This window comes from Natronosporangium hydrolyticum (genome assembly GCF_016925615.1).
In the GTDB taxonomy this organism is placed as follows: domain Bacteria; phylum Actinomycetota; class Actinomycetes; order Mycobacteriales; family Micromonosporaceae; genus Natronosporangium; species Natronosporangium hydrolyticum.
In genome coordinates this window covers 3,107,327-3,222,130 of sequence record NZ_CP070499.1, presented here as the reverse complement: position 1 = coordinate 3,222,130, position 114,804 = coordinate 3,107,327, and the positions used below count along the sequence as shown (strand labels likewise).

Here is a 114,804-nt window from a genome sequence, read left to right as displayed (position 1 = left end):
TTACGGCATCGCCTGCCTACCCGAGGGGCGACGCCGGCAGGAACTGCAGGATCGGTTCGAGGGCGAGTTCGTGCCGCTGTTCCACGGGCGGACCCTGGCCTTCGACGAGCCGGCCAGCACCGCCTACGGCACCTTGCGGGCTCAGGCCCGCGCCCAAGGCCTGGCAGTCGGTGACTTCGACGCGCTGATCGCCAGTATCGCCCGAGTCACGGGATTCGCAGTCGCCACCCGGGACACCGCACCGTTCGAAGCCACCGGAGTCGCCGTAGTCAACCCGTTCGACGAGTCGCAGTGACCGCAGCCCTGCTACCGCGGGCCGCTGGCCGCTGGCACGAAGTTTCGCTTTGGGTGATGATGCTCTGAAACGCGTCAGCTGCGGTAAGCTGTGCGCCGCTGTCTGCTCGACGGCCGCACGGGCTTACGCTAGGCGTCCATCATCTGTCGCCGAGTAACCCCCGTAAGGAGCCTTGTGAGCGCCCTCGGTAGTTTCATCTGGTCGATCGCTGACCAGCTGCGGGGCCCCTACCGCCCCAACCAGTACGGCAACGTGATCCTCCCGCTCACAATCTTGCGACGCCTCGACTGCATCCTTGAGCCCGACCGGGAGACGGTGCGGGCGCTGGCGGTGAAGTACGACAACCCCAACCGGCTCAAGATCGAAGTGAAGAAGGCGACCGGCCGGCCGTTTTATAACACCTCGAACTACTCCTTCGGCAATCTGCTGGCCGACGCCGACGGGCTGGCGGACAACCTGGCCGACTACATCGACCGGTTCTCACCCGATGTCGACGTGTTCCAGTATTTCGACTTCAAGAAGGAGATCCTCGCGCTGCAGAAGGCGGAGCTGCTGCGCGAGGTGGTCACCTCCTTTAAGGCCATCGACCTGCACCCGGACACCGTCTCCAACGCCGACATGGGCGACGCGTTCGAGTACATCATCCGCAAGTTCAACGAGGCCGCGAACGAGACCTCCGGTGACCACTACACCCCGCGGGACGCGATCCGGCTGCTGGTGGACCTGCTCTTCGCCGACAGAGGCGCCGAGCTGGACGAGGGCGGCATCGTCCGGACGCTCTACGACCCCACCGCGGGCACCGGCGGCATGCTCGCCCTGGCCGAGGATTACCTGCTGGCATACAACCCCGGCGCGAAGCTGACCTTGTACGGGCAGGAGTACAACCCGCAGTCGTACGCGATCTGCAAGTCCGACCTGCTGGCCAGGGACCACGACACCAGCAACATCGCCTTCGGCAACACCCTCACCGACGATGCGTTCAAGGGCCGCCAGTTCGACTTCTGCATGTCCAATCCGCCGTACGGTGTCGACTGGAAGCAGTACGCCAAGACGGTGACGAAGGAGCGCGACGAGGCGGGCCCGTACGGCCGGTTCGCCCCCGGCCTGCCGTCGACCTCGGACGGGCAGATGCTCTTCCTGCTCCACCTGGCCCACAAGCTGCGGGCGCCGGAGGACGGCGGCGGCCGGGCCGGGATCGTGATGAACGGCTCGCCGCTGTTCAACGGCGCCGCCGAGTCCGGCCCCTCCAACATCCGCCGGTGGCTGCTGGAACACGACCTGGTCGACGCGATCGTCGCGCTGCCGACCAACATGTTCTTCAACACCGGGATCGCCACCTACATCTGGGTCCTCGACAACTCCAAGCGTCCAGAGCGTAAGGGTCTGGTCCAGCTGATCGACGGCACGTCGTTCTGGACCAAGATGCGCAAGAACCTCGGCTCCAAGGGCCGCGAGATCAGCGACGCCGACCGCACCAAGGTCGTCAAGCTATACGCCGACTTCACCGACGCCGACCCGGACTTCTCGAAGGTGCTGCGAACCGACCTATGCCGAGCCTGGAACTATGCCGACCCGCGCCCGCGGGTGGGGCGGCGATCTTTGCGGGGGTGGGCTGCGCGCGGTGGCGACCTCTCGGGCGCTCGGCATAGTCACACGACCGGTCGCCTGCACCGGCCGTAACCGCTCGTCCTAGGCGCCCATCGCCCCGAGCACAGCGCGGTGAGCGGCTAGTCCGGGTGCTTGGCGCAGAACTCGTTGCCTTCGGGATCGGCCAGAACCCGCCATCCGTCATGCTCGGAGATCACCGTGGCGCCCAGCCGGAGGAGTTCGTCCAGGTGATCCTGGTCTCGGAGCCGGACATCGACGTGCATGCGGTTCTTCACGGTCTTGGGTTCGGGAACCTCTTGGAGGAAGAAGACCAGCGAACCGTCCGGGGAGTCGATGGCCACCGTCGGATCGGTTTCTGGTGTCAGGCATAGGGAGGCGAGCCGGGCGACCTCGGCCTGGTCGTAGGGCCGGATCCGCCAACCAAGCGCGACCTGCCAGAACCGCGCCAGCTTCGAGGCATGACGGCAATCCAGCACGATCTCCATGAGGTGGCTCATCCGGCGAAGGTTACCGATGCTGCTCGGGCACCGCCACCAGGTTGACGCTTTGGTGGTCGGAGCAGGGTGCTCCGGGATGGAGGCAACGCCATGTCGGGAACGACCAGACGCAAGCCGGGCTGGATGGGCCCGTATATCGAGAGCCTGCGGGCCTGGTTGCTGGAGCGCGGTTACGCACCGGGCAGCATCAAGCATGTCCTTACATTGGCCGGGCAGCTGGGACGCTGGATGCAGAGTTCGGACGTCAAGTTCTCCCAGCTTGACTCGGTGGCGGTGGAGTCGTTCCTGGACGCGCTGCGGGCGCGGGGCGTGCGGCGGGTTCCGGGTCCGCGTGGCCTTCGACCGCTTCTAGACTATTTGGACAGTGAGGGAGCGTTGGCGTTTAAGCCGGTTCCGGACTCGCCGGTGGAGCAGCTGGTGGCCGAGTACCGGACCTGGCTAGTGATCGATCGGGGGTTGGCGGCGCCGACCGTGCTGCGGTACGAGAACCTGGCGCGCCGGTTCCTCGGTCAGCAGCGGTCCGCAGACGGCGGCCAGGTCGCGGTGAACCTTACCGCGGCGGATGTGGTCGGGTTCCTGCTACGGGAGAGCGAGCGGGTCAGCGTGGGCGCGGTCAAGGGCCGGGTGGCGGAGCTACGGTCGCTGCTGCGGTTCCTGCACTTGAAGGGGCTAACCCCGACCGCGCTGGCCAGCGCGGTACCGCCGGCGGCCGGCTGGCACGACACCGGTATCCCGGTCGGGCTTGCCTCCGCAGACGTGCAGCGGCTGCTGGACGGCTGCGACCGGGCCAGCCCGACCGGCGTGCGCAACTTCGCGATCCTCCTGCTGGTGGCCCGGCTGGGCCTGCGGTCGATCGAGGTCGCCCGGCTAGAGCTGGGTGACTTCGACTGGCGGGCCGGCGAGATTGCCGTGGCGGGCAAGGCGCGGCGCCGTGACCGGCTGCCGCTGCCGCACGATGTCGGCCAGGCGCTGACCGCCTACCTACGCGAGGTGCGCCCGGTGACCTCGATCCGCCAGGTGTTTCTGATGCTCAAGGCCCCGATCCGGCCGATCCGGGCGGACCTCGTCGGCGACGTTACCCGCCGGGCCTGCCGCCGGGCGGGGTTGCCGGAGGTGGGGCCGCACCGGCTGCGGCACGCGCTGGCCACCGAGATGCTGCGTCGCGGCGCCAAGCTGGTCGAGATCAGCCAGGTACTGCGTCACCGGGACCTGGCCACCACCGCGGTCTACGCCAAGGTCGACCTGGACGCGCTTCGGCGCATCGCCCAACCATGGCCGGGAGCCCGGCGATGAGCGCGCTGACCCACGCGGCCGAGGATTACCTGCGGCTGCGTCGCTCGCTAGGCCACGAGCTCGCAGAGCACCACCGGCTGCTACCTAGGTTCGTCGCCTACCTGGAGGCGATCGGCACGGAAACGGTCACCATCGACGCGGCGCTGGCGTGGGCGCAGCAGCCGGACGCCGACCCGGCGAACAGCGTGTGGCCTCGGCGGATGACCATCGCCCGCGGGTTCGCCCGCCACATGGCCAGCATCGACCCGGCCACCGAGATCCCACCACTCGGGCTGATCCCGAGCCGGCAACGGTGGCGTCTGCCATACATCTACACCTCAGCCGACATCGAGGCGCTGATGGCCGCGGCCCGGGCAATCCGGCGGCGACTGCCGGCGGCAACCCACGAAACGCTGGTCGGGCTGCTGGCCGCCACCGGGATGCGGGTTGGGGAGGCGATCCGGCTCGACCGGGCCGACATCGACTTAGCCGGTGCGGTGCTGACGATCCGCGAGTCCAAGTTCGGCAAGTCGCGCTACGTGCCGATCTCGCCCTCCACGGTGGAAGCGTTGGACCGGTATACGCACGAGCGGGATCGGATCTGCCTCAACCCGGCGACGATGAGCTTCCTGGTCGGTATCCGCGGCAACCGGGTCATCTACCCGGTGGTGCAGCAGGTGTTCCGCAGGCTCTGCGAGGCCGCCGGGATCGGGGCCGACGCCTCGACCCGTCCTCGCATCCACGGCCTTCGCCATACGTTCGCGGTGCGCACCCTGCAGGGCTGGTACCAGGCCGGGCTCGACGTGGAGGCCCAGCTGCCGATGCTGTCGACCTACCTCGGGCACCGCGACCCGCGCTCGACCTACTGGTACCTGTCGGCCGCGCCGGAGCTGTTGGCGCTGGCCGCCGGCAGGCTGGAGCTGTCCCGAGGGGTGATCGCGCGGTGAGCCTTATCGCCCCCACCCTGCAAAGCTTCTTCACCGACCGGCTGGCCAACCAGCGCCACGCCAGCCCACGCACCATCGCCTCCTACCGGGACTCGCTGCGGATGCTCGTCGTGTTCGTGCAGGAACGCGTCGGCAAACCAGCCTCTGCGCTGGACTGGCAAGACCTGCCCGCCGAGACGATCAGCACGTTCCTGGACCACCTCGAGAGGGAGCGTGGCAATAGCGCCAGGACCCGCAACCTGCGCCTGACCGCGATCCGGTCCCTGTTCGCCTACGCCGCGCTGCGCCACCCCGAGCACGCCGCGCTGATCCAGCAAGTGCTGGCCATCCCCGCCAAACGCTACGACAAACAGATCGTCTCGTTCCTGACCACCGAACAGACCGACGCGCTGATCGCCGCCCCCGACCTGGCCCGGTGGGAAGGCCGCCGCGATCGGGCGCTGCTGCTGCTCGCGGTCCAGACCGGGCTGCGGGTCTCCGAACTCACCGGCCTCAACTGCGGCGATCTCACCCTCGGAACCGGCGCCTGCGTCCGCTGCCAAGGCAAGGGCCGTAAACACCGGGCCGTTCCCCTGATCGGGGCGACCGAAGCGGTCCTGAAGGTCTGGCTGAGCGAGCGCGCCGGAGCCCGCGACGAGCCACTGTTTCCCACCCGCACCGGGCGCCGGCTCAGCGCCGATGCCGTGCAGCGGCTGGTCCGCAAACACGCCACCGCAGCCGCGCAGCACTGCCCGTCCATCCACCCAGACAAGCTCCACCCGCACGTCCTTCGTCACAGCTGCGCCATGGCGCTGCTGCAAGCAGGTGTCGACACCGCGGTGATCGCGTTGTGGCTCGGGCACGCCGACATCCGTTCCACCAACGTCTATCTCCACGCCGACATGACCATCAAGCAACGAGCACTCGAACTCACCACACCGAACTCCGCTCCGCCGGGTCGCTACCGGCCCGCCGACCCGCTGCTGGCGTTCCTGGAAGGCCTGTGACTATGCCGAGCGCCCGAGAGGTCGCCACCGCGCGCAGCCCACCCCCGCAAAGATCGCCGCCCCACCCGCGGGCGCGGGTCGGCATAGTTCCAGGCTCGGCATAGGTCGACCTATGCCGCGCGCGGCATAGCTCGACGAGTTTGGCTACTGGACCATCACCGTCGAGCGGCCACTGCTGGACGAGGACGGTAAGCCAGTCGTCGACCGCAAGGGCAAGCCCAAGCCGGACACGAAGAGGCGCGACAACGAGAACGTCCCCTTCACCTACGGCGGCTCCACCGCCGGCGCCGCCGGCAAGGCCGAGGTCATCCAGGCGTACTTCGACGCCGAGGTGAAGCCGCACGTCCCCGACGCCTGGATCGACTGGACCAAGGTCAAGATCGGCTACGAGATCCCCTTCACCCGGCACTTCTACAAGTACGTCCCACCCCGCCCCCTCGCCGAGATCGACGCCGACCTGGAAAAGCAGGTCGCCAAGATCCTCGACCTGTTGCGGGAGGTAGAGCAGTGAAGTCAGACCGTTGGCAGAGCCTCCCCCTCAAACGGGTCGTCGAATCCGTTCAGAGCGGGACCAGCATCAACGGCACGCCCTGGCCTGCCGACGGCAATCAGCCCGGAGTACTCAAGACGAGCTCCGTATATGGCGGGGTCTTCGACCCCACGGAGAACAAGGAGGTCGACAGCTACGATTTGGACCGCGTCTCGTGCCCGGTGCTCGCAGGCTCGCTGATCGTGAGCAGAATGAATACGAAGCAGCATTTGGGCGTCGCTGCAGCGATCCGCCAAGATTTCCCAAACCTGTATCTTCCCGATCGGCTTTGGGCTGTGACCTTTTGCGGCGCCGAGCCGCGGTTCATCGATTGGTGGACGAAGACCCCCGCATACCGGTCCCAGGTCGAAGCGGTAAGTGTCGGCACCAGTTCGTCGATGCAGAACATCAGTCAGGGCGACTTCCTGGAACTCCGTATCGAGCTCCCGGATTTCGAAACCCAGCACGCCATCGCCGACTACCTCGACCGTGAGACCGCCCGCATCGACACGCTTATCGAGGAGCAGCAGCACCTGATCGAGATGCTCCGCGAAAGACGGAGCGCCGTTATCTCATCTGCCTTGGCGCCGAACGACTCATGGGTTCGTCGTCGAATAAAGCACATCGGTGAGACCAGTTTGGGGAAGATGCTCGACGCGGGCCGTGCGGTCCGCGACGGAGACCAGCCGCGGCCGTACGTCCGGGCAGCAGATGTTCGTGCGGATGGCTCGGTGAACCTTGCGGACCTTAACGAGATGCCGTTCTCCGGGGTAGAGATGGAGGCTTTCGACCTCCGTGCGGGCGATGTTCTGCTAATCGAGGGCGGCGCCACAGTCGGGCGTCCAGGGTTCATGTTCGAGTCGGCACCGGGAATCGCTTTCCAGAAGACTGTCAACCGCCTACGGGTCGGGTCACAGGCGGATGCACGCTTCGTGTACTGGTCGATGCTCTGCCTCTACGAGTCCTCCTACTACGCCAATCATTATGGGTCGGTCTCATTCGTTCACCTCACCGGCGAGAAATTGCGGAAAATCGAACTTCGTCTCCCGCCGCTCGACAAACAAAGGGCTATTGCGGTCTACCTGGACGTGGAGACCGCGAAGATCGACACGCTGATCGCTGAGACGGAGCGGTTCATCGAGCTGGCTCGGGAGCGGCGGGCGGCGTTGATTACGGCGGCGGTGACGGGGCAGATCGACGTGCGAGAGCTGGTCTGATGGCCGATCACCACGAGGTCGTCTTCGAGTCCGAGATCTGCGCGCACCTGGCGGCTCACGGATGGCTCTACTCCGCCGATGACACCGGCTACGACCGGGAGCGGGCGCTGTTTCCTGCGGACCTGTTCGCCTGGTTGGAGGAGACCCAGCAGCCGGCGTACGCGAAGGCGTTACGGGCGGCCGGGTCGCAGGCGAAGTTCCTCGACGTGTTGACCACCGCGCTGGATAAGCCGTTGGAGCACGGCGGTGGGATGTTGAACATCCTGCGTACTGGGGTGCAGTATATCGGCGGTGGCCGGTTGAAGATGGCGCAGTTCCGCCCGGAGACCAGCCTGAACGCGACCACCAGCGAGCAGTATGCGGCGATGCGGGTGCGGGTGATGCGGCAGGTGCACTTCTCCACCGCCGACCAGCGCAGCCTCGACCTGGTCTTCTTCATCAACGGGCTGCCGGTGGCCACCGTGGAGCTGAAGACCGACTTCACCCAGTCGCTGGATGAGGCGATCAACCAGTACAAGGGCCGGAACCCGCTGACCAACGGGCGGCCGGAGCCGCTGTTGTCGTTCGGGCATCGGGCGCTGGTGCATTTTGCGGTCGCCAACGACCGGGCCGCGATGACCACCAAGTTGGAGGGCGACAAGACCCAGTTCCGGCCGTTCGACATGGGTCACGACAGCGGCGCGGGGAACCCGCCGGGGGAGGGCGGGCGGTCGGCGACCGCGTACCTGTGGGAGCGGGTCTGGGAGAAGGACGCCTGGCTCACCATCATCGGCCGGCTGATGATCGTGGAGACCAAGGAAGAGTGGGACGTCGCGACCGGGACCTCGGTGCGGCGTACCAGCATGCTCTTCCCACGGTTCCACCAGTGGGAGGCCGTGACGAAGATCGTGGCCGCGGTACGCGAGGAGGGGGTGGGGCATCGTTACCTGATCGAGCATTCGGCCGGGTCGGGCAAGACGAACACCATCGCCTGGACCGCCCACCGGCTGGCGCGGCTGCACGTCGACGACGAGAAGGTCTTCGACTCGGTGCTCGTGGTCGTGGACCGGAACGTGCTCGACGGGCAACTCCAGGAGGCGATCCGGCAGATCGACGGGTCGGGCAAGATCGTGGCCACGATCAGCCCGGAGGATGTCCGTAAGGCAGGGGCGAAGTCGAAATCCGGGCTGCTGGCGACCGCGTTGCAGAACGGAGAGCTGATCATCGCGGTGACGGTGCAGACCTTCCCGTTCGCGCTCAACGAGATCCGGGCCAACAAGGGCCTGAAAGGGAAGCGGTTCGCGGTGATCGCCGACGAGGCGCACTCGTCGCAGTCCGGGCAGGTCTCCGCCAAACTGAAGGCGGTGCTGACCGCCGACGAGATCAAGGAGATCGAAGAGGGCGCGGAGGTCGATGTCGAGGCGATCCTCGCCTCGGAGATGACCGAGCGGGCCGAATCGGAAAACATCTCCTACTTCGCGTTCACGGCGACACCGAAAAACAAGACCCTGGAGCTGTTCGGCCGCAAGGGTCCGGACGGGAAGCCGGTCGAGTTCCACCTCTACTCGATGCGGCAGGCGATCGAAGAGGGCTACATCCTCGACGTGCTCCGGGGCTACCAGACCTACGACACCGCGCTGAAGATCGCCGGGGAGGCCGAGAGCGGCGACGGCAGCAAAGTGGTCGAGGAGGCCGTGGCGCGGAAAGGGCTGATGCGGTGGGTAAAGCTGCACCCGACCAACATCAGCCAGAAGGTGCAGATCATCGTCGAGCATTTTCACGCCAACGTCGCCCACCTGCTGGAAGGCAAGGCGAAGGCGATGGTGGTGACCGACTCGCGCAAGGCCGCGGTGAAGTACAAGAAGGCGATCGACGCCTTCATCGCCAAGCGGGCCGCCGAGGACGCCTCGTACAACTATCGCACCCTGGTCGCCTTCTCCGGCTCGGTCACCATGGCCGAGGACGAGGAATGGGTTTCGGACTGGGGGCCGCAGCCGAGCAAGGACGACGAGTTCACCGAGGCCAACCTCAACCCCGGCGCCGGCACGGACCTGGCCGCCGCCTTCAAAGCCGGGACATACAAGGTCATGCTGGTGGCCAACAAGTTCCAGACCGGCTTCGACCAGCCGCTGCTCTCGGCGATGTACGTCGACAAGAAGCTGTCCGGGGTCACCGCCGTGCAGACGCTCTCCCGGCTCAACCGCACCCACCGCACCGCGGGCGGAGAGCAGAAACGCAAAACGTTCGTCATCGACTTCGTCAACAAGCCCGAGGACATCCGGGCTGCGTTCGAGCCGTACTTCACCAACGCCACCATGGAGACCGAGACCGACCCGTACATTGTGGTCCATCTGGCCAACAAGCTCGCCCAGGCCGGGATCTACACCGCGGAGCAGGTACGCGAGGTCGCCGAACTGTGGGTCACCAGAAAGGGCAACAACGCGCTCTCGGCTGCGATCAGCCCGGCCAAGAACGACTTCGCCCGCCGCTACGCGGCCGCGATCGACGCCGACGACAAGGTCACCCTCAACACCCTCGACCTTTTCCGCAAAGATGTCTCGACCTATGTGCGGCTCTACGACTTCATGAGCCAGATCGTCGACTACGGCGACCCGTACCTGGAGATGCTTTCGATCTTCCTGCGGCTGCTGGAGAAGGTCATCGCAGACTCCTCCTGGGCCGCCGAGGTCGACCTCTCCGACGTGGTCCTGGTCGGGGTCAAGCACACCAAGTCGACCGCGGTCGACATCGCGCTGGCCGGCGACGGCGAACTCAAGGGCATCAGCGCCGCGGGCACCGGCACCCGAAAGGATCCCAAGTACGTCGCCCTACAGGTCGTCATCGACAAGATGAACGACCTCTTCGGCGCCGAATCGTTCGCCGAGTCGCAGATCCGAGAGTTCGTGCAAGGGCTGGTGCAGCGGCTGCTCACCAACCCGAACCTGGTCAACCAGACCAAGGTCAACTCGAAGAAGCAGTTTATGGAATCGCAGGACTTCCAGTCGGCGGTCACCGAGGCGGTCGTCGACAACCAGGAAGCCCACAACACCATGGCCGACTACTTCTTCAGTGACGGCCCCGCCATCAACGGCGTCATCGTCGCGCTCGCGGACGCCTTCTACGAGGCGGCGGTCGACCAGCGCCAACCGTAGCGTGGATCGACCACAACGAAGACCCTGCCCAGGCCGCCCAGCGTGAGGTGCTGGAGGAGACCGGCCTGCGGACACAGGTGATCTGCGACTCGCTGTTCACTCACCCGGCGGTGACCACGCACGCCCCGCCGTACACGATCATCGAGATGGACGTGACTGACAGCAAGGTTGGCCCGCATCGTCACATCGACCTGGTCTACGTGCTGCGGGCGGTCTCCGGCGACCTCGCCGCCCAGCTCGACGAGGTCGGTGCCGTCCGCTGGGTACCGCTTGCCGACGTTGCTGCCCTCAACACCCCGACGGAGCTACCCGCTCTGATCGAGGATGCCGCCCGATGGGCCAAGGTGCGCTGGCCGGCAGATGCCGCCACTGGTCAACCTTGATGAGTGGGAGCGACCCGGTTCGACGGACAGGGGGCAACATCAGCCCCGGTCGGGGTAGCTGCCAGGCGCCCGGTAGCAGATCCGCTCACACAGGTTGGAAAAGGTTCCATAGTTAATTCTGATCGAGCCTAACCACCCACGAGGCCGACACGGTGCCCGCTCCCGCCTCACTTTCAGGGGTCTGCAGATTCTCGTTGCCCTGGGTGATCCAGGCAGCAACGAGGGTACGAGGGGGCGGCTGCAGGCCAGGGAGAGGCTCCCGATAGGACAGCAGTCGACAAGATTCGATACCCCGCACAGGAGCCTTCCGTCATGCTGCCTTACCCGTCAACGGTCGTGTTGTCGACCCGCCGGCCTCGGCGCGGTGGTCATGCGCGCATCCGAGGCTGCAAACACCGCCACCGCCTTCGCCGCGATCGGGCTGCTCGTCGCGTTCTTCAGCTGCCCCTAACACCACCCGACAAACAGGACCGATCAACCGAAGCACTCCACGGACGAAAATGGTCGACCACGAGGGCCGGCTGCAGGATGGCCTACCTCGAGGTCACGCTCAGCCCGCGTGCGAGCGTGTCGACGCGTCGCAGGGAGTCCGGGAGCCGGTACGGGCCAGCCATGCCGTCGACGATGGCCGCGGCATCGGCAGCGGCGATCCCGACCGCGGTGACGAACAGCGGGCGGGTGGTCTGACCGCGTCGTACGGCGACCGCGTGGGTGGCCCCGCGGTATGCGGTCTTGGCTACCCCGATGATCGGTACCCCAGACTGGGCGTGGAGCCGCGCCCCCAGCCCTGGACGACCCTGTGGGTCGAGGTCGACGTAGCCGTCGATGACCAACAGGTCCAGCGGCACGGTGGTGGCCAGGACCGCCATGACTGCGGGTAGCTCGCGCAGATAGAACCGGCCCGGTTGATAGTCGGCGACCTCCGGCAGCTGTGTGGTGTGCTCGCTGATGATGCGGCGGAACCGAAGGTCGCCGGCGACGACGAGGGCGGCCCGAGCGCCACCTTCGGTTGGATAGTGGACATCCACGGCACCACACCGCTGGTCGTCGTCCGCCCTCATCCCACCAGTGTGACTCCGCCGTCCCCGAAGCCTCGGACCCAGGGGTCAGATTACGTCCGACATCCCCCGGTGAGGTCGATTGTTGCGGTAGGACTGTTGCCCGTCACCGTACGGCTGGCAGACCGTACGGGATGGTGAGCGGCGCTGCGGTAGCCGATACCGCAGCGCCGCGCGAGGGGTGTCGGTGGCTCACCCGATGCCCAACTCCAGGGCCCGCTCGTAGCCGTGGGTGACGGACTTCTCCGCCAGCTCTGGGTCCGAGGCCATCGCCATGATCAGCACTTCGCCTATCGCGACCATGTGCAGGGTGGTCGACGTCGCCACGTCCTGCGCCTCGAAACTCATCGTCTGGGTGAGTGCGGCCGTCTCGGCCCCTTCCATTGGTCGCACGTCGACCGGGGTGTTGGCGATGGTGCCTTCCCCGAGGCTGGAGAGGTGCACCTGGCCAGCCTGGCACTCCAGGGCGTGGGCGACGATCTCCCGAACCGGCGCGCCGCCGCGTACTTCGGCCGCCCAGGCGACGAAGATCCCCTCGCCGGCTGAGTAGGTCGGGTCGGCCTGGGTCCAGCCGTTGACTGCGGCCGTATCATCGCCCAGCACCGGGTTGAGGTAGTCGACGCAGGAGTCGGGCATCACCCGCATGTCCGGGGGCAACGCGAGCATCCCCTCGGCGGTGGCATCCTCGAAGGTCACTTCGATCACCTCGCCCGCCGGATGCCCCTCCGCCGGCAGCAGCAGCGCGTGCAGGTCGTGTGGGTCGACCCGATCGCTGCCGCTGGCGACTCCGGCGCCGCCCGCGAGATACCCGATGCCGACCGTGGCGACCACAGTAGCCGCGACGGTGACCACTCCGGTGAGCCTGCCTGTCCTGATTCGCATGTGGCTTCTCCCATCTGTGCGCGCAGCGCCGACCGGGCAGGCCAGATGCCCACCGTGCGCCCATCCCCGGCGTCGGCTCGTCATTGACAGAAATCACTCTGTCTCATGTCAATCTATCCGGACCATAGGGGGGTCGTCGGTATCTGTCAAGGAGTCGTCACCGACCGCGATCATGTCGCCCGCGATGTCGGACCAGGTTGGTCCGATCGGCGGCCAGCCGCTCCTGATCAACGGCGCCCCGCAGAACCGGCCCGCCGACGAGGGCCCCGACGACCGCGACGCGCGCACCGCCGCCGGCGATGTTTGCTTGGGACGGTTACGAGCAGACCTACACCCGCTCGGGCTGAACGGTGCAGCGGCGGGAGACCGGACCTGTGTTTCAAGGGCTACATGCTCACTGTTGTGGCCCACAACAGTGAGCATGTAGCCACCCGTACGAAGGTCCCCTTCCGGTACGGCGCGTCGTGTCCCCCGAGCGAGCTACCCGCAGGTGTCCACCGTGCGGTGACGATTCCGGGCCGCCGAATCCATAGCGTTCGGGGCAGCCGCGGCACCCCGATCCGCGGGATTTCACCAAGGAGTCGTCATGCGATTGTTGAAGCAGCTCGGCGCCGTCGCGGTGGTCGCCTTCGCGGGCAGCCTGGCGGTGCAAGCGGTGGCGCCGAACGCCGTACTCACCCTGGTCCTCGGCCTCGCCACGGCGGTGCTCGCCCTGCTCGTCTACGCCGGGATGGTCCGGTGGACCGAGCGGCGCCGGCCAACCGAGGTGGCGTTGCGGCCGGCCGCCGGGGCCACCTTCCGGGGGCTGCTGATCGGTGTCGGGATGTTCGCGGCGGTCATCGCCACCATCGCCTATCTCGGCGGCTACCGGGTCGAGGGCTGGGGGTCGGCCACGGGCGTGCTGGCGATCTTCGGTTTCATGGCTGCCGCCGCGGTCACTGAGGAGGTGATCTTCCGCGGCATCTTGTTCCGGATCGTCGAGGAGTGGATCGGCACCTGGAACTCGCTGGTGCTGACCGGTCTGATCTTCGGCCTGGTGCATCTGCCGAACTCGAACGCCAACCTCTGGGGAGCGCTGGCCATCGCGATCCAGGCCGGCGCGATGCTCGCCGCCGCCTACGCCGCGACTCGCAGCCTGTGGCTGGTGATCGGCCTGCACTTCGGCTGGAACTTCGCCGCGGCCGGGATCTTCGGCGTCACGGTCTCCGGACAGGAAGGGGCGGAAGGGCTGCTTAGGAGCGTGACCTCGGGCCCGATGCTGCTCAGCGGCGGCGAGTTCGGGCCCGAGGCGAGCCTCTACGCGGTGCTGGCCGGTGCGCTGCTGACGGTCGTCTTCATGTGGCTGGCCCACCGGCGCGGCAATCTGGTACCCCGCCGCCGGCGCGGCAACCCGACCGGCTCGGCTGAAGCGGCCAGCGAGGCGCCCGCGACCGGCTCGGACGCTAGGCTCGCTCGGTGATCGACCTCCGCCGGATCCAGGGCCGGTGGCGACGGTACGACACCGTCGTCCGGGATCTCCCGCTCGCGCTGGTGATCGTCGCCGCGTCGCTGGTGCCCGCCCTCCACGGCTACGGCACGCAGCTCGGCGAGCTGCCGACCCGACCTTTCGACGCGGTGGCGGTGGCGCTGGTCGCCCTGCAGGGGCTGCCGCTCGCCCTGCGCCGCCGGTGGCCGCTCGCCTGCCTCGGCCTGGTCTCGATCGGTTTCGTCGCCGACCAGCTGCTGGCGTACCACACCGTCGCCGGCGTCGCGCTGGGCATTGCGCTGCTGAGCGCCGGGGCCCACCTGGAACGCCAGCGGCGCACGATCCTGCTGCTGGCCACCGCGGCGTACCTGGCCCTCGCCCTGACCCTCCACTGGCTCGGGTCGCCGGAGGGGGTGATCGGGTTCGGCACCTTCTACATCGTACTGGGGATCTGCTGGGGGGCCGGGGCGTGGCTGCGGCTCTCCCGGGCCGCCGAGGCGGAACGTCGCCGGCACGTGGCCGAGGCCAGCCGGGTCGCCGAACGCACCCGGATCGCCCGGGAGCTGCACGACATCGTCACCCACCACGTGACCGCGATGGTCGTGCAGGCCGAGTCGGCCCGCTACCTGACCGCCGCACCCGACCGGCTCGACCAGACGCTGACCGCCGTCAGCGACACCGGCCGGCGGGCCATCGCCGACCTGCGGCACCTGCTCGACCTGCTCAACCCGGATCATGACACCGAGACCGGAACCCCTACCACCGGCGATCTGAAGTCGCTTGTGGAGCAGGTCCGGCGCGCCGGTCAGCCGGTGGAGCTTGTCCGGGAGGGTGAGCCGGCGGCCGTGGGCGGAAGCGCTGAGGAGGTGGCCTACCGGGTGGTGCAGGAGGCCCTCACCAACGCCGTCAAGTACGCCCACGGTAGCCGTACCCTGGTCCAGGTGCGATACCGCGAACAAGAGACCACAGTGGAGATCACCACCGACGGCCCGGCCGTGCCGTCGGTCGGATCCGGCGGCAGCGGGCGGGGCCTGCGCGGGCTGCGCGACCGGGTCGAGCTGCTCGGCGGCGAGTTCAGCGCGGACCGGCACCCGGACGGCGGTTTCTCCGTGCGGGCCCGCATCCCCGCTGCGGCGAGCAGCCGCTCGGCCGCCGCCGCGCGGAGCGCCGGGTGACCGCGCCGCTGCGGGTCCTGGTCTGCGACGACCAGGCGCTGATCCGCACCGGGTTCGCCACGATCATCGACGCGCAGCCCGACCTCGAGGTGGTGGGGGAGTGCGGCGACGGTCAGGCCGCCGTCGACCTCGCCGGCCGGCTGCGTCCGGACGTGGTGGTGATGGACGTGCGGATGCCGGTCCTCGACGGGATCGAGGCGACCCGCCGGCTGGCCGGGGCCGGCGTGGCGCAGCCGGTCCGGGTGCTCGTGGTGACGACCTTCAACCTCGACGAGTACGTATACGAGGCGCTGCGCGCGGGAGCCAGCGGCTTCCTGCTCAAGGATGCCCCGCCGGCGCAGCTGCTGCACGGCATCCGCACCGTCGCCACCGGCGCGGCGCTGCTAGCTCCCGAGGTGACCCGTCAGCTGGTCGGCCGCTACGCAGCCCGGATCCGACCCGCCGACGATCCGGCCGAGGACGTCCCGCTGACCCCGCGCGAGCTGGAGGTGCTGCGGCTCATCGCCGACGGCCGGTCCAACAGCGAGATCGCGGCGACGCTGGTGATCAGCCAGGAGACCGTCAAGACGTACGTCTCGCGGATCCTGACCAAGCTCGACCTGCGCGACCGGGTCCAGGCGGTGGTCTACGCCTACCGCCGGGGCCTGGCCAGCTGACCATCCACAAACTCGGCGTGCTCAGGTGGGCAGGTCGACGGCGGCGGTGCCGGTACCGGTACGGGTGTCGGTCACCTCGGAGGGAGAACTAGGGGAACGGGGGCCGGCGCGGTCGAGGCCGTCGAGGACGATGCCGAGCTGTCGTTCGAACCGCGCGTCGCCCTGGTCGCGCAGGTGCCCGGCGGCCTTGACCAGTTCCGCGCCCTCGCCCAGCCAAGCGTCGCGCTCGGCGAGCGAGTACCGGCCTGGCGACGACTGGGTCCGCTCCTGCTCCTCGATGACGATACCGACCACGAACGCGGTGATCAGGTCGAGTACGTCGTCGGCTTCGGCGAGGGTGAAACCGGCGGCGGTCAGGCGGGCGAGCCAGGACTCTTTCGCCCTCACGATTTCGGGGTCGGAGACCCGCCTGCCGCTGAAGATGCGTGCCCCCTCCCGGTGGCGCAGGTACTCCGCGCGCAGCACTCGGGCGTAGGCGGCCACGTCGTCCCGCCAGCTTTCGCTGGGCGGGATCGCGGAGACCGCGTCGGTGACGCGGCGCATGACGACGGTGCTCATCTCGTCGAGGAGTTCCTGCTTGTTGCGGAGGTGCCAGTACAGCGCCGAGGCCCTCACGCCGAGCCGGGAGGCGAGCGCACGGACGGTGAGGGCGTCCATGCCCTCGTCGTTGAGCAGTTCGAGTGCCGCCGCCACGATGCGCTCCCGCGTGATGCCCTTCACAGTTGCCACTTTAACGAAGTTCAGTCAGACTGAGTTCGTTGAACTTAGTTCAGGAGCAAGGGGCCTGGTGACCATAGCGGAGGATCCGGCGATCCGCCGTACCGTCGCCAACACGCGGTGTTGGATGGGCTGATGACGATAATCGACCGCCTGGCCGGAGCCTCCCGGATCGGGCTGGGGTTGGCGGCCGTCGGCCGTCCGGGCTATATCAACCTCGGGCGGGCCGCGGACCTGCCCGCCGAACGGACCGTCGAAGCACTGCGCGCCCGCGCCTGGCAACTACTCGACCAGGCATACGCCGCGGGCATCAGGTATTTCGACGTCGCCCGCTCGTACGGCCGGGCCGAGGAGTTCCTGGCGCACTGGTTGCTGGCAAGGCCGGAGATCGACGACGTCGTCGTCGGGAGCAAGTGGGGCTACACCTACACGGCCGGCTGGCGGGTCGAGGCCGAGGTGCACGAGGTCAAGGATCACAGTGTCGCCAGCTTCGACCGGCAGTACGGCGAGACCCGCGCGCTGTTAGGCGACCGGCTGGATCTCTACCAGGTCCATTCGGTCACCCCGGACAGCCCCGCCCTGCGCGACGGGGATCTGCACCGCCGGCTCGCCGGGCTCGCCGAGCAGGGTGTCCTGGTTGGGCTCTCCACCAGCGGGCCATCGCAGGCCGAGGTGATCCGGAGCGCGCTGTCGGTAGAGGTCGGTGGCCGGCCGGTGTTCCGTAGTGTGCAGGCCACCTGGAATCTTCTGGAGCCAAGCGCCGGCCCGGCGCTCGCCGACGCGCACGCCGCGGGGTGTTTCGTCATCGTGAAGGAAGCGCTCGCGAACGGCCGGCTCGCCGTATGGGAGGGCGTGGGCGACGCGGTGGCGCTCGCGGCTGCGTTGCAGCGACCCTGGGCGAGCATTGTGCTCTCCGGAGCCGTAACCGGCGACCAATTGAACTCGAATCTGCGGGCGGAGAAGCTGACCGTCGACGCTGCGCGGTGGGCGGGCCTAGCTATGCCGGCCGCTTGGTATTGGCAGGAACGATCGCAGCTGCCTTGGATGTGATGGCGCGGGCTTCGGCCGTTTAAAGCTCCTTTACGGTCAGCAGGTTGTCGCCGTGGACGGGGTCCGGCTCCACCCGGCCCGTTTCCCGGAACCCGAGCTTCGCCAGGACCCGTCGCGACGCGGCGTTCCAGTCCCGAACCCCTGCCCATAGTCGCGGATAGCCTGCATCGCTCGCCCAACTGACCACGGCCCGGGCCGCCTCAGTTGCGTAACCCAAGCCGTGAACCGCCCGCAGCAACTCGTAGGCCAGCTCGGGCTCGTCGGGCGGCCCGTTCCCCTGAAAGACCAGCCCGCAGTATCCGATGACGTCGGCGGTGTCCTTCCGCTCCACCGCCAATGGCCATGGCCTCGCCTCCGCACGCTCCGTGCGGATCTGCGCTGCGATGTCCTCCACCGTCGGTCGGCCATCGGGAGTTATCTGCCGATGCGGCGGGACCCGTGGATCTCGCTCAGTCCACAACTGGCGGTAGACGGCGGCCTCGTCTGCCCTACGCGGCCGAAGAATGAGTCGATCAGTTGCTAACCTGTTCACAGCGGCCGGCGGTGGTTACCGAGGCGGCGGAAGGCTGCCTTCCACCTCCGGTACACCTGCTCCCACGGGTAGGGGCAGACCCGGCTGCCGAGGGCCTCGAAGTGGGGGACGGCACGTGGGTCGCCGCCCGTGACGAGCGCAAACGCGAAGACGGAGTGAGCGCTGACCCAACCGTGCCAGGGCCGATGTTCGGGGTGCAGCACGGTATGGGCCGCCGCAGCCGCAATCTCGTCACGAACCTCACGTTGCCCGATGTATTCTTCAGCCGCGAGGGCGCCCTCAGCCATCATGATGTCGAGAGCGTGCTCAACGTGGGCGTTGGCCACGACGGCGCCCGCCAACGACCCTGGCGGGGCGCATTTGAGACAGTCGCGCGCAAAGGCGTGCAGCTCGTCGACCGACCCGCCCCATTTCGGGCACAGGTTCTGGAGCAGCTGCCGCTGCGCGGTATACGGAGCGTCGCAATGCTCTGCCGCCTGTTCATAACGGTGTCGACCCTCGTCCAGCCCGAGCTCCAGGCCGCGTGCCAAGATGACTCGCTCGGTCCACGCCGCCGCGTTGGTGGGGTCCATTGCGGTGGCCTCAGCGAGCAGGCGCTCGGCGCGCTCAAGGTAGCCGAAAAAGAACTGCCACTGCGAGGGGTCCACATCCTTGGCAAACGTGCGACCACGAGCTTCCCAGGCCATCACGATGAACCGCGCGCCCAACAAGGTCCGCGCGAGCGACGAGTTGCGCTCCGAGTTCACCACCTGCTCCAGGAATCGCTCGGAACCGGGCGTCTCAGCCACCACCCGCACCGCCACCGACTGGTCAGATCGGACGGGCAGCTGCTCGAAGTGCGCTGCTACCTGGCTCCAGGCGTTCGATTTCGCCGACCTTCGCAGCCCGGCGAGGTCGGGGTAGTGCCCGATAAGGTCTGTCTGAAGAGGGCTGACGCCGAAGAGTCGCATGATCACGGCCGTGATAATACGGTTCGAAGCTGCTGCCGGCGGTCCCCTCCCGGTCCTGATCTGAAGGATGCCCGCCTTCGGCGAGCCTGATCCGCCACGCGGGCGGGGGTACCGAGACCTCGCACGACCTCCAGCTGAACCGTGCTGGGCGGCGTGGGCAGCAGCGACCTTCGCTCGAGAGGTGTACCTCGGCTTGGATGCTGACTAGGATCGGTGTGACGGACTCCGCCTCGGCGGGGTGTGCGACCCGCGACCGCGGCGAGGACGACCGCGACCATCCCGCTGAAAGGGGACTATTTCCGATGCAGGTGCTCTTTCTGGGTGGTCCCTGGCATGGCGAGCGGCATGAGGTTGCCCCCAGCCGCCGCTCCCGCGGCATAGAAACGCTCCCGACGCAGTACAGCGTCCCCGCCCCGCCCGCCGACCGGGTCACCTATACCCGACGGTTCGCTAACGGGGGCGGTGAGCGTCGGGCGGTGTATGTGGCGGCGGACTACCATGGGCCGGCCCGCGCCTGAGGCCGCGATCCACCCGATTCGTCGATGTTCCGGGGGCGCGATAATGGCAGCGTCAGATTCCCAACCGAGGAGATAGCTGCCCGTGACCAGTGCTGTCACCCTGATCCGTTCCCGCTCGCTCTCCGATGTTGCTGAGTACGCCTATGCGGCGACCGCCCCGGCGGACGCGCGGCTGATCTTCCTGGCTGGCGCGTGTCCGCTCAACGCTGACGGGACCACCGCGGCGGTCGGCGACTATGCCGGCCAGGCCGCGAAGGCGGTGGAGAATCTCCGCACCGCGCTCGCCGATGCCGGCGCCACCATCGATGACGTGATCAGCACCCGGGTGCTGGTGGCCAGCACCTCCCAGGCGGACCTGGTGACCGCCTGGGAGGTGGTGCGGGACGCGTTCGGTGAGCACGACGTGCCGAGCACGCTGCTCGGCGTCACCGTGCTCGGGTACGACGACCAGTTGGTGGAGATCGAGGCGGTCGCCGCCGTCCGGGACTGATCGGCGGCGTTCCTGCGTGCCCCGGCTCGGGCTCAGGGGAGGGTGAGCACGAGCTTGCCGCGGACGTGGCCCTCCTCTTGCAGCCGGTGGGCCTCGGCGGCTTCGGCCAGCGGCAGTTCCCGGGTCACCGTCACCCGCAGTCGGCCCGCCGCGGCCAGCTCACCGAGCAGCGTGAGCTGGTCGCCGTCCGGTCGGACGAAGACGTAGCGTCCGCCCTGCTCCAGCACTGACGGGTCGACGACCGAGACGTGCCGGCTGGGGTGGCGTACCAGCGTGGGCGACTGCGCCAGGGCGGGGCCGCCGACGAAGTCGAGCGCCGCGTCGACCCGGCCGTCGCCGCCGACCCGGTCCGCGACCCGCTGCGGCAGATCGTCGCCGTACTCGATCGGTTCGCAGCCGAGGCTCTGTAGAAAGTCGTGGTTGGTCGCGGAGGCGGTGCCGAGCACCCGGGCGGCGCCGCGGGCGCGGGCCAGTTGTACCGCCAGGTGGCCGACGCCGCCGGCGGCGGCATGGACCAGCACCACGTCACCTGGGCCGACGTCGACCGCGGCGAGGGCCTGCCAGGCGGTCAACCCGGCCAGCGGCAGGCCGCCGGCCTCGGCGAAGCTCAGCGCCGCCGGCTTCGGGGCGACCACAGTCTCGGCGACGGTGACCAACTCCGCGTACGTGCCGTGTTGCACCGTGTCTTTTCGGGCGTAGGCCATCACCTCGTCGCCGACCGTGAAGTTGGTGACCGCCGGGCCAATCGCTTCGACCACGCCCGCGACGTCCCAACCCGGGATCAGCGGCGTGTGGTGCGGGAATGCCCCCTGCAGGTAGCCAGCTCTGATCTTGTGGTCTACCGGGTTGACGCCGGCAGCGCGTGCCTGGATGCGCACCATATCCGGCCCGACCGGGGGATCCGGTAGCTCCTGGAGCTGCAGCACGTCCCTATTGCCATATTCGTCCAGCGCGATAGCTCTCATCACCCCAGCATCCCCCGCCGCACCGGCGCTCACCACGAGGCTCGCGGTGAGGCAAGATTGCCCGTGTGCAGATGTCCTTCTCGGTACGGCGGACCGCCTGGGTCGTCGGGTACCTGCTGTTCATTCTGGCGCCTATCTTCGTGATGCTGACCGGTACCGCCGAGCCGGCTCGGGATTTCTGGACCGAGTTGTCAGTTGCTTTCGGCTACGCCGGCTTGTCGATGATGGGGCTCCAGTTCGGGGTGACTTCGCGGTTTCGGTGGGTGACCGAGCCGTGGGGTGAGGACGTCATCTACCACTTCCACCGGCAGATCTCATTGATCGCCGTGACCCTGGTGCTGCTGCATCCGGCGATCCTGTTTGTCACCCGTCCGGACCTGCTCAGCCTGCTGAATGTCGTCGACGCGCCGTGGCGGGCACGGTTCGCCCTATTGTCGGTGCTGGCGCTGCTGGTGCTCGTGGTGACGGCGCTCTGGCGGGTGAGACTGCGACTCTCGTACGAGGTGTGGCACCGGTTGCACATCGCGCTGGCGGTCACCGCGGTCTCGGCCGGCGTCCTGCACATGATCGGCTGGGGTTTCTACCTGACCGACGCGTGGAGTCGAGCGTTGTGGATCGGGCTGATCGCGCTCTGGGTGGCGGTGCTGCTCTATGTTCGGATCGTCAAGCCGCTCTTCCTCATCCGCCGGCCCTATCAGGTGAGCGAGGTGCGCCCCGAGCGGGGAGAGACCACCACCTTGGTGCTGGATCCGGTCGGTCACGACGGTTTCCGGTTTCAACCCGGCCAGTTCGGGTGGATCACGGTGTGGCGTAGTCCATTCACGATCAGTGCCCAACCGTTCTCGTTCTCCTCCAGCGCCGAGGCGACGGGGGGCCGGGTCGAGATGTCGATCCGCAACCTCGGCGACTTCACGAGCAGCGTACCCGGGATTCCGGTCGGCAAGCGGGTCTACCTCGACGGCCCGTACGGTGCGTTCACGATGGGCAACCCGGCGGACATGCATGTGCTGGTCGCCGGCGGCATCGGGATCACCCCGATGATGAGCATGCTGCGGACCCTGGCCGACCGTGGTGACCGGCGACCGGTGATGCTGCTCTACGGGGCGAAGGATTGGCAGTCGATCACCTTCCGGGAGGAGCTCGAGGAGCTCACCGGCCGGTTGGACCTCACCACTGTCTATGTGCTCGAGGACCCGCCGGCCAACTGGCAGGGCGAGCGGGGCTTCATCAACGCGGAGATCTTCCAGCGGCATCTGACCCCGCCGTACGCCGAGCATGAGTATTTTATCTGTGGCCCGGAGCCGATGATGGACGCCGTCGAGTCGGCACTTGCCGAGCTGAAAGTGCCGAAGTCGAAGTACCACTCCGAGCGGTACAGCTTCCTGTAGGAGGTCTCGATGCGTCATGCGCTCGCCAACCGGCTCGCGGTCGCCACCGGCTTCATCGTCGTGCTGGTGTCGGTGCTGCTGGCGCTGTACCGGGTGACGGTCTAGCCGGCGACGCCGCCGGCCAGACCGTCAGCGGAGCGAGGTTCAGATCCGCCGCATGGTGGAGGCGTATCCGCCGCCGCCGGGGTACGTCCACTCGCCGACCAATGTGGTGTCCGCGGCGTCGAAACTGCCCCGGAAGTACGCCGGACTTCCTTTGGCGCCGGCCCAGATCGTCAGCGTGTCCCCAGCGAGTTCGTAGATGTAGTCGAAGGTGTTGCCGGCAGCGTCGTAGAACCGGGACACCACCTCGGCGCTGGGCGGTTCGCCGAATGGCCGCAGGTTCCCGATGACCTCCAGGCCGGCGACCGGCTGGCCGAGCTGAGTCAAATTTACGTGCTGCAGCAGGAAGAATCCGCCGGGCAGCCACTCGTACCGGACCGTGCCCTCGGCGCCGCCGGTGACCTGCCAGGTCCCCACCAGTCGGGCCAGATCCTGCAGCTGCGGGCTGGGGTCGATGGTGTCGTTCATGTCTCCTCCTTCGTCGGGAACGGCTTCGACCGCTACCTCGGAGCCGGGGCCCGGCCTTTGACGCCGGTCGGTTGTGACCCAGGACACACGTTCAGGGCGTCAAAGGACCGCCCTCCGCACCGAGGTACCGGCAGACATCCGAATGAGGAGGAAGCCATGACCACCATCACCGTCCCCACCACCGACGTCGCGGCGCCGCCGGTCTCGGCGAGCACCAGGCGACTGCTGCTCGCCGGTGCCTGGGCCGGACCGTTCTTCTTCGCCTCCGCCGGGATCCAGATGGCCACCCGCGAGGGCTTCGACATCACCCGGCACCCGATCAGCCAGCTCGCCACCGGAGGTCCCGGATGGGTGCAGATCGCCACCTTCATTGTGGCGGGCATGGGGATCCTGGCGCTGGCCGCGGGCGTCGCCCGCACCCTCACGACCGGCACCGGACGGCGGGCACTGCCGATTCTGCTCACCATCTTCGGGCTGGGGCTGATCGCCTCCGGCGCGTTTCCGATGGACCCCGAGCACGGCTTCCCGGTCGGTACGCCCGACGGTCCAGTGGCCCAGATGTCCTGGCACAGCATGGTCCACTCGGCGGCGGCCGTCGTCGCCTTCACCGCCGCGGCCATCGCCGCGATCGTCCTGGCGGTCCGGCATCTGCGACGTAGGTCGTTGCTGCCAGCCATCTTCAATGCCGTGGTGGCGCTGGTGCTGTTGCTGCCCACCGCGCCCGCCCACATGAGCATCCAGATTGCCCTCACTGGCGTGGTGGCCTTTGGTTGGGCGAGCGCGCTCGCGGTGTCCTTGCGTCGAGCCGCCTGAACCGCCCGTATTCTCAGCGTCGTAATCTTACCCAGGGGGATTGGTCATGAAGTATCTGTTGCTCAGCTACACCCCGGCGGCGGCGTGGGACGCCGCGGGCGCCGACACCCCGTCCGACGAGGCGCTCGCCGCCTTCGCGGCGTACCAGGAGTTCGCCCAGGAGTTGATCCGTAGCGGCGAGTTGGTCACCACCGAAGGGCTGGGGCACCCGGCGGTCAGCGCCACTGTCCGGAAGGGCCCAACAGGGGTGGTGGCCACCGACGGGCCGTTCGCTGAACTCAAGGAGGTCCTCGCCAGCTTCGCGGTGATCGACGTCGCGAGCCATGAACGGGCCGTGGAGATCGTCACCCGACTGGTCGATCTGATGGGCGAGCCGGTGGAGATTCGGCCGATCATGGGCGAGGAGTTCGCCGCGTGACCCCGCACGTCGAGCACCTGCTGCGCGTGGAGGCACCGCAGGTGCTCGGCGCGCTGGTTCGCCGGTTTGGCCACTTCGACCTCGCCGAGGACGCGGTCCAGGAGGCGTTGCTGGTCGCGGCCCGGACCTGGCCCGACGAGGGCGTTCCCGAGCAGCCACGGAGCTGGCTGATCCGGGTCGGCTACCGGAAGATGGTCGATCTGCTCCGCGCCGACCAGGCCCGGCGTCGGCGGGAGCAGGAGGCCGGAGCGGTCGAGCTGGGCCTGGGGGAAGCTGATCGGCAGCCGCCACCGCCGCCGGAGACCGACGACAGCCTGACCCTGCTACTGCTCTGCTGCCACCCCGCGCTGAGCAGCACGTCGCAGGTAGCGCTTACGCTGCGCGCGGTGGGTGGGCTGACCACCGGCGAGATCGCGCACGCGTTCGGCGTCACCGAGAGCACCATGGGCGCCCGGATCAGCCGGGCCAAACAACAACTCGCCCAGGCGGGCGCGCGGTTCATCCCACCCACCGATGTCGACCGGGACGACCGGCTGGCCGCGGTGCGGCAGGTCCTCTATCTCATCTTCAACGAGGGCTACACGGCCACCGCAGGGGAGGAACTCACCAGGGTCGACCTGGTCCAGGAAGCGATCCGGCTCACCCGGATGCTCCGCGCCCAACTGCCGGAGGATGCCGAGTCGGCCGGCCTGCTCGCGCTGATGCTGCTCACCGACGCCAGACAGGCGGCGCGTACCGGTGATGACGGGTTGGTGCCGTTGGTGGAGCAGGACCGCACCCGGTGGAACCCCGAGCTGATCAAGGAGGGGACCGCGCTGATCGACGCGGTATGGGCCCGCCGTGAGGTGGGGCCCTACCAACTGCAGGCGGCGATCGCCGCGGTGCACGCCGCGGCCGCCTCCCCGGAACAGACCGACTGGCCCCAGATCGCGGCGCTGTACCTCTGGCTGGAGCGGCTCACCCCCACCGCGCCGGTACGGCTGAGTCGGGTGGTGGCGGTGGCCCAGGCGTACGGCCCGGATCGCGGCCTGGCGTTGCTGGACGCCGTCAACCGGCGGCACGGGTTGGACTCGGAACCGTTGACGCGGCATCGGGAGCGGGCGGTGCGCGCCCACCTCGCCGAGCTGACCGGCGACCTGGCGACCGCCGCGAGGCTCTACCGGGAAGCGGCGGCGTTGACCGACAACCAGGTAGAGCGTCGATATCTGCTCGATCGGGCGGACCGGGGCGGGCGTCACTGTTGACATCAGCCCGGTGCGCGCGGGCAACACCCTCGGGCACCGGGCCGATGTAAGCGGCGTCCCGGTACGGGAACCCCGCCCGGACCGGCAGCCCACGCTCCTGCAGCCGATGGGCGACCCGGCGCCCGGTCTTGCCGGTACTTCCCACTACCAATGTTGTCTCAGTGTTCATGGGTGCCAGTCAAGCCCGGCACTGTGAGCGGCTGAATGGCTGAGAAGCGCTACCCCATACGAGAGCGTCTACACTCGGGGCATGGACGCGCTGGCCGGACTGCTCGACGCGCCCCGCGCACGGGGCGCGTTCCTGCTTCGGGCGGTCATGGACCCGCCGTGGTCGGTGCGGGTGCAGGACCGTGCCCCGCTGTCGCTGGTGGCGATGGTGAACGGCGGCGCGTGGGTGATGCCGGAGCACGGCGACCCGAGCCGGGCCAGGAAGTAGTGCTAGACCGGCTGCTCGACCTGCTGCTGATCGCGGTGGTGCGGGCCTGGTTCGCGCAGCCAGAGGCGGACGCCCCGGGGTGGTACCGGGCAGCCCACACCGATCCGGTGGTCGGCCGGGCACTGCGGCTCATGCACCGCAACCCCAGCCACCCGTGGACGGTGTCCCGGCTGGCGCTCGCGGCGGACCTCCTGCGGGAGCGGGATGCCACCGTGGATGCGGTAGCTCGGCAGGTCGGGTACGGCACCGGGTTCGCGCTCAGCACCGCGTTCAAGCGGGTCCGTGGCCTGCGCCCGCAGGAACACCGGGCCGGCCCAGCACCCGTGACTGACCTGACCACCACGACCCGTCCGTCGCGATGACCGACTCATTGCCGCGGGCGGTCGCCGTCACCGTGGCTGTCCCGCTGTTCCTCGGCCGGGAGGCGGAACTCCGCCACCTCGAAGACTTGATCCGGCGAGCCGCCGCGGGCGCGGGTGGTGCGGTGGTCCTGCGCGGAGAGGCGGGTATCGGCAAGTCCACACTGCTCGACCAGGTCCGGGTCGCTGCCATCGACGCCCGGGTGCTGGCCGTTGCCGGGTCGGAGTTCGAGACCGGTCTCCCGTACGCCGGGCTACACCAGCTGTGCCGCTCCCTCCTGGACAGTCCCGAAGGCCACCCGCAACGGGCGCCGCTGCAGGTGGCCTTCGGGCTGACCGAGGGGACCCCGGACGTGCTCCAGATCGGGCTGGCTACCGGCGAGCTGCTCGCCGCCGCCGCCCAGGAACGTCCGCTGGTGTGTCTAGTCGACGACGCCCACTGGCTCGACCCAGCCTCGATGGCGGTGCTGACCTTCGCCGCCCGCCGGCTGGGGGCCGCACCGATCACCATGATTTTCACGGTCCGGGAGCCGGCGGTGGCGAGCGGTCTCGACGACCTCCCGGCGCTACCGCTAGGGGGCCTTTCCGAGCGCGACGCCCGAGCGCTGTTGGCGTCGACCCCGGGTAGGCGGTTCGATGCGCGGGTCCTGAGCCGGGTCCTCGCTGAGGCGAGGGGCAATCCCCTGGCATTGCGGGAGTTACCGAAGGCCGGCGGGTTTGCGCCGGCGGAGGCCGGCTCGGTGCCGCGCCGGATCGAGCGCAGCTTTCACGCCCGGCTGGCCGCCCTGTCGCCCGGGGCGGCGCAGCTGCTCACCGTGGCCAGCGCCGACCCCACCGGGGACCCGGATCTGTTGTGGCCCGCCGCCCGGTTGCTACCGGAGATCGACGTGCCCCGGGACAGCATCGAGGCGGTCGAGTCCGGGCTGGTCGAGTTCACCACCCGGGTCCGGTTTAGCCATCCCATCGCCAGGTCGGTCGTCTACCACGCGGCGACCGCGCGGTCACGCTACGCCGCCCACCGGGCGCTGGCAGAGGTGACCGACCTGAGGCGGGAGCCGGACCGGTGGGCGTGGCACCGCGCCCACGCCGGGGCCGATCCGGACGAGAACGTGGCGGCGGACCTTGAAGCTGCCGCCTCCCGGGCCGGCGCCCGGGGCGGGTTGGCAGCTGCTGCGGCGTTTCTCCGGCGGGCGGCCGAGCGGTCGGTGGACGCTGGTGAGCGGGTCCGGCGTACCTTCGCCGCAGTGCAGGCCATGATCGACGCCGGCCAGTCGGAGCCGGCCGCCACCCTGCTCGCCACGGTCGACGTCGACGGGCTCGACGAGACCGCCCGGGCCCACGCGGATCTGCTGCGGGGACGGGCCGCGTTCCTCCAGCACATCGACGACAGCGGTCCGGAGCACATGCTGCGGGCCGCCCGCCGGCTCGCACCGTTCGACCCGGAGAAGTCCCGGCGGGCGTACCTTGATGCGCTGGAGATGGCCCTGGCGGTCGGCCGGGCGGCCGGGGTGATGGATATGGTCCTCGCCGAGGCCAGGGCGATCCTGCCGGCGCCGCCCGCCCCGGATCTGCTGTCGGCGCTCGCCCTGATCGGCACCGGGGAGCACCGGGAGGCGGCCCCGGTCCTGCGGTCGGTGCTGGCCGGCGCCGAGGGGGAGTGGCGGCGACGACCGGCGTTGGCGTCGATGCTCGCGGGCGAGTTGTGGGACCCGGAAGCCCTCGACAAAATCGTCACCCGGTTGCTCGCCGACGGCAGGGAGTCCGGTGCGCTGCCGGAGCTGCGGCTGGGGTTGGCCCTGACCGCGGTGGCGGCGACGCTCATGGGCGACTTCGCACGGGCGGCGGCGGCGATCGAAGAGGAGGCGGTGATCGCCGACGCGCTGGGCTTACCGCCGAAGGGCTACCCGTCGCTGCACCTGACGGCCTTGCGAGGCCGCCGGGCGGAGGCGCTTGCGGAGTTCGACGCGGCCAGGGGCGCCGCGACCGCCAGCGGATCCGGCCAGCTGGTGGCGAACATCGACTGGGCGCGGTCGATTCTGGACAACGGCTCGGCCGACTATCCGGCCGCGTTGGCCGCGGCGAGCCGGGCCGTCGCGGCGGGCGACCTCTACCTGGCCGGGGTCAGCCTGCCGGAGCTGGTGGAGGCGGCGGTCCGGACCGGCGACCGCGCGGCGGCGGAGTCGGCGCTGGCGGCGTTGACCAAGCGCGCGACCGCCGCCGGTACGGACTGTGGGCTGGGGGTGGCGGCGTACAGCAGAGCGTTGCTGTCTGGTGTGGAGGATGATTACCGGGAGGCGCTGGTGCGCCTCGACCGGACCCGGGCGGCGCCGTACCAGGCCCGGGCGCGCCTGCTGTACGGGGAGTGGCTGCGCCGGGCGGGTCGGCGGCGGGACGCCAGCGAACAACTGCGCACCGCCCATGAGCTGTTCGCCACCATTGGGATGACGGCGTTCGCCCGGCGGGCCGCCGACGAGTTGCGCGCCGCCGGCGCCCGGATCCGGGGTCGGGGCGAGCCCGGACCCGGCGCGTTGACGGCGCAGGAGCAGCAGGTCGCCGCCCTGGTGGCCACCGGCGCGACAAACAAGGAGATCGCCGCCCGGCTCTACCTGAGTCCGCGCACGATCGACGCCCACCTGCGCGGCATCTTCCGCAAACTAGGGGTCAGCTCCCGCCGGCAGCTCCGGGATCTGCCTGACCCCGGCGCCGGTCCGGGTCGGTGAGAGGTGGGTCCCGCCGATCGGGCGGCGGGACTGAACCACTGGATTAGGCGATTTTCGCCGAGGCGGCAAGGTCGCCGTCGGGGCACTGTGCCCGTATGACGACATTGACCCGCCGCCGGTGGTGGTGGCTGCTCTGGTGCCTGGTAGCCGTATCGGCCCTCGGGATCGCCCTCTACTCTGTGGAGCCATACCTGGTCGGTGACCTGGAACGCAACCGGATCCCGCTCAACCCCGAGGTCGCCGCACACTACCTTTCCATCGCCGCGCACGCGATTCCCAGCTCACTGGCGTTGCTCATCGGGCCCTTCCAGTTCGTCACCCGGATCCGGGTCCGCTACCCGAAACTGCACCGCAACCTCGGTCGGGTCTACCTGGGATCGGTTGTCCTGGGATCGATCACGGCCCTGTTCGCCGCCACCTTCTCAGTCAGTGGATTCTCGGTCCAGGTCGCCTTCTACATCATGACCGCCGCCTGGCTCTACACGCTCGTCCAGGCCTACCGGACCATCCGCCAAGGGCAGGTCCAGCTGCACCGGATCTGGATGATCCGCAACTATGCCCTTACCTTCGCCGCGGTGAGCCTGCGGATCTATTTGATCATCGGATTGATGTTGCAGGAGAGCTTTCTCCCCGGCCTGACCTTCGACGACGTCTACCACGCCGCGGCATGGGCCGCGCTCCTGGTAAACGTGATGGTGGCGGAGTACTTCATCATCCACCGGACACTGAAGCCACTGGCTCGCCGGCAGCAGGTCATCCGACCGCCCGACGGGCGGGTCCCGGCCAGCGCCGGGTCCAGCTAGCCATGACGGGCGGCGGATCCACCAGGTCCGGCCGGATGTGCCTATAGTCGGGCCATGCCGAAGATCGCCACCGCGGACCGGGTCGACCGCGAGCAGCTGCTGGAATTCATCCGCCCTCGCCACCATCACACCCTCTTGACCGTCCGGCGCGACGGCCGCCCGCAGGTCTCGCCGGTCGCCGGTGGGGTCGACGGTCGGGGGCGGATCGTCATCTCGACCTACCCCGACCGGGCCAAGGCGGTGAATCTCCGGCGGAATCCGGCCGCCACCGTGCTGGTCCACTCTGACGACTGGGACGGCCCGTATGTGCAGGTCGACGGGGACGCCGAGGTGCTGGACATGCCGGCGGGCGAAGCCGAGGAAGGGCTGGTCGAGTACTTCCGGTGCATCGCCGGCGAGCACCCCGACTGGGCGGAGTACCGGGAGGCGATGCGGCGGCAGGGTAAGTCGCTGATCCGGCTCACGATCACCTCGTGGGGGCCGATCGCGACCGGTGGTTTCCCGGCAGGCCGGGCGCCGCGCGACTGACCCGTAGCTGGCGCCGGGGTGGTTGTCCGATTCTGGCGCCCTCGTCGCAGCTGCCCCTTTACAGTGAGAAAGTGAGTGAATCTCGGTTCCGGGGTAGCGCGGGTTCGGTGGTCGGCCGCCAGATCGTTGCGGTCGTCGCGGCACTCGCGGTCGCGCTGTCGTTGCCGGCGGCGCCGGCGATGGCGGGCACCGGCGGACCGTTTACCCCGGAGACCCAGCATCGACTCGCGTGGCTGGCCTTCGATTCGGGAGTCTTCGCGGTCGACGTCGGCGCTCGTACCGTCCGATATCGTGCCTGTGATGGCGACACCGGCCGGGTGCTCGACCCGGAGATGACCCTTACCCAGGGGGTGGCGGCCGGGGAGGTCACGGTCGACGGCACCAGTTACCGCTACGAGATCCCGCTCCGGGGCCGGACCCGGGGCTCGGTCACGGTGGCGGGGCCGCACCAGCCGGTGGCCCACCTGATCGGGGAGGTGGTGACCGATCCGCAGCCGGCCACCGATCCGGCACGGGGAGCGCAGTTGCTCCGGTTGACGGAGCAGCTGCGTGAGGTCGTCGAGGCCGCGCCGGTCGTGGCCGGGGTGGCGGTGCGGGACCTCTCCGGACGGTACGGCGACCAGCAGATCGCCGTCGATGGGGATTTCCGCCCCAAGGCGGCGAGCGTGATCAAGCTGTGGATCCTCACCGAGTTACTGCGGCGGGTCGACTGCGGCGAAGCAGCGTTGACCGAGGGCGTGCTGGTGGCGCCCGAGGACGTGGTCGGTGGCTCGGGCGAGCTGCAGAATGAACACTTTCCACAGGTGGTGTCGCTGTATCGACTCGCCCAATACATGATCAAGTACAGTGACAACACGGCCGCCAACGTCCTGATCGACTACCTGGGCGGGTTCGGGCCGGTCAACGCGTTGATCGACTCGATGAACCAGCAAGCGACGATCCTGGCCCGCAAATTCCTCGACACCGAGGCAGCCGCCCGCGGCGAGGAGAACTTCCTCAGCGCCGACGATGTGATGTCGCTGCTGCGCGCAGTCTGGGAGGGTGACATCCTGTCGCCGGAGTCCCGCGACCTGATGATCGAGTTCATGCGGGAGCAGACCATCAACACCAAGATCCCGGCTGCGCTGCCGCCCGGTGTGCCGGTGGCGCACAAGACCGGTGAACTTCCGGACACCTCCCACGACGTCGGTTACTACCTGCTCCCCGACGGGCCGATCGCGGTGGCCTTCGTTACCTCTGGTCCCGAAATCGATGGTGACGAGACAGTGCGCCAGCTCGCTCGGGTGGTCTACGACTTCGTCGAAGCCCCCGGCAAGCCCGCCAACAGCTAGCCGATCATGGACCTAGGGGCATGGTCGGCGCTAGTTTCGGCCCCAAACCCCATGATCGGCTGGCTCTAGGTGGGCTTCGAGGCTGTCGAGGATCAGATTGAGTCCGAACTCGAACTCGTCGGCGTAGGAGTATTCCCGACCCCGGACCTGCTCGGTGATGAGCTCCACCAGGTGCGGGTAGTCCGCCAGCGGTAGCTGCTCTGCGAGCTGGTCGACGAAGTCTTCCGCCCCTTCGCCAGGGGAGAAGGGAAGGTTGAGTTCGGTGAGGACGAAACCGTAGACGTACGAGTCGATCGCGGAGAAGGCATGCGCCGCCAGCGGGATCGGGAAACCGTGCTGGCGCAGGCAGCCGAGTACGCGTTCGTGGTGTCGGAGCAGCGCCGGCCCGGGGGAACGGCGGGACTCGACGAGGCCAAGCGCCCACGGGTGCTTCGACAGCGCGGCCCGGGCCGACGCCGCCCGGTCGGTCATCGCCGGTCGCCACGGCTGGTCCGGCCGGGGCAACGCGATCTGGGTGAAGAACCAGTCGGCCAGGCCGTCGAGCAGTGCGTCTTTGCCAGCGAGGTGGTGGTAGAGCGACATCGCCTCGACGTTGAGCTCCTTGCCGACGTTGCGCATGCTGACCTGAGCGAGACCGCCGCGGTCGGCCACTCGTACTGCGGCGTCGATGATGCGGTCGTGGCGCAGCGCGGGCCGCCGCCGGGGCATGAGGCAAACCTCCTCGGACCATCCTTGCAGACTTACGGTCGTAAGGCTATCATCATCCCAGACTTACGGGTGTAAGGGGCGGGGATGAAGGCAGCAATGGTCACGCGATACGGCCCACCCGAGGTGGTGCGGATCGCCGAGGTGCCCACGCCCACGCCACGCGCTGACGAGGTGTTGGTACGGGTCGCGGCGGCGGCGGTCACCTCGGCCGACTCGCGGAGCCGGGGCGCCCGGTTCCCGCGCGGATTCGCGCCGTTCGCGCGGCTGGTCTTCGGCCTCCGTCGGCCGCGGCGACCGATCCTGGGTGGCGCCTTCGCTGGGCAGGTGACCGCAGTCGGTCCGCGGGTGCGGGGCTTCGGGCCGGGCGACGAGGTGTGCGGCATGACCGGCCTCAAGCTCGGTGCCCACGCCCAGTACGTTGCGGTGCCGGCGACCCGGCTCGCTTCGAAGCCGACCGGGGTGAGTCACGAGGACGCGGCGGGCGTCCTGTTCGGCGGCACCACTGCGGCGTACTTCCTCCGGGACCGGGCTTCGCTGGGGCCGGGCGTCTCGGTGCTGGTCAATGGCGCGTCCGGCGCGATCGGGACGAGCGCGGTCCAGCTGGCCAAGCAGCTCGGCGCGACCGTGACCGGGGTGACCAGCCAGCCGAACACGGCCCTGGTGAGCAGGCTGGGGGCCGACCACGTCATCGACTACACCCACGAGGAGCTCGCCAGCGTCAGCGACCGGTTCGACGTCGTCCTGGACGCCGTCGGCAACGTCCTCATCCGCCCATAACCGGGCCGATCATGGACCTAGGTACCTGATCGGCGGGAAACTCAGTCCCCAACCCCATGATCGACATGGTGGTACCGGTCGCGCAGCCGGCGGGTCGAGCCGGCCGCGAGCGCATAGCCGACCGCTGCCACGACCGCGGTGGCCGCCGCCGCCGCGGTGAAGGCGAGACGGTACTCAGCGGCGACGAGTCCGGTGCCGGCGGCCGAGTCGAGCAGCACCACGCCCGGGGTGAGCAGCAGCACGAACCGCCAGTAGCGGCGGGGGTCCGGGCTGGCGGCGGCGAGCGCAGCCACGATCAGGCCGAAGCCGAGTAGATGCAGCAGCCAGTCGACGGGTACCAGGAAGACCAGCACCACCGCGGCCGCCGAGCCCGCCAGGGTGCCCGCCACCCGGTGGATGGAGCGGCGGATCACGCCGGCCAGGGGGGCGTCCGGAGTCGGTTTCATGACCAGGACGTAGAGCGTGAGGATGAGCCACGCCGCCACCGGAACCCGGTACCAACTGAGGATCACGTAGACGCCCAGCCCGGTGGTGACCGCGAGCACCAGTGCGATGTACGCCGAGGCGGGTGCCGCCAACCCGGGCTGGTCCACTCTTGGGCGGCTCAGCCGGAACCACACCAGCAGCGCGACGGTCCAGGCTGCCAGGGCTACTCCGGCGGCGAGGGTGAGCAACGCCGCCATTGCGCCGGTGACCACCGGGTGGATCAGCGCCACCTTGTCCACGGTGGCGACCGGGGCCGGAGAGACGATGACGAAGCCGGTGGTGACCCCGACCATCGCGTAACCCATCATCGTGCCGTGGTAGAGCGCCAGTCCGGCGCCGGCCGCGACGATGACCATCCACAGCGACGCCAGCGCCGGCAGGTGGCTGACCACGGTGGCGATGGTGAGGGAGGCGAGGCCGAAGGCGATGATCGGGGGTCCACGCCGCCAACCCGTGAACAGCGCCGTCTGAGCACTCAGCAGCACCACCATGGCCAGGACGAAGGCGTTGAGCTCGGGGATGAGCGCGCCCGCGACCAGGGCCGGCGCGAACGCGGCGAGGAGCGCGGCCAGTAGCCGGGGCCCGCGGTGCCGCACCGCCGCGCCGGAACCAGTGGCCTGGGCTGACTCCGCTGGTGTGCCCGCCACCCCGCCGATCCTACGCAGCGGCGTACCCGTAGCGTCAGGATTTGCTGGTGATCGCCTCGGCGCGGTGCAGGAACGCCAGCTGGGCGCGCTTCTCCGGCAGGTCGATCACCGGGCCGAAGCGGAAGCCGAGCCGGCGCCAGCGCCGCAGCGCCGGTTCGTTGCGGACGTCGGGTTCGACGACCAACCGGGCAACCGCGGGGTCGGCGAACAGATACCGGGTGAGTGCGGCCGCGAGGGCGCCGGTGAAACCAGCGATCGGTGCCGTGGCCGGTGCGGCGAGGAACAGGTGGATCCCGAGGTCGCCGGGTTGCACCGGGTAGTGCTCACCGACCGGGTCGGCGGCGGGTCGGTAGGTCTGGAAGATCCCCACAGGCTGGTCGTCTAGGCGCATCAGGTAAGCGTGGTGGCTGTCGAGGCTGGCCAGGAACGAGTAGATCTCGCGGATCTGGTCGGGGCGCAGCGCCGTCATCCCCCAGAACCGGGCCCGGGGTTCGCGGACCCACTGCGCGACCAGGTCGAGGTGCCGGTCAGGGTCGAGCGGGGTCAGCCTGAACTCGCCGAGTTCGGGTAGCTTCTCGCTGTATACAGTGGTCATTCTGCTCCTGACGTCGGTGGACGGCTGGTCCGGCTGGGCACCGGGATCAGTCGCCCGGCGGCCCAGCCGGACAGTTGGTCGGCGAAGTGGGGATCACCGGGGCGGCCGGATGCGCCGAAGGGAACGATCCACCGGCTCCGGTCGCGATCACCGAGGTCCCACAGGTAGCGGGCGACCGGGCCGCGCCAGCAGGCGTCGGCGTGGCCAGGGACGCTATAGGTAGCGAGCACGCAGTCGTTGTCGCCGCCGAGTGGGAGCTGGTCGGGTAGCGCGGCGGTGGCCGGGTCGGGCGCGTCGCCGGTAGGTGGGCGCACCGGGACCAGCCGATGCCGCCGCCCCCAGGCCACCGGCGGCGGCCCGTTCGCGACCTCTGCGAGCGCCCCGGTGGCCGGTGCCACCACCTCGTGGCCGGCCCTGGGCAGTGCCGCAAGAAGGCTGTCGAGGGCGAGTCCGATCCGGACCTGCGGGTCGGTCCAGGGGAAGAAGAGCGGATCGAACCGGCTCGGTGTGCGTAGTGCGCGCAGCCCGGGATGGTCGTAGAGCCGGCGGGCGAGCGCGGAGCGCCAGGCCGCGAACGCCCCGGCGTCGGTGCTGTCGGCGGCCATGTGGCCGTCCCAGCCGAGGAGTCGTCGCCGGAGCGCGGCGCTGGCGGGGTCGAGGGCCGTCTCGTCTACTTGGGCCAAAAGCCGGCGCAGAACCGGTTGGGCGCAGTGGGTGTCGTGGTGGATAGCTTCGGCGTCGGCCCCGTCGGCGAGCAGCGCTTGGATTCGCCGGGCTCGGTGCGGGGGTGCGAAGTCGGTGCCCAGGTCAGCGACGTCACCGGTGCGGGCATCGTTAGCGGTGACCGCGACCGACGAGACCACCGTGCGGGGCAGCGGCAGATACCCGCGCCACCGGTATCGGCGTCGCCAGCCGGGGACTGGCATGAGGTGGTTGGCCGGATCCCGGTCCGGCACCCGCCCGGCGACCAGCCGGTGGACCGTCCCGGTGGTGTCGGCGACGAGGACGCTGTTGACCGGTTCCACCCAGGCTTGCAGCGCTGTCACCACATCCTCGACCCGGGCGGCGTGCAGTAGCGACAACAGCGCACCGAATCCGAGGTCGGCCAGCACCCGGCTGGGCATGCGGAGGCTGATCGCCTCGCCGGTCTCCCGGTCGTGGTCGATCACCGGTCCACGCGGCGTCTCGATAACCTCCACAGTGCTGGCTGATGCGCCTCGGACCGGAATCCGTTCCCGGCGGCGCCACACCGGCCGCCAGCCGGCTTCTTCCCGGGCCAGTAGCCGGTCGTCGGTACGCTGTAGCTGCTCGCGGTAGAGGTCCTGGTAGTCCGCCATAGCGTTGGTGACCGCCCAGGCGACCCCACCGGTATGGGCAAAGTGGGGCAGCCCGGGGACCCCTGGGAAGGCCAGGCCGATCACGTCGAATTGCGGGCAGGCTAGTCGAATCTGTTGATAGATCCCGGGGAGTTCGAGCACCCGGTGCGGGTCGCCGGCGATCACCGGCGCTCCGTGCGGAGTGTGGGCACCGGTCAGGGCCCAGGCGTTGCTGCCGGAGCCGTCGGGGCCGGCGGTGGCGAAGAGGTGCATCGCCGCCGGTCCGAGCGCGCCCGCTACCTGTGCCCGCCACAGTTTGTTGGGGAAGGTGCCGAACAGGATGTGCTGGACCAGGAAGACGCCGAGCGGCGACCAGGGGCGCCACCGTCCCGGCTGGGCGTCGACGGCGTCGAATTCGGGTGCCGCGGCCGCACCCGCCGGCAACGCGTCGTTGACCCCCCGGACGTACGCGGTGAGCCAGCGCCGCAGCCTCGGGCTGAGCCGGTGGAAGCATTGTCGAGCGGTGTCATCGAGCCGGACCCGGCGGGCGAACCGGTCCCAATGGCACCCGTCGGGGCCGATCCGGGCGGCGAGCCGCCCCTGCGAGCGCCACCGCTCCACCTCGATCTGCCAGGCTCGGTCGGTGGCAGCGTTGGCGCCCTGTAGATATGCCAGGGCGTCGACGCTCTCCGCCCATAGCTGCGGAATGCCGTACTCGTCGCGGTCGGTGCGCATGCTACACCCGCTGTCCGAGCTCCGCGTACGCGGCGATCGGGTTCGCCTGCTCGCCTGCGAAGATCAACGATCCGGCCTGGTCGGCGAGATCCACCATCTGCAGCGTGTTGCGCAGTTGCATCCGGTTGAGACAGGAGTGGGGGAAAGTAGACCGAAACAGCGCCAGCCGGTCGCTGAGCTCCGGATGGTCCGCACCGTGCCGCCGGATGCACTCGGCCACCAGCCGCCAGAATTCGGCTTCGGGCAACACCTGGTCATGGTCGAGGATTCCGGCTAGGAAACGCAGGAAGCCGTCGAAGACGTCGGTGAAGATGGCCAGTGCCCGCAGCGTGTCGTCGGCGGGGGTGCGGATCCGCCCCACCGCCGCCGGCAGCGGGCGATCGTCCAGGACGGCTACCTCCTCGCCGATGTCCTTCATGAACACCCGTACCGGCATCGGCCCGTCGAGGACCAGGATCAGGTTCTCGCCGTGGGGCATGAAGGCCAGGTCGTGCCGCAGCAGGCAGTGCAGCAACGGTCGGAGGTAGGCGTGGAGGTAGCGAGCCACCCACTGCGCGGCCGAAACGTCCGCGGCGGCGATCAAAGCGGTGACGAGGTGGGCACCGTCCTGGTCGCGGTGCAGCAGACTCGCCATGGTGGCCAGCCGCTGGCCAGGTTCTATCTTCGGCACCGGGCTCTCCCGCCACAGTGCTGCGAGCATCCGCTGGTACGGCGAAACTGGTCCGGCGCGGTGGTAGGCGTCACCGGTGTACCCGACCGTGGCGACCTCCCGCAGGATCTCGAATCCGCACTCGCGGAGCGTGTCGTCGCCGGTGAGCTGGTCGGCGACCCAGTCGTTGATGGGTGGCGTGGCCCGCATGTACGCCGGGGACAGCCCGCGCAGGAAGCCCATGTTCTGGATCGACAGGGCGGTCTTGACGTAGTGCCGTTCGGGGTGGTCCAGATTGAAGAAGGTCCGGATGGACTGCTGGGCCTGGTAGCGGTCGGGGCCGTGACCTACCGGCACGATCGCCCGCCGGGCTAGCTCGGGCGCGAAGGTGATCGCCACCTTGTGTTCCCATTGCCACGGATGCACCGGCAGATACCGGTAGTCGGCGGGCGACAGGTCGAGGTCGCGGAGCCGTTGCGCGAAGGCGGAGAGCTGCGCCGGACCAAGTTCGGCGGAGTAGAGATCCGCTTCGGCCACGCCGCGGCCGGCGGTGAAGGTGCTGTGCTCGCGCCGGACCGCTAGCCAGCCCAGCGGGACCGGCTCGCCGGCCTCGGGTGCGTAGCGGAGTTGGTCGGAGAGCCCGAACCCGATGCGGCCGCTGTTGGCGACAAAGCCCGGGTGACCCTCGGTCATCGCCGCCTCGATGGTCTGGAAGTCGGCGGTTACCAGGTCCGCGGACCGGTGCCGCTGGTGGTGGTGTTTCCACGCCGCGCTGGCGAGGGTCGCGCTGATCTCCTCCAGGTAGGTGCCGAGCATCGGCGGTGGGATACCCAGTGTGTCGGCGAGTTCGATGATCAGGTCTTGGGCATCGAGCGGCGCCGGCGCGCCCGCGATGGTACGGGTGAGCGAGTCCTGGTCGATCAGCCAGTGGTCGAGCGCATATCGCCGGGCCCGGAACCGATAGCAGCCCGCGCTGGTCGTCACCTGATAGCCGTCCTGGTCGGCGGTAGGCCGTAGTAGCCGTTCGTGGCTGAACTCCGCGAGCGCCTTGCTGACCAGTGCCCGGTGGGCGGCCGCGATGGCGGTCGGGTTGAGGTGGGCGGGGGGTGCGGGCGGGGTCATAGCGCCTCCCGGGCGAGCGAGCTGGCGGCATAGTCGGACCGGGTGCAGAAGCTGAGCCGGGCCACCTTGTCGGAGAGTCGGATCTCACCGGCGACGACGAAGCCGGCGGCGGCGTTCTTGGCGGCGATCGCGGTGTTGCGTACGTCGGGCTCGACCACCACCCGCTGATGTCTGGGGTCGGCGAACAGGAACTCCATGACCGTTCGCATGACCGCCGAGGTCAGGCCGTGCCGGGGCCGGTCCGGCGGGGCCACCAGCACATGCATGCCGACGTCACCGGCCTGGACCGGGTAGTGACCCGCGAGTTCGCTGTGGGCTGGATCGTAGGACTCGGCGAGGAAGAGCGGGATGTTCGCCAGCCGCCCCAACCAGGCGTGGTGGTGCGGGTCGGCCTCGATGCGTTGATACTCTCGCTGGACCGTCGGGATGTCGGCGGTGGGCATCCCCCAGAAGACGGCACGGGGGTGGGTGATCCAGGCGTGGAGCTGTTCGGCCTCGGCGGTGGCGTCGAGTGGTTCGATGGTCATTTCGCCGAGCGGGCTGGTGCGGTGATAGCCGGTGCGGGTCATCCGGCCAGCTCCGATCCGGCCGGCTCGGGTGCCCCGAAACGTTGGAAGGCGACGCTGCGCTCGATCGGATAGATCTCTTTGCCGAGCATCGCCGCGATGATCACCGAGTTGCGGTACGCGCCCATGCCGAGGTCGGGAGCGGTGAGGCTGTGGGTGTGTTCCTCGGCGTTCTGGACGAAGATCTCGGCCTCCGCCAGGTCGACGGCGTAGCCGCGCGACACCTGGAACCGGCCGTACTCATCCCACCGGATCCGGTCATGGACCGGTGCCAGGAACCCCGGCGTACGGGGTTGGTAGCCGGTCGCCAGGATGAGCCCCTGGCTTCGCAGCGTGAACTCGCGTGCCTGCTCCTCGTGCCGCAGCCGGAGCTGGTAGCGCGAGTCTGCGGGCTGCCAGTCGGCGGCGGTCAGGGTCACGCCGGTGAGCAGCGTGGTAGGTGCCGGGTCGCCGAGCTCTCGCCGGTAGAGCGTGTCGTAGATCTGGTTGATCAGGGCGCCGTTGATGCCCTTATACAGATGGCGCTGCTCGCGGTTGAGCCGGCCGCGTCCGGTGGCCGGCAGCGCGTGGAAGTAGTCGATGTAATCCGGTGAGGTCAGCTCGAGCGAGAGCTTGGTGTACTCCATCGGGAAGAACCGCGGTGACCGTGTGACCCAGTTCAGGTGGCCCGGCGTACCGGCCTGCAGCAGGTCGAGGTAGATCTCGGCGGCGCTCTGGCCACTGCCGATGATGGTGACCGAGTCGAGCGAGCGGAGCTCCTCCCGGTGCGGCAGGTAGTCGGCGCTGTGGATCGCCGGGCCGGCGAGGTCGCGGGCCGGCGCGGGCAGCCAGGGTTCGGTGCCGATGCCGAGGACGAGTCGGCGGGCCCGCAGCACCTCGCGCTGCCCGCCGCGGCGGGTGTGGACCAGGTAGCAGCGTTCCGGCTCATCGTAGGTGATCTGCGCGACCCGGGTGCCGAACTGGAGGTTGGGCAACTGGTCGGTGACCCATTGGCAGTACGCCTGGTACTCGGCGCGCAGCGGGTAGAAATCTTCCCGGATGTAGAAGCGGCAGAGCCGGCCGGTCGCTTTCAGATAGTTGAGGAACGAGTACGCGGAGGTGGGGTCGGCCATCGTCACCAGGTCGGCCAGGAAGGGCAGCTGGATGGTGACGCCGTCGATCATGAGACCGGGGTGCCAGCTGAAGCTGTCCCGTTCGTCGAGGAAGATCCCGTCGAGTTCGGAGAGCGGCGCGGTCAGGCAGGCCAGGCCGAGGTTGAACGGTCCGATGCCGATCCCGACGAAGTCATGCGTGGGCGTCAACGTACACCTCCGGGGTAGCGGTGTCGGAGTGGGCGAGTAGCGCCCGGCCGGTGTCCCGGATCAGCTCCAGCACCTGCCGTACCTGGTCGAGTTGGGTGTCGGGGTTGAGCAGGGTGAACTTGAGCCAGTACCGGCCGGCCACGGTGGTGCCCGCGACTATCGCGGAGCCGTCGGCGAATAGCCGGTCCCGCAGCTGGGGCAGCAGCCGGTCGCAGTCGTCGGCGGCCAGGCCGGGTGGGCGGTAGCGGAAAAGTACGGTGCTCAGGGTGGGTGCGCCGGCCACCTCGAAGTCGGCGTCGCGTAGCAGCAGGCGGTAGCTGTCGTCGGCGAGATCGATCACCCGGTCGAACATCTCGCCGAGCTGGTCGGCGCCGAGGGTCCGCAGGGTCATCCACACCTTCAGGGCGTCGAACCGCCGAGTGGTCTGCAGACTCTTGTCGACCTGGTTCGGCACCGGGGCGCCGCGCGGGTTCAGATAGTCGGCGTGGACCGAGATCCGGCGCATCGTGAGCCGGTCCCGGACCACGATCGCGCTGGCGCTGACCGGCTGGAAGAAGCTCTTATGGAAGTCGATGGTGACCGAATCGGCCTGCTCGATGCCGTCGAGCAGTCGTCGGCGCCGGGGCGAGACCAGCAGGCCGCACCCGTACGCCGCGTCCACATGAAGCCACACCGACTGGGCTCGGCAATGGTCTGCTACGTCTGGAAGTGGGTCGATCCGGCCGAGGTCGGTGGTGCCGGCGGTGGCCACCACCGCCATCGGGACCAGCCCGGCCGCCCGTAGCTCCTTGAGGCGGCCGCCGAGCGCTGCCGGGTCGAGGCGCCCGAGCGGATCGGTGGCGACCGTGACCACGGCGTTGTCGCTCAGCCCCAGCAGGGCGGCGGCTTTGCCGACGCTGAAGTGGCTCTGGTCGGTGGCGAGCACCCGCAGCCGGGCCAACTCGGTGTGCCGGTCGCCGGGCAGTCCAGCCAGGCACTGTTCCCGGGCTAGTAGCAGCCCGTGCAGGTTGGACTGGGTGCCGCCGCTGGTGAAGATGCCGTCGGCGGCGGGCCCGAAACCTAGCCGCGATGCGGTCCAGTCGATGATCCGCTGCTCGATCAGCGTGCCGGTGGTGCTCTGATCGTAGGTGTCGACCGACGAGTTGACCGCAGCGAGCAGCGCCTCGGCGCTGAGCGCGGGGATCGCCACCGGGCAGTTGAGGTGCGCCAGGTAGGTCGGCTCGTGGAACCACACGGCGTGGTCGAGGTAGAGCCGGGCGACTTCCTGGAGCGCGTCGGCTGGCTCCGGCAGCGGATGGTCCAGGTCGATCTGGTCGACCATGGCCTGCAGCTGCGCCAGGCTGGCCCCGGAGTACGGGCGCTGGAGTGACCGGACGCGTTCGGCGAGGAGGGCGGTTGTCTGGTCGACGCAGGCGCGGTAGCTGTCCATTGTGTTTCGGCCGAACAGGTGTGGTGACACCGACCCCTGTGACACAGGTCCTCCTAATAAGGTTAGCCTAACCTAACACAGCCACCATAGTAGGAGGATCGATGAAACGGAACTGGGAAGGGCTCGTGCTCAAGGTGTTGGGTGGTCGGGATTTCCGGCTTACAGTGACCGGTCGGGAGCTGCTCAACCCCTACTACCAGCGAATCGACGTGGCTGGCGGCGGCCTGCTCGACGCGTGTGACCTTCATCCCACACTGTGGATCCGGCTCTGGTTCGACGACCATGGTCGGCCGCACCAGCGCGCCTACACGGTGGTCGATCCAGACCCGGCTACCGGCCAGTTCAGCCTCGAATTCTCGCTGCACGACGGTTGCGCCGCCCGGTGGGCACAGCGCGTCGAGATCGGAGCTACGATCGACGCGACCCTGCAGGGCAGCGCCTTTGTCATGCCCGAACCGGCACCGAGCAAGCTCTACCTGGTCGGCGATCCCGCCGCCGTACCCGCGGTCAACAGCCTGCTCGCCGCCGCCCCTGCCACCCCAGCCACCATCTGGCTTGAGTATGTCCACGAGGGCGAGCGGAGCCTGCCGCTGCGGACCCGCCCGCACCACCAGGTGAGCTGGATCCCCCGGCGCGACCAGGGGCGGCACCTGGTCGAGGCGGTTACGGCGGAGGTGCCGCGAGACCCCGACGCGCTCTACTGGGTGGCGTGCGAGGCGGCGAGCACCCGGGCGATCGCCCGCCACCTGCGTCGAGGGCTCGGCATCGACAAGCAACGGGTGAGGGCGCTCGGCTACTGGCGGGCGGGCTGACCCGCGGGCTGCCGCCACGGTAGCGGGCGAAGGAACATGCCGTGTGGCCGCCAGCCCGGGAATGGAACCAGCTCGCCGACGTGTTGCCACCCCAGCGACTGCATGCTCCGCGCCACCGGGGTGTTGCTGTCGGCCACCGCCAGGCTTGCGCGTTCCTCGCCGCGGGCGCCGAGCAGCTCTGCGAAGAGTCGTAGTCCGAGCTGGTGTCGCCGGAGTTCGGGCAGGACGAAGGCCTCGCAGACGGCGAAGGTCCGGCCAGGCCACTCCCGGACCAGCTCGGGGTCGGCGGGCAGATCCCGCCACCAGCCAGTCTCGGCGGGGAGTGGGCAGCCGAGGATGGCCCCCACGACCCGGTCGTGTTGCCAGCCCAGCGCGGCCTGGAAGCCAGGTGCCTGAGCGGTCCAGGCCAGTCGCTGCTCCACCGACGGCTCGCGGTGGTCGGGCAGGTACAGGTCGGCGGTGTGAACGGTCCGGTATACCTGGGCCAGCTCGTCGATATCGACTCGGTCGGTCAGGGTGAGAAGAGGCTCGGCGGGTGAAGGGGTGGAGCTCGTCATTAGGTAAGGCTAACCTAACCTCCGGGTGTGAGTTGCTCGGTAGGGATTCCAGCCTCGTCAAGCCAGGCCACGACCAGCTCCGGGTCGGCGGAGACCGTCAGCGCTGATTCGATGGCCCGCTCCCGGGCGCGGTCGCCGACGCCGTCGCCGGTGAAGCTGCGGACCGACTGCGTGCCAGCCGGCGAAGCGCTCACCGCTCGGACCAGGTCGACCAGCGCGTCGAATCGCGCCGACTCAGCGAGGGTCGAGCCGGTGGCGTCGGTGGCCTGTCGGGTGAGGCTCGCGATCCCGGAGACCTCGGCAACGATGAAGGTGATCGTTACCCTTTCCCCACCTCCGAAGACGACCACCTGCGCGTGATCGACGCCCATCCGCGCCAGCAGCGCCTCGTCACTGATCGGAACGGTGGCGACCGCATCGTTGTCAGCCAACCAGAACCGGACCGACCGGGGGGCGCTGTGGATGGACGGGCTCACCGAGAGCCAGACATCGCGCTCGTCGCCGGCGGCGCACCCCTGCCAGGCGACCGGGTCGTCGGCGCTGGTGAATGGCCCGGCCAGGTCCAGGCCCTCGACCAGGGCGCACGGCTCGGCGACCACCCGGGGGTCGGGCGCCGGGCCAGTGACTGCGGTCCCGGCCAGATTGACCGCCGGTAGCGCCCCGATGGTGGCGAAGGTGAGTGCGATGTGTCCGCCGTAGACCAGGGCGCCGCGGAGCCGGCGGCCGGGTCGGCGGAGCACCGGGTCGTCGGATGCGAGCGGCAGCGGCGATCTGGCCAGCTCACGGGGGTCCGACACCAGCCCGAGCGCGTACGCCATGTCCGGGGTGGCCGCTGCCCGGGTCCGCAACGCCCACCAGCGGATCGCCCGTCCGATCAGCTCATGGTCGCGCACGTTGGTGGGGGAGTAGAAGAGGTGCCGGCCGTCCCGGAAGTGCAGACCGAGGTTCCAGCAGGCGAGTCGGGCTCCGGCGGGCTGCCGGCCAGCCTTCGAGCCCCGGGTGCTGCGGTCGATCGACCAGGTCCACCCGGTGACCTGCGAGAGCTGTGAGAGTTCGTACCGCCGCCGTGTCACCAGGGTCCGGATGGTCAACCCGCCGTCGGTGCCCACGTCGACCCGGTAGACCGCCGCGGCGAGCGCCATCCCCACCGCCGGTAGCCAGAGGACGACCGCCGCGACCGCCACCACCCATCCCCGGCCGTCGCCACCGAGCTGCGGCAGGGCGAAGCTGAACAGGCCCGCCAGCACCGCCAGCGTCAGCGGCGAGGCCCAAGCGAACCGGAGTACCCCGGTACGCCCGGTCGGTGGTGCCGGGTCAGCGGCCGCCGGCAGCCACGGGCGGACCTGTGGACCCTCCGCAGCTTCTGGCGGCCCGTCCAGGATCACCGCCAGATTCGCCTGCCACCGCGGCGACAGCTCACCTGGTGAGGGTCTGCCCCGGCGTGCGGTCCGGATCAGCAACACCACCCCGGCCAGGGACACCGCCCCGGCGCCGGCGAGGCAGAGCGGGGCGATCCAACCGGCCGGCGGGAGCTGTTCGGGCGCCTGCAGCCGGCCGGGCCGCTGCGGGTCTACCAGGAGCTCGACCGCGGCTCCCACCGGCGCGTCGGTGGGGGCCCGAGCGAACTCGAGCTCACCAGCCTCGCTCCGGTAGACCGCCCGACTCTCCCGATAAACCTCGGCGGTGACCTCCCGGTCGGCGGCGATGGTGCGTTCGACCCGGTGCTGCTCGATCGCCGTGGCGAACCCGGGCAGCAGCAGGACCAGACCGCCGAGCAGGAGCAGCATCGCCACCACCAGGCCACCGCCGCGACGGTAATGGCTGGGGGAGACCGGCTGCGCCCGGGACGGCGCCAGGTTCCATGCGGGCACGGCACTGAGGCTACGTGCCCTTCGCCACCAGCCTGGTCGTCGGCTGACGCCGGGTCAGCGTTGCCGGTGTCACCAGTTGACGAGGAGGTGTACTGACACTTATGTACTTTTCGAGGCTTTCACTGATTTGGGATAAGATCAGATGAACCGTGTCGGTCCGTGGGGGGCGATCCGGATGGCGACGCAGGCAGACGAGACGGCGAGCCCGGCCGCCGCAGCGCCGGTGTCGAGACGGCTGTGCGATCTTGCTCGGCGGGGTGGGCTCGTAGCCGCCGCCATCGCCGCGTTGATCGGCGTGCTGGCGCTGGTGGGCTGGGCGACCGTTACCGAGGTGCTGATCGCGGGCCCGGGCGGCGAGGTGCCGGTCAAGCCCAACACCGCGGTGGGGCTGACCGCCGCCGGGGCCGCGGTGTGGCTGCTCTCCGCTGGCGGAGCTTCCCGGCCGGCGCGACTGGCAGGCCGGGTCGTGGCCTTGCTCGTCGCCGCGCTCGCCGCCGCGTCGCTGCTGCAGTACCACGCGGCGATCGAGCTGGGAATCGACCAGGTGCTCTTCTCCGACGCGGTAGCTGATTTCGGCCAGGCCCCGCTGGGGCGGATGCCGCCGGACACCGCGGCCGGCCTGTTGCTGCTCGGAATCGGCCTGGCGGTAGCCGACCTCCGTTGGGGCCGGGGTTGGCCAAGCCAGCTCTGCGCGCTAGGAGTAGGGGTCATCGGGCTGGTGGGCCTGGGTGCGGTGCTCACCGGCGGGCCGGATGTCTATGGTCCGGACTCATTCGCCATGGCGGTCCCCTCGGCGGTCGCGATCATGCTGCTGTCGCTGAGCCTGCTCGGACTGCGCCCGGAACGTGGCCTGATGCGGCAGGTTTTCACGCTGAGTCCGGGTGGTGCGCTGGCCCGCCGGTTGATGCCGTTCGCCGTCTTCTTCCCGCCGCTGCTGGCGTTGCTGCGCTGGCTCGGCCAGGATTTCGGCTGGTACTCGGTACCGGTCGGGGTGCTGCTGATGGTCGTCCTGCTGGCGATCATCGGCACCGCGGTGATCTGGCTCGCGGCGAGGTGGGTGGACCGGGCAGATGCCGAACGGCGGCAGGCCTCGGCCGAGATCGACGAGTTCTTCGATATTTCGGTGGAGCTGCTCTGCATCGTTGACACCGAAGGGCACTACAAGCGGCTCAATCCGGCGTGGGAGGTGGTGTTGGGGCGGCCACCCGCCGAGCTGCGGTCCCGCTCCTTCCTTGAGCTGGTGCACCCCGACGATGCCGAGCGCACCGTCGCCGAGCTGCAGCGCTTGACCACCGCCAAGCGTAAGTTGCACAACTTCGAGAACCGGTACCTCCGCAGCGACGGGCAGTACCGGTGGCTGCTCTGGAATGCCGCCTCTGCGCCAGAGCAAGGGCTGGTGTACGCGACCGCTCGAGATATCACCGATCAGAAGGAGAGCGAACGGGTGCTAGCAGAGGCCCGGGACGTGGCGGTTCAGGCGGTGGAGGCCAAATCACAGTTCCTGGCGGTGATGAGCCACGAGATCCGCACTCCGATGAACGGCGTCATCGGCCTGACCGGCCTACTGCTGGACACCCAGCTCACCGACGTGCAGCGGGGGTACGCCGAAGGCATCCGTACCGCTGGCCACTCGCTGCTTACCGTGATCAACGACATCTTGGACTTCTCCAAGCTCGAAGCAGACAAGATCGTGCTGGAGGAGGTCGACTTTGACCTCCGTCAGCTGGTCGAGGAGGTTTGTGCGGTCCTCGCCACCACTGCCCAGGCCAAGGGGCTCGAACTGGTCGGCTGGTGCCACCCGGAGCTGCCGCGGGGGGTCCGCGGCGATCCGGGCCGACTGCGTCAGATCCTGCTCAACCTGGGCGGCAACGCGGTCAAGTTCACCGATGATGGTGAGGTAGTGGTCGAGGCTCGGCCGGCGCCTGCCGGGGCGCTCGACGGGCAGCCTGCCGACCCGGCGGTACTGCCGGTGACCATAGAGGTCCGCGACACCGGGATGGGGATCGCCGACGCGGATCGGGAACGTCTCTTCGGTTCCTTCGTGCAGGCCGACAGCTCCACCACCCGGCGGCACGGCGGCACCGGGCTGGGGCTGGCGATCTCCCGGCGGCTGGCGGAGCGGATGGCGGGTGCCCTCACCCTCACCAGCGAACTCGGCGGCGGGTCCAGCTTCCGGGTCACGGTGCCGTTGCTCCGGCAAGAGCAGCCGGCACCGCCAGGGGCCCCGCCCCGGCAGCTGGCGGGCCAACGGGTGTTGATCGTGGACGACAACGCCACAAACCGGTTGGTCCTCACCCACCAACTGCGATCGTGGCGGCTGCGCCCGCAACCGACCCCGGACGGGCCGCACGCGATCGCCGAGCTGCGTCGCGCCGCCACCGCCGGTGCCCCCTACGACTTGGTCCTACTCGACCACCAGATGCCGGTGATGAGCGGACTGGAGGTCGCCCGGGTGATCGTCAACTCGCCGGAGATTCCGACCGTGCCGATGGCGCTGCTCAGCTCCGCCGGAGATGTCGACCCGGCGGACACCGCCGCCGTCGGCATCGAGGTGACACTGACCAAACCGGTGCGGGAGTCGGTGCTGTACGACTCGTTGCTGCGGCTGGTGGGGAAGTCCCAGGCGGAAGCCGAGCCGGCGGAGCCGGTCGAGCGGGCTGAGCCGGCGGAGCCGGTGACCGCGGACGGGCCGGCCGCCGCGGACTCAACTGCCGGGCCCCGGCTGTTGCTGGTCGAGGACAACGAGATCAACCAGGCAGTCGCCGTCGGTGTACTCCGCAAGCTCGGTTACCGGATCGACATCGCTAACGACGGCGTGGAGGCGTTGGAGCGGTTGGCCGAGCACAGCTACCCGGCAGTGCTTATGGACCTGCAGATGCCGCGGATGGACGGGTACCAGGCCACGGCCGAGTTCCGCCGGCGGGAACCGCCGGGCAGCCACACTCCGGTGATCGCGATGACCGCTGCGGCGCTCGCCGGTGACCGGGACCGCTCGCTCGCGGCGGGGATGGACGACCACGTCACCAAACCGATCGACCCGGCAGAGGTCGACCGGGTGCTGCGACAGTGGTTGACGACCTCGCCAGCGGCCGGAGGGGACGGCGCCGGCCCCGACCCGGGAGCCGACCCGGATCCAGCGACCCAGGTCCGGCAGCGGCTGGTCGAACTCTTCGACAGCCCGGCTCCGGAGAACCCGCTCGCTGATCGGGTGCTGCGCTCCTTCCTCGCCCGTGGCCCCGAACTACGCGAGGAGCTTGTCGGTGCGGTGAGCCGCGGCGACCAGGATGAGGTGTGGCGGCTCGCACACACCCTGCTGGGCGCGGCCGGCAACGTCGGGGCCGGGTCGCTAGCGGGGGTCGCCAGCGACCTGCAGGACGCGGCGAGCGCCCGGGACCTGAGTCGGGAGCAGGAGCTCCTCTCCCGCCTGACCGCAGAGCTGACCACCGCCGAGGCGGCGGTCGAGCAGGTCCTCTCTGGCCAGTGACCATCCCGCGCCGCCGCCCCCCGGGCAGTGGTGTACTTGCCGTGCCAACTGGGTAGGTGGTTGAGCCTGCCCCGGTGATGCCCGCCACCCCCGACTCTGGAGGCGCAATGGTCCAGCCCGATCCACCCCCGTCGACCGAATCGGACGCGCCCTCCGCCTCGGAGAACTCCCCATCGCAGCCGGTCGAGCCGGCAGGGTTGCGACTCCACCGGCCGGCCTGGATCGCGGCCGCGGTCGTGGTCGCGGTCGCGCTGGTCGCCGCGCTCACCGTCTTCGTGGCCACCCGTGGCAGCGAACCGGACGGCGCCGTGGCCGGCGACGCCGACCGGGTGGTTTCGGGACCGGTCGGGGGGCGGGAGCAGGCCACGTTCGTACTCCTCGACGGAGCCTCCTCGGTGACGCTGCGGGCAGAGCCGCTCGACGATGTGCTCTACCGGGCCTCGACGCCCGACGGTGGCGCGGAGCTGCCGGTGGCGTCGCAGGACGGCGACGAGGTCCGGGTTGAGCTGGTCGATAGTGGCGAGCCCGGGTCGTCGGCGCTCGCGGTGGTCCTCAACTCGGATGTCCAGTGGCAGATCCGGATCCTCGGTGGCGCCACTGAGCAGATCATCGACCTCGGGGAGGGCAGCGTCGGCAGCGTGGAGCTGGCTGGCGGCGCATCCCGGATCGAACTCACGCTGCCGCCGCCGCAGGGCACCACCACGGTACGGATGTCGGAGGGTGCGGGGGACTGGTACGTGTATCAGGTCGGCGACGCTCCGGTGCAGGTGCATATCGGTGCTGGCGCTGGCGCCGTCACGATCGATGGGGCGGTGGAGTCTGGCGTGGCCGGCGGGACGGTCTTCACGCCCGACGGCTGGGAGGCAGCCGCCGACCGGGTCGACATCGACGCCGCAGCGGGAGTCTCCGCGCTGGTGGTCGAGCGGAGCTGATTGCGCTGCCGGCGGTCGTGCAGGGTCACCAGTCGATGAACGCCGGGCCGGCCACGGTAGTCTCGCCCAGGATGCCGGCGGGCAACGAGAGGGGATTCGGTGGCACCGCGCTCCGGGCTGGCCCGCGTCGGTGCGATCAGCGCCGTCGCGGTTCTCGCGATCGTGCTCGGCGCTGGCGCGGGGTTGGTGGCGAGGGGGGCGGTGGACTCCACATCCGGTGCGGGCTGGTGCCCCAGCGAGCCGCGTGGGCCGGTGCCGGCCCACTGCCTGGGCTCGGGGGCACGCCCCGCGAGCGCCGAAGCGTTGCCGATCGCGCCGTTGCGGCTGCTCGGTGAGCAACGCGAACTCGTCATCGGCGCCGCCGTCAACGCGAACACGCTGCGCAGCGACCCGGAGTACGCGATCGTGCTCGGCCGCGAGTTCAACGGGATCACGCCAGAGAACGCGATGAAATGGACGGCGCTGGAGCCGGTACCGGGTGAGTTCGACCGGTCCGGCGCGGACGCGCTGATCGAGTTCGCTAGGCAGCACGACCAACAGGTCTACGGTCACACGCTGGTCTGGCATCGGCAGGTGCCCCGCTGGGCGCATGATGCGGTGACCGCGCACCAGACCGGCGCGATGCTGCGGGAGCACATCCACGCGCAGGTCAGTTATTTCCGGGGCGATGTGTGGGCGTGGGACGTCGCGAACGAGGTCTTCGACGACGACGGTTCGCTGCGAGATTCGTTCTGGCTGCGTCGAATGGGTCCGGAGTACATCGAGGATTCATTTCGGTGGGCCCGGGAAGCCGACCCGGAGGCTGCGCTGTTCATCAACGACTTCGGGATCGAAGGGATCAACGCCAAGAGCGACGCGCTCTATGCCTGGGTCACCGATGCGCTGGAGCGGGGAGTGCCGATCGACGGCATCGGGTTCCAGGTGCACTGGACGCTGGCGCCGCTGCCCGGCAGCTTCGCTGACAACATGACCCGGTTCGCAGACCTGGGGCTGGACGTAGCGATCACCGAGATGGATGTCCGAATTCCTACCCCAGCCACCGAGCAGAGCCTGGCCGAGCAAGCGGAGATCTTCGACCAGGCGCTGACCGCGTGTCGGACGGTGGCGGCGTGCCGCTCGTTCACCGTCTGGGGCGTGAGCGACGCCCATTCTTGGGTGCCGCATGCGTACCCCGAGCAGGGCTCGGCGACGTTGTTCGATGGAGGCTACCGCCCTAAACCGGCGTATCAGTCGTTGGTGGAGGCGCTGCGGAGGCCCTGATCCGGGCACCGCACCATGATCATGGCCGGTGCCCGCGGCTATAAGGGTGGGGGGTCGGCCAGGGTGTTCCGGGCGAGGCCGTCCCGGAACGCCGTAGTGATTTCCGGGGTGGCGGTGAACCGCCAGTCGGCGTTGCCGCCGTCGGCCGGGGTGTACTCGAACCAGATCAGGCCGACGATGTCCGAGCGTTGCGACACCCAGTCGAAGAGATCAGTGATCCAGCTGATCTTGTGGTCGCCTGGTTGCGCGCCGGTCTCGGTGATCAAGAGCGGTTTGTCGGTGAAGTCTCGCAGCGTGTCGTAGGTTGCTTGGAAGGTCTCAGCGGCGGTGAACTCCTCGAAGGCGTAGCCGACCATCCCGATCCAGTCGACGTAGTCATCCCCCGGGTAGAGCGCGGCGAGGCTGATCTCCGGCACTGCCCGGATGATGTTCGGGCTCCACAACCAGATGACGTTCTCGACCTCGTGCTCGGTGAAAATTTCGTGGACGTAACGCCACATGGTTGCGTACTCGCCGAGTTGATTGCCGGAGTTCTGCTCCGACCACGGGTACCAGTGGCCGTTCATCTCGTGGGCGAACCGGATCACCACCGGCCAGCCGTGGTCACGGAGATCGTCCGCGAAGTCGCGGAGGTAGTCGTCGTAGTCGCCGTCGAGGATCCGGGCCAGCGCGTAGTCGGGCTGGTGGATGCCCTGGTCCAGGCCGGCCCAGGGTTCCCAGGACAGCACCGGCACGGTCTCCAGTGCGTAGCTGTGCTCGACAGTCTCCGACGGATAGTCGTGCTCCCAGCTGAGGAAGAACTGGACCAGGGTGGGGGTCGCCTCGGCGGCGTCCGCGATCCGCTGAAACTCACTGGGTGACCAGGGGACGTCCGGTGCGCTCACCCCGAAGCGCAAGCCGGGAATGTCCATGATGTCCGCAACGGTGGGTGGCTCCGGCGGTGGCTCCGGGGTCGGTTCGGTCGCCGGGTCGGTAGGGCCGGTCGACACCCCGGGGCCCACCTGCTGAGACGGCGGCGGAGAAGTGGTGGCCGGTTGCAGGATCCACGTCACCAGGGCCACCAGCACCAGGCCGTTGGCCACCATCCAGACCCGCATCGAGCGGCGGGAGAGGCGCTGATGATTAGACACCGATCATTATCGATGCGGTAAGCATCGCTCCACCTAGAAGATAAGGAATCGCCAACTGGGGGTTGAACCGGCGCTCACCGTCGAACCCGCCCGCCCGGGTCCCCCAGCCGGCGTTGTGTGCCATCCGGAGAAACCCGAGCGCCCGCACCGGGATCAGGACGAACCCGTTGATGAGCATGAAGAGCGGCAGGTAGAGCAGGTCGTCTGGCCGGTGGGCGAAGTGCCGGCCGAACCGGATGCACAGCGACGCCGTCGTCATCACCCCCGCGAGGACCAGGATCAGCGCCACCGCCTGCCAACCGCCGCTGGGTAGCAACGGGACCGCGTCGTAGAGCCAGGCCCGTGCGCCGGTTGCGATGACGACCGCCCACGATACCAGCGAACCCATCAGTACGAAGGGAATGATGATGTCGGTCACATAGAACAACGCCAGCACCGGCGCGTGCCGCAGCATCCACGGCAGCATGCGCAAGGTGTTGTACTGCGAGCCGCGCGCCCAGCGGTACTGCTGTTTCGCCATCTTCCGAAGCTGGGTGGGGGCATCGGTGTAGACCAGCGATGTGGACTGGTAGACCGTCTTGTAGCCGGCCATCAGCGTGTAGTTGGTCAACGCCCGATCATCGCTGACCTCTAGCCGAACCCCCAGGAATTCATCCCGGAGGAACTGTCCCATGCAGTTTTCCAAGATCTCCCGGCGAAACGCGATGGTCCGGCCCGGCAAGCAACCGACCGTGCCCAACACGCTCATCGCCGGCATCGAATACTCGTTGCGGACGTTCTCCAGCCAGTCGGCCCACCGGGTGAGCAGCGAACGGTCTGGGTCCATGATCCGTTGCCGGGTGGTAACCCCACCCACCCTGGGGTCCCGGAACGGTTTGACCAGCTCCCGGAGAGTGTGCGTGGTCCACAAGGTATCTGAGTCGACAAGTACCGCGATCTCGCCGCTGGCCAGCCCGATGCCGACCTGCAAAGCGTTGCGTTTGCCCGCGATCTCGGTCCAAGCCCACCGGACGCCCAGATCCGCGCAGACCTTCTCCAGCTCCTGGTTGCGTGGACCATTGATCACCACGATGACCTCGGTCGGCTTCTGCTCCAGGATCTTGCTCAGCACCGAGCGGAACAGGTCGACCGGCTCATCGACCACCGGCACAATGACCGAAGTGGTCGGCTGGTGGTTGCTCTGCCAGGGCCGATAGTGGGAAGCCAGGGTGATCCGGAATAGCCAGAGCAGCCAGATCATGAGCATGAAGAAGGCGAACAGAAAAATGTGGCCGCCGTCGAGCCAGGCGCTGATCTGGAGCACAAACGCGAGCATGGCTAGCCTCGCCGGCTATCGTCGCCGTCTGCGGTCATTCGTCCGTTGCCTCGTCGTCCGGCTCGTCCGCGGCGAGGGTGAACAGGGCGAGGCTGGCTCCCTCGAAGGCCCAACTCCGGGTGTGGTCGTACTGAAGCCGCAGCAGATCTGCTTTCGCCGCCGGCAGATTCGTCAGCGGATCCGGCTCGGTGTCCAGCCGCAGCAGCCAGACCCGGGGCGCCGCTGCGGCGCACTCGGCGACCTCGCGGCACTCCTGGGCCAGGAGTTCGCCGCCGCTACGGGGAGGATTCAGTGCCAGCACGTCAGCCGGTCGGGCCGGGTCCAGGACATACCAGGTGAGCAGGTCCCGGCCGACGCGTTCGTCGGCACGGTCAGGCCCGAAGATGATCGCGTCGTCGGGCTCGCCGTGGCGGTGCAGGACATCGGCGACTTCCCGACCGCCCAGCCCGTGGCCGTCCGCCGCCCGAATCGCCAGCTGCGCCGGCACCCCCACACCGGCGATCAGCAGCACCACCAGCAGGCCACGCACCAGCGGCACCCGGTGCAGCGCCACCGCGGCCAGGCTGACCCAGAACGGGAGGCTGAAGAGCAGCGCCTGAGCGGCACCCAGCTGCCAGAACGACATTGCCGGGAAGAAGCCGAGCAGCGGGACCAGGGCGGCCGTGGTCAAGACACCGGCGGGCTTCTTCATCGAGATCGCGAGCGCCGCGAGCGCCGCCACCGCGCCGGCGATCACCGAAACGCCGAAGAAGGTGACCGCGATCTCAGTAACCAGAGGGAGTCCGGAGCCGTCGTCGAACAGTGATGGTCGCCACGGCGCCCGGCCCACGAAGAACAGCCCGGCCGCGGGTAGGGCACCGAGCGCGGCCGCCGCCGCCCAGCCGGTGAGCACCCCCCGGCGCAGGGCCAGCACCGTGACCCCGTGCCCGAGCACCACCAGCAGCGCCACCCCGTTGCTGAGTCCGAGCAGCCCCACCGCCAGGAAGTACCCGGCGAACCGCCAGAACCGGGGCCGATCGAAGATCCGGACCAGGAGCAACGTGGCCACCACCGCAAGCGCCAAGGTGAGCGCGTGCGGGGCGACCTCATGTGCCCACCGGGAGGTCGCGGGCACCGCCACGAAGAGCAGCCCGGCCAGCCCGCCGGCCCGCGGCCCCACCATTCGGCTGACCAGCGCGGCGGTGGCACCGGCGGCGACCACCATCGCCAGCAGCGAAGGGAAGCGCAGCGCGAACTCGCTGTGGCCGAACACCTGGGTCCAGGCGCGGAGCAGGGTGAAGTACGGCAGGTCCAACGCCGGGAGCTGGTCGCGAAGCAGCCACAGCTCGGACCAGCTGAGCTGACTCAACGACGCGGCGGTCAGGCTATCGGCGGAGAGGCTCGGCCAGCTGGTCCGGATCAGACCCACCAGACCCATCAGGACCGCGGTGAGTAGCCAGGCGAGCCGGCTGAGCGCGGTCTCGGCGTTGGTGAGTCCGCCGACCGGGGCGCTGCCACTGGCCGGAGCCTGCCAAGCGTCAGGCCGCGCGGTTTCTTCGACGGGGTCTCGTTGCCGAGGCAGCACCACCGTCTGATCGGGATCAGTCACGGCATCCAGCGAGAGGGGATCGGGGAAATTGGGAATCGGGGAGGTCACAGTGGGTGGCTAAGCTGGTAGCCCGCCATCGCGACCGAGGCCACTCGATGTTAGCAGCGAGGCTCAAACCGGCTGGCTAAGGCGGCGTACCCTCAGGGGTGACTTGCGCGAGGCGACCACACTCCTGGTGGGAGAGTGCCCGCAACCGGGATGCCGAAAGGAAGGAATCGCATGCACACGGTCGGACCGTACCTAGCACTCCAGGTGGTGGGGACCTGCCAGGTCGGTGCCGTCTGGTCAGCCGCCGATTCGGCCAACAACCAGGTGACCGTCGCGCTGATCGACACGGACGCGGTGAACGAAGATCCGTCTCTGCGCCAGCGCTTCAGCGATTCGGTCTCCGAGTTGGAGCAGGCCAAGCAGCTCTCGGTGCTCGCTGGCGACTTCACCGCCCGGGCCCCGTGGATCGCCTCGCCGACCACCGACGCGACCGTGGTTGCGCAGGTGTTTCGGCGGATGGGGTTGATGTATCAGCCGGTCAGCAACCCGGCGGAGGGAGCCGAGGCGGCCGGTGCCCAGGCGGAACCGACCGAGGCTACGATGGCGATCCCGGCCGCCGCGGTGCCGAGTTGGGTGGCGGAGCCAGGTAACCCGGAGGCGCAGACCGAGCCCGCCGGTGCCATCCCGCAACCGGTGACCCCGGGCAGTTGGGAGCAGCCCACGGTCCACGTGCCGGCGCTGCCCGGGCCGCCGCCGCAGGTGTCGGCGCCTCCGGCGGACCCCGCGCCCCCCGCGCCGGCGTCGGCGCCGCAGCAGCCGGTCAACCAGCCGCCGGCGGCCGACGCGGAGCCCACCACGATGGTGACGCCGCAGGGGCCCTTCCCACCCCAGGGTCCGACCGCCGCGCATCCGACGGTCGGTTCCGGAGTGCCCTATCAACAGGCGCCGTATCAACCAGCGCCGGGCTCGGGTGTGCCGTACTCCAGCCCGCCGGGGTCGGCCGTTCCACACTATTCCGCGCCGGGTTCGGCCGTTCCGTACTACCCGGCGCCGGGTTCGGCGGTGCCCTACTCCGGCCCGCCCGGTTCGGTGCCCCATTACGGGCCACAGCCCGGGCAGCAACCCCAGGGGCCAGCGCAGCCGGGCTATCAACCGGCCGGTTATCAACCCCCTGCCTATCAGCCGGCCGGCTACCAGCCGACGGGCTATCAACCGGCCGGTTACCAGCAGCCGCAACCACCGCCGGCCCAGCTCTCGGGGCCTCCGGCAGCAGCGGCGGCGCCGCAGCCGGCGAGCTGGCCGCAGCCGACCGCTAGCCCACCACCACCGCCGTACTCCGGGGTGACCCCGCCAGCGGGCGGCGGCGGGCCTTCCCGCGGGCTGCTGATTGGGGTGGCGGCGGCGCTCGTCCTCGTGCTGGGGTTGGGCGCCGGGACGGCCGTGTTCCTGCTCCGGGGGGACTCCGCGGACACCACTGCGGCGCCGACCAGCCCGCCGACCGCACCGCCGGAGCCGACCGCGGAAGGGCCGGAGCGGCCCGGCATCGAGCCCCCCGAGGACGGCGAGTGGCCGGAAGATTGGCCGAGCTTCGACCCGGGTGACCCGGTGACCACCATGACCGATCTGCCCGGGCTGGAGTTCTCGTTCGCAGCGCCGGACGGTTGGGAGTGCACGGAAGTAACTGTCGAGGCGGGGGCAGCCCACTACAGCTGCTTCGACGAGGAGAGTCGGCAGCTCGGCGGGGATCTGATTGTGCGGGAGTGCGAGGATCCCTGTGACGCCTCCCGGCGGGTGGAGATGCGCCGGGCTGAAGAAGCGTGGGGCCTGCAATGGGTTCGGGACGGCGGGTACTGGTCCTGGGCCGAGAGTGAGGAGCTCGGCGGCGGCGACCAGTACGGCCTGGTCCTGGTCGGATATTACCGTTCCAGCGATGAGGCCCGAATGGACCGGCAGCTGGTGTTCCGGATGAGCGGCCCGCTTGAGCAAGCTGACGAGCTGCGTAAACTGCTCGACTCGGTGCGTGGGGAGGTCCGCTGACCGGTCAGCCTTAATGCCGGAGTGCCGGCGTTACTGGTAGGAGACGAACCGCGGTAGCGGCTCCACGTCGACGGTCTCGGCCGGGGTGAAGGTTGGTTGGTCCTCGTCGTAGAAGTTCTTCCAGCCCCACCAGACCTCCGGCGCGTCATTCTGCAGCGCGTTCCAGGTGTCGAACTTCTCCGACGGCGTCCCGAAGCCGTCGGCGTGGATGAGGACCGCCACCTCGTCGTAGTCGGTCGCCACCGCGTCCCGGTTCGTGATCATCCCGAGCGTGAACTGGTGCAGGATCAGCAACTTCTGGGGGAGGTGGTGTTCGGCGGTCAGCTCGGCCAGCCACTCGGTCACCTGATTCACCTCCTCGGCGTCGACCGAACCGATCTCCACCATGTGCCGTTGGTCGGGCGCCAACCGCCACTCCGGGTCGAGGGCCAACCCCACGTGGGGCTCGGTGAGCAGTTCTTCGTACTCCTGCGCTTGAGTCAGGAAGTCGGTATGTCCCGGTTGCAGATCCAGCACCACATACATGCCTTCCGCGGCGGCCGCGTCGATCCACGGCCGTAGCTGCTCCGGCGGGGTACGTAGTGAGTAGTCTCCCTCCGGTCCGGGGGAGGCGGAGGCGATCGTGGTGATGATCTCCAGGGTGGGCACGACCGGTTCGTCCACCAGCGACTCGTACTCGGCGGCCACCTCCGCGGTGCGCGCCAAGGCCTCGGTCATCGGCTGCTCCCCGAGCGCCCCGAGCGCGGTGTCGCCAGGGTGGCCGTAGAGCGCGATCAGGAGTCGACCGGGGAAGACCAGCTGCCCGCCGCCGGGTAGCTCCACCCCGGTGGCGGCGACCGCCAATCGTTGCGCAAGCTGTTCCACCGGGCCGAAGCTCGCACCGAGCGCGATGACGTGGCTCGCCGACGACTCGCTCAGTGCGGCGATCACCGCCGGATCCCCGCGCGGGTCGGCCGAGTCGGTGGTCACCACCTGGGCCCCGGCGGCTTCTGCGGTGGCGGCCGCGGCGTCGTTGGCGGCCGACTCGGTCTCCGCGTGGAGCAACAGGGTGACCTCCGGCAATGGTTCGGCGGCGGTGGTCGCCGGCAGCTCCTCACCCGGTGGCGCGGTGGCGTCCGCTGACAGTGGCGTGGCCGGTTGTTCGGAGCGCTCTGCCCAGGATCGAGCGGTCGAGTCTGCGACGACCACCCTCGAGGTCTGTAACCGATCCAGCTCCTCCCGCAGACTGGGGTCCGGCTCCGGCGGGGCCAGCAGTAGCGGAGCCCCGAGGTCGACCGCCGCAGCTGCTGCGTCAGCGTGCCGGTCGGGTTGGTCCGCCCCGGCCAGGACCACGATCGGGGCCTGGTCGTAGAGCGCGCCGACCACGCCGAGGGCCAGTTCGGTCGGCTCGCCGTCGAGAACCTGGACCGGCTCGCCGGGCAGGCTGGTCTGGTGTGCTGGGGGCGGGGAGGAGTCGTCCTCGGCGGTGGTGGTGTTGCAACCGGAGCTGGTCACGGCCAGAGCGAGCACGACCGTCACGGCTGCGCGGCGCCGCCACATAGCGGTCTCCTACCGGGAGGGGTCGGGCATCCCACCGTAACAGGGGCGTTCGCGGTCGTCGGAAGATCAGCTCTCGGGCGGGACCGGGGAAGCCAAGGACGAGCACTGTGGTCGGATAAGTCCGACTTATCATGACGTCGAGCCTCGGTCGCCTGGCTCAGCCCTAGTGAGTCGTACCCGCTGACCTGCGGCTCCTACACTGCCCAGGTGGGCTGACGTGGGGAGATGGCGAGTGACCGTGGCGGACGAAGAAGCCGATGTGGAGCGCTTGGCGCAGGCCGCCGCCGCTGGCGACGCCGCCGCGCTCGACGCTCTGCTGGTGCTGGTGCAGCCCGAGGTGCTCCGGTTGTGCGCTCGGTTTCTGCCCTGCCGGCAGGATGCCGAGGAGGCATGCCAGGACACGCTGCTGGCGTTGGCCCGGGGGATCGGCACCTTCGAGCGGCGCGCCTCCTTCCGTACCTGGCTCTACCGGGTAGCGGCGAATCGGTCCCGCACGACATATCAGGCGCTGCGGCGCCGTTGGGAGACCGAGTCGGCGGGGGCGCCGATGCCCGAGTCGCCAGATCCGCGCCGGACCAGCGTGGTGGCGGGAAGCCGGCTCGATCTTCTGGCGGGGCTAGCCGCGATCCGCCCGGAGCTCGCAGAGCCGGTGGCGTTGCGGGATGTACTCGGCCTGAGCTACCGCGAGATCGCAGCGACGCTGGATGTTCCAGAGGGGACTGTCAAGTCCCGGTTGTACGAGGGGCGCCGGCGGCTGCAGGCGTGGCTCAGCGGTGGCCCAGGCGGCGGCTGACCCCGGCCGGTGGTGGCGTACATCACACCGCTGCGGCGAACAAACCCGCCGCGACCCCGGACCAACTCTATGACGGTCCACTCGACGAAGGAGAAATCGATGTCCTCCCGCTCTGGGTTGCGCAGTTGTGCTGTGCTCGCGATCGCCCTCGCGCTGCCGGTGTTCGCCGGATGTACCGCGGATGACCCGGTCGCGCCGTTGGCGGGTCAGGACGCTGGCCAACCGGTGGACCCGCGTTCCGACCCGCCGGCGGCGCCCGGCGCCGACGCCTCGGCAGACTTCACGCCACGCTCAGTGAACCACCGGCACGGTGAGATCACCGTAACCGGGATCGAGGTCTCCGACGAGATTCCGGACACGTACGGCGAGGCAGCCGCCCAGCACGGCGACGTCAGCTACGCCTACCTGGCGGTGACCGTCGCGAACCAGCTCAACGGCGCCTCGCTACTTATTCAGGACGGTATCTTTCTCGATCTCGGCAACGGTGAGCTGCTCCCGCACACCGGGCGAAACCCGGTGGTCCGGGGGATCTCGGCCGGCGCTACCGAGGACGGTTGGTACGCGTTCGAGCTTCCCGCGGAGGCGAGCCTGACGGAAGCGGAGCTGGTACTGGGGGAGCCCGGTCACCGCCAGGAGCGGCTCCCGTTGACCGGATCGGTGCCCGAGCCGGAATACCCCAAGCCGATCGAGGTAGCATCGCCGGGCACGGTCCTGACCCGCAACGGCTGCCCGCTGGAGGTCGAGGTGACCGAGGCTTACCTGGCTCACTATGTGGGTTTCGACGAAAACGGCAAGTCGCACACCACCCAACAGGCAGCGGCGGACCGGCTCAAGCTCTACCTGGGCATCGCGGTCACCGCGCCGCCCGGCTCCGGCATGTGCTTCATCGGCACCGCCAGCGGGGGTGATGTGCACCTCATCGTGGACGGTGAGCGGCGCGGTGACATCCCGGACCTGAACAGCACCACCAACGTCCCCGAGGGGACCACCGCCCACCAGTACCTGGTCTTTGATGTACCGGGCACTGGCCAGGTGGAGATCGAATGGGGTCGGCTCGGGGGTGAGCAGACCCGGATCGAGGTGCCGGTGCCGTGATCGGGGTCAGCCGGTGATCCGAACCCCGGCGAGCAGCGAGTCGATGAACTCCGGCCCGCTGCCCGCCGGGGGCGCCGCCTGGACGTAGACCAGCTCGGCGGGCTCGGCGGTGAGACCGGCGGCCTCGACCAGCTCCGGCTTGCCCGACTCGCACCCGCCGAATGTCAAGATCACCCAGTCGATGACCCCCTGGCCGATGGTGCGCCGTTCCGGCGCCGCACACTGCCCGTGGTGCTGGGCGGCGAGGAACTGCTCCGGGGTGTATTCCGCGGCGAGGGCCCGGGAGAGACCGACGAACGCACCGGGTACCGCCGGATCCGTCCGCCAGGCGTCGGGGTCAGGAGAGATCAGGATGGCGGGCTCCAGGTCGCCGTCGGTGCGGTGCTGCCCGGACCAGCCGGAGCCGGCCGCGCGCCAGCCCTCCGGGAGCGTCACGCTCAATCGGCCGGTCGAGTCCACCCCGGCCTGCGGGGCGCGCAGGTCATGAAGCCAGCCTAGGCCGCCGGTCGAGGCGACGACTGCGATGATCGCCGCCGCCACCACGGTCGCTCCGGTGGCCAACCTCAACCGCCGCCGCCGGGCTGGAGCCGGCGCGGATGGTTCGACTACGGAGTCGGCGGCCGGCCGGGCCTCGGCCAGCGCGCGTTCGAAGGCGGCGGCGTCCGGGTAGCGGTCGTCCGGCCGGGGCGACGTCGCGATCGCCAACACCGCGCGGATCTCCGCCGGCACCGCTGCGGGGCCGGTCCCGGTGAGCAACGTCTCGCCGAGCCGGCCCAGACCGTACACATCGGCGCGGGTGTCCACGATGCCGAGCGGATCGTCCTGCTCCGGGGCCATGTAACCGGGTGTGCCGGCCCGGGCGGTCAGGCCGGAGGCGGCGGCGAGCGCCTTGGCTAGGCCGAGGTCCCCGATCACTACCCCTTCCTGGCCGTCGGCGCGGGAGCGGAACAGGACATTGCCCGGGGTGAGATCCCGATGCACGATCTGGTGGGAGTGCAGCACCGCCACACCGGCGGCGATCTCGCGCAGCAGGGTGAGGGCCACTGGCAGCGGGAGTGACTCGTCCGCGGCCAGGCGGTCTCGCAGACTGCCGCGGTCCGCCCAGCCGAGGACCGCGTAGGGCCGACCATCGGCGAGTTCTCCGACCGTGTGTACCCGGACCAGCCGTTCGTGGTCCAGCCGCCACAGCAACCGCGCCTCGTCCCGGAACCGTTCCCGGACGCGCAGGTCGTGGCTCCAGTTCTCGGCGAGCACCTTGATCGCTACCCGGGCGTCGAGCGGCTCGTCGTACCCGAGCCAGACGGTGGCGAATGATCCGACGCCGAGCAGCCGCTCGATGCGGTAGGGGCCGATTCGGTCGGGCTGCTGCATGGCCCCGTACGTTACCGGGCCGGTGCGGTGTGGCTCGCGGTCAGCGGGCCCCGCCAGCCTGTTCCGGGATGGTTGCCGGGGCGCCGGCGCCGGTGCCCAGCGCCTCGACCACCTGTTCGGACAGGTGGGTCATCTGATCGACCTGCTCCGCGGTCAACAGATCGAAGAAGTAGCGGCGGACCGCCGCGACGTGGCCCGGGGCGGCCTGTTCGATGGCGTCGCGGCCGGCAGCGGTGACACAGACGAAGGCCCCACGGCCGTCATCCGCGCACTCCTCCCGGGAGATCAGGCCCCGGCGCTGCATCCGGGTCAGGTGGTGGGACAGCCGGCTCTGTTCCCACTGCAGCTCTCGCTGCAGCTCGGTGGGGCGGCGTCTCCCCGAGGGGATGTCGGTGAGGCTGACCAGCACCTCGTAGTCGGCGAGCGACAGGCCGGAGTCGGCTTGCAGTTGTCGGTGCAGGTGGGTGGAGAGGCGACGGTGCATCAGCAGGAAGCTCCGCCATGCTCGTTGCTCGTCGGGGGTCAGCCAGCCGGCACTGGTCACGAAAGTCACCTTACCTGTGATGCGGGACACAAATCGCTGGGTTGAATGATGCATCATGCAGATTGCTTCTATCATCGAGTATGACACGTCATCTAGCAATGGGAGTATGAGATGAGCTCCGCTACTCAGCACGCCGACCGCAGCCAACTCAGCGGCCGCTACACCATCGACCCGGCGCACACCCGGCTGGGCTTCGTGGCCCGGCACGCCATGGTGACCAAGGTGCGCGGAGCGTTCAATGACTTCGAAGGCACAGCGGTGCTCGACGCCGAGAACCTGGACGCCTCCAAGATCACGGTGACGATCAAGGCGAAGAGCATCGACACCCGCAACGAACAGCGCGACGAGCACCTGCGCAGCAACGACTTCCTGGCGATGGCGGACTACCCGGAGATCAGCTTCGTCTCCACCAGTGCCCGGCAGACCGGCGAGCAGGAGCTGGAACTGACCGGCGACCTCACCGTGCGGGGCGTCACCAAGTCGGTGACCATCCCGTTCCAGTTCGAGGGGGCCGCGACCGATCCGTTCGGCAACGTCCGGATTGGTTTCGAGGGGTCCACCACCATCAACCGAAAGGACTTCGGGGTGGTCTGGAACGCGCCGCTGGAGACCGGGGGAGTGCTGGTCAGCGAGAAGGTGGTGCTGGAGTTCGAGGTCTCCATGATCAAGGACGCCTGAGCTCTCAGCTCGTGCCGGCGGCGGGGGTCAGACGCCCCCGCCGCCGGTCCCCAGCACAGTGGCACAGTGGCACCGTGACGATGCTGACCACCGACGACCGGGTACGCCTCGACGCCCACCACGACCCCGGCCCGAGCGAACTCGGAATTGTGCTGGCGCACGGTTTCACCGGCTCATGGCGCCGGCCGGGGGTACGCCGCGCCGCCGAAGTGCTGGGGGAGGTAGCCGGTGTCGTCAGCTTCGACTTCCGCGGCCACGGCCGCTCCGGCGGCGTATCGACCGTGGGTGACCGTGAGGTATTCGACCTCGCGGCGGCGGTCGAGTGGGCGCGTTCGCTCGGCTACCGGCAGGTCGCCACGGTGGGGTTCTCAATGGGGGCGGCGGTAGCGATCCGGCACGCCGCCGACCGCGGGGCTGAGCTGGCCGGCGTGGTGGCGATCAGCGGTCCAGCCCGCTGGTTCTACCGGGACACGGCGGCGATGCGGCGGGTGCACTGGGTGATCGAGACCAGGCTGGGTCGGCTCGCCGGTCGGGTGCTGCGCCAGACCCGGATCGCGGCCGGCGGCTGGCAACCGGTGCCCGAACCTCCGGATACGGCGATCGCCCGGATCGCCCCGACCCCGCTGCTGGTGGTGCATGGCGACGCCGATCCGCTCTTCCCGGTGGAGCACGCGCACACCTTGCACCAGGCCGCGCGCGAACCCAAGGAGCTATGGGTCGTCCCCGGATTCGGACACGCGGAGAACGCGGCCCGGCCCGCGTTGCTGCGGCGGGTCGCTGACTGGCTTACCAATCAGCGACCCGCCGCGGCTACACCGCCTGGTTATTTCGGGTCGTAGGCGAGGTTCGGCCGCAGCCAGCGCTCCACTTCAGCCCGGTCCTGGCCCCGCCGTTGCGCGTAGTCGACGACCTGGTCTTCGCCGATCCGGCCGACCGTGAAGTAGCGCGAAGCCGGGTGGGCGAAGATGATCCCGCTGACGCTCGCCGCGGGATGCATCGCGTAGGAGTCGGTCAGCGACAGGCCGACCTGCTCCGCGTCGAGCAACTGGAACAGCTCACCCTTCAAGCTGTGATCCGGGCTGGCAGGGTAACCGAGCGCCGGCCGGATGCCCCGGAACCGCTCGGCGTGCAGCTCCTCGATCGCCGGCTCGACGTCCGGTTCGAACCACTCCCGGCGGGCCTGCAGGTGCAGATGCTCCGCGAACGCCTCGGCGAGCCGGTCGGCGAGCGCCTTCACCATGATCGCCTTGTAGTCGTCCTTCGCCTGCTCGTAGTGGGTAGCGAGATCCTCCGCTCCGTGGATCACCACACCGAAGCCACCGAGATGATCCCCGGCGGGAGCGATGTAGTCGGCGAGGCAGCGGTTGGGCCGACCAGCCGGCTTCTCGGTCTGTTGGCGCAGCATCGGGAAGCGCACCGCCGGGTCGTCGAGCACGATGTCGTCACCCTCGGAGTGCGCCGGCCAGAAGCCGTAGGCCCCCCGCGCCTGGAACGAGCCGTCGGCGATGATCTGGTCGAGCAGAGCATTGGCGTCGTCGAAGAGCTCCCGCGCCACCGGCTGGTCCAGGATCGCTGGATACTTGCCCTTCAACTCCCACGCTAGGAACAGGAACTGCCAGTCGATCATTTCGCGCAGTTCGGCGATCTCCGGCGTCACGGTGCGGACGCCGGTGAACGCCGGCACCGGCAGGTCGTCGAAGGCCACTTGCTCGGGGTTCTGGCGGATCTGGCTCAGCGTCAGCAACGGCTTCTGCTGCCGATTCTCGTGCTGGGTGCGCAGCCGCTGCTGCTCGGCGCGGTTGCTGATCGCCAGCTCCTGCGCCCGATCGTCGTCGAGGAGGTCCGAGACCACGCCGACCACCCGGGAAGCGTCCAGCACATGCACCGTGTTGCCCTCGTACGCCGGAGCGATCCGCACCGCCGTGTGCTGTCGGGAGGTGGTCGCTCCGCCGATCAGCAGCGGCAGCTTGAGCCCTCGCCGCTGCATCTCGGTGGCGACGGTGACCATTTCGTCCAACGACGGGGTGATCAGACCGGAGAGCCCGATCGCGTCCGCGCCCTCGGCGACCGCCGTGTCGAGGATCTGGGCGGCGGGCACCATCACCCCGAGGTCGATGACCTCGTAGCTGTTGCAGCCCAGCACGACGCCGACAATGTTTTTGCCGATGTCGTGCACGTCGCCCTTGACCGTCGCCATCACGACCTTGCCGTTGCCGCGGTCGGTGCCGTAGTGCCCTTCGGCGCGGAGCTTCTCCTTCTCGGCTTCCATGAACGGCTCCAGGTAGCCGACCGCACGCTTCATCACCCGGGCGCTCTTGACTACCTGGGGGAGGAACATCTTGCCGGCGCCGAACAGGTCGCCGACGGTCTTCATGCCGTCCATCAACGGACCCTCGATGACCTGCAGCGGCCGGTCGAACTGCTGCCGGGCCTCCTCGGTGTCATCCTCGACGAAGTCCACGATGCCGTGCACCAGGGCGTGCCGGATCCGCTCCGCGACCGGCGCCTCCCGCCAGGAGAGATCGACCTCCCGGCGCTTGGCTGAGCCGGTGAAGTTTTCGGCGAACGAGACCAGCCGGTCGGTGGCGTCCTCCCGCCGGTCGAAGATCACATCCTCGACCAGTTCCAGCAGGTCCGGCGGGATGTCCTGATAGACCGTGAGCTGGCCGGCGTTGACGATGCCCATGTCCAGCCCGGCCGGCAGGGCGTGGTAAAGGAAGGCCGAGTGCATCGCCTCCCGGACCATGTCGTTGCCGCGGAACGAGAACGACAGGTTGGAGATCCCGCCGCTGGTGCGGGCGCCGGGGCAGCGCTGTTTGATCCGGGGCAGCGCCTCGATGAACTCCTTGGCGTAGCCGTTGTGCTCAGCGATACCGGTCGCCACCGCCAGCACGTTGGGGTCGAAGACGATGTCCTCCGGCGCGAAACCGACCTCGCCGGTGAGCAGATCATAGGCGCGGGCGCAGATCTCGACCTTGCGATCGGCGGTATCGGCCTGCCCCTGCTCGTCGAAGGCCATCACCACCACGCCGCAGCCGTGATCGCGGATCGTCCGGGCCTGGGCCAGGAACTGCTCCTCGCCCTCCTTCAGGCTGATCGAGTTGACGATGCCCTTGCCCTGGACACACTTGAGCCCGGTCTCCAGGACGCTCCACCGAGAGCTGTCAATCATGATCGGCAGCCGGGCGACCTCCGGCTCGGTGGCGATGAGGTTGAGGAACGTGGTCATCGCCTGCTCGCTGTCGAGCAGGTCGGCGTCCATGTTGACGTCGATCAGGTTGGCGCCGCCCCGCACCTGCTCCAGGGCGACATCGACGGCGGTCTGGTAATCGTCGCTCTCGATCAACCGCCGGAACTTCGCCGAACCGGTGACGTTGGTGCGCTCACCGATCATCACGAACCCGGTGGTGGGGCTGATCTCGAACGGCTCCAACCCGCTGAATCGGGTCGCCGGGGACCGTTCCGGCAGCGGCCGACGCTGGACCGTCGAGACGGCGTTCGCGATTTCGGAGATGTGCGCGGGGGTGGTGCCGCAGCAACCGCCCACCACGTTGATCATCCCGGAATCGGCGAACTCCTTGAGCATCTCGGCGGTCTGCGCCGGAGTCTCGTCATAGCCACCGAACGCGTTCGGGAGGCCGGCGTTCGGGTATGAGGAGACGAAGGAATCGGCGAGTCGGGACAACTCAGCGACGTGCGGTCGCATCTCCGCCGCGCCCAGCGAGCAGTTGAGCCCGACGACCAGCGGCTGGGCCCGTTCGATCGAGCGCCAGAACGCTTCCACGGTCTGGCCGGAGAGGGTCCGGCCGCTAAGGTCGACGATGGTCACCGAAATCCAGAGTGGAACCTGCGGGGCCACCTCCCGCGCGGCCATGATGGCCGCCTTGCAGTTGAGCGTATCGAAGATGGTCTCAACCAATAGGACATCCACGCCACCCTCGGCCAGCGCCGCGATCTGCTCCGCGTACGCCTGCTTCACCTGGTCGAAGGAGACCGCACGAAAGGCGGGATCCTCCACCTTGGGGGAGAGCGAGAGGGTTACGTTCAGTGGTCCGATCGAGCCCGCGACGAAGCGGTTGTCGAACTCGTCCGCTGCCTGCCGAGCAAGCTGCGCGGCGCGCACGTTCATCTCATGCACGTGCGACTCGAGCCCGTAGTCGGCCTGCCCGATGGTGGTGGCGGTGAACGTGTTGGTGGTGGTGATGTCCGCACCGGCGGCCAGGTATTGCCGGTGCACGTCGAGGATCAGATCCGGCCGGGTCAGGTTGAGCAGATCCGGGTCGCCGGTGACGTCGTGGGAGTGGGCGGTGAACCGGTCACCCTGGTAGTCAGCGGTGGTCAGTTTCGCGTTCTGAAGCATCGTGCCCCAGGCGCCGTCCAGCACCAGAATCCGTTGCTCCAGGGCTTCCCGTAGCCCGCGTTGGTCGCTAGCGGTCGTGGATGTGCTCCCCAAGCCAAGTCACCTCCAAAAAATGAGGCGCCCTTGGTGCAGTCCAGGGGTCGAGCGTGGCGGGCACACACGCCCGTTGCAGCGCCTCTCGACTCAGACAGCGATTGTACCGATCCAGCGTGGTGCTGGCCAATGACGCAGCGTATCGGTGGATCTTGGCGACGGAGTCGGCGCGGGCGGGTTTGTCGGCGGTGCCCTACGGTTTGGCGAGTGGCCGGGCAGGGGATATGGGTGCATGGCTCCATCGGAGGCCCGGTCGTCGCGGTCGGTCACCGCCGGGTGGTCGGGCCGCGAACGCCGGTGTCCACGGAGGGCGGGCGCGGTGATCTTTCGGTCGGTCGATGAACTACCGTCGCACCGCGTTCGTATCGGCGTGATGACGGGGGCAGGTGTCGGTCTTGCGCCAACGGCTGCCCGGGTCGCGGCCGGCACGGTGCCGGCACCGCCTGTTCCTGGCCTCAACCATGGGAGAACGATGTCCAATACCCTGCCGGAGGTGTCCACTGCCGTGCCCGGCGCGGCGCTGGAGGCCGCTGCGGGCACCACCGCCACCGTCCGGATGGCGGTATCGGTTCCGTTGCGCTTCGTCGACGGATACCGGACCGCGGCACGTGTGTTCACGTTCAATGGGCTCTCCGACCGGGGCGAACACCTCGCGTTCGGGCTCGGTGACTGGCGGGCCAGCCTGCAGCGGGCCGCAGTCGGTGGTCCGCCGCCGTTGGTGCGACCGCACAGCGAGTGCCTGACCGGTGACGTGTTCGGCAGTCAGCGCTGCGACTGCGGCCCGCAGCTGCGGGAAGCGGTCGAGCGCATCGCCCAGACCGGTGGTTTCCTGCTCTACCTGCGGCAGGAGGGGCGCGGCATCGGCCTCTACGCCAAGCTGGACGCGTACGCGTTGCAGGACGGCGGGCTGGACACGTATGAGGCGAACCTCGCGCTCGGGCACGGTGAGGACGAACGGGACTACACCGTCGCCGCCGAGATGCTGCAGACGCTGGGCGTAGCGCAGATCACACTACTCAGTAACAATCCAGACAAGGCACGCCAACTGGAGCGGCATGGCATCCAGGTCACTGGCGCGGTCGCTACCGGGGTGCACGTGTCTGACGCGAACGCCCGGTACCTGAACACCAAGGTCCGCCGCTCCGGGCACACTCTCGACCTGCCGCCGCTGGGCTGATGGGAAGGATGAGATGACCGTCGCAACCTCCGCCGGTCGGTCCGGGCAGTCGCGACCGCTGCCCAACTCCGCCGCGACCGCCCCGCCGACCCCGTACACCCTCCTTAGTTGCAGCATGTCGCTCGACGGTTACCTCGACGACGCCAGTGAGGAGCGGCTACTGCTGTCCAATTCGGCCGACTTCGATCGGGTCGACGAGGTTCGCGCGCAGTGCGACGCGATCCTGGTCGGTGCCGGCACCGTCCGCCGGGATGATCCGCGCCTGTTGGTGCGGTCCAGCGCCCGCCGAGGTGAGCGGGTCGCCCGCGGGTTGCCCGCGTCGCCGATGAAGGTGACTCTCACCGGCGGGGCCGACCTGGACCCGGGGGCGAGGTTCTTCGTCACCGGGGAGACCGAAAAAATCATCTACTGTGCTCACTCCGTGTTCGGTGTTGCCCGGGAACGCTTCGGTGGCCTCGCCACGGTGGTGGACGGCGGCGACCCGGTCGACCTGCACGGGCTCGCGAACGACCTCCGGGCACGGGGAGTACGCCGGTTGATGGTGGAGGGCGGCGGCCGGGTACACACGCAGTTCCTTACGGCCGGGCTCGCGGACGAGCTGCAGCTGGTGATCGCCCCGTTCTTCGTCGGCGACAGCCGGGCGCCACGGTTCGTGCGCGACGGCGGGTTCCCGTGGGGGCCGGAGCATCGGGCCGAGCTCGCGGAGGTGCGTCAGCTCGGTGACGTGGTGCTGCTGCGCTATGCGCTGTCCGCTCGGTTCGGCGCCGACTGACCAGCCGCCGACCGCCGGTCGCGCCACCATCGGGCGGCCAGCACCACCGCCCCCGGGAGGCTCGCCACGAAGACCGACACCCCATAGATCACCGCAACCGCGAGCCCCTGTGCGGCCCCCAGCCCGGCGACTCCGAACGCCCAGGCGCAGACTCCCTCGCGGGGACCCCACCCACCCACGTTGAGGGGGATCGCCATCGCGATCAAGGCCAGCGTCAGCAGGGGCAGCAGTTCAGCGACGCCGGCGGTGACCCCGGCGGCGCGAGCCGCCACCACGAACATGGCGAGGAACCCGACCACCACCAACGCGGAGCAGGCGACGATCCCGGGCCAGCCGCGCCGGCCGAGCAGCCCGGTGCGTACCGCGGTGACGGTAGCGCGCACCGTCCGGCTGATAACCGCACCAGCCCGGGTGCTCCGAGCGCCGACCAGGCCTAGCGCCGCTAGGACGGCGATCAGAATCCCGCCGGCTACCAGCGCCGCGGTTGGTACCCGGATCGCCCTTAGCAGCGGCGCGCCGAGCAGCACGACCACCACCGCGCCGGCGGCGACGAGCACGACCTGCCCGGCTAGTCGCTCCAGCACTACGGCGCGCACGCCGAGCCCGAGATTGCGCAGGTCCCGGCCGTGTCGTACGGCTCGGTGCACGTCGCCGAGGACGCCGCCGGGCAGTGCGGCGTTGAGAAACTGCGCCCGGTAGTAAGCGGTGACCGCGGTGCCCAGGGGTAACGTGACGCCGAGCCCGCGGGCCACCAGCACCCACCGCCAGGCGCTGAGTACCGTGGTGGCCGCCCCGATCACGAAGATCAGCAGCAGGGTGCCCAGATCGATCATGCGCAGCCCGGCGAGGAAGCCGTCCGCACCGACCCGCCAGACCAGCACCCCGAGGATCGCGACCCCGCCCAGCACCCGAATCAAGACCCACCAGGTACGGGTGGGCAGGCCGAACCGGCGGTCGCCGGCGTCTGCGGTAGCTGCCAAGGCGATCGGCGGCGGGGTCGGTTCGGCTCGCGCGTCGCTGATCATCGTCTGGTCCTACGTCGTAGCGGCCGGAGACGGTTCACCCGGTCTCGAGGTGACGAGCAGGTCGTGATGGCCGATCTCGACCCACAGCGTGCCGGCGTGCCCGGCGGCGAGCCGGCGAGCGAGGTACTCCTCGGCCGGAGCCGACAGCTCCGGGCGCTGCTCGCAGGCGGCCGCGACCCACCCTCGTAGCCACTGGTCGATCAATGCTGGCTGGTCGGGGCCGAGTCGCCAGGGACTCTCCTGCACCCGGACCGTGGCGCCGAGGTCAGCGAAGGTCGCCGCCGCCGCCGTCGGCGCCGCCGGGCCCAGCAGGCGTCGCTCGCCGACGCGGCGGCGCTGGTGGTCGTTGAAGGCCGCGGCGAGTGAAGGGTCGAGGGGGTCGGCGGGCGTGAACCGGACCTGTCCGGTGACCGACAGGGTCAGTAGCGCCGGGCAGCCGGCCGCCGTGATCACCGCTGCCAGGTGGCTCAGCTCCGCCCCGGTCAGCAGGTCTAACAGGGCCGACGCGGTCACCAGCTGGAGCCCGGCCAGCGCATCGGCGGGCAGCTCGGTGAGGTCGTAGCGGCGGGCTTCGCCGGTGACCCGGGAGCCGTCGGCAGCCTGGTCGGGCAGGTGGCTGACCGCGTGGGTCAACAGCTCGGGGTCCTGGTCGATGAGCAGCCAGTGCTGCGGTCCGGGGAGCCGGCCCGCCAGCCAGCGAGCCATCGAACCGGTCCCGCAGCCGAGATCACCGATCCGGAGCGGGCCGGTCGGCAGCAGCTGCCGCAGCGGCGCGATCAGCGCGGCTGCCCGGGCCGCCGCGTCCGCGGGCTCACGCAGCTCCAGCCAGGCCGGGCTGTAGCGGGGCGGGTCGACGGTGCTCATGCTGGTCCTTCCTTGGTCGTGGCCAGCCCGGCCAGGACCTGGTCGACCGCGCCGGCGGTCGCGGCCCAACCGGGCAGCGCGGCCCGTCGGGCCTGCGCGGCGGCGCGTAGCCGCTGCCGCAGCGCCGGTTCATCCCACCAACGGGCCAATGCCCTGGCCAACGCCGGTGGGTCGGCCGGCGGCACCAGCAGGCCGGGCCGCTGCCCGTCCGGCGCCCGGCCCAGCGCCGCCGGGACGCCCCCCACCTCGGTGGCGATCACCGGGATGCCGCGGGCGAGCGCCTCGGTGACCACCATCCCGTAGGTTTCGGCGTGTGAGGCAAGCACCAGCAGGTCGGCGGTGTGGTAGGTGGCGGCCAGGGCAGGCCCGGTACGCGGCCCCGGCAGCTCGATGCGGCCGGCCAAGCCCGGTTCCGCCGCCGCCTCCCGCAGCCGGGTCAGATACCGTTCGTCGCCGCCGGCGGCCCCCACGCAGACACACCGCCAGCGCCGATCGGACACCTGGGCCAGGGCCTCGACCAGCACGTCGTGGCCCTTTCGCGGGGTGAGTGCGGCGACGCAGAGCAGCTGGCCGGCGCCGTCGGTGCCGGCCGCCAGCGGCGCCGGTGCGACCCCCGGTTCCGCCACATGCACCTGGTCAGCCGGCAGGTGGTGACTCTCGATCAGGCGCCGCGCCGCCCAGTCGCTGGTGGCGATGACCGCGGCGGCCACTGCCAGGCTGCGCTGCTCCCGGTCGTGGCGCGCCGCAGCGACGGCCGGGTCCAGACCGGTCTCGTCGGCCAGCGGGAGATGGACGAGCAGCACCAGCCGTAACCGGTCGGCGGCGGCCCGCAGCGCCTCCGGTGCGGCGCACCCGACCAGGCCGTCGATGACGGTGAGCGCGCCGTCGGGCAACCGGGCGAGCGCATCCGCCAGCTGCTGCTCCTCGCCGGCGGTGGGCGCCGGCCAGGCCCCGGCGACGAGGTGCTCTCGAACCCGCCACCCGGCGTGGCTGAGGGCCTCGGCGAGGCAGCGGTCGTAGGTGTTGCCGCCGCTGGGCGAGCCGGGGTCGTCGATGCCGGACGGGAGCACCAGCTGCACTACGTTCATAGGGTGCGTTCGTAGCTGGCCCAGGCGATGTGGGACTCGTGCAGGGTGACCGTCAGGCCGGTCAGTCCGCGAGCGGCGGCACCGAGCGCGCCGGCCTGCACTCGCCCCGCGAGCCGGTCGGCGACCACTCTGGCGAGGTACTCGGTTGAGGTATTGACCCCGGCGAACTCCGGCAACTCGTCCAGGTTCTGGTAGTTGAACTCGCCGACCACCTCGGCTAGCTGGGCGCTGGCGAGTCCGATGTCGACCACAATGTTGTCAGGGTCCAGCTCCGGGCGGCGGAACGTCGCGTCCACCACGTAGGTGGCGCCGTGCAGGCGTTGCGCGGGTCCGAAGACTTCGCCCCGGAAGCTGTGCGCGATCATGACGTGGTCCCGGACGGTTACGCTGAACAACTCACTCTCCAGTTCGGTCGGTGTCAGTGGGGTAGCGGACCCGGTGGCAGAGCCCGCCCCGGGCGCCGCTCGCGAACTCGGCAAGCAGCTCGGGTAGGTCATCGAAGTCGGACTCGCCGCTGATCAACACCTCGAAGCCGGGGTCGGCGAGTAGCCGCAGCGCCAGCGCTAGCCGCTCGGCGTGGCTGCGCCGGCCGCGCCGAGCCGGCGCGATCGTGCCGACCTGGCTGCTGCGAAGCGTCAGCCGGCGAGAATGGAACGCCTCGCCGAGCGGCGCGCCGACCGTCCGGTCGCCGTACCAGCTCAGCTCGATCACGGTGGCCTCGGGAGCGGCCAGGGTCAGGCACTGGGCCAGCCCGGCGTCGGTAGCGCTGGCGTGGAAGACCAGGTCGCACTCGCCAGCGGCGGCTGGCGGCAGCGCGAACTCCACCCCGAACGCCTCGGCCACCGCCGCCCGGCCAGGGTCGGCATCGATCAGCTGCACCCGGGCCCCGGGTAGCTTCGCCAGCACACCGACCACCGCTCCGCCGACCATGCCGCCGCCGACCACCGCAATCCGGTCGCCGACCAGCGGGGCAGCGTCCCACAGCGCGTTGACCGCGGTCTCCACCGCACCGGCGAGGACCGCCCGCGCCGCCGGCACCGACTCGGGCACCGGCGTAACCGCCGCCGCCGGCACCACATACCTGCTCTGGTGCGGAAAGAGACAGAAGACCGTGCGCCCCCGCAACTCGGGCGGGCCGGCCTCGACCACGCCGACGTTGAGGTACCCGTACTTCACCGGGCCGGGGAACTCACCCGTCTGAAACGGCGCCCGCATCACCTGTTGCTGGCTCGGCGGAACTTCGCCCCGGAACACGAGCGTCTCGGTGCCCCGGCTGATGCCGGAGTAGAGCGTCCGCACTCGTACCTCGTCGGCGGCGGGCTCGGGAAGCTGCTCGGTGCGCAGCTCGGCTCGACCAGGGGTAGCCAGCCAGAGCGCGCGAGCCTGCGCCGACATCAGGTCACCTCCCCGCGGCCGGGCAACGGGCCGCGGCACGTCCGGTCACGATACGCCGCTCGCGCCAGTGGGCTGTGCCACCCCGTAGATGTCGCCGGAGTTGACCTCGTGCGGCAGCGAACGGAGGTAGTCGGCGAGCTTCGCGGCGCTGCGCCAACGGCCGAAGACCAGCTGCTGCCGCTCGCCGAGCACTAGGTCGAAGCCGTAGTGGCCGAGGGTGGCCAACCGTTCCAGGCAGGCCAGCGCCACTTTTCGTTCGATGGTGGTGAATTCGAAGGACAGCGCCGGAACTGCGGTGGTCAGGCCGGCGAGCACCGCCTCCTCGTACCCTTCGACGTCTATCTTGATGAACGAGGGCACGCCGTGCTCGGCGATCAGCGCGTCCAGGGTTGTGACCGGGACCGCAATCGTGGTGTCCCACACCTGCCCCTCCCACCCCAGCGCCCCCGCGGCGGCGGCGACGAAATGGGCGGAGGCGGTCGAGACGGTCGGATTGGCGGAGTTGACGTGCAGCGTCACCTCGCCGGGCTGGTCGCCGCAGGCGGCGGCGACCAGGGTGAGCTGGTCGTCGCCGGGGTAGAGGGCGCGGATCGCTTGGGCACAGATCGGCTGCGGCTCCACCGCCACCACCCGGGCACCGAGTCGGCGGAAGCAGCCGATCCGGTCCCCGATGTGCGCCCCGAGGTCGAACGCCAGGTCTCCGGGGCCGACGAATTGGGCATAGAAGCGATCCATCAGCGCGTCCCGGGCGGGGTCGCCGTAGTAGACCTCGAGCGAGCGGTGCAGGGCCGACATCGCCGGGTCGCGGCGCAGTGTGGCGACGTCGTCGGGATCCGGGGCCGAGTAGGCGGTCAAGAAAGTCCTCCGGCGGGTAGTGAACGAACCAGGCGCGCGCCTCGTGTACCTGGGGGTGCGGCTACGATACGCGGTTGCATTCAGGATTTGTCCAGAAATGGAGCAATGGTGACGTTAAGCGTTAGAAGCGACACGGCCCGCTCGGTCCACCCGCCATCGGTAGGCCTGCTCGCCCAGTTCGCGGTCCTGACGCTGCTCGCAGCGACGGTCGAACTCGGGCCGGCGGGCTGGTTCGCCGGCATCGCCTTCGGGGTGGGCACCTGGGTCCTGCTCACGCAGGCGTTCAGCCGCCCCGAGGCGCGCGGCTGGGGACCGGCCGACACCGTCACCCTGGCCCGGGCCACCCTGATCGGCGGGGTCACCGCGCTGGTCGCCGATTCGTTCTTCGCCGCGCCCCCGATCCCGGTGCTGGTGACCATCGCCGCGGTCGCGCTGATGCTCGACGCGGTCGACGGGCAGGTCGCCCGGCGCACCGGGACGACCTCCGTGGTAGGTGCGCGCTTCGACATGGAGGCCGACGCAGCCCTGGTGCTGGTGCTAAGCGTCTTCGTCGCCCTCGCGGTGGGGTGGTGGGTGGTGCTGCTCGGTCTGCCCAGATACCTCTTCGCGGGCGCTGCCCGCAGCCAACCCTGGCTGCGTCGGCCGTTGCCGGTACGGATGTCCCGCAAGGTGGTCGCCGCCACCCAGGGCACGGTGCTGCTCGTCGCCGCCGCCGGGGTCCTGCCGGCGCCACTGATGACCGCCGGCCTAGCCCTGCTGCTGCTCCTGTTGGCGTGGTCGTTCGGTCGTGACATCGGCTGGTTGTGGCGGCTGCGCCACCGGCCGATGCCCAACCTCGCACCGGCGCTATGACCGAACCGAAGGAACCAACCACCGGCCCGGCCAACCGGTGGGACCGCCGCCAACTGCTCACCGGGGCGCTCACCGTCGCCGCTGGCGTCCTGGTGTGGATCGCGCTGACCCTGCCAGCCGAGCCGGGCCGGCTCTACCCAAGTTCGCTGCTGCGGATCCCGGTGGAGGCGTTGGTCCTGGCCGGGTTGCTGTTGGTGGTCCCGACCCGGGCCCGGACTCCGGTGGCGATCGTCGGTGGGCTATGGGTGGGCCTGCTGGCGGCGTGGACCGCGTTCGACCTGGGCTTCCACACCTTCCTCGCCCGGCCGTTCGACCCGGTGCACGACTGGCCGCTGGCCTGGGCCGGCCTCGGGTTCCTTACCGACGCGTCCGGTCAGGCGGTCGCGGTGGCGGCGGTGGTCGGCGTGGTGCTGCTGGCGCTGCTGGTACTGGTGTTGACGACGCTGTCGATGCTGCGGTTGGCGAAGGTCGTCGCCCGGCACCGGCGGCAGGCCAGCTCCGTCGTTGCCGCGCTCGGCGCCGTCTGGCTGGTGGCGGCGCTGGTCGGGGCCCAGCTGGTGGCGGACCTGCCGGTCGCCGCCCACCACGGCGACAAGGTGCAACGGGTCGGTGAGAGCCTGCGGGACCACCGGGCCTTCGCGGCCGAGCTGGCGGTCGATGAGTTCCGCGACGTCCCCGACGACGAGCTGCTCACCGCGTTGCGCGGAAAGGATGTGCTGATCGCCTACGTGGAGAGCTACGGCCGGGACGCGATCGAGAATCCTCGGTACGAAGCGACGATCGGGGCGACCCTGACCAGCGGCGAGCAGCGACTCACCGAATCCGGCTTCGAAGCGCAGAGCGGCTTCCTCACCGCGCCGATCATCGGCGGCGGCAGCTGGCTGGCCCACGCCACGCTGCGGTCCGGGCTCTGGGTCGACAACCCGCGGCGTTACCAGACCGTCCTCGACAGTGACCGGATGACCCTCAACCACGCCTTCCAACGCGCCGGGTGGCGCACCGTCGGAGTGATGCCCGGCATCTTCGACGACTGGCCGGAGGGGGAGACCTTCGGCTATGACGAGATCTACGACCGGGCGGCGCTCGACTACCAGGGGCCCCGAATGAACTGGGGGATCATCCCGGATCAGTACACCGTGGCGGCGTTCGAACGGTTCGAGCGGTCGGCCCGGGACCGGGCCCCGGTGATGGCCGAAATGCCGCTGTTGACCAGCCACAATCCCTGGACTCCGGTGGCGCCGCTGATCGACTGGGAGGAGGTCGGGGATGGGTCTATCTTCCACGACCGGCCCGCCGTCGGGCCGCCGGCCGAGGAGGTGTTGCGCGACCCGGAGCGGTTGCGGACCGCCTTCGGGCACGCGGTGGCGTACTCGCTCGACACGTTGATCTCCTATGTCGAGACCTATGGGGACGAGGATCTGGTGCTGGTGATGCTGGGCGACCACCAGCCCTCCCCACTGGTCACCGGGGACGGCGCGGGCGCCGACGTACCCGTTACCATCGTCACAGGCGACCCGGCGCTGCTCGACCGGATCGCCGACTGGGGGTGGCACGACGGCATCCGCCCCGGGCCGGAAGCACCCGTCTGGGGGATGGACGCCTTTCGGGACCAATTCTTGACCGCCTTCGCGTAGACCGCCGAGGAGACCCGATGTTCGAAGAGTTCATGGACATTCCCGCCCACCCGTTGCTGGTCCATGCTCCCGTCGTGTTCGTTCCGCTGCTGGCGTTGCTCGCGATCGCGTACGCCTTCGTGCCGGTGATCCGCCCCCACACCCGCTGGGTGTTGGGCGCCCTGGCGGTGGTGACTCCGATCTCGGCGCTCTTCGCAAAGCTCTCCGGGGACGCGTTCTTCGACCGGCTCGACGAGGCCGGCCGGATTACCGAGGGCTTTTACCCCACCCTCGAGGAGCACCAGGCGCTGGGAAACATGACCGCGTTCACCACGGCGATCCTCGGGCTGGCGACGCTGGCGCTGGTCCTGTTCGTCGTGCCCCGCCGATCCGCGGCGGCCCTGGAGCCGGGCGGGGGAGCCCAGCCCCTGCTCCTGTTGGGCCTGCGGGTGCTCACGGTGCTCGCGGCGCTCGCGAGCTTGTATTACGTGGTGCGCACCGGTGACACCGGTGCGAAGGCGGTGTGGACCGGCTACTGACCGGGCTCACGCCCGCCGGACTCGATACCGCAGGTGGGTGACGCCGTGGCCGGCTGCGATCGCGATCGGGCCCTCCAGGAGTACGGGTGGGCGACTCAACTCGCTGAGGTACGGCGTGCCACCGCCCAGCAGCACCGGCACTAGTTCGATCCACACCTCGTCGAGGAGCCGGGCGTTCAATACCTGCCGGGCGACGGAGCCGGCGCTGACCCCCACGGCCCTACGGCCGGCGAGCGCCTTCGCCTGGGCGAGAGCGGATTCGATGTGGCCGGAACGAAACACGAAGGGCGCCTCCGCGCGTGGCCACTCGTCCGGCAATCGGTGAGTGAGAACGACCACCGGGACCCCCAGTGGATGCTGACCACCCCAGCCGCCGGTGAGGTCGAACTGCCGCCGACCAACGACCAACGCCCCGGTCCGGTCGGCCAATTCGCGAAAGTGCGCCGCGCTGGCCTCCGACATGTGGAAGGAGACCTCGGGGTTGGCGGTAGGCAACTGCTGCGGTCCATTGGCGTACCAACTGAACAGGTGTGCGAACCCCTGCTCGTCCGGTCCGGCGATGTAGCCGTCGAGCGACATGCTCGCGGCGGTGTAGACGACGCCCATGCGCGAACTTCTCTCTGATCAGCCCACACTCATCAGTTGAACGGACATCCAGCAAGCGCAAAAATCGACTGCTTCAAATATAGCAGCCTGCGGCGTCGGTCTCGTTCAGCCGATCCGGGGACCAAGTGCGTCCTCGGGCAGCGTCCGGACCACCCGCGGCGTACCCGGGGTTGTGGCGTCGTGGCACACTGTCGCGTGGTTCGACGGTCACAGGGGAGGGTGGGCGGCTTGATGCTGGACAGATCATGGTGGCTGATCCGATGTGCGCTATTGGCCGGAGTCGTCAGCCTCACGGTCGCGGCGCCGGGAGCTTCCCCCGCCGCCGCAGCGACCGGGGCCGCCGAGGCCCCATCGTGCACCGTCACCGGGTTCGCCCCCGACTCGCCAACCGCCCGAGCGGAGCTGCGGGAGGAGCTGATCGAGGAGGATCTGCGACTCGCCGACGGTGAGGTGTTGGATCGGGAACGGCCGTGGGTGGTGCCGGACGGCGCGGAACCGGTTCTGGTGCTCGACTCCAGTGCGCCGCTGCCCGGCGGTTCGGTGCAGCTGGCCGCCGCCGGGGAGCGGTTCGAGCTCGGCTCTCGTGAGTTCGACGAGGAGGGAGAGCAGCCCAGCCGCTATGTCAGCAATGTGGAGCTGCCCCATCTCGGCGACACCACCCGCGTCCTCGGGCTGGAGGTGACCGGTGGGGAATGCGCCGTGGGGGTAGTGCTCGGGGTGGACCGTAGCGTGTGGTCGACGACCGTGGGCCAGGCCGCCATCGCCGCAACCATGATCTTTGCCCTACTCACGGTCCTGCTTGGTCGGCTCAACCGGGGTGGCTGGCTGGTTCGCTTCCTGTCGGCGGCGCCGGCCGGGCTGCTGACCGGGGTGGCAGTGGCGGCGCTGCTCTACGAGGCTGGGCTGGTGAACCCGTTCGGGCTGCTGCCCTGGTGGTGGCCGGTGGCCGGGTTGGCGCTGGCCGCCGTGCTGCCGTTCACCCGCTGGCCCCGACCAGCGCCCGCAGCATCCCAGCCGGCGCCGACGGTGCCGGCCGAGACACCGGATGGCGCACCGGCCGCGACGGCGGATGCGACACCGGATGCGGGGCCGGCGCAGCCGGTGGCCGTAGCCCCGGAACGTCGGCGCTGGCTCGACCTCTCTGCCCAGGTCGGCGCGGTGGCGGCCGCGGTGCTGCTGGTCGGCGCCGCGGTGCTGGTGGTCGGCCCGGCGCCGGCGCAGGCCCAGCGGGTGGTGGTCACCCCCGAGCAGGCCCGCGTGGTCTTCGAACAGACTTTCGCCGACGGCTTGGAGCGACGGTTCGACTTCATCCCGTTCGGACCGCGGCGAGCCATCCACGCCCTCGCCACCAGCGATGATGCGATCCAGGATGCCGGGCTGGCCGAGGTGGCGATCGGGGTGCCGCCGGAGCAGTGGGACTATCCGGCCTGGTTCGTGGTCACGGCGGAGCTGCACTACGGCGATGAGCTGGCGTCGATCTTCGCGCGGTTCGACCGGGTGGCCGCCGACGAGCCGTGGCAGATGACCACCTTTACCTGGGCTCAGGATCGGGCACCCCAGCTGGCGCTCGACTCGGACGGCTGGCTGGCGCCCGCCCCGGAGCTGACCACCCTCAGCTACTCAGCGGAGGAACTCGTCGACCGGTACCGGGAGCTGGCCGACCGGCAGCAAGACGAGTTGATCGCGGACAACCAGCTGGTGGAGCGGCCGGAGCTGGTCACCGACGACGTGCTGGACGTTCGCCCAGGAGGCGGGTCGTTCCTGCGGGAACTCCACGACGTGGTCTATAGCTTCCCGTTCGACCTCTTCTACTACCTGGACACGGTCGGCGACGAGCCACTCGGCCTCTCCGTGGAGCTGGACCTGGCGCCCGATTTCGAGTCGGTCCAGGCGGTGCCGCTCGCCGACGGCACGACGCTGCTATCGGTGGCGTTGACCGCCGAGCACGCGACCCACAACCGAGCCCGGGACGACGCGGGAGAACCGCGCAACGGGTCCTGCGAGGAGCATCTGAATCTGCGCTACAGCGGCGCGGTGAACTACCGGGTCTTCGCCACCGACCACCAGCTGCTGCTCCTGGCGTGGCTGCCGGCCGCCGGCGACCACGATGAGGCGACCGATGCTGCGCCGGCCGTGCAGATCAGCGACCCGATCCTGACCACCGATCGGCCGGCCGAGGAGCGATCCGAGCGCTGCTGACCGGCCCCCGTCTGCCACCACCCGGTGCCCCCGGGCACCGGGTGGGCAACTCCGAGAGTCTGGTGAGAATCTCCCCCGGGTCAGGCTGGCGAGTCCGAGCCGCCCGCTGGTGGGCGGGCGGCTAGCAACCGCAACGCTCAGAAAACTCCCAGGAACTCCCCGAAGTCGGCCAGGCTGCTCCACCATCCTCGGTGGCGTGATCGAGCTGCGAGGACTGACCAAACGGTACGGCCCGGTGGCCGCCGTCGATGACCTGACCTGCACCGTGGCGCCCGGCGTCGTGACCGGATTTCTCGGGCCCAATGGGGCGGGCAAGACCACGACTATGCGCATGGTGCTGGGGTTGGATCATCCCACCGCTGGCGATGCGACGGTGCTCGGCCGCAGATTCGCGGCGCTTCCCGCGCCGATGCGGCAGGTGGGAGCGCTGCTGGACCCGCGGGCGGTGCACCCCAACCGGACGGCCCGCGGACATCTGCGCGCCCTCGCCTACAGCAACGGCATCTCCCGCCGCCGGGTCGACGAGGTCCTCGGCCTAGTCGGGCTGGAGAACGTCGCGGGGCGCCGGGCCGGCAGCTTCTCGCTGGGTATGTCCCAGCGGCTGGGGATCGCGGCGGCCCTGCTGGGAGAGCCAGCGGTGCTGCTCTTCGACGAGCCGGTCAACGGGCTCGACCCGGAGGGGATCCGGTGGATCCGGGACCTGCTGCGGCGCCTCGCTGCTTCGGGCCGGACGGTGCTGGTCTCCAGCCACCTGTTGAGCGAGATGGCGCTCACCGCCGATCAACTGATCGTGGTCGGCCGGGGCCGGCTGATCGCCGACACCACGACCGAGGACTTCCTCCGCCGCTACGGCAACCCCACGGTGCGGGTGCGGCTCGCCGAACCAGCCGGCAGCGGCTTTCGGCGCCGGCTGGCGCAGGCCGCGGAGCAGGTGGTGGCGGAGGCCGACGATACCTGGATCGTGTCGGGGCTGGACAGCGCCGAGGTCGGGGCGATCGCCGCCGCCGACCAGGTCACGCTCGCTGAGCTGACCCCGCGGTACAGCTCACTTGAGGAGGTGTTCATGCGGCTCACCAGCGACAGCGTGGAGTTCCGGGTGGATCAACCCGCGGGCCCGGCCGCAGTGGCAGCGGGGGAGGTGACCCGGTGACCGTGATTGCGCCGACCGACCAGCACCGACCACGGGCAACGTTCCCGCAGGCGGTCCACGCCGAATGGGCGAAGTTCTGGGGGCTGCGCTCCACCACCTACACCCTGGGCGCGTACGTGCTGCTCGCGCTCGGGCTGATCGTGCCGGTCAGCTACGGCGCGGCCGACGAGTACCGGCAGGCCAGCCCCGCCGAGCAGGCTGGATTCGTGCCGGCGGAGGTGTCGATGCTGTCGCTGCAAGCCGCGATGCTGCCGCTGCTGGTGCTCGGCGTGTTGGTGGTGACCGGCGAGTACGCCACCGGGGCGATCCGGTCCAGCCTGGCGGCGGTGCCCCGGCGGCACTGGTTGCTCGCCGCGAAGGCAGTGGTCTTCGCCGCGGTGACGATAGTGATCTCGACCGTCACCGGGGTGGCGACGTTCCTGGTCAGCCAACGCATCCTGGCGACCTCGGCGGGCGTACCCCACGCCACCCTGGGCGATCCGCAGGTGCTGCGGGCGGTGCTGGGGATCGGCCTGTTCATGACCGCGATCGGATTGCTGGCGGTGGCCGCCGGGGCGTTGGTGCGGGCCACCGCCGGCGGGATCGCCAGCATGGTGGTGCTGGTGGCAATCCTGCCGAGTCTGACGCAGCTGCTCCCCGACGGACTCGCCGAGCTGGTGCAGCGCTACTACCCGACCCTGGCCGGTAGCCAGCTGGTGCAGGTGGTGTCCGACCCGGCGGAGCTCGGCCCGTGGCGCGGTTTCGCGGTGCTGGCAGGGTTCCTCGCCGCAGCCTTGGCGGTGGCGTTCGTGCTGTTGCGACGCCGGGACGCCTGACCCATGGTGAACTGGCGCGGCGGCGTGGCGCGGGTCGGCGTGGACCTGGCGGTCGGGGCGGTGGCCGCCTTGGTAGCTGGGTCGGTGATGGTGGTGGTCGCGGCCGCCGGCCTGGCGTTGCTCGGCGCGGACCGGTACGGGGCGATTGGTGAGCTGACCGTCGGCGCGGTGCTGCTGGCGGTCAGCGGAGCGGCAGAGTTGTCGACCACCGCCGACGGCGCCCCGGTCACCGGGCAGGGGATGGTGCGCTTCCGCCCGCTAGGGGTGGCGGTCACCGGAGCCGTGGCCCTCGGGTCGGTGCTGGCGGGCGCGGCCCGCTGGCGCTCAGCCAGCCTCCCCCGGTGGACGATCCGCGCGACCGCAGCCGTGATCGTTGTGGCGGTGGTAGCCGGGACGGTCAGCGCGACCGGGGTGGCGAATACGACGGTCACGATCAACCAGGTGGCCCCCGGCGAGGAGCTGCTCATCGATCTCGGGTGGCCGCCGCTGCGGACAGCGGTGGGCGCGGGTCTGTGGGCCGGGGCCACCCTGGTGCTCTGGTGGCTGCTCTCTCAGCGGCTACCGGGCCCGGCGGGCGCGGTCCGGCTGCGGGCAGCCGTACGACCGGCGGTGCGGGCGCTCGTGGTCGCGGCGGGCGCCGGCACCGGTCTGGTCGTCGTGGGCGCGGCGGCGCTGGCGGGCGCCGACGGGGCCGGCGCCGCCCTACTTGCGGCGCCGACCGTGGTATTGGCGCTGACCACGATCGGGTTGGGGGCGCGATGGTCGATCTCGCTCGACGGTCCGCTCGGGGCGCTCATCCAGGCCCGGTGGCCGGAGCTGGGGGACGAGCAGCCCTGGGGGCTCAGCCGGTTGACGACGGAGCTGGGCACGGTGGGGTGGCTACTTCCCGTGGCCACGGCGGCGGTCGTACTCGGCACCGTCGGCTGGCTGGCCGCACGACGGCGCCGAGGGTCGGCGAGTGGTCCGGCGGCACGAATCGGGCGGGTAGCGGTGCTGCGCGAATCGGCGCGGCTGGCCGGGGCCCTGGCAGTAGCACTGCCGGCCGCAACCGTGCTCGCCCACGCCGGTCTTCAGCTGGCGGTGGCGGTGTTCGGGTCGACCGTCCCGATGCTCGTCGTCGACCTTCGCAGCGGTCTGTGGGGGGTGGCGGCAGCCGGGTTGGTCGGCGGCGCGGCAGCTGGCCTTATCGGCCAGGTGCTGGTGGAGCTGGTCCGGCGCGCCCGCCGGTCGCGGCTCCGTATCCTCGAAGCTGATGACGGTGCCGGAGCCGATGAGCGGGGCGCAGATGTCCGCGGGTGAGCCGGCCGCGGCCGAGGGGCCGGCTGCCCGGCTGCTCGTGGTGGACGACGAACCGACGGTGCGGGAACTCCTGGCAGAGACGCTGCGCTTCGCCGGCTTCACCGTCGGCGTCGCCAGCAACGGGGCGGAGGCGGTGGCGGCAGCGACCGCCGACCCACCAGATCTGATCGTGCTTGACGTGATGTTGCCAGACCTTGACGGTTTCGAGGTGCTGCGACGGCTGCGGGCGGTGCCACGCCCACCCGGCTCGGGCGCCGGTGGCCACCTCCCGGTGCTCTTTCTCACCGCGCGGGACGCCCCCGAAGACAAGGTGAGCGGCCTGGTGATCGGCGGCGACGACTATGTGACCAAACCGTTCCACCTGGCCGAGCTGCTGGCCCGGATCCGGGCGATTCTCCGCCGCACCGGGGCGGAGCCCGCCGCGCCGCTGGCCGTGGCCGACCTGACCCTCGACCCCGATGCCCGGCTGGTCACCCGGGCGGGCGTGCCGGTGCGGTTGTCGCCGACCGAGTTCCGGCTGCTGCAGTTCCTGCTCAGCAACGCCGGTCGGGTGGTGTCGAAGGCGCAGATCCTGGAGCACGTGTGGCGGTACGACTTCGGCGGCGACCCGAGCATCGTGGACACCTACATCAGCTATCTGCGCCGGAAGGTCGACCAGGCGACCCCGAAGTTGCTCCATACCGTCCACGGGGTCGGATATGTGCTCCGGCGGCCCAAGACGTGAAACTTCCCGGTGCGATGTCGTTGCGGGCGCGACTGCTGCTGATTGCGGTCGGGCTGCTCGCCGTGAGCCTGGTGGCGGGCAACACCGTGGCGATCGGGGCGCTGGAACGGCAGCAGATCAACCGGATCGACGAGCAACTCGAATCGCTGGCCGAGCTGCTGGCGCTGGCCCCGTACGCCGAGTCGGTGCCGCCGGTACGGCCGTCGCCCGCCCTGGAGCCGGTCGTCGCCGACCAGCTCACCGGGCTGTTGGGGGTCTCGTACATCGCGTACCTGTTGCCCGACGGCACCGTGATCCGAGACGAGGCGCTGCTCGGTGGACTCACCGCGGCGACCGGCCCGGAGCTGGCCGGGGTGGACCCCACCGGGGTCGCGGGTGAGGTCTTCGACGCGGGGTCGGTCGCCGGCGACGATCTGTGGCGGGTGGTGGTGGTGCCGCTGCAGCCGTCGCGCGAGACGGTCGGGCAGGAGCACGGGTTGCCGGCCGGGGCCGGCGTGGTGGTGGCGGCCTCCCGCGCCGAGGCCGACGCTACCGTGGCCCAGCTACGCCGCACCATGCTGGTGGTGGGCGGAGTGCTGGTGGCGGTGCTGGCGATCGTGGGATGGTTCGCGGTCGGGGCGGGGTTGCGGCCGTTGCGCCGGATCGAGGCGACGGCCGGAGCGATCGCGGCCGGTGATTTGACTCAGCGGGTACCGCAGCGGGCTGGGCCGGGGACCGAGGTCGGTCGATTGTCGGCGGCCCTCAACGGCATGCTCGGGCAGTTGGAGCGGGCGTTCGCCGCCCGCGCCGAGTCGGAGAGCCGGATGCGCCGGTTTGTGGCCGACGTCAGCCACGAGCTGCGCACGCCGCTATTCGGGATCCGCGGGTTCACCGAGTTGTACCGGATGGGCGGTCTGCCGGAACGGTCGGATGTGGACCGCACCATGGGGCGGATCGAGCGGGAGGCATCCCGGCTGGCCCAGCTCGCCGAGGACCTGCTGTTGCTGGCCCGGTTGGACGAGGAGGCTGCTGGCGGCCCACCGGCGTTGCTGCGGGCCCCGATGGATCTGCGCACCGTGGCCGCCGACGCCTACCACGACCTGCGCGGACTCGACCCATCCCGGCCGGTCACCCTCACCGGTCCTGGCGGCGGGCCGGCGGGCTCGGCGCCGGTGTCGGCGGATGAGGCCCGGCTGCGGCAGGTGGTGGTCAACCTGGCCGGCAACGCGGTCGCCCACACCCCGGCGGGTACGCCGGTCCGGGTCGGGGTCGGCGTCGCGGACGGAATCGCAGTGCTGGAGATCGCTGACCAAGGGCCAGGGATGACCGCCGAGGTGGCGGGGCGGGTCTTCGACCGGTTCTACCGGGCCGACAACTCCCGGACCCGGGAGGGTGTCCCCGCTGGCGGCGGCGGCCTCGGATTGTCGATCGCCTGGTCGCTGGTGGCCGCCCACGGTGGCCGGATCGAACTGGCGACCGCCCCGGGCGAGGGGGCGATCTTTCGGCTGCTGCTGCCGCTCGAACGGGCCACCCCAGGCTGACCTTCACACCCCGGCCTTGCCCAGGGCGTCCCGGGAGGTCAGGGCCGGGTCTGCGCGTACAAGAAGTCGAGCACAGCCGGCGCGAAGTCGGCGGTCAGCGGTGGGACATGACCGCCGCCCTCGATGCGCCAGAGTTCGACCCGGCTCTGTTCGGCGCAGTCGGGGTAGCTGGTCACCGCGGTCTCCTCGCCGGGCAGCCCGAGGTCGAGGTCGAGGTCGGGGGAGTCGGCGGTCTGCGCGCTGCAGCTGTTGTGTTCCCGCCACTGGGCGAGGGTCTGCTCGACCGACGGGTACGGCCGGCCGAGGTTGGCGCCGCCGTCGAAGCGGATGGTGTCGTCCTCGGTGCCGTGGATCTGGAGCACGCTGACCGGCCGCTCCGGGGCGCAGTCCGCCGGGTCGATGGCGGCGCCAGCGAGCGACACGATCGCGGTGATCTCACTGGCGTGGTCACAGGCTGCCCGGTAAGCCATGAATCCGCCGTTGGAGTGGCCGACCAGGTAGACCCTCGTGTGGTCTACCGAATACTCGGCGGTGACCCTGTCTAGCAGGTCCCGAAGATAGCCGGAGTCGTCGACCCCGGTGCCACCGAAGTCGCAGCAGGCCGGTGACGCGTTCCAGAACCGGACGTCGGCTTGACCCAGGCTGCCGTCGGGCACCGCATAGAGGAAGCCGCGGCGTTCCGATTCGGCGGTGAGCCGGAAATAAGCCTCCTGGGTCATGCCGTCGGCTTGGAAGCCGTGCAGCAGCACGACCAGCGGCGCCGGCTCCGCCGGGTCGTACACGCCGGGTACGTGCAGCGGAAACGGCCGGTCGGCGAGGTCGACGGTGACCGTCTCCCCGCGGGTTGGGAGCGGCTCGGCGGGTGACGTCGGGGGCGGCTCCGTCGGAGCCTGTTCCGGGTCGCTGGGAGCCCCGCACGCCCCCAGCAGCAGCGGCAACGACAGGAGCGCGAGCGACCAGCGTCTCGCGGTCATGCCCCGGCACGGCGGGCGGTGCGGGCCCGCTCGGTCGCGTCGAGCACCACCTTCCGGAGCCGGATCGCGTCCGGGGTGACCTCCACGCACTCGTCGGCCCGGCAGAACTCCAGCGCCTGCTCCAGCGACAGCCGCCGCGGCGGGACCAACCGCTCCAGCTCTTCGGCGGTGGAGGAGCGCATGTTGGTGAGCTTCTTTTCCTTGGTGATGTTGACATCCAGGTCGTCGGAGCGGGAGTTCTCGCCCACGATCATGCCGGAGTAGACCTCGGTGCCCGGTTCGACGAACATCACCCCGCGTTGCTGCAGATTGAACATCGCGAACGAAGTGGCCGCCCCGGTCCGGTCGGCGACCAGCGAGCCCGACGCCCGGGTCCGCAGCTCGCCGAACCAGGGGGCGTACTGCTCGAAGACGTGGTGGGCCAGGCCGGCGCCGCGGGTCTCGGTCAGGAACTCGGTGCGGAACCCGATCAGCCCGCGCGCCGGCACCAGCCAGTCCATCCGGACCCAGCCGGTGCCGTGGTTGACCAGGTGCTCCATCCGGCCTTTGCGGGTGGCGAGCAGTTGGGTGATGGCGCCGAGGAACTCCTCGGGCGCGTCGATGGTGAGCCGCTCGACCGGCTCGCAGAGCTTGCCGTCGATCTCCTTGGTCACCACCTGGGGTTTGCCGACGGTCAGTTCGTACTGCTCACGGCGCATCTGCTCGACCAGGATCGCCAGCGCCAGCTCGCCCCGCCCCTGGACCTCCCAGGCATCCGGCCGGCCAGTGGGCAGCACCCGCAACGACACGTTGCCGATCAGCTCCCGATCGAGCCGGTCCTTGACCAACCGCGCGGTCACCTTGCTGCCCTTGACCCGGCCGGCGAAGGGGGAGGTGTTGATCCCGATGGTCATGCTGATCGCCGGCTCGTCGACGGTGATCAGTGGCAGCGGGCGGGGGTCCTCCGGATCGGCCAGGGTCTCGCCGATGGTGATCTCAGGGATGCCGGCGACCGCGATAATGTCGCCCGGCCCCGCTTCGGCGGCGGGCTTGCGCTCCAGCCCGTCGGTCATCAGCAGCTCGGTGACCTTGACCTGGGCGACGCTGCCGTCGCGGCGGCACCAGCCGACCTGCTGGCCCTTGAGGATGGTGCCCTGCCGGACCCGGCACAGCGCCAGCCGACCCAGGAACGGCGACGAGTCGAGGTTGGTCACGTGCGCCTGCAGCGGTGCGCCCTCCTGGTAGGTGGGGGCGGGGATGTGCTCGAGCAGGGTCGCGAACAGCGGCTCGAGGTTGTCGGAGTCGGTGGGCACCGTGCCGTCGGCGGGGGCGGTCAGTGACGCCACCCCGTCCCGGGCACAGGCGTAGACGATCGGGAAGTCGAGCAGGTCGTCGCCGGAGTCGGCGTCGGCCAGATCCAGGAAGAGCTCGTAGGTGTCGTTGACCACCTCCTTGATCCGGGCGTCAGCGCGGTCGACCTTGTTGATCACAAGGATGATCGGCAGCCGGGCGGCGAGCGCCTTCCGCAGCACGAACCGGGTCTGCGGCAGCGGCCCTTCGCTCGCGTCGACCAGCAGCAGCACCCCGTCGACCATGGTCAGGCCGCGCTCCACCTCGCCACCGAAGTCGGCGTGGCCCGGAGTGTCGATGATGTTGATGGTGACCGGGTCCCCGGCGGCGGGTAGATACCGCACCGCGGTGTTCTTGGCCAGGATGGTGATGCCCTTTTCCCGCTCCAGGTCCATGGAGTCCATGACCCGGTCGGTGAGCTCACCCCGCGAGGCGACCGCGCCGGCCCGCCGGAGCATGGCGTCGACCAGGGTGGTTTTGCCGTGGTCGACGTGGGCGACGATGGCGACGTTGCGAAGATCGGTACGCAGGGACATACCCATCATCTTTCCCTACCCGGGTGACGCGGCCGCAGCACACCGGTCGACAGCGACCATCGTCACCCCGCGCAGGTAGGCAGCCGGCCGAACTCAGGCGGCCGGGTCGGCGTGCTGGACCACCTCGAACTCCAGCAGCGTCGCGCCGGAGGCCACCGGCTTGGCGCGTTCACCCGCGTGCGCCTGCTTGCCAGAGCCGCCTGACCAGGCCTGGAACGCCTCTTCGCTCTCCCACTTGGTGTAGACGAAGTAACGGTTGTCGCCAGCGACCGGCCGGAGCAGCTCGAAGCCGAGGAAACCGGGCGCTCCCTCGACCGCCCCCTGCCGGGCGGCGAAGCGCTTCTCCAACTCGGGGCCGGCGCCTTCCGGCACCTCGATCGCGTTGATCTTCACCACTGCCATACCGCGACCCTATCGGTCACCACAGCGACCCGCCGAGCGCCACCACGCCGAGTAGTCCGCCGAGCATCAGCAGCTCGGTAAGGAGACCGCCGGCGCCGATGGTGTCACCGGCGGCGCCGAGCCGGCGCCACCACCACCGCCGGACCACCGTGACCGCCGCCAGCAGCGCCGCAGCGGCGGCGAAGAGTGCCCATCCGCCAGCGCCGAGCAGCACCAGCAGGACGGTTAGCCCGGCTGCGGCCACCACGCTGGCGCCGCGGACGGCGGCAACTGGACCGGCCGCGAGCGAGTCTCGCCTGGGTCGGGCGGCAGCCAACAGCAGGACCAACCCGCACCGCCCCACCACCGGGACGGTGGCCAGCGCCAGCCACCCCACCGGGCTGGTCAGCGCCTCGACCAGCGCCGCCAGCAGTGCGAACCGCAGCAACAGGGTGGTGGTCAGGGCGGCGGCGCCGACCGCGCCGATCCGCGGATCCTTCATCACCTCCCGGACCTGGTCCGGCGGGCGGTGGGCGGCGAGCCCGTCGGCGGTGTCGGCGAGGCCATCGAGGTGCAGGGCTCCGGTGATCACCAGATCCACCGCCAGCACCAGCGCAGCCGCCACCAGCGGGCCCCCGAGCTGGTAGCCCAGCCAGCCCGCCGCCACCCAGGTCGCTCCGATCAGGGCGCCGACCACCGGGAACAGCGCGACCGCGCGGGCAGTCAACGGGCCGGCCCGGACCGGCAGAACGGTGAGGAAGCCGAGCGCGTCGCGCATCAGCCGCCGGCCAACCCCAGCTCATCCAGGGTGGCGACCTCCCGCAGTACCGTCGCGGCGGCCCGGACCAGCCCGACCGCGGCCAGCGCCCCCGTGCCCTCCCCGAGCCGCATCTCCAGCTCCAGCAGCGGCGATAGGCCCAGCTGGGCGAGGCCGGCGCTAGCGCCCGGTTCGGCCGACCGGTGGCCGGCGATCAGGTAGCCGGCCACCGGCGGGCAGATCGCGGTCGCGGCGAGCGCGGCAGCTACCGCGTTGACCCCGTCGAGCAGTACCGGCACCCGGCGGGCGGCTCCGGCCAGCAGCACCCCGGTCAGCGCAGCGTGCTCCAGCCCCCCGAGAGCGGCCAAGCTGGGCAGCCCGGCCCGGGGTGCAGTGGTCTGGGCCCGGTGGCGGGCGACGGCCTTCGCCACCACCTCCTGCTTGCGCCGGTACGTCGGGTCGTCCACCCCGGTGCCGCGCCCGGTCACCGCCTCGGCCGATGCGCCGGTGTACGCCGCGATCAGCGCCGCCGCGGCGGTGGTGTTGGCGATCCCCATGTCCCCACCGATCAGCAGATCGATGCCGCGGTCGAGCAGCGAGTCGGCGGTCGCCGCCCCGGCCTGGACCGCGGCGACGCACTCCGGCAGCGTCATCGCATCCGCTGCGGTGATGTCTTCGGTGCCGGCCCGGATCCCGGCCCGAACCAGCGGGATGGCGGCACCGGCCGCGGCCTCGCCGTCAGCCAGCGGCGTCACCACCCCGGCGTCCAGCACCGCGACCTCGGCGCCCACCAGCGCCGCCAGCGCGTTCGCGGTCGCCCGCCCCGCCCGGAAGGTCTCCACCATCGCCGCGGTGACCTGCTGCGGCCACGGGGTCACCTGCTGGACGTGTACGCCGTGGTCGGCCGCGGCGATCACCAGCCCGGGCCGGTCGACCGGCGGCGGCGGGCAGGCACCGGCGATCGCCGCCAGCTGCGCCCCCACCTCCTCCAACCGGCCCAGGCTGCCGGCGGGTTTGGCCAGCCGAGCGTGCCGATCCCGGGCCGCGTCGGCGGCTGCCTGGTCGATCGGGTGGACTGCGGCCACCAGGGTGGTCAGCGACTCGGTCACGATGCCTCCGGTGCGGGTGAAAGGTGTCGGTGGAGCGCGCGTACCAGCTGGTGGCCGGTCTGCTCGTCGGTCACCGCCACCCGTATGTAGCGCGGGTCGAGACCGGGAAAGGTGTCGCCGCGGCGGACCGCGAGCCCGTCGGCGAGCAGTCGCTCGCGCAGGTCGCGACGCTCAGTGCGCAGCAGCAGGAAGTTCGCCGCCGCCGGCCAGACCCGGAGCCCCGGGACCTCGCGTAGCTCCCGCAGCAGCGCCTCCCGCCGCTGCCCGACCTGCCGCGCCCGATCTCGGCGCTCGGGCTCGGCGGCGGGTTGGCAGCAGGCGGTCAGCGCGGCAAGCGCGAGCGAGTTCACCGACCACGGTTGCCGGGCCGCTGCCAGCCGCGACACCAGCGCCGACTCGGCGAGCAGGTAACCGACCCGCAGCCCGGCCATCCCCCAAAGCTTGGTCAGGCTGCGGAGCACGACCAGTCCTGGCAGGTCAGTCGTTGCTGCGAGGCCCTCCCCGTCGGGCAGGAAGTCGGCGAACGCCTCGTCCAGCACCACCACCCGACCCGGCCGGCACAGCGCTTCGATCACCGACCGGTCGTCTGCCATCCCGGTGGGGTTGTCTGGGCGGCCGAGCACCACCAGGTCCGCCTCGGCCGGGATCTGCGACGGATCGAGCCGCCAGCTGTCGGGTTCACGGAAGACCCGGGTGACGGTGGTGCCGGCGGCCCGCAGCGCCGCCTCGCCCTCGGTGAACGACGGGTGTACGCAGGCGGCGAGCCTGGGCCGGAGCACCTGGGCCAGTAGCCAGAACCCCTCGGCCGCGCCGTTGAGCGGCAGGCACTCGGGCGGGGTGCGGCCATGCCGTTGCGCTGCCGCGTGCCGGGCCGCGGTCTCGTCCGGATAGCCGGCGAGCCCGGCCAGCTCGTCGGTGATTCGTTCGCGCAGCCACGCTGGCGGCCCGGGTAGGACGTTGACCGCCAAGTCTACGGTGCCCGGCGGTACCTGCTGGTCACCGTGGTCGCGCAGGTCCACCGCCTCGTCGGCCGGTGCCGGGTCGGCGGGCGCCTGCGTGATCAGCGGCGGCGGTTCGGTCGGCAGTCGGGTCACCCGGCCGGCGACCACCAGCTCCACCCGGTCGGCCTCGGTGCTGAGTAGCTGCACCAGCTCACCGTGCAGGTCCACCCAGCGCCGGACCGAGGCGGAGGCCGGGATGACGCCGGCGCCGGGCTGTCCGGCGGTGATTATGGTCGCCCCACGACGCTGCCCGGCGTACCCCCACCAGTCGGCGGCCGCGGCGCGGATCCGGGCCCGGGCGGCATCGCCGTCCTCGCCCCACGGCGCCACCTCGGCCTCGGTCCACAGCTGCTCGGCGGTCATCTGCTCGGCGAGCCAGCCCTCCAGATCTTCAATGATCACGATCGCCTCGTCCGGCACCTCGCGGAGGGTCGCGGCGACGGCCCGGGTGGCGATGGTGCGCCAGTGTGCCGGCCGGTCGCGCTGGTGGGACGCGATGCGCTCGACCAGCTCCGGATCGCTGGGGGTGCCGGTGGCCACATAACACACCGGGGCGCCGCGGTCGGTGGCGAGCGCGCTCGCCACCGCGCCCGCCCGTCGGCTCTTGCCGGAGCGGACCCCGCCCAGCAGCAGTATCCGGCTCATCGGGCCACCACCATCCGGTGGCCACGGGGCCGTGGGCCGGCGGCGGCGCTAGGCAGAGTGGGGGTCATCGAGGTAGCTCCGGGGGAGGTGGGGCGCCGCCGGGGGCGGCGACGGGCAGGTCTGGTGGTGGTCCGTCGGCGATCAACGACCACAGTGCGTCAGTGTCCAGATGCGACTCGACCAGGTCGCCGAGCTGGTCGTAGCGGCGCTGCCGCACCGCCGCGAAGGATTCGTCGCCAGGCTGCCACCGCAGACCACGGCGGTCAGCGACCCGGGCGAGCAGCGCCCGGCGCAGCGAGTCGTACTCCAGCACGCCGTGCCAGCTGGTGCCGTAGGTCTCAGCTACCGCGCAGCCCTCGTCGGCGCCGTCGGCGCGGCGCAGCCAGGCTCGGCCCCCCTGCCGCGAGACCCGACCGTGGCGGATCTCGTAGCCTCCGGCCGCCGCCCCACCGAACTCGGGCGCGACGCCGGTCACCTGCCCGACCGTCTTCTCCGGATGGAAGTCGGTGCGGACCGGCAACACCCCGAGCCCGGCCACCGTGCCGGCGCCGGACTCCACCTCGTCGATGATCTCGTCGCCCAGCAGTTGGTAGCCGCCGCAGACGCCGAGCACTGGCGCGCCGGCGGTGACCCGTTCGGCTATCGCCGCCGCCAGCCCCGTCGACCGCAGCCAGGCCAGGTCGGCGACGGTGTGCTTACTGCCGGGCACCACCACCAGGTCGGCCCGGCGTACATCGGAGACGCTGGTGGTGAAACGAACGGAGACGCCCGGTTCAGCGGCGAGCGCGTCCACATCGGTGAAATTGCTGATCCGCGGCAGCCGCAACACCACCACCTCCAGCCCGTCCGGCCCCCGCGGCGGCGTGCTGGGCAGCGGTCGCTCCAGCGCCAGCGAATCCTCCGCGTCCAGCGACACGCCATCCACATGCGGCAGTACGCCGAGACAGGGTCGACCGGTGAGCTGTCGCAGCTGCTCGAGCCCCGGGGCCAGCACCGCCGGGTCACCCCGGAACCGGTTGATCACGAACCCGGCCACCAGCGCCTGGTCGGCGGGCTCCAACAGCGCCAGCGTGCCGTAGAGCGCGCCGAACGCGCCGCCCCGGTCGATGTCGGTGACCAGCAGTACCGGCAAGTTGGCCGCGCGCGCCAGCCCCAGATTGGTCAGATCGTACGGCCGCAGGTTGATCTCGGCTGCGCTGCCGGCCCCTTCGCAGACCACCACGTCGAACCGGGAGCGGAGGTCCGCCAGCGCGCCGGTAACGGTCGGCAGCAGCGCCTGCCGGCGGGCGTGGTAGTCCCGGGCGTCGGCGTCGAACGCGGGTCGGCCCATCACCACCACCTGGCTGTGGCGTTCTCCGGTCGGCTTGATCAGGATCGGGTTCATCGCCACTTCGGGAGTAACCCCGGCCGCGGCGGCCTGCGCCGCCTGCGCGCGACCGATCTCGCCACCCACGGTGACCGCGGCGTTGAGCGCCATATTCTGGGCCTTGAACGGCGCCACCGCGTGGCCGCGCCGGGCCAGGTATCGGCACACCCCGGCGACCAACACACTCTTGCCGACATCCGAGCCGGTGCCGGCGAACAGGATCGCCCCGCTCATCTCCGCCTCCTTACCGGCAGGTCCCTCGCCGATGCCGTGACTGCCTGTGCGGCCGCTGCCGCCAGCAGGGCGCTGGTGGCGCCGACCGCGGTGGCCAGCCGGATCGTCCGACGGATGTCGGCCGCGGTGGGCTCGGCGCCGTCGCCCAACGAGGGGCGCCGGTCCAGGTGGTCGCCGTAGCGGTTCGCCGACCCGCCGAGCCGCCGGCCGAGGGCGCCGGCGAACGCGGCCTCCACCCGGCCCGCGTTCGGGCTCGGATGGCCGGGGCCGTCGCGGCGCCATGCCCGCCACGCCCGGCGTGGTGAACCGCCGACCACCGGGGCGAGCAGCGTCGCCAGCCCGGCGGTCACCCTCGCCGGCAACCAGTTGGCGGCATCGTCTAGCCGGGCCGCCGCCCAGCCGAACCGTTCGTACCGGCTGGTGTGGTAACCGACCATCGCGTCCATTGTGTTGACCGCGCGGAATCCGGCGGTGCCGGCCGGTCCGGCGACAGCGCCCCAGAACAGCGGAGCCACCACCGCGTCGCAGGTGTTCTCGGCGACCGACTCCACCGCCGCCCGGGCAACCCCGGCTGCGTCGAGCAGGTCCGGGTCGCGGGCACAGAGCGACCGCAGCCGGGTCCGTGCGGTCGCCAGGTCGCCCCGGTCGAGGGCGGCGGCCACCGCCCCGGCCTCCCGGGTCAGGGACCGGCCACCGAGCGCGGTCCAGGTCAGCGCGGCCTGCCACAGCAGCGCCGGCGGTCGTCCGCCCCGGCGTGCGAGCGCCCCACCCGCGTACCCGGCCGCGGCGGCCGCGACGGTGAGCAGGCTCACGTACCCGACTCCGGCGGCCCGCTGGTCCCGGTATATCCGCCGCTCCAGCGCTGCGGCGAGTTGCCCGAAACCTGCCACCGGATGGAGCCGGCGGGGGTCGCCGAGCAGCAGGTCGGCGGCGAAGCCGGCGAGCAGGCCCCAGGCGCGAAGTTGGGGTTCAGGCATCCGCCACCGCCCCGGCGAAGCCCGCGCGGAGCTGCCACTGCGGGTGAGGCCCATACAGGATGGTGACCGTGCAGGGGGCCACCTCGACCCGCCACAGCGATGACACCGGCGCGGCCAGCACCGCCAGCACCGCGGCTTTGATCGGTCCGCCGCTGGTGAAGACCACGGTGGTGCCGGGCTCGCTCAGCTCGGCCAGCGCTGCCCGGACCCGGGCCAACAGCTCCTCGACGCCCTCGCCACCGGGTGGCGGATGTGCCGGGTCATCGAGCCAGGCCGACACCTGCTCGGGGTCCCGCTCCGCCGCGTCGGCCAGCCGCAACCCCGCCCACCCGCCGAAGTTGAGCTCGGACCAGCGCGGGTCGAGTTCGACGTCGGCGAAGCCGGCGAGCGCCGCGGTCTGCTGGCAACGCTGCGCGGGGGAGCTGATCGCCCGCCCGGCGGGCAGCCGGCCCCGCAGCGCGGCCGCCTCCGACCTGCCGGCCGGGTCGAGCGGCTCGTCACCGGGGAAGGCGTGGGCGCGGGTGGCCGCGGTGGGGGCGTGGCGGACCAGCAGCAGTCGGGCCTGGCCACTCACCGGGTCCCCGAGCACAGTGCGACCCGCACCCGGACAGGCAGAAGCGTAGGCGTCACAGCGACCTCCACGGGGATCCTCGTCCCCTCAGTCGTGACGTAAGCGCTAGTCTCCTGGCTCTCGGATCGTCACCACCCACCCAGTCTTCCCGGCTCACCCGGCGGTGGGCCAGTGACTGCGCTCCGTCTGGCCAGGACCCCACCGGCGACCGGTGTGGCCCAGGGGCGGGCAGCTCCCCGATTACAGTGGCGGGACCGCCGCAGCATCGCACTGCGTTCCTAGTCGCCTCCGTCAACGGCGAGCCTCACCGTACTACGCTCCGCCGACAGCTGTCGAGGCACGTGATCGGGCCCCGGCGCTCCGGTCACCAATGCCTAAACCGGTCGCACCTGCCGACTCCGGGTGGTTGACTCGTCGCTGTGGTCACCGAGGGTGAGGTACGCGACGCGGTGTCGCGCCACTGGGGACTGTCGTCGGTACGGGTCGAACCGCACCACGGCGGGATGAACTCGGCGACCTGGTTTGTGCACGGGCCCGGCGAGCGCTGGGTGGCGAAGCTGGTGCCCGGGGCGGCTCGCCGTGCCTTCACGGCTGGCCTGTCGGTTGCCGTGCTGGTGGCCGCGGCCGGCACCGCCAGCGGCCCACCGGTGCCCACCCGGACGGGTGCTCTCGTTGCCGACCTCGACGGGGCCTCGCTCGCGCTGCTGACCTGGGTGCCGGGTGACCCGCTGGGCACCGCCGGGAGCGACCAGCAGCTGCTGGCGAAGACCCTGGCCAGAGTGCACCGAGGGCTGGTCGGCACGACGGTCGAGGACGCCGACACCTTCCATTGGGTCGATCCTGACGCCCCCCACCTGGCGCTGCGGCCGTGGCTGCGTCCGGCAGTGGCCACGGCGCTGGATGCCTTGGCTGCGCTCGACCCGGCCGCGCTGTGCCAGGGTCTGCTCCACACCGACCCGGCGCCGGAGGCGTTTCGGCGGGACCCGGTCACCGGCGCCTGCGGCCTGATCGATTGGCAGGTCGGAATGGTCGGTCCGCTGCTCTACGACCTTGCGTCGGCGGTGATGTATGCCGGCGGGCCGTGCGCCGCAGCGGATCTGATAGCGGCGTATCTTCCCCAGGGTCCGATCCCAGCGGCGGAGGTGGCGCGTGGGTTGCCGGTGCTGCTTCGGTTCCGCTGGGCGGTGCAGGCCGACTACTTCGCCCGCCGGATCGTCGAGCATGACCTCACCGGCATCGCCGACCCTGCCGACAACCAGGCTGGTCTGGCGGCGGCCCGACGGATGTTGGGGGAGTTGGGGTAGCGCATCGCCGGTGCTTACGCCACCCGGGTGGCCAGGCCCGGGTCGGGCGGGCCGCACCGGTCGGGGTGCAGGATGCCGGCGAGCGCGGCCACCCCGTCGACCAGGCGCGGGCCCGGCCGAGCGAACGAGGCGTTCGCGTCCACCGCCCATACCGGTACGCCGGCCGGTAGCGCGCCGGTCGCGACCAGCTGCTCGGTCAGCCGGCGCGAGCCGGCGAGGTCGAACCCGCAGGGCGCCGACACCACCACCGCCGGTCGTCCCGCCGCCACCTCCGCCCAGGAGGTTCGGGTCGAGGGTTGACCGGCGGCGCCGAGCACGCTGACCCCACCCGCGGCGTCGATCATGTCCGGCACCCAGTGCCCGGGTGCGAACGGCGGCTCGGTCCACTCCAACAGCAGGGTGGGCACCGGGTCGGCGCCGGCCACCGCGTCGGTGATCCCCGCCAGCCGGTCGGTCAGTGCCGTGGCCAGCTCGTCGGCCCGCTCACCGGTGCCGGTGGCGGCACCGAGCACCCGGACCGAGTCGATCACCTCGGCGAGCCGGTGCGGATCGATGGTGAGCACCTCCGCCCGGCAGGCCAGGTAGGCCAGTGCGTCGGCGACCTCGGTGACGTCGACCGCGCACACCGCGCACAGGTCCTGCGTCACCACCAGGTCAGCATCCAGGTCGGACAGTGCACCCCGGTCCAGGTGGTAGAGGTCTTCGCCGGCGGCCATCCGCTCGGACACCAACCGGTCGATCTCGGCCGGGTCGTCGGTAGCGGGCAATGCACTGGTCGACACGATCCGTCGCTGCCGGGCCGCCGGTGGGTGGTCGCACTCGAAGGTCACTCCGACCACCTGGTCGCCGGCGCCGACCGCGAACAGGATCTCGGTCGTCGACGGGAGCAGCGACACGATCCGCATGCCACCACCGTAGCGGCGAGCGGCGCAGCCGGCGACAGGGTCAGCGGCCGGCTGGGGCGTCCCGGCGCCGCAACAGGTACGTGTCCATGATCCAGCCCTTGCGGTCGCGGCCTTCCTGGCGGACCCGCACGATCTGGTCGGCGACCTCCCGCAACGGGCCGGCGACCAGCAGCTCGTCGTCGGTGCCGAGGTAGGCGCCCCAGTAGATGTCGAAGTCCTCGTCGACGTAGTGGATGAAGGCGCAGTGCGCATCGAGCATGACCACGATGTCGTCGACCTCGTCGGGCAACCCAGCGGCGAGTCGACGGCCGGTAGTGACCAGGAACGGGCGGCCGACCCGGTTGAGGGGGATCCGGTGCCGGGCGGCGAGCGTTGCCACGCTGCTGATGCCGGGGATCACCGTGTGGCTGATGCCGACCCGTCCTCGGGCCTGGATCTCCTCGACGACGGCGAGGGTGCTGTCGTAGAGGGCGGGGTCGCCCCAGACCAGGAAGCCGCCGGTGCCGCCGTCGGGAAGCTGCTCGGCGATCGCGGCTTCCAGCAGGTCGGCCCGCTCCCGCCGCCAGTCGTCGACCGCCCGGACATACCCCGCGGCGGTGCGGTCACGGTCCGGGTCGGCGACCGCCACCACCCGGTGGTCGGGCCGGGCGAACCGGGCCATCAGCTGCTGCCGCAACGCGATCAGGTCGTGCTTCTCCGCGCCCTTGTCGAGCAGGAAGAAGACGTCGGTCTGACCGATCGCCTCGGCGGCGGCCAGGGTCAGCTGGCCGGGGTCGCCGGCGCCGATGCCGATGATGTGGATCGTCCGCACGCGGTCACCCCTCCTGGTCAGCCGGCCGCTTCGCCGCCCGGTCCCGGCCCGGCGAATACAGGTAGCTGTCGGGGAAGGAATCGGCGGCGAGCACCGCGCCGACGATGATCACCGCGGTTCGGCGTACACCAGCAGCTTCGACCTGGTCGGCGATGTCGGACAGGGTGCCGCGGAGCACCACCTCGTCGGGCCGACTGGCGTTGGCGACGACCGCGACCGGGCACTGTGCTCCATAGTGTTCGACCAGCTGCGCGGCGAGGTCCCGGGTGCGGGCGACCGCCAGGTGCAGCACGATGGTGGCGCGGCTGCGCGCCAGCTCGGTGAGCTCCTCGCCGGGCGGCATCGGGGTGGACCTAGCCTGCGTCCGGGTGAGGATCACGGTCTGCCCTACCGTCGGCACGGTCAGCTCTCGCCGCAGCGTCGCCGCGGCGGCGCTGAACGCGGGGACGCCCGGGACGATCTCGCACGGTACGCCGGCCGCGTCGAGCCGGCGGGTCTGCTCGGCGACGGCGCTGAACACGGCCGGATCGCCGGAGCAGAGCCGCGCTACGTCGTGCCCGTCAGCGTGCGCCTCGACCATCGCGGCGATGATCTCGTCGAGGGTGAGGTCGGCGGTGTCGATCAGCCGCGCCCCGGGCGGGCAGGCGTCGAGCAGTTCGGTGGGGACGAGGCTGCCGGCGTAGAGGCAGACCTGGGCGCGGGCGATGATCCGCTGCCCGCGCACGGTGATCAGGTCGGCGGCGCCGGGGCCGGCGCCGATGAAGTAGACAGTCACGGCCGGCTCACCGCCCACTGCACCACCGGTCGGGCGGGTGCCCAACCGGTGAAGCTGCCGAGCGGTCCCGCCCGCTCCACCGACAGCCGGGTGAGGTCACCGCCGTGCCGGGCCGCCTGGTCGACCAGCGCCCGCTCGCCCTCCAGGGTGATGGCGTGCGCGACCAGCCGGCCACCGGGGCGCAGCGCGGCCCAGACGGCATCGAAGAGTTCGGGCGCGGTGAGTCCGCCGCCGACGAAGACCGCGTCGGGCGAGGGTAGGTCGGCGAGCGCGGCCGGGGCACGTCCCCGCACCACCCGCAGCTGTGGGACCCCGAGCGTACGGGCGTTGCGGATGATCCGATCGGCACGTTCGGCCCGGTTTTCGATCGCGATCGCCGCCGTGGTCGGATCGGTGCGCAGCCACTCCACCGCGATGCTGCCACTGCCGGCACCGACGTCCCACAGCAGCTCACCAGGGGTGGGGGCGAGCCGGGACAGGGCGGAGGCCCGCGCCTCCCGCTTGGTCAGAGCGCCGTCGTGCTCGAAGGCGTCGTCGGGCAGCCCCGGTGTCGTCGACAAGACCCGGGTGTCGGGGGCGGCGACGGTGCGGACGGCGACGATGTTCAGGTCGTCGGCCGGCCCGGCGTGCCACTGCTGAGCGTGACCGTCGATCCGCTGTTCGTGCTCCGAGCCGAGCGCCGCCAACACCGTCAGCTCGCTCGGGCCGTAGCCGGCGTCGACCAGCAGCTGCGCCAGCGTCGCCGGGGTGGTGGCGTCCGGGCTGAGGACCAGCAGCAGCCGGCCCGGAACAAGCTCGCGCCGCACCCGGTCGAGGTCCCGGGCGACCGCACTGCGCACTGTCACCTGCTCCACGGGCCAGCCCAGCCGGGAGCAGGCCAGCGTGATCGCGGACAGGTGGGGGAGCACCCGGACCCGGTCGCGGCCGAGGAGCCGCACCAGGTGGGCGCCGATGCCGAACCAGAGCGGGTCGCCGCTGGCCAGCACACAGAGGCGCTGTCCGGAGTGGTCGTCGAGCAGGGTCGGCAGGGCGGGCAGCAGCGGCGTCGGCCAGGGGACTCGTTGCGCTGGCAGGTCGGCCGGCAGCAGCGCCAGCTGGCGCCGGCCGCCCAGGATCACCTCTGCCTGGGCGAGCGCGGTCCGGCCGGGGTCGGGCAGGCCGGCCCAGCCGTCGGCGCCGATGCCCACCACCGAGACCGGTTGGTCGGGGTTCGCGGTGCTCATGCGGTGCCACGGTAATCCAGCCGATCGGGCCCCTGCCGCGGCGGGGGAGGGTGTGAGATCATCGTTCGACGGCACGGTGAGGAACGCCGGTGGGTCAGCTCCCAGCGAGGAGCGGCGAATCCGGGGCGGTCCCGCCACTGTGACCGGAGCCGGCTGCCGCCGGTTCCGGGAGCCAGACACTCGCCTGCCGTGCCGCGCCGCCAGCGCTGTTGTGCGTCGGCGCGGTCGGTGACCGGCCGCGGGCGAGGACCCGTGCGAGGTGAGAGGTGTGACCGTGCGGTCCTACCCGTTCTCCGCTGTCGTCGGCATGGACGACATGGCGTTGGCGTTGAGTCTGTGTGCTGTCTCCCCAGCGATCGGCGGGGTGCTGGTCCGGGGTGAAAAGGGCACCGCGAAGTCGACTACGGTCCGGGCGCTGACCGCGCTGCTGCCGGCGGTCGACGTGATCGAGGGGTGCCGGTTCTCCTGCGCGCCGGACGCGGTAGATCCGCAGTGCCCGGACGGGCCGCATCCGGCGCCGGTCTCGGCGCGGACCCGGCCGGCTCGGTTGGTGGAGCTGCCGGTCGGCGCCAGCGAGGATCGGGTGCTCGGCGCGCTGCATCTCGAACGCGCGCTCAGCGAGGGCGTTACCGCATACGATCCCGGGCTGCTCGCGGCGGCGCATCGGGGGCTTCTTTACGTCGACGAGGTCAATCTGCTGCCTGACCACCTCGTCGACGTGCTGCTCGACGCGGCGGCGATGGGCCGGGCGACGGTGGAGCGGGAGAGCGTCTCGGTGACCCATGCTGCCCGGTTTGTCCTGGTGGGCACGATGAACCCGGAAGAGGGGGAGCTGCGCCCGCAGCTGCTGGACCGCTTCGGTCTCACCGTCGAGGTGGCGGCTAGCCGCGACCCGCAGGTCCGGGCCGAGGTGATGCGCCGACGGCTGGCCTACGAGGCCGACCCGGCAGGGTTCGCCGCCCGCTACGCCGAGGCCGACGCGGCGTTGGGTGCCCGGGTCGCCGACGCCCGCAAACTTCTGCCGACGGTACGGCTGACCGATGAGATGGTGACCCGAATTGCCGCCCTCTGTGCCGCCGCCGACGTCGACGGGGTGCGTGCCGACCTGGTGATCGCCCGGACCGCGCTGGCGCACGCCGCCTGGAGCGGGCGCACCGAGGTCGTCAACGGCGACGTCCGGGTCGCCGCCCGACTCGCCCTGCCGCACCGGCGTCGCCGCAACCCGTTCGACCCGCCGGAGCAGGACCAGGCCGACCTCGACCGGGCGCTCGACGACGCCGGCCTGGACGACACGCCGCCCGGCGAGCCGGACCCGCCCGCGGGCGGCCCACCGCCGGATGGTCCGCCCGACCCGGACGGACCGGATGACCCAGTTGACGGGCCCGATGGGCCGGGTGACGGGCCGGATGGGCCCGACGGGCCCGATGGGCCGGGTGATGCTCCACAACAGCCGGACGGGCCGGCCGGCCAGGCCGGCGAACCGCCGGCCGGCGCCGCGCCGGAGCAGCAACAGCGCGACCCGGAAGGTGCTGGCGCCCCGCCCCAGCCGCGACCAGCGCCGGCCGGCGCGCCGTACCGCGCGAGGGTGTTGCGGGTTCCCGGCACCGGCGCCGGGGTGGCGGGTCGGCGCTCGGCGGCGATGACCACCACCGGGCGCCAGGTCGGCTCGCAGCGGCCGGTCGGCGGTGCTGCCGGACGGCCGCACCTGGTGGCGACGTTGTCCGCCGCCGCGCCGCACCAGCGGGCCCGGGGTCGGCGCGGGCCCGGCATCCTGCTCCGCCCCAGCGACGTACGGTTGCCGGTGCGGCAGGGCCGGGAGAGCAACCTGATCCTGTTCTGCCTGGACGCCTCGGGGTCGATGGGCGCCCGAGCGCGGGTGGGTGCGGTCAAAGCGGCGGTGCTTTCGCTGCTACTCGATGCCTACCAGCGGCGGGACAAGGTCGGGCTGGTGACCTTCCGGGCCGCCGCCGCGGAGCTGGCGCTACCGCCAACCTCGAGCGTGGAGGTGGCCGCTGCCCGGCTGGCGGCCCTGCCCACCGGTGGGCGCACCCCGTTAGCGGAGGGTCTGTTGCGCGCCCGGGAGGTGCTGCGGGTCGAGCGGGTCCGTGACCCCCGGCGTCGCCCGCTGCTGGTGGTGGTCACCGACGGCCGGGCGACCGCTGGAGCCGACGCCCTCGCCCGGGCGCGGCACGTCGCCGGGCTGCTGGCCGCCGAGGGCACGCCCGCCGTGGTGGTCGACTGTGAGCAGGGTCGGATGCGGATGCGGCTCGCCGCCGATCTTGCCGGGCGGCTCGGTGCCGAGCATCTGCCCCTGGAGAGCGTCGCCGCCGACGCGCTCACCGACGCGGTGCGTTCCCGCACCACCTCCCGAGCTGCCGGGACCGTCCGATCTGGAAGCGAGGCCAGCTGATGCCGCAGGGTCAACCGGCCACGGTGCCCGATGACGGGCTGACCACCCGGCAGCGCCGCAATCGGCCGCTGCTGGTCGTCCACACCGGTGAGATGAAGGGGAAATCTACCGCCGCGTTCGGGCTGGCGCTGCGGGGCTGGAACCAGGGCTGGTCGATCGCGGTGTTCCAGTTCGTCAAGAGCGCCAAATGGACCGTCGGTGAGGAGAGCGCCCTGCGCGCCCTCGGGCAGCTCCATGAGCAGACCGGGCAAGGCGGACCGGTCGCCTGGTACAAGATGGGCGCCGGCTGGAGCTGGAGCCGTACCCAGGGCACCGAGGTCGACCACGCGGCCCAGGCCGCCGAGGGTTGGGCCGAGATCAAGCGGCGGCTCGCCGAGACCGAGCACGACCTGTATGTGCTGGACGAGTTCACCTACCCGATGAAGTGGGGCTGGGTGGACGTGGCCGAGGTGGTGGACACGCTCCGGCAGCGTCCCGGTCGCCAGCACGTGGTCATCACCGGCCGAGACGCCGACCCCCGACTCGTCGAGGCGGCTGACCTGGTCACCGAGATGACCAAGATCAAGCACCCGATGGACGCCGGGCAGAAGGGCCAGCGGGGGATCGAATGGTGAGCATCCCGCCGCGGGTGCTGATCGCCGCGCCCGCCTCCGGCCAAGGCAAGACCACCGTCGCCACCGGCCTGATGGCGGCGCTGCGGCAGCGGGGTCTGACGGTCAGCGGCCACAAGGTCGGCCCCGACTACATCGACCCGGGCTACCACGAGTTGGCGACCGGTCGCCGCGGCCGCAACCTGGACCCCTTCCTGCAGGGCGAGCAGCGGATCCTGCCGTTGCTGCGGCACGGCGCCACGGTCGGTGGCGCCGCGGACATCGCGGTCGTCGAGGGGGTGATGGGCCTGCTCGACGGCGCGGTCGGCCGGGCCGGCTTCGCCTCCACCGCGCATGTCGCCCGGCTGACCCAGACCCCGGTGCTGCTGGTGATCGACGTCTCCGGCACCTCCCGCAGCGTGGCCGCGCTGGTGCACGGCTTCGCCACCGTCGACCCGCAGCTCACGCTCGCCGGGATCATCCTGAACAAGGTCGGCTCGCCCACCCACGAAGCGGAGATCCGGGAGGCGGTCGGCGCGATCGGCGTGCCGGTGCTCGGGGCGCTGCGCCGGAACCCGGAGCTAGACACCCCCAGCCGGCACCTCGGGCTGATCCCCGCCGCCGAGCGGGCGGTCGCTGCTCGACGTGCGGTCGATGCGCTCGCCGGTCACGTCGCCGCCGGGGTCGACCTGGACGCGGTTCTCGCCGTGGCGCGTCGCGCACCGGACATGTCCGGACCGGCCTGGGACCCGACCGCCGAACTGGGCGGGCTCACCGCCGACGCGACCGTGGCGGTCGCGGCCGGGTCGGCGTTCACCTTCCGGTACGCCGAGACCGACGAGCTGCTGACCGCGGCCGGACTCCGGCTCGCCCCGGTCGACCCGCTGCACGACCCGGGGCTGCCCGACGGTGCCGCCGGGCTATACCTCGGCGGCGGCTTCCCCGAGGTGTACGCGGAAGGTCTGTCGGAGAATGCGCCGCTGCGCCGCGCGGTGGCCGACGCGGTAGCGGGCGGCCTGCCGGTAGTGGCGGAGTGCGCCGGCCTGCTCTACCTCGCCCGCGACCTCGACGGTGCGGCGATGGCCGGGGTGCTCGACGTGCGTGCCCAGATGACCGACCAACTGACGCTCGGCTACCGGGAGGCCCGCGCCGCCTCCGCCAGCCTGCTCGCTGCCGCCGACGACCCGGTAACCGGGCACGAGTTCCACCGCACGCAAGTGGAGCCGGTGTCCGAGCAGGCGCCGGCCTGGCGGTTCCTGCCCCGGCCGTCCGCTGCCCACGGCACCGCTGTGCCCACTGCGGATGGGGTGGTGGCCGGTTCCGTGCACGCCTCCTACCTCCACGTGCACTGGGCCGGCTACCCGGCGCTGGCCGGCGGATTCGCGGTCGCCGCCCATGGGCACGCCACCGGGGAGAGCCTCGCCCGCCCCGGCGTACCGACCGGGCCGGCCCCGGCCCGCAGGCCCGGCAATCCGGGCGCGGCGCCCGGGCCCCGCCCCTCGGCCGACACGGCTGAGCTCGGTCTGGTCACGCTGGTCGGTGCCGGCCCCGGGGATCCTGGTCTGGTGACGGCCCGGGGCCGGGAGCGGCTCGCCGAGGCCGATGTGGTGGTCGCCGACCGGCTCGTGCCCCACTCGCTGCTGGCGACGCTGCGGCCGGAGGTGCGGGTGGTGGACGTGTCGAAGCAGCCGCGCGGCGCGTTCGTCCCGCAGGAGCGGATCAACGAGATCCTGATCGCCGAGGCCCGCGCCGGCCATCGGGTGGTGCGGTTCAAAGGCGGCGACCCCTTCGTCTTCGGCCGCGGCATGGAGGAGGTGCAAGCCTGCCGGGCCGCCGGCGTGCCGGTCGAGGTGGTGCCCGGCGTCTCCAGCGCCATCGCGGTCCCCGAGCTGGCCGGGGTGCCGGTCACCCACCGCGGGTTGACTCAGGGATTCACGGTGGTCTCCGCGCACCTGCCGCCGGGCGACCCGGGCAGCACCGTCGACTGGGCCGGGGTGGCCGCTGCCGGCACCACCATCGTGCTGCTCATGGCGGTGCACACGCTGCCCGAGGTCACCGCCGCGCTACTCGCGCACGGCCTGGACCCGGCGACCCCGGCGGCCAGCGTCGAGAACGGCGGCACCGAACGGCAGCGGGTGCTGACCGGCCGGCTGGCCGACATCGCCGAGGTCGCGGCGGCCCATGACCTGCACGCGCCGGCCGTGACCGTGATCGGAGAAGCGGCGGCGTTCGCTAGCCCGACTCCTCCAGGTCACCCTCGACCTCGAGGTACGCCTGGCGCAGCGCGTCTAGCAGCTCCGGGTCGGGCTTAGCCCACAGGCCCCGGTCGGCCGCCTCGGTGAGCCGCTCGACGATGCCGCGTAGCGCCCACGGATTGGACCGGCGCAGGAACGCCTGATTCTCCGGGTCCAGCACGTAGCCGGTGGCGAGCTGCTCATACATCCAGTCGGTTACCACCCCGGCGGTGGCGTCGTAACCGAACAGGTAGTCCACTGTGGCGGCCATCTCGAACGCGCCCTTGTAACCGTGCCGGCGCATCGCGGTGATCCAGCGGGGGTTGACCACCCGGGCCCGGAACACCCGCGCGGTCTCCTCGGTCAACGACCGGGTGCGGGTCGCGTCCGGGGTGGTGCTGTCACCGATGTATGCCCGCGGGGCCTGCCCGGTCAGCGCCCGCACGGTGGCGATCATCCCGCCGTGGAACTGGAAGTAGTCGTCGGAGTCGGCGATGTCGTGCTCGCGGGTGTCGGTGTTCTTCGCCGCCACCGCGATCCGCCGGTACGCCGACTCCATGTCCTCGCGGGCGGGTCGGCCGTCCAGGTCCCGGCCGTAGGCGAAGCCGCCCCAGACGGTGTAGACCTCGGCCAGGTCGGCATCGTCGCGCCAATTGCCACTGTCGATCAGCGGCAGCAACCCGGCTCCGTACGCCCCTGGTTTGGAGCCGAAGATCCGGGTGGTGGCGCGGCGCTCGTCGCCGTGCTCGGCGGCGGCGGCGCGAGCATGCGCGGCGAGGAAGTTCTGGTCGTCCGGCTCGTCGCGCGCCGCGACCGCCCGGATCGCGTCGTCGAGCAGCAGCACCACATGCGGGAACGCGTCCCGGAAGAAGCCGCTGATCCGCAGGGTCACGTCGATCCGGGGGCGGTCCAGGTCGGCCAGCGGGATGATTTCGAAGCCGGTGACCCGCCGGGAGGCGGCGTCCCAGGTCGGTTGGGCCCCGATCAACGCCAACACCTCGGCGATGTCGTCGCCGGAGGTGCGCATAGCCGAGGTGCCCCACGCCGAAAGCCCGACCGAGCGGGGCCAGTCGCCGGTGTCGCGACGGTAGCGCTCCAGCAGCGACGTCGCCATCGCCTGCCCGGTCTCCCACGCCAGCCGGCTCGGGACGGCCTTCGGGTCGACGGTGTAGAAGTTGCGGCCGGTCGGCAACACGTTGACCAAGCCGCGCAACGGCGACCCGCTCGGCCCGGCCGGCACGTAACCGCCGTCGAGGGCGTGCAGCACCGCGTCGAGCTCACCGGCGGTGCCGGCCAGTCTCGGCACGACCTCGGAAGCGGCGAAGTCGAGTACCCGCTTGACCAGTTCGCCGCGCGGGTCGTCGGCGCCCGACAAGGTGTCACCCAGGACTTCGGCGCAGACCTCGTCGATCGCGGCCTGCGCCCATTCGCGCTGCTCCATCGCCGCCACCAACCGCCGGGCCACCGCCTCGATCCGGTCGACCTCGGCGGTCTGGTCAGCGGTGCCCTCGTCGAGCCCGAGCGCGGCCCGCAGCCCGGGCACCGCGCCGGCCTGACCGCCGAAGACCTGCCGAGCCCGCAGGATCGCCAGCGTCAAGTTGACCCGGGCCTCCCCGGCCGGCGCCTGACCGAGCACGTGCAGGCCGTCGCGGATCTGCGCGTCCTTGACCTCGCACAGCCAGCCGTCCACGTGGAGCAAGAAGTCGTCGAACTCCGCGTCGTGGGGTCGCTGCTCCAAGCCCAGGTCGTGGTCGAGGCGGGCGGCCTGGATCAGGGTCCAGATCTGCCCCCGGATCGCCGGCAGCTTCGCCGGATCCATGGTGGCCACGTTGGCGTACTCGTCGAGAAGCTGTTCCAGCCGGGCGATATCGCCGTAGCTCTCGGCCCGGGCCATCGGCGGCACCAGGTGGTCCACGATGGTGGCGTGTGCCCGTCGCTTGGCCTGCGCGCCCTCGCCAGGATCGTTGACCAGGAACGGATAGACCAACGGCAGGTCGCCGAGGACGGCGTCCGGGCCGCAGCTGGCCGACAGCCCGAGGTTCTTGCCGGGCAACCACTCCAGCGAGCCGTGCTTACCCAGGTGCACCACGGCGTGGGCACCGAACTCCTCGTCCAGCCACCGGTAGGCGGCCAGATAGTGGTGGGTCGGCGGCAGGTCCGGATCGTGGTAGATCGCCACTGGATTCTCGCCGAATCCGCGCGGCGGCTGGATCATCAGCAGGATGTTGCCGGCGCGTAGGCCGGCGAGGACGATGTCGCCAGGGCCGTCGCCGGTGGAGTCGACGAAGAGTTCGCCGGGTGGCGGCCCCCAGTGCTCGGTCATCGACTCCCGCAGCTCCGCCGGGAGCGCCTCGAACCAGCGCCGGTAGGTCTCGGCAGGCACCCGAACCGGATTGCCGGAGAGCTTCTCCTCGGTCAACCACTCTGGATCCTGCCCGCCCGCCGCGATCAGCGCGTGGATAAACCGGTCGCCGTCGTCCTCGCCAGGAGTGAGGCCGGGCAGCGCGCCGGGGCCGTCGAGCGGGCCGACGTCGTACCCGCGCTCGTGCAGCGCCCGCAGCAGCAGCACCGCGCTGGCCGGCGTGTCCAGCCCGACGGCGTTGCCGACCCGGGCATGCTTGGTGGGGTACGCGGAGAGCACTACGGCGATCCGCCGTTGCGCCGGCGGGAGGTGCCGCAACCGGGCGTGGCGGACGGCGATACCGGCCACTCGGCGGGCCCGCTCCGGGTCGGCGACGTAGCGCGGCAGCCCGTCGGAGTCGGTCTCTTTGAACGAGAACGGCACCGTGACCAGCCGGCCGTCGAACTCCGGCACCGCCACCTGGGTAGCGGCATCGAGCGGGCTGAGGCCGTCGTCGTTGTCGGACCAGGTGTCCCGGTCGCTGGTCAACGCCAGCGCCTGCAGGATCGGCACGTCGAGGGCGGCCAGCGCACCCACATCCCAGGCATCGTCGGCGCCGCCAGCCGACGCGTCCGCCGGTCGGGTGCCCCCGGCGGCCAGCACCGTGACCAGCAGCGCATCGACCGTGCCCAGGGTCTCCAGCAGCTCCGGGTCGGGGGTGCGCAGGCTGGCGCAGAAGATCGGCAGCGGGATCCCACCCGCGTCCTCGACCGCTGTGCAGAGCGCGTCGACGAAGGCGGTGTTGCCGCTGAGGTGGTGCGCCCGGTAGTAGAGCACCCCGACGGTGGGGCCGGTCACGGTCCGCGCCTCGCGTGCCAGTACGCCCCAGGCGGGCTGCTCGGCCGGTGGCGCGAATCCGTGACCGGTCAACAGCAGCGTGTCGCTGAGGAACCCGTACAGCTCGCGCAGATTGTCCGGGCCGCCCTGGGCCAGGTACGCGTGGGCCTGTGCGGCGATGCCCCGGGCCACGGTTGAGCGGGCCATCAGGTCGGCGTCGGGCAGCTGCTCGCCGCCGAGCGCCACCACCGGCAGATCGCCGCCGAGCAGGGCGTCGAGGCAGGGCTGCCACATCCGGTAGCCACCGAGGATGCGTACCACCACGATGTCGACGCCGTCGAGCAGCGGGGCGAGCGCAGCCGGGTCGTCGCCGACTCGGGCCGGGTTGGCCAGCCGGAACTCCACGCCGCTCGCCCGGGCGCTGAGCAGGTCGGTGTCCGAGGTGGATAGAAGCAGAATCGTGCCGCCACCAGCGGTGGACATGGATGACTCCTCCCCGGGTCCGCGCCCGTGGTCGTCGGTCGCGGTCGACCGGAGTGTCTGGCTCCCGACCCGACCGAAGCCGGACCGGTGACAGTGGCGGGACCGCCCCGGACTCACACCGGGTTCCTCCCTGCCGACCGCGTGATGCTCAGTTCGCCGCGAGGATGCGACGACACCCACTCTACGATGAACGGGTGTCGGCTGTCTCCTCCGCATCCCCCCGTGACGGCGGTGACCGCTGTCCGGGCGCCCTCCGTGCGCACCAGGCCGCCGACGGTGCATTGGTCCGGGTGCGGATCCCCGGGGGCCGGGTGACGAGTGCCCAACTCCGGCGGCTCTCCGCCGCCGCCCGGCGGGACGCGGACGGCACCCTGGAGCTGACCTCCCGCGGGAACCTGCAGCTACGCGGCATCAGCGACGAGGCGGGCGTCGGCCGCCTCGCCGGTGACCTGGCGGAGATCGGCCTGTTACCCAGCGTCAGCCATGAACGGGTCCGCAACCTCATCGCCTCCCCGCTCAGTGGGCTCGACCAGGCCGGGCACCTCGACATTCGCCGGCTAGTCAGGCAGGTGGACGCGGCGGTGTGCGGCGATGCCGATCTCGCTCACCTCAGCGGCCGGTTCCTGATCGCCCTCGACGACGGCCGGGGCGACGTCACCGGGCTCGGTGCCGACCTGTGCTGGACCGCCGGCACCGGGGCGCTGCTGGTCGCCGGTGCCGACCTGGGCCTGCGGATCGATCTCTACTCGGTGCCAGATGCGCTGGTCACGGCCGCCCGGGCCTTCCTGGCCGTGGCGGCGGGCCGTCGCGACGTGTGGCGGGTCGCGGACCTGCCCGGGGCGCCGGCCGCGATCGTGGCATCCCTCGGTGGCCCCACGGCCGACCCGGTGCCGGCGCCCCGGGCGGGCCCGCCCCGCCTCGGCGGCCACCGGCACGGGTTCGTTGTGGCGATGGCGCCACTGGGTCGGCTCACCGCCGCCCAGGCAGACGCCATCGCCGACCACGCAGCGACCGGCGAGCTGGTGACCACTCCGTGGCGCAGTGTGGTGGTGCCCACCGCGGCCCCGGCGGCGGACCTGGCCGCAACCGGACTGATCGTTGACCCAGCGTCGCCGTGGGTGGGGGTGACCGCCTGCACCGGTCGGCCGGGCTGCGCCAGCGCGCTCGCCGATGTCCGCGCCGATGCCACCGCCGTCCTCGCCGCCCTCGCCGCCCACGAGCCATCCGAGGGCTGCACATCCGGGGGCCACGGCCCATCCGGCGTCGACGACCTACCACTGCACTGGGCCGGGTGCGACCGGGTCTGCGGTCGCCCGGCCGGGCCGGTGGCGGTGGCGGTCGCCACCGGAGCCGGCTATCGTGTCGCGGGCCCTGGGGGCGAGCACCACGGCCCGCTCCCGCAGCGGCTCGCCGAGGCACGGAGACCACGTTGAGCTACGAGTACGTCCGCGACGGCGCCGAGATCTACCGTCGGTCGTTCGCCACCATCCGCGCCGAGGCCGACCTGTCCCGGCTACCGAGCGACGTTGCCCGGGTAGTGGTCCGAATGATCCACGCCTGCGGCATGGTCGACCTGGTGGACGATGTCGACGCCCACCCCGAGGTGGTCGCTGCCGGGCATGCCGCCCTGGTCGCTGGGGCACCGATCCTGTGTGACGCGGCGATGGTGGCCGCCGGGGTGACCCGCAGCAGGCTGCCCGCCGACAACGAGGTGCTCTGCACCCTGCGAGAGCCGGCTGTGCCCGGTCTCGCCCAGACCCTCGGCACCACCCGCAGCGCTGCCGCGATGCAGCTGTGGACCGACCGCCTCGATGGCGCGGTGGTGGCGATCGGCAACGCCCCCACGTCGCTGTTCCGGCTGCTGGAGATGATCGATGAGGGGGTCGGCCGGCCAGCGGCGGTCGTCGGCGTCCCGGTCGGCTTCATCGGTGCCGCCGAGTCAAAACAGGCGCTCGCCGCCCACCCAGCCGGCATTCCCTACCTGGTCGTGCACGGCCGGCGAGGCGGCAGCGCAGTTACGGCGGCGGCCGTGAACGGCATAGCGAGCGAGGTGGAGTGACATGACCCAGCCCGGCACGCTCTACGGCGTCGGAGTCGGCCCCGGTGACCCCGAACTGTTGACCGTCAAAGCGGCCCGGCTCATCGGCGAGGCCGACGTGGTCGCCTACTATTCCGCGCGGCATGGGCGTTCTATCGCTCGCTCCATCGTCGCCGGCCTGCTGCGCGACGACCACCGCCACGAGCCGCTGGTGTACCCGGTGACCACAGAGGAGACCGACGATCCGGCCGGTTACGAGGGCGTCATCCGGCAGTTCTATGACGACAGCGCCGAGCGGCTCGCCGGGCACCTGACCGCAGGGCGCAGCGTGGTGGTGCTCTGCGCCGGGGACCCGATGTTCTACGGCTCCTACATGTACCTGCACGAGCGCCTCGCGCACCGGTTCCCGGCCGAGGTAGTGCCCGGCGTGACCTCGGTCAGCGCCGCCTCCGCCGTACTCGGCCGGCCGCTGGTGGAGCGCGACGAGGTGCTCACGGTTCTGCCCGGGACACTGCCCGCAGAGGAGTTGGCCCGGCGCCTCGCCGACACCGACGCCGCCGCCGTGCTCAAGCTGGGCCGTACCTTCGACGCGGTCCACACCGCGCTCGATGACGCCGGCCGGTTGCCCGAGACCTGGTACGTCGAGCGGGCCACCTCACCTCGGGCCCGGTACGCGCCGCTGGCCCAGGTGTCTGCCGACGAGGTGCCGTACTTCTCGCTGGCGTTGCTGCCCAGCCCGACCAGCGCCGCCGCCCGCGACGACCGACCCGTGCCGGCGCCGGTAGCGCAGGGCGAGGTGGTGGTGGTGGGGCTGGGACCGGCCGGGCCGCGCTGGCTCACCCCGGAGACCTCCCGAGCGCTGCGGGAGGCGGAGCATCTCGTCGGCTACGGCCCTTACGTCGACCGGGTGCCGGTCCGCCCGGGCCAGCAACGCCACACCTCCGGCAACCAGGTGGAGACCGACCGGGCAGCCCAGGCGTTAGAACTGGCCCTGACCGGCGCCCGGGTGGCGGTGGTCTCCTCCGGCGATCCGGGCGTCTTCGCCATGGCCGCCGCCGTCTACGAGGTGGCCACCGCGCATCCCCGGTTCGCCGACGTTCCCGTGCGAGTGTTGCCCGGGTTGACCGCGGCGCAGGCCGCCGCCAGCCGGATCGGGGCCCCACTCGGGCACGACTTCGCGGTCCTGTCGCTCTCCGACCGGCTCAAACCATGGCCGGTGATCGAGGCCCGGCTGGCCGCCGCGGCCGCGGCCGACCTGGTCCTGGCGCTCTACAATCCGGCATCGGCGGCGCGCCGGTGGCAGGTTGGTGCCGCCCGGGACGTGCTGTTGCAACATCGCGACCCGAAGACGCCGGTGGTGGTCGCGCGCGACGTCGGCCGTGCGAGCGAAGCGATCACCGTCACCACGCTGGCCGAACTCGACCCGGCGACCGTAGACATGCGGTGTCTGCTGCTCGTGGGTTCGTCCACCACCCAGGTCAGCACTCGTGGCGACGACTCCATCGTGGTGTGGACGCCGCGCACCTACCCTGGCTGAGCCGCGTCCTGCCGCTGGTGGCGCCCTCCGTCAGCGGTACGGGGCCGGTCGATCATGACTACGGGCAGGCCCTAGCGCAGGACCTCTTCAAGGTTGTCGGCGGTGAGGACGCGGCTGGTCCAGGTTTCGAGTTGGTCGATGGTGGCGGCGTGGACGCGGTCGAGCGCGGTCGGGGGGAGTGGGCCGAATTTTAGGCTGAGGAACTGCGCCAAGGCCTCGGCGCGCCCGCGGGCTTCTCCCCGGGCTTCGCCGCGGGCTTCTCCCCGGGCTTCGCCTCGGGCTTCGCCGCGGGCTTCGAGTTGTTCGGCGGTGGTCACGAACGCCTCCTCTGCTGCCGGTCCGAGTCCTGCGAACAAGTGGTGCAACTGCTCGACGGGTGCTTCGCCTACTCGCTCAATATACGTCAGGAGGGTGACGAAATCCTTGGTGCCGTCGGGTCGCCGCAACACCGCCCGAAGGTCATCGGCCCAGTTCTGGAGGTCTTCGGCGAGGTTGGCGTTGCCGCTGGCGATCTTCAGTAGCAGTAGCGTCATCCGGACCGGCGGGGTGACCGGCCGGGCCCGGAGCGCCGCCTCGTCCACCATCGTCAGGTCATCCAGCATGAACCGTAGCCGTGGCAGGTGTTCACCGGCGCTCTTGGCGGTGTCGGGGTCCAGATCCAGGACGTCGGCGAGCTCGGTCGGGGCATCCCATGGTCGGCGGTTGTGGTGCACGACGAGTGGGATCACCACCGGTAGCCGTTGCGCTTTGGGACGTTCGGCGAGGTATCGGTCCCAGATGCGGACCATGTATCGCAGCATCCGGAACGACATGAGCTCATCGGTGCTGCTCTGATGTTCGACGAGCACGTAGATGAATGCGTCGCGGCCGGCGAGCGGCGCGGTGAACAACAGGTCGGTGTGCCGCCACCGTAGTTCGGCGTCTACAAAGCTTCCCGCTACTCGGTTCAGCCGTCTCAGATCCAGCTTGTCTGCCAGCTCCGGGGGCAGCACCGCTTGCAGCTGCGAGGCGGCGTTCGCCGGTTCACCTAGCATCCTTCGGAACACCGCGTCATGAGGACTCGCTTTTCCCGACATGGCCGGCAACCTACCGGGGGCTACCGACGCTCACCGGGCGGCCGCCGGGACGCTACCCCGGTTGAGTCGCCACCCACCGAACCGCCGCCGGCACGGTGGTGACGATCGCCGGCAGCGGCGGCGACACTGGCCGGTCGATGATGAGGACGGGTATGC

The 114,804-nt window shown here is 70.7% G+C and carries 97 protein-coding genes, 3 pseudogenes and 3 riboswitches (2 of these 103 only partly in view); of the genes and pseudogenes, 52 read left to right on the top strand and 48 right to left on the bottom strand.

Features of this window, described 5'->3' with window-relative positions:
- Both JQS43_RS14305 and JQS43_RS14300 read left to right on the top strand, forming a co-directional pair.
- Positions 1-295, top strand: the 3' portion of a protein-coding gene (locus JQS43_RS14305; protein WP_239674883.1) for a type II toxin-antitoxin system VapC family toxin. The gene continues 131 nt to the left of window position 1, outside the view; only the last 295 of its 426 coding nucleotides appear in the window; its start codon lies beyond the left edge, outside the window; its stop codon occupies positions 293-295.
- Positions 296-469: 174 nt separating this feature from the next.
- Positions 470-1,975: a type I restriction-modification system subunit M gene (locus tag JQS43_RS14300; protein ID WP_239674882.1), complete on the top strand. Its 1,506-nt coding sequence runs from the start codon at positions 470-472 to the stop codon at positions 1,973-1,975.
- Between the two features lie 47 nt (positions 1,976-2,022).
- On the opposite strand, the gene JQS43_RS14295 is transcribed toward JQS43_RS14300, so the two are convergent.
- On the bottom strand, positions 2,023-2,400 hold the full coding sequence (locus JQS43_RS14295; RefSeq protein WP_239674881.1) for a VOC family protein: 378 nt from the start codon (positions 2,398-2,400) through the stop codon (positions 2,023-2,025).
- Between the two features lie 90 nt (positions 2,401-2,490).
- Between JQS43_RS14295 and JQS43_RS14290 the strand changes: the two genes are divergently transcribed.
- The 7 genes from JQS43_RS14290 to JQS43_RS14260 all read left to right on the top strand — a co-directional run bounded on the left by JQS43_RS14290 (position 2,491) and on the right by JQS43_RS14260 (position 10,865).
- Positions 2,491-3,693: a site-specific integrase gene (locus JQS43_RS14290; protein ID WP_239674880.1), complete on the top strand. Its 1,203-nt coding sequence runs from the start codon at positions 2,491-2,493 to the stop codon at positions 3,691-3,693.
- The gene (locus JQS43_RS14285; protein WP_239674879.1) at positions 3,690-4,619 is read left to right on the top strand and encodes a tyrosine-type recombinase/integrase; all 930 of its coding nucleotides are present in this window, start codon (positions 3,690-3,692) and stop codon (positions 4,617-4,619) included. The genes JQS43_RS14290 and JQS43_RS14285 overlap by 4 nt, the downstream gene beginning before the upstream one ends.
- Entirely contained in the window at positions 4,616-5,605 is a 990-nt protein-coding gene (locus tag JQS43_RS14280; protein ID WP_239674878.1) for a tyrosine-type recombinase/integrase, read from the top strand. Before JQS43_RS14285 ends, JQS43_RS14280 begins: the two co-directional genes overlap by 4 nt.
- Positions 5,606-5,936: 331 nt before the next feature.
- Positions 5,937-6,116 (top strand): hypothetical protein, encoded by a 180-nt coding sequence (locus tag JQS43_RS14275; protein ID WP_239674877.1) that lies wholly within the window; start codon positions 5,937-5,939, stop codon positions 6,114-6,116.
- Positions 6,113-7,351 carry a restriction endonuclease subunit S gene (locus JQS43_RS14270; protein WP_239674876.1) on the top strand — a complete coding sequence of 413 codons (1,239 nt, stop codon included), beginning with the start codon at positions 6,113-6,115 and terminating at the stop codon, positions 7,349-7,351. Before JQS43_RS14275 ends, JQS43_RS14270 begins: the two co-directional genes overlap by 4 nt.
- Positions 7,351-10,482: a type I restriction endonuclease subunit R gene (locus JQS43_RS14265; protein WP_239674875.1), complete on the top strand. Its 3,132-nt coding sequence runs from the start codon at positions 7,351-7,353 to the stop codon at positions 10,480-10,482. Before JQS43_RS14270 ends, JQS43_RS14265 begins: the two co-directional genes overlap by 1 nt.
- A gap of 5 nt (positions 10,483-10,487) precedes the next feature.
- A complete protein-coding gene (locus tag JQS43_RS14260) occupies positions 10,488-10,865 on the top strand; it encodes an NUDIX domain-containing protein (RefSeq protein WP_275581092.1) in 378 nt (125 codons plus the stop codon).
- A 533-nt stretch (positions 10,866-11,398) separates the two neighbouring features.
- Here the strand turns inward: JQS43_RS14260 and JQS43_RS14255 are convergent.
- Both JQS43_RS14255 and JQS43_RS14250 read right to left on the bottom strand, forming a co-directional pair.
- Positions 11,399-11,926 carry an endonuclease V gene (locus JQS43_RS14255; protein ID WP_239674873.1) on the bottom strand — a complete coding sequence of 176 codons (528 nt, stop codon included), beginning with the start codon at positions 11,924-11,926 and terminating at the stop codon, positions 11,399-11,401.
- 189 nt (positions 11,927-12,115) lie between these two features.
- Positions 12,116-12,805, bottom strand: coding sequence for a hypothetical protein (locus tag JQS43_RS14250; RefSeq protein ID WP_239674872.1), 690 nt, complete (start codon positions 12,803-12,805; stop codon positions 12,116-12,118).
- A gap of 586 nt (positions 12,806-13,391) precedes the next feature.
- On the opposite strand from JQS43_RS14250, the gene JQS43_RS14245 reads away from it, so the two are divergent.
- Genes JQS43_RS14245 through JQS43_RS14235 form a run of 3 tightly spaced genes read left to right on the top strand, consistent with a single transcriptional unit; the run spans position 13,392 to position 16,101 of the window.
- Positions 13,392-14,264: a CPBP family intramembrane glutamic endopeptidase gene (locus tag JQS43_RS14245; RefSeq protein WP_239674871.1), complete on the top strand. Its 873-nt coding sequence runs from the start codon at positions 13,392-13,394 to the stop codon at positions 14,262-14,264.
- Positions 14,261-15,445, top strand: a complete 1,185-nt coding sequence (locus JQS43_RS14240; protein ID WP_239674870.1) for a sensor histidine kinase — start codon at positions 14,261-14,263, stop codon at positions 15,443-15,445. The genes JQS43_RS14245 and JQS43_RS14240 overlap by 4 nt, the downstream gene beginning before the upstream one ends.
- Entirely contained in the window at positions 15,442-16,101 is a 660-nt protein-coding gene (locus tag JQS43_RS14235; RefSeq protein ID WP_239674869.1) for a response regulator, read from the top strand. Before JQS43_RS14240 ends, JQS43_RS14235 begins: the two co-directional genes overlap by 4 nt.
- Before the next feature lie 21 nt (positions 16,102-16,122).
- On the opposite strand, the gene JQS43_RS14230 is transcribed toward JQS43_RS14235, so the two are convergent.
- The gene (locus JQS43_RS14230) at positions 16,123-16,821 is read right to left on the bottom strand and encodes a TetR/AcrR family transcriptional regulator C-terminal domain-containing protein (protein WP_239674868.1); all 699 of its coding nucleotides are present in this window, start codon (positions 16,819-16,821) and stop codon (positions 16,123-16,125) included.
- A gap of 132 nt (positions 16,822-16,953) precedes the next feature.
- Here JQS43_RS14230 and JQS43_RS14225 point away from each other — a divergent pair, with 132 nt between their 5' ends.
- On the top strand, positions 16,954-17,868 hold the full coding sequence (locus tag JQS43_RS14225; RefSeq protein WP_239674867.1) for an aldo/keto reductase: 915 nt from the start codon (positions 16,954-16,956) through the stop codon (positions 17,866-17,868).
- A gap of 19 nt (positions 17,869-17,887) precedes the next feature.
- Here the strand turns inward: JQS43_RS14225 and JQS43_RS14220 are convergent, their stop codons facing one another.
- Together JQS43_RS14220 and JQS43_RS14215 are read right to left on the bottom strand one after the other, a co-directional pair.
- Positions 17,888-18,400: a GNAT family N-acetyltransferase gene (locus JQS43_RS14220; protein WP_239674866.1), complete on the bottom strand. Its 513-nt coding sequence runs from the start codon at positions 18,398-18,400 to the stop codon at positions 17,888-17,890.
- A complete protein-coding gene (locus JQS43_RS14215; RefSeq protein WP_239674865.1) occupies positions 18,397-19,356 on the bottom strand; it encodes a hypothetical protein in 960 nt (319 codons plus the stop codon). Before JQS43_RS14215 ends, JQS43_RS14220 begins: the two co-directional genes overlap by 4 nt.
- A 209-nt stretch (positions 19,357-19,565) precedes the next feature.
- Between JQS43_RS14215 and JQS43_RS14210 the strand changes: the two genes are divergently transcribed.
- Positions 19,566-19,868, top strand: coding sequence for a hypothetical protein (locus tag JQS43_RS14210; RefSeq protein WP_239674864.1), 303 nt, complete (start codon positions 19,566-19,568; stop codon positions 19,866-19,868).
- Positions 19,869-19,950: 82 nt separating this feature from the next.
- Positions 19,951-20,358 (top strand): RidA family protein, encoded by a 408-nt coding sequence (locus JQS43_RS14205; RefSeq protein WP_239674863.1) that lies wholly within the window; start codon positions 19,951-19,953, stop codon positions 20,356-20,358.
- Positions 20,359-20,390: 32 nt separating this feature from the next.
- Here the strand turns inward: JQS43_RS14205 and JQS43_RS14200 are convergent, their stop codons facing one another.
- Positions 20,391-21,323 (bottom strand): NADP-dependent oxidoreductase, encoded by a 933-nt coding sequence (locus JQS43_RS14200; RefSeq protein ID WP_239674862.1) that lies wholly within the window; start codon positions 21,321-21,323, stop codon positions 20,391-20,393.
- A 71-nt stretch (positions 21,324-21,394) separates the two neighbouring features.
- Here JQS43_RS14200 and JQS43_RS14195 point away from each other — a divergent pair, with 71 nt between their 5' ends.
- Positions 21,395-22,711 (top strand): ferredoxin reductase family protein, encoded by a 1,317-nt coding sequence (locus JQS43_RS14195; protein ID WP_239679442.1) that lies wholly within the window; start codon positions 21,395-21,397, stop codon positions 22,709-22,711.
- 144 nt (positions 22,712-22,855) lie between these two features.
- Here the strand turns inward: JQS43_RS14195 and JQS43_RS14190 are convergent, their stop codons facing one another.
- Positions 22,856-23,281 carry a hypothetical protein gene (locus tag JQS43_RS14190; protein WP_239674861.1) on the bottom strand — a complete coding sequence of 142 codons (426 nt, stop codon included), beginning with the start codon at positions 23,279-23,281 and terminating at the stop codon, positions 22,856-22,858.
- Positions 23,282-23,437: 156 nt separating this feature from the next.
- On the opposite strand from JQS43_RS14190, the gene JQS43_RS14185 reads away from it, so the two are divergent.
- From JQS43_RS14185 to JQS43_RS14150, 8 genes and pseudogenes are all read left to right on the top strand, one after another.
- Complete coding sequence (locus JQS43_RS14185) at positions 23,438-24,094, top strand: DUF998 domain-containing protein (RefSeq protein WP_239674860.1); 657 nt, start codon at positions 23,438-23,440, stop codon at positions 24,092-24,094.
- A 46-nt stretch (positions 24,095-24,140) separates the two neighbouring features.
- Entirely contained in the window at positions 24,141-24,512 is a 372-nt protein-coding gene (locus JQS43_RS14180; protein ID WP_239674859.1) for a YciI family protein, read from the top strand.
- Positions 24,509-25,756, top strand: a complete 1,248-nt coding sequence (locus JQS43_RS14175) for an RNA polymerase sigma factor (RefSeq protein ID WP_239674858.1) — start codon at positions 24,509-24,511, stop codon at positions 25,754-25,756. Before JQS43_RS14180 ends, JQS43_RS14175 begins: the two co-directional genes overlap by 4 nt.
- A gap of 250 nt (positions 25,757-26,006) precedes the next feature.
- Positions 26,007-26,554 (top strand): annotated as a pseudogene (locus tag JQS43_RS14170) (cupin domain-containing protein).
- A complete protein-coding gene (locus tag JQS43_RS14165) occupies positions 26,551-29,271 on the top strand; it encodes an ATP-binding protein (RefSeq protein ID WP_239674857.1) in 2,721 nt (906 codons plus the stop codon). Before JQS43_RS14170 ends, JQS43_RS14165 begins: the two are co-directional and overlap by 4 nt.
- A gap of 95 nt (positions 29,272-29,366) precedes the next feature.
- Complete coding sequence (locus JQS43_RS14160; RefSeq protein WP_239674856.1) at positions 29,367-30,074, top strand: DUF2306 domain-containing protein; 708 nt, start codon at positions 29,367-29,369, stop codon at positions 30,072-30,074.
- A 54-nt stretch (positions 30,075-30,128) separates the two neighbouring features.
- Positions 30,129-30,602 carry a PPOX class F420-dependent oxidoreductase gene (locus tag JQS43_RS14155; RefSeq protein ID WP_239674855.1) on the top strand — a complete coding sequence of 158 codons (474 nt, stop codon included), beginning with the start codon at positions 30,129-30,131 and terminating at the stop codon, positions 30,600-30,602.
- A gap of 71 nt (positions 30,603-30,673) precedes the next feature.
- Positions 30,674-31,933, top strand: a complete 1,260-nt coding sequence (locus JQS43_RS14150) for a serine hydrolase (protein ID WP_239674854.1) — start codon at positions 30,674-30,676, stop codon at positions 31,931-31,933.
- A gap of 30 nt (positions 31,934-31,963) precedes the next feature.
- On the opposite strand, the gene JQS43_RS14145 is transcribed toward JQS43_RS14150, so the two are convergent.
- On the bottom strand, positions 31,964-32,641 hold the full coding sequence (locus JQS43_RS14145) for a TetR/AcrR family transcriptional regulator (protein ID WP_239674853.1): 678 nt from the start codon (positions 32,639-32,641) through the stop codon (positions 31,964-31,966).
- A 96-nt stretch (positions 32,642-32,737) separates the two neighbouring features.
- Here JQS43_RS14145 and JQS43_RS14140 point away from each other — a divergent pair, with 96 nt between their 5' ends.
- The gene (locus JQS43_RS14140) at positions 32,738-33,418 is read left to right on the top strand and encodes an NAD(P)-dependent alcohol dehydrogenase (protein ID WP_239674852.1); all 681 of its coding nucleotides are present in this window, start codon (positions 32,738-32,740) and stop codon (positions 33,416-33,418) included.
- A gap of 41 nt (positions 33,419-33,459) precedes the next feature.
- Here JQS43_RS14140 and JQS43_RS14135 read toward each other — a convergent pair whose 3' ends face one another.
- The 7 genes from JQS43_RS14135 to JQS43_RS14105 are packed head-to-tail and all read right to left on the bottom strand — an operon-like array spanning position 33,460 to position 42,309.
- Positions 33,460-34,551: an FUSC family protein gene (locus JQS43_RS14135; protein ID WP_239674851.1), complete on the bottom strand. Its 1,092-nt coding sequence runs from the start codon at positions 34,549-34,551 to the stop codon at positions 33,460-33,462.
- A 34-nt stretch (positions 34,552-34,585) separates the two neighbouring features.
- The gene (locus JQS43_RS14130; RefSeq protein ID WP_239674850.1) at positions 34,586-35,146 is read right to left on the bottom strand and encodes a GNAT family N-acetyltransferase; all 561 of its coding nucleotides are present in this window, start codon (positions 35,144-35,146) and stop codon (positions 34,586-34,588) included.
- On the bottom strand, positions 35,143-37,197 hold the full coding sequence (locus JQS43_RS14125; RefSeq protein ID WP_239674849.1) for a penicillin acylase family protein: 2,055 nt from the start codon (positions 37,195-37,197) through the stop codon (positions 35,143-35,145). The genes JQS43_RS14130 and JQS43_RS14125 overlap by 4 nt, the downstream gene beginning before the upstream one ends.
- A gap of 1 nt (position 37,198) precedes the next feature.
- A complete protein-coding gene (locus JQS43_RS14120) occupies positions 37,199-38,968 on the bottom strand; it encodes an IucA/IucC family protein (protein WP_239674848.1) in 1,770 nt (589 codons plus the stop codon).
- Positions 38,965-39,537, bottom strand: coding sequence for a GNAT family N-acetyltransferase (locus JQS43_RS14115; protein ID WP_239674847.1), 573 nt, complete (start codon positions 39,535-39,537; stop codon positions 38,965-38,967). The genes JQS43_RS14120 and JQS43_RS14115 overlap by 4 nt, the downstream gene beginning before the upstream one ends.
- Complete coding sequence (locus JQS43_RS14110; RefSeq protein ID WP_239674846.1) at positions 39,534-40,835, bottom strand: lysine N(6)-hydroxylase/L-ornithine N(5)-oxygenase family protein; 1,302 nt, start codon at positions 40,833-40,835, stop codon at positions 39,534-39,536. The genes JQS43_RS14115 and JQS43_RS14110 overlap by 4 nt, the downstream gene beginning before the upstream one ends.
- On the bottom strand, positions 40,819-42,309 hold the full coding sequence (locus tag JQS43_RS14105) for a pyridoxal phosphate-dependent decarboxylase family protein (protein WP_239674845.1): 1,491 nt from the start codon (positions 42,307-42,309) through the stop codon (positions 40,819-40,821). Before JQS43_RS14105 ends, JQS43_RS14110 begins: the two co-directional genes overlap by 17 nt.
- A 56-nt stretch (positions 42,310-42,365) precedes the next feature.
- On the opposite strand from JQS43_RS14105, the gene JQS43_RS14100 reads away from it, so the two are divergent.
- The gene (locus tag JQS43_RS14100) at positions 42,366-43,076 is read left to right on the top strand and encodes a siderophore-interacting protein (protein WP_239674844.1); all 711 of its coding nucleotides are present in this window, start codon (positions 42,366-42,368) and stop codon (positions 43,074-43,076) included.
- Here JQS43_RS14100 and JQS43_RS14095 read toward each other — a convergent pair.
- The gene (locus JQS43_RS14095; protein ID WP_239674843.1) at positions 43,058-43,633 is read right to left on the bottom strand and encodes a GNAT family N-acetyltransferase; all 576 of its coding nucleotides are present in this window, start codon (positions 43,631-43,633) and stop codon (positions 43,058-43,060) included. The genes JQS43_RS14100 and JQS43_RS14095 overlap by 19 nt on opposite strands.
- Before the next feature lie 14 nt (positions 43,634-43,647).
- Complete coding sequence (locus tag JQS43_RS14090; RefSeq protein ID WP_239674842.1) at positions 43,648-45,504, bottom strand: hypothetical protein; 1,857 nt, start codon at positions 45,502-45,504, stop codon at positions 43,648-43,650.
- 142 nt (positions 45,505-45,646) lie between these two features.
- Here JQS43_RS14090 and JQS43_RS14085 point away from each other — a divergent pair, with 142 nt between their 5' ends.
- The 3 genes from JQS43_RS14085 to JQS43_RS14075 all read left to right on the top strand — a co-directional run bounded on the left by JQS43_RS14085 (position 45,647) and on the right by JQS43_RS14075 (position 51,180).
- On the top strand, positions 45,647-48,988 hold the full coding sequence (locus JQS43_RS14085) for a PAS domain-containing hybrid sensor histidine kinase/response regulator (RefSeq protein WP_239674841.1): 3,342 nt from the start codon (positions 45,647-45,649) through the stop codon (positions 48,986-48,988).
- 107 nt (positions 48,989-49,095) lie between these two features.
- Positions 49,096-49,920, top strand: a complete 825-nt coding sequence (locus JQS43_RS14080) for a hypothetical protein (protein WP_239674840.1) — start codon at positions 49,096-49,098, stop codon at positions 49,918-49,920.
- Positions 49,921-50,019: 99 nt separating this feature from the next.
- Positions 50,020-51,180 carry an endo-1,4-beta-xylanase gene (locus JQS43_RS14075; protein ID WP_239674839.1) on the top strand — a complete coding sequence of 387 codons (1,161 nt, stop codon included), beginning with the start codon at positions 50,020-50,022 and terminating at the stop codon, positions 51,178-51,180.
- A gap of 38 nt (positions 51,181-51,218) precedes the next feature.
- Here JQS43_RS14075 and JQS43_RS14070 read toward each other — a convergent pair whose 3' ends face one another.
- Genes JQS43_RS14070 through JQS43_RS14060 form a run of 3 tightly spaced genes read right to left on the bottom strand, consistent with a single transcriptional unit; the run spans position 51,219 to position 55,213 of the window.
- Entirely contained in the window at positions 51,219-52,310 is a 1,092-nt protein-coding gene (locus tag JQS43_RS14070) for a glycoside hydrolase family 26 protein (protein WP_239674838.1), read from the bottom strand.
- Positions 52,303-53,625 carry a glycosyltransferase family 2 protein gene (locus JQS43_RS14065; protein WP_239674837.1) on the bottom strand — a complete coding sequence of 441 codons (1,323 nt, stop codon included), beginning with the start codon at positions 53,623-53,625 and terminating at the stop codon, positions 52,303-52,305. The genes JQS43_RS14070 and JQS43_RS14065 overlap by 8 nt, the downstream gene beginning before the upstream one ends.
- Positions 53,626-53,659: 34 nt before the next feature.
- Positions 53,660-55,213 (bottom strand): glycosyltransferase family 39 protein, encoded by a 1,554-nt coding sequence (locus JQS43_RS14060; RefSeq protein WP_239674836.1) that lies wholly within the window; start codon positions 55,211-55,213, stop codon positions 53,660-53,662.
- A 219-nt stretch (positions 55,214-55,432) separates the two neighbouring features.
- Here JQS43_RS14060 and JQS43_RS14055 point away from each other — a divergent pair, with 219 nt between their 5' ends.
- Positions 55,433-57,238, top strand: coding sequence for a hypothetical protein (locus JQS43_RS14055; protein WP_239679590.1), 1,806 nt, complete (start codon positions 55,433-55,435; stop codon positions 57,236-57,238).
- A gap of 30 nt (positions 57,239-57,268) precedes the next feature.
- On the opposite strand, the gene JQS43_RS14050 is transcribed toward JQS43_RS14055, so the two are convergent.
- Complete coding sequence (locus JQS43_RS14050) at positions 57,269-58,732, bottom strand: hypothetical protein (RefSeq protein WP_239674835.1); 1,464 nt, start codon at positions 58,730-58,732, stop codon at positions 57,269-57,271.
- Positions 58,733-58,994: 262 nt separating this feature from the next.
- On the opposite strand from JQS43_RS14050, the gene JQS43_RS14045 reads away from it, so the two are divergent.
- Together JQS43_RS14045 and JQS43_RS14040 are read left to right on the top strand one after the other, a co-directional pair.
- Entirely contained in the window at positions 58,995-59,570 is a 576-nt protein-coding gene (locus tag JQS43_RS14045; RefSeq protein ID WP_239674834.1) for an RNA polymerase sigma factor, read from the top strand.
- A gap of 99 nt (positions 59,571-59,669) precedes the next feature.
- Complete coding sequence (locus JQS43_RS14040; RefSeq protein WP_239674833.1) at positions 59,670-60,665, top strand: hypothetical protein; 996 nt, start codon at positions 59,670-59,672, stop codon at positions 60,663-60,665.
- A gap of 6 nt (positions 60,666-60,671) precedes the next feature.
- On the opposite strand, the gene JQS43_RS14035 is transcribed toward JQS43_RS14040, so the two are convergent.
- On the bottom strand, positions 60,672-62,036 hold the full coding sequence (locus JQS43_RS14035; RefSeq protein ID WP_239674832.1) for a serine/threonine-protein kinase: 1,365 nt from the start codon (positions 62,034-62,036) through the stop codon (positions 60,672-60,674).
- Positions 62,037-62,076: 40 nt separating this feature from the next.
- On the bottom strand, positions 62,077-62,580 hold the full coding sequence (locus JQS43_RS14030) for a MarR family winged helix-turn-helix transcriptional regulator (protein ID WP_239674831.1): 504 nt from the start codon (positions 62,578-62,580) through the stop codon (positions 62,077-62,079).
- Between the two features lie 111 nt (positions 62,581-62,691).
- Between JQS43_RS14030 and JQS43_RS14025 the strand changes: the two genes are divergently transcribed.
- Together JQS43_RS14025 and JQS43_RS14020 are read left to right on the top strand one after the other, a co-directional pair.
- Positions 62,692-63,258 (top strand): YceI family protein, encoded by a 567-nt coding sequence (locus JQS43_RS14025; RefSeq protein WP_239674830.1) that lies wholly within the window; start codon positions 62,692-62,694, stop codon positions 63,256-63,258.
- Between the two features lie 80 nt (positions 63,259-63,338).
- A complete protein-coding gene (locus JQS43_RS14020) occupies positions 63,339-64,097 on the top strand; it encodes an alpha/beta hydrolase (protein ID WP_239679441.1) in 759 nt (252 codons plus the stop codon).
- On the opposite strand, the gene metH is transcribed toward JQS43_RS14020, so the two are convergent.
- On the bottom strand, positions 64,082-67,660 hold the full coding sequence (gene metH, locus JQS43_RS14015; RefSeq protein WP_239679440.1) for a methionine synthase: 3,579 nt from the start codon (positions 67,658-67,660) through the stop codon (positions 64,082-64,084). The genes JQS43_RS14020 and metH overlap by 16 nt on opposite strands.
- 65 nt (positions 67,661-67,725) lie before the next feature.
- Positions 67,726-67,804: riboswitch (S-adenosyl-L-homocysteine riboswitch) on the bottom strand.
- Positions 67,805-68,267: 463 nt separating this feature from the next.
- Between metH and JQS43_RS14010 the strand changes: the two genes are divergently transcribed.
- Positions 68,268-68,888, top strand: coding sequence for a GTP cyclohydrolase II (locus JQS43_RS14010; RefSeq protein WP_239679439.1), 621 nt, complete (start codon positions 68,268-68,270; stop codon positions 68,886-68,888).
- A gap of 13 nt (positions 68,889-68,901) precedes the next feature.
- Positions 68,902-69,660, top strand: coding sequence for a RibD family protein (locus tag JQS43_RS14005; protein ID WP_275580896.1), 759 nt, complete (start codon positions 68,902-68,904; stop codon positions 69,658-69,660).
- Here JQS43_RS14005 and JQS43_RS14000 read toward each other — a convergent pair.
- The 6 genes from JQS43_RS14000 to JQS43_RS13975 are packed head-to-tail and all read right to left on the bottom strand — an operon-like array spanning position 69,627 to position 74,827.
- On the bottom strand, positions 69,627-70,685 hold the full coding sequence (locus JQS43_RS14000) for a lysylphosphatidylglycerol synthase transmembrane domain-containing protein (protein ID WP_239674829.1): 1,059 nt from the start codon (positions 70,683-70,685) through the stop codon (positions 69,627-69,629). The two genes, JQS43_RS14005 and JQS43_RS14000, sit on opposite strands and share 34 nt — an antisense overlap.
- A gap of 9 nt (positions 70,686-70,694) precedes the next feature.
- Positions 70,695-71,549, bottom strand: coding sequence for a class I SAM-dependent methyltransferase (locus JQS43_RS13995; RefSeq protein ID WP_239674828.1), 855 nt, complete (start codon positions 71,547-71,549; stop codon positions 70,695-70,697).
- The gene (locus JQS43_RS13990) at positions 71,546-72,637 is read right to left on the bottom strand and encodes a glycosyltransferase family 4 protein (RefSeq protein ID WP_239674827.1); all 1,092 of its coding nucleotides are present in this window, start codon (positions 72,635-72,637) and stop codon (positions 71,546-71,548) included. The genes JQS43_RS13995 and JQS43_RS13990 overlap by 4 nt, the downstream gene beginning before the upstream one ends.
- Complete coding sequence (locus tag JQS43_RS13985) at positions 72,634-73,032, bottom strand: 6-pyruvoyl trahydropterin synthase family protein (RefSeq protein ID WP_239674826.1); 399 nt, start codon at positions 73,030-73,032, stop codon at positions 72,634-72,636. Before JQS43_RS13985 ends, JQS43_RS13990 begins: the two co-directional genes overlap by 4 nt.
- Position 73,033: 1 nt before the next feature.
- On the bottom strand, positions 73,034-74,032 hold the full coding sequence (locus JQS43_RS13980; RefSeq protein ID WP_239674825.1) for a zinc-dependent alcohol dehydrogenase: 999 nt from the start codon (positions 74,030-74,032) through the stop codon (positions 73,034-73,036).
- A 45-nt stretch (positions 74,033-74,077) separates the two neighbouring features.
- Positions 74,078-74,827, bottom strand: coding sequence for an FkbM family methyltransferase (locus JQS43_RS13975; protein ID WP_239679437.1), 750 nt, complete (start codon positions 74,825-74,827; stop codon positions 74,078-74,080).
- 165 nt (positions 74,828-74,992) lie between these two features.
- Here JQS43_RS13975 and JQS43_RS13970 point away from each other — a divergent pair.
- Positions 74,993-77,373: pseudogene (locus JQS43_RS13970) on the top strand (CDP-alcohol phosphatidyltransferase family protein).
- Between the two features lie 17 nt (positions 77,374-77,390).
- Positions 77,391-77,891, top strand: coding sequence for a DUF2231 domain-containing protein (locus JQS43_RS13965; protein ID WP_239674824.1), 501 nt, complete (start codon positions 77,391-77,393; stop codon positions 77,889-77,891).
- A gap of 6 nt (positions 77,892-77,897) precedes the next feature.
- On the opposite strand, the gene JQS43_RS13960 is transcribed toward JQS43_RS13965, so the two are convergent.
- Positions 77,898-78,497, bottom strand: a complete 600-nt coding sequence (locus JQS43_RS13960) for a dihydrofolate reductase family protein (RefSeq protein WP_239674823.1) — start codon at positions 78,495-78,497, stop codon at positions 77,898-77,900.
- Positions 78,498-78,728: 231 nt separating this feature from the next.
- Here JQS43_RS13960 and JQS43_RS13955 point away from each other — a divergent pair, with 231 nt between their 5' ends.
- The 6 genes from JQS43_RS13955 (at position 78,729) to JQS43_RS13930 (ending at position 86,204) form a co-directional block, all read left to right on the top strand.
- Complete coding sequence (locus JQS43_RS13955; protein WP_239674822.1) at positions 78,729-80,696, top strand: DUF8094 domain-containing protein; 1,968 nt, start codon at positions 78,729-78,731, stop codon at positions 80,694-80,696.
- Between the two features lie 196 nt (positions 80,697-80,892).
- Entirely contained in the window at positions 80,893-81,846 is a 954-nt protein-coding gene (locus tag JQS43_RS13950; protein ID WP_239674821.1) for an ABC transporter ATP-binding protein, read from the top strand.
- The gene (locus tag JQS43_RS13945; RefSeq protein ID WP_239674820.1) at positions 81,843-82,661 is read left to right on the top strand and encodes an ABC transporter permease subunit; all 819 of its coding nucleotides are present in this window, start codon (positions 81,843-81,845) and stop codon (positions 82,659-82,661) included. Before JQS43_RS13950 ends, JQS43_RS13945 begins: the two co-directional genes overlap by 4 nt.
- Positions 82,662-82,664: 3 nt before the next feature.
- Entirely contained in the window at positions 82,665-83,960 is a 1,296-nt protein-coding gene (locus tag JQS43_RS13940) for a streptophobe family protein (protein ID WP_239674819.1), read from the top strand.
- Entirely contained in the window at positions 83,947-84,684 is a 738-nt protein-coding gene (locus JQS43_RS13935; RefSeq protein WP_239679436.1) for a response regulator transcription factor, read from the top strand. The genes JQS43_RS13940 and JQS43_RS13935 overlap by 14 nt, the downstream gene beginning before the upstream one ends.
- Positions 84,681-86,204: a sensor histidine kinase gene (locus JQS43_RS13930; protein WP_239674818.1), complete on the top strand. Its 1,524-nt coding sequence runs from the start codon at positions 84,681-84,683 to the stop codon at positions 86,202-86,204. Before JQS43_RS13935 ends, JQS43_RS13930 begins: the two co-directional genes overlap by 4 nt.
- Positions 86,205-86,242: 38 nt before the next feature.
- Here the strand turns inward: JQS43_RS13930 and JQS43_RS13925 are convergent, their stop codons facing one another.
- From JQS43_RS13925 to JQS43_RS13885, 9 genes are all read right to left on the bottom strand, one after another.
- Positions 86,243-87,178 carry a CE1 family esterase gene (locus JQS43_RS13925; protein ID WP_239674817.1) on the bottom strand — a complete coding sequence of 312 codons (936 nt, stop codon included), beginning with the start codon at positions 87,176-87,178 and terminating at the stop codon, positions 86,243-86,245.
- A complete protein-coding gene (gene typA / locus JQS43_RS13920; RefSeq protein WP_239674816.1) occupies positions 87,175-89,043 on the bottom strand; it encodes a translational GTPase TypA in 1,869 nt (622 codons plus the stop codon). Before typA ends, JQS43_RS13925 begins: the two co-directional genes overlap by 4 nt.
- A gap of 93 nt (positions 89,044-89,136) precedes the next feature.
- A complete protein-coding gene (locus tag JQS43_RS13915) occupies positions 89,137-89,445 on the bottom strand; it encodes an antibiotic biosynthesis monooxygenase family protein (protein ID WP_239674815.1) in 309 nt (102 codons plus the stop codon).
- 16 nt (positions 89,446-89,461) lie between these two features.
- Positions 89,462-90,202: an adenosylcobinamide-GDP ribazoletransferase gene (gene cobS, locus JQS43_RS13910; protein WP_239674814.1), complete on the bottom strand. Its 741-nt coding sequence runs from the start codon at positions 90,200-90,202 to the stop codon at positions 89,462-89,464.
- The gene (gene cobT / locus JQS43_RS13905; RefSeq protein ID WP_239674813.1) at positions 90,202-91,290 is read right to left on the bottom strand and encodes a nicotinate-nucleotide--dimethylbenzimidazole phosphoribosyltransferase; all 1,089 of its coding nucleotides are present in this window, start codon (positions 91,288-91,290) and stop codon (positions 90,202-90,204) included. Before cobT ends, cobS begins: the two co-directional genes overlap by 1 nt.
- Positions 91,287-92,936 carry an Rv2231c family histidinol phosphate aminotransferase CobC gene (gene cobC, locus JQS43_RS13900; RefSeq protein ID WP_239674812.1) on the bottom strand — a complete coding sequence of 550 codons (1,650 nt, stop codon included), beginning with the start codon at positions 92,934-92,936 and terminating at the stop codon, positions 91,287-91,289. The genes cobT and cobC overlap by 4 nt, the downstream gene beginning before the upstream one ends.
- Positions 92,937-93,000: 64 nt before the next feature.
- On the bottom strand, positions 93,001-94,536 hold the full coding sequence (locus JQS43_RS13895; RefSeq protein WP_239674811.1) for a cobyric acid synthase: 1,536 nt from the start codon (positions 94,534-94,536) through the stop codon (positions 93,001-93,003).
- On the bottom strand, positions 94,533-95,513 hold the full coding sequence (locus JQS43_RS13890; RefSeq protein WP_239674810.1) for a cobalamin biosynthesis protein: 981 nt from the start codon (positions 95,511-95,513) through the stop codon (positions 94,533-94,535). The genes JQS43_RS13895 and JQS43_RS13890 overlap by 4 nt, the downstream gene beginning before the upstream one ends.
- Positions 95,506-96,102 (bottom strand): histidine phosphatase family protein, encoded by a 597-nt coding sequence (locus JQS43_RS13885; RefSeq protein WP_239674809.1) that lies wholly within the window; start codon positions 96,100-96,102, stop codon positions 95,506-95,508. The genes JQS43_RS13890 and JQS43_RS13885 overlap by 8 nt, the downstream gene beginning before the upstream one ends.
- Positions 96,103-96,170: 68 nt before the next feature.
- Positions 96,171-96,400: riboswitch (cobalamin riboswitch) on the bottom strand.
- Positions 96,401-96,503: 103 nt separating this feature from the next.
- Here JQS43_RS13885 and JQS43_RS13880 point away from each other — a divergent pair.
- On the top strand, positions 96,504-97,388 hold the full coding sequence (locus JQS43_RS13880) for a phosphotransferase enzyme family protein (protein ID WP_239674808.1): 885 nt from the start codon (positions 96,504-96,506) through the stop codon (positions 97,386-97,388).
- A gap of 14 nt (positions 97,389-97,402) precedes the next feature.
- On the opposite strand, the gene JQS43_RS13875 is transcribed toward JQS43_RS13880, so the two are convergent.
- From JQS43_RS13875 to cbiE, 4 genes are read right to left on the bottom strand one after another with little or no spacing between them, the layout of a single operon-like run.
- Positions 97,403-98,293: an ABC transporter substrate-binding protein gene (locus tag JQS43_RS13875; protein WP_239674807.1), complete on the bottom strand. Its 891-nt coding sequence runs from the start codon at positions 98,291-98,293 to the stop codon at positions 97,403-97,405.
- A gap of 40 nt (positions 98,294-98,333) precedes the next feature.
- Positions 98,334-99,104 (bottom strand): precorrin-6A synthase (deacetylating), encoded by a 771-nt coding sequence (cobF, locus tag JQS43_RS13870; protein ID WP_239674806.1) that lies wholly within the window; start codon positions 99,102-99,104, stop codon positions 98,334-98,336.
- A gap of 4 nt (positions 99,105-99,108) precedes the next feature.
- The gene (cobM, locus tag JQS43_RS13865) at positions 99,109-99,879 is read right to left on the bottom strand and encodes a precorrin-4 C(11)-methyltransferase (protein WP_239674805.1); all 771 of its coding nucleotides are present in this window, start codon (positions 99,877-99,879) and stop codon (positions 99,109-99,111) included.
- Positions 99,876-101,102, bottom strand: coding sequence for a precorrin-6y C5,15-methyltransferase (decarboxylating) subunit CbiE (gene cbiE, locus JQS43_RS13860; RefSeq protein ID WP_239674804.1), 1,227 nt, complete (start codon positions 101,100-101,102; stop codon positions 99,876-99,878). The genes cobM and cbiE overlap by 4 nt, the downstream gene beginning before the upstream one ends.
- A 307-nt stretch (positions 101,103-101,409) precedes the next feature.
- On the opposite strand from cbiE, the gene JQS43_RS13855 reads away from it, so the two are divergent.
- The 4 genes and pseudogenes from JQS43_RS13855 to cobA all read left to right on the top strand — a co-directional run bounded on the left by JQS43_RS13855 (position 101,410) and on the right by cobA (position 106,414).
- A complete protein-coding gene (locus tag JQS43_RS13855; RefSeq protein ID WP_239679435.1) occupies positions 101,410-103,512 on the top strand; it encodes a VWA domain-containing protein in 2,103 nt (700 codons plus the stop codon).
- Positions 103,512-104,126, top strand: a complete 615-nt coding sequence (gene cobO / locus JQS43_RS13850; protein WP_239674803.1) for a cob(I)yrinic acid a,c-diamide adenosyltransferase — start codon at positions 103,512-103,514, stop codon at positions 104,124-104,126. Before JQS43_RS13855 ends, cobO begins: the two co-directional genes overlap by 1 nt.
- Positions 104,120-105,496 (top strand): annotated as a pseudogene (locus JQS43_RS13845) (cobyrinate a,c-diamide synthase); the annotation flags it as partial. The gene cobO and the pseudogene JQS43_RS13845, both read left to right, overlap by 7 nt.
- On the top strand, positions 105,470-106,414 hold the full coding sequence (gene cobA, locus JQS43_RS13840; RefSeq protein WP_275581091.1) for a uroporphyrinogen-III C-methyltransferase: 945 nt from the start codon (positions 105,470-105,472) through the stop codon (positions 106,412-106,414). The pseudogene JQS43_RS13845 and the gene cobA, both read left to right, overlap by 27 nt.
- On the opposite strand, the gene cobN is transcribed toward cobA, so the two are convergent.
- Positions 106,335-109,997, bottom strand: coding sequence for a cobaltochelatase subunit CobN (cobN, locus tag JQS43_RS13835; RefSeq protein WP_239674802.1), 3,663 nt, complete (start codon positions 109,995-109,997; stop codon positions 106,335-106,337). The genes cobA and cobN overlap by 80 nt on opposite strands.
- A 51-nt stretch (positions 109,998-110,048) precedes the next feature.
- Positions 110,049-110,126, bottom strand: a riboswitch (cobalamin riboswitch).
- A 65-nt stretch (positions 110,127-110,191) separates the two neighbouring features.
- Here cobN and JQS43_RS13830 point away from each other — a divergent pair.
- From JQS43_RS13830 to JQS43_RS13820, 3 genes are read left to right on the top strand one after another with little or no spacing between them, the layout of a single operon-like run.
- The gene (locus tag JQS43_RS13830) at positions 110,192-111,430 is read left to right on the top strand and encodes a precorrin-3B synthase (protein ID WP_239674801.1); all 1,239 of its coding nucleotides are present in this window, start codon (positions 110,192-110,194) and stop codon (positions 111,428-111,430) included.
- Positions 111,427-112,056, top strand: coding sequence for a precorrin-8X methylmutase (locus tag JQS43_RS13825; protein WP_239674800.1), 630 nt, complete (start codon positions 111,427-111,429; stop codon positions 112,054-112,056). The genes JQS43_RS13830 and JQS43_RS13825 overlap by 4 nt, the downstream gene beginning before the upstream one ends.
- Position 112,057: 1 nt before the next feature.
- Complete coding sequence (locus JQS43_RS13820; protein ID WP_239674799.1) at positions 112,058-113,572, top strand: precorrin-2 C(20)-methyltransferase; 1,515 nt, start codon at positions 112,058-112,060, stop codon at positions 113,570-113,572.
- A gap of 71 nt (positions 113,573-113,643) precedes the next feature.
- Here JQS43_RS13820 and JQS43_RS13815 read toward each other — a convergent pair whose 3' ends face one another.
- Positions 113,644-114,648 (bottom strand): Rpn family recombination-promoting nuclease/putative transposase, encoded by a 1,005-nt coding sequence (locus JQS43_RS13815; RefSeq protein WP_275580895.1) that lies wholly within the window; start codon positions 114,646-114,648, stop codon positions 113,644-113,646.
- A 52-nt stretch (positions 114,649-114,700) separates the two neighbouring features.
- A protein-coding gene (locus JQS43_RS13810; protein ID WP_239674797.1) for a cobalt-precorrin-6A reductase crosses the window boundary here: on the bottom strand, positions 114,701-114,804 show its final stretch. The gene runs 631 nt beyond the window's last position; the window shows 104 of its 735 coding nt (coding positions 632-735); the start codon falls outside the window, past its right edge — the gene reads right to left on this strand; its stop codon occupies positions 114,701-114,703.

What these genes read in the sequence shown, in the direction of transcription:
- JQS43_RS14190 (WP_239674861.1), bottom strand. Translation starts at nt 23,281, where the DNA reads ATGAACGACACCATCGACCCCAGCCCGCAGCTGCAGGATCTGGCCCGA.
- JQS43_RS14115 (WP_239674847.1), bottom strand. Translation starts at nt 39,537, where the DNA reads ATGACCCGCACCGGCTATCACCGCACCAGCCCGCTCGGCGAAATGACC.
- JQS43_RS14225 (WP_239674867.1), top strand. Translation starts at nt 16,954, where the DNA reads ATGACGATAATCGACCGCCTGGCCGGAGCCTCCCGGATCGGGCTGGGG.
- JQS43_RS13940 (WP_239674819.1), top strand. Translation starts at nt 82,665, where the DNA reads ATGGTGAACTGGCGCGGCGGCGTGGCGCGGGTCGGCGTGGACCTGGCG.
- cobC (WP_239674812.1), bottom strand. Translation starts at nt 92,936, where the DNA reads ATGAGCCGGATACTGCTGCTGGGCGGGGTCCGCTCCGGCAAGAGCCGA.
- typA (WP_239674816.1), bottom strand. Translation starts at nt 89,043, where the DNA reads ATGTCCCTGCGTACCGATCTTCGCAACGTCGCCATCGTCGCCCACGTC.
- JQS43_RS14020 (WP_239679441.1), top strand. Translation starts at nt 63,339, where the DNA reads ATGCTGACCACCGACGACCGGGTACGCCTCGACGCCCACCACGACCCC.
- cobS (WP_239674814.1), bottom strand. Translation starts at nt 90,202, where the DNA reads ATGCGCGACGCGCTCGGCTTCCTCACCGTTCTGCCGGTCCGGGCCGGC.
- JQS43_RS13965 (WP_239674824.1), top strand. Translation starts at nt 77,391, where the DNA reads ATGTTCGAAGAGTTCATGGACATTCCCGCCCACCCGTTGCTGGTCCAT.
- JQS43_RS14165 (WP_239674857.1), top strand. Translation starts at nt 26,551, where the DNA reads ATGACCGACTCATTGCCGCGGGCGGTCGCCGTCACCGTGGCTGTCCCG.
- JQS43_RS14200 (WP_239674862.1), bottom strand. Translation starts at nt 21,323, where the DNA reads ATGAGAGCTATCGCGCTGGACGAATATGGCAATAGGGACGTGCTGCAG.
- JQS43_RS13975 (WP_239679437.1), bottom strand. Translation starts at nt 74,827, where the DNA reads ATGTCGGCCCTGCACCGCTCGCTCGAGGTCTACTACGGCGACCCCGCC.
- JQS43_RS14100 (WP_239674844.1), top strand. Translation starts at nt 42,366, where the DNA reads ATGAAACGGAACTGGGAAGGGCTCGTGCTCAAGGTGTTGGGTGGTCGG.
- JQS43_RS14010 (WP_239679439.1), top strand. Translation starts at nt 68,268, where the DNA reads ATGGCGGTATCGGTTCCGTTGCGCTTCGTCGACGGATACCGGACCGCG.
- JQS43_RS14005 (WP_275580896.1), top strand. Translation starts at nt 68,902, where the DNA reads ATGACCGTCGCAACCTCCGCCGGTCGGTCCGGGCAGTCGCGACCGCTG.
- JQS43_RS14130 (WP_239674850.1), bottom strand. Translation starts at nt 35,146, where the DNA reads ATGACCACTGTATACAGCGAGAAGCTACCCGAACTCGGCGAGTTCAGG.
- JQS43_RS13925 (WP_239674817.1), bottom strand. Translation starts at nt 87,178, where the DNA reads ATGACCGCGAGACGCTGGTCGCTCGCGCTCCTGTCGTTGCCGCTGCTG.
- JQS43_RS14265 (WP_239674875.1), top strand. Translation starts at nt 7,351, where the DNA reads ATGGCCGATCACCACGAGGTCGTCTTCGAGTCCGAGATCTGCGCGCAC.
- JQS43_RS14120 (WP_239674848.1), bottom strand. Translation starts at nt 38,968, where the DNA reads ATGACCCCGCCCGCACCCCCCGCCCACCTCAACCCGACCGCCATCGCG.
- JQS43_RS14095 (WP_239674843.1), bottom strand. Translation starts at nt 43,633, where the DNA reads ATGACGAGCTCCACCCCTTCACCCGCCGAGCCTCTTCTCACCCTGACC.
- JQS43_RS14085 (WP_239674841.1), top strand. Translation starts at nt 45,647, where the DNA reads ATGAACCGTGTCGGTCCGTGGGGGGCGATCCGGATGGCGACGCAGGCA.
- JQS43_RS14145 (WP_239674853.1), bottom strand. Translation starts at nt 32,641, where the DNA reads ATGCCCCGGCGGCGGCCCGCGCTGCGCCACGACCGCATCATCGACGCC.
- JQS43_RS14180 (WP_239674859.1), top strand. Translation starts at nt 24,141, where the DNA reads ATGAAGTATCTGTTGCTCAGCTACACCCCGGCGGCGGCGTGGGACGCC.
- JQS43_RS14040 (WP_239674833.1), top strand. Translation starts at nt 59,670, where the DNA reads ATGTCCTCCCGCTCTGGGTTGCGCAGTTGTGCTGTGCTCGCGATCGCC.
- JQS43_RS14125 (WP_239674849.1), bottom strand. Translation starts at nt 37,197, where the DNA reads ATGCGCACCGACCGCGACGAGTACGGCATTCCGCAGCTATGGGCGGAG.
- JQS43_RS14285 (WP_239674879.1), top strand. Translation starts at nt 3,690, where the DNA reads ATGAGCGCGCTGACCCACGCGGCCGAGGATTACCTGCGGCTGCGTCGC.
- JQS43_RS14160 (WP_239674856.1), top strand. Translation starts at nt 29,367, where the DNA reads ATGACGACATTGACCCGCCGCCGGTGGTGGTGGCTGCTCTGGTGCCTG.
- JQS43_RS14055 (WP_239679590.1), top strand. Translation starts at nt 55,433, where the DNA reads ATGCACACGGTCGGACCGTACCTAGCACTCCAGGTGGTGGGGACCTGC.
- JQS43_RS13935 (WP_239679436.1), top strand. Translation starts at nt 83,947, where the DNA reads ATGTCCGCGGGTGAGCCGGCCGCGGCCGAGGGGCCGGCTGCCCGGCTG.
- JQS43_RS13995 (WP_239674828.1), bottom strand. Translation starts at nt 71,549, where the DNA reads ATGAGCACCGTCGACCCGCCCCGCTACAGCCCGGCCTGGCTGGAGCTG.
- JQS43_RS13875 (WP_239674807.1), bottom strand. Translation starts at nt 98,293, where the DNA reads ATGCGGATCGTGTCGCTGCTCCCGTCGACGACCGAGATCCTGTTCGCG.
- JQS43_RS14185 (WP_239674860.1), top strand. Translation starts at nt 23,438, where the DNA reads ATGACCACCATCACCGTCCCCACCACCGACGTCGCGGCGCCGCCGGTC.
- JQS43_RS14195 (WP_239679442.1), top strand. Translation starts at nt 21,395, where the DNA reads ATGTCCTTCTCGGTACGGCGGACCGCCTGGGTCGTCGGGTACCTGCTG.
- JQS43_RS14255 (WP_239674873.1), bottom strand. Translation starts at nt 11,926, where the DNA reads ATGAGGGCGGACGACGACCAGCGGTGTGGTGCCGTGGATGTCCACTAT.
- JQS43_RS13960 (WP_239674823.1), bottom strand. Translation starts at nt 78,497, where the DNA reads ATGGGCGTCGTCTACACCGCCGCGAGCATGTCGCTCGACGGCTACATC.
- JQS43_RS13980 (WP_239674825.1), bottom strand. Translation starts at nt 74,032, where the DNA reads ATGTCGGCGCAGGCTCGCGCGCTCTGGCTGGCTACCCCTGGTCGAGCC.
- JQS43_RS14035 (WP_239674832.1), bottom strand. Translation starts at nt 62,036, where the DNA reads ATGCAGCAGCCCGACCGAATCGGCCCCTACCGCATCGAGCGGCTGCTC.
- JQS43_RS14080 (WP_239674840.1), top strand. Translation starts at nt 49,096, where the DNA reads ATGGTCCAGCCCGATCCACCCCCGTCGACCGAATCGGACGCGCCCTCC.
- JQS43_RS14290 (WP_239674880.1), top strand. Translation starts at nt 2,491, where the DNA reads ATGTCGGGAACGACCAGACGCAAGCCGGGCTGGATGGGCCCGTATATC.
- JQS43_RS13855 (WP_239679435.1), top strand. Translation starts at nt 101,410, where the DNA reads ATGGACGACATGGCGTTGGCGTTGAGTCTGTGTGCTGTCTCCCCAGCG.
- JQS43_RS13895 (WP_239674811.1), bottom strand. Translation starts at nt 94,536, where the DNA reads ATGAGCGGGGCGATCCTGTTCGCCGGCACCGGCTCGGATGTCGGCAAG.
- JQS43_RS14140 (WP_239674852.1), top strand. Translation starts at nt 32,738, where the DNA reads ATGGTCACGCGATACGGCCCACCCGAGGTGGTGCGGATCGCCGAGGTG.
- JQS43_RS13820 (WP_239674799.1), top strand. Translation starts at nt 112,058, where the DNA reads ATGACCCAGCCCGGCACGCTCTACGGCGTCGGAGTCGGCCCCGGTGAC.
- JQS43_RS13815 (WP_275580895.1), bottom strand. Translation starts at nt 114,648, where the DNA reads ATGTCGGGAAAAGCGAGTCCTCATGACGCGGTGTTCCGAAGGATGCTA.
- JQS43_RS14000 (WP_239674829.1), bottom strand. Translation starts at nt 70,685, where the DNA reads ATGATCAGCGACGCGCGAGCCGAACCGACCCCGCCGCCGATCGCCTTG.
- JQS43_RS14295 (WP_239674881.1), bottom strand. Translation starts at nt 2,400, where the DNA reads ATGAGCCACCTCATGGAGATCGTGCTGGATTGCCGTCATGCCTCGAAG.
- JQS43_RS13890 (WP_239674810.1), bottom strand. Translation starts at nt 95,513, where the DNA reads ATGCCTGAACCCCAACTTCGCGCCTGGGGCCTGCTCGCCGGCTTCGCC.
- JQS43_RS14025 (WP_239674830.1), top strand. Translation starts at nt 62,692, where the DNA reads ATGAGCTCCGCTACTCAGCACGCCGACCGCAGCCAACTCAGCGGCCGC.
- JQS43_RS13955 (WP_239674822.1), top strand. Translation starts at nt 78,729, where the DNA reads ATGCTGGACAGATCATGGTGGCTGATCCGATGTGCGCTATTGGCCGGA.
- JQS43_RS14245 (WP_239674871.1), top strand. Translation starts at nt 13,392, where the DNA reads ATGCGATTGTTGAAGCAGCTCGGCGCCGTCGCGGTGGTCGCCTTCGCG.
- cbiE (WP_239674804.1), bottom strand. Translation starts at nt 101,102, where the DNA reads ATGAGCACCGCGAACCCCGACCAACCGGTCTCGGTGGTGGGCATCGGC.
- JQS43_RS14250 (WP_239674872.1), bottom strand. Translation starts at nt 12,805, where the DNA reads ATGCGAATCAGGACAGGCAGGCTCACCGGAGTGGTCACCGTCGCGGCT.
- JQS43_RS14065 (WP_239674837.1), bottom strand. Translation starts at nt 53,625, where the DNA reads ATGCTCGCGTTTGTGCTCCAGATCAGCGCCTGGCTCGACGGCGGCCAC.
- JQS43_RS13990 (WP_239674827.1), bottom strand. Translation starts at nt 72,637, where the DNA reads ATGAACGTAGTGCAGCTGGTGCTCCCGTCCGGCATCGACGACCCCGGC.
- JQS43_RS13915 (WP_239674815.1), bottom strand. Translation starts at nt 89,445, where the DNA reads ATGGCAGTGGTGAAGATCAACGCGATCGAGGTGCCGGAAGGCGCCGGC.
- cobN (WP_239674802.1), bottom strand. Translation starts at nt 109,997, where the DNA reads ATGTCCACCGCTGGTGGCGGCACGATTCTGCTTCTATCCACCTCGGAC.
- cobO (WP_239674803.1), top strand. Translation starts at nt 103,512, where the DNA reads ATGCCGCAGGGTCAACCGGCCACGGTGCCCGATGACGGGCTGACCACC.
- JQS43_RS14155 (WP_239674855.1), top strand. Translation starts at nt 30,129, where the DNA reads ATGCCGAAGATCGCCACCGCGGACCGGGTCGACCGCGAGCAGCTGCTG.